Consider the following 111,902-nt stretch of genomic DNA (forward strand, 5'->3'; position numbering starts at 1 on the left):
GCGCAGCTGTTCGAGGACCCTGCCGCGGGCATCGACTTCAGCCGCGTCGTCCACGCCGACGAGCGGTTCACGCACCACCGCCCGATCCATGCGGGTGACCGGCTGGTCACGGTGCTGCACGTCGACGCGATCGTCGAGCGTGCGGGAATGGCGATGATCACCACGCGCGCGGAGATCGCGGCCGAGGGCGGCGAGGCCGTCGCGACGGTCGTCTCGACCCTCGCGGTCCGCCCGGAGGAGGCCTGATGGCCCCGCGTCTCGCCGACCTCGAGGTCGGCCAGGAGATCGCCCGTGCCGAGGTCGTCGTCGACCGTGCCCGGCTCGTCCGCTACGCCGCCGCGTCGGGCGACTTCAACCCGATCCACTGGAACGACCGCGTCGCCGTGGCCGTGGGCCTGCCCGGCGTCATCGCGCACGGCATGTGGACCATGGGCGCCGCGATCGGCCCCGTCGTCGAGTGGCTGGGTGACCCCGGCCTCGTCACGGACTACCAGGTGCGCTTCACGCGTCCCGTCCCCGTGCCGGATCCCGGCGCCGCGACGGTCGAGGTCGTCGCGGTGATCGGCGTGCTCGACGAGGCTGCGGGCACCGCGCGTGTGGACCTGACGGTGACGGTCGAGGGGCAGCGCGTGCTCGGCAAGGCGCAGGCGGTCGTCCGCCTGCACTGACCGGGGCCCGGACGGACCCGTCGGTCAGGCGGGCGCCGGGCCGGTCGTCGTCCCCACCCGTAGCTCCACGGGCATGACCACGGGCGGGGGATAGGTGCCCTCGAGCAGGCGCGCCACGGACCGGCCCACCTCGGCACCCTTCTCGGCCAGCGGCTGCGCGACCGTGGTCAGCACGTCCGGTGCGAGCCACGGCAGGTCCAGGCCGTCGAAGCCCGCGACCGAGACGTCCCCCGGCACGGCCAGGCCGAGCTCGCGGGCCGCGAGCACCACACCCGACGCCAGCAGGTCCGACTGGCAGAGCACCGCCGTGGGGCGGTCCGCGCCGGACAGCAGCGCGCGGCCCGCGGCCGCACCGTGCTCGACGAGCGACGCGGGCGTCTCGTAGACCGCCACGGGCTGCACACCCGCGTCGTACATGCCGTCCAGCCGCCGCCGCGTGATCTGCCACTGCACCTGCGCCAGGCGCTCCGCGTCGACGACACCCTCACCGCGCGTGCGGTCGAACGGGAGCGCGACGCACGCGATGCGCCGGTGCCCGAGGTCCACCAGGTGCTGGGCGACCTGCGCGATGCCCTGGCGGTCCTCGATGCCGACCGTCGCCACGTCCGGCTCGGGGATCCCCTCGACCACCACGGTCGGGACGCCCCGCCGGCGCAGGGCCGCGAGCACCGGGTCGGCGCTGCCGCTGGCCCACAGGAGCACCGCGACGTCCATCGCGGCGGACAGGACGAGCGGGTCGACGGGCGGCTCGCTCGGGTCGGTCGGGCCGGGGATCAGGAGCACGCCGAGGTTCATCTCGCCGAGCGTGCCCACGAGCCCGTCGAGCATCTGCACGGACACCGGGTCGCGGAACGACCGGCGCAGCGCGTCGCCCACGACGACGCCGACGATGCCCGAACGGCCGCTGCGCAGCTGCCGGCCGAGCGGGTTGGGACCCGAGTAGTCGAGCTCGGCGGCGGCGGCCAGGACACGCTCACGCGTCGCTGCGGCGATGGGGCCGGCGCCCGAGAAGGCGAGGGACGCTGTGGAGACCGAGACGCCGGCGGCCGCGGCGACGTCGGCGAGCGTCGTGCGCTGCGACAGCGGACACCTCCGGGTCGGGAGCATCGGGTGAGTTTCCCGGCGGTCGTTGCCGGGCGGTTGACGCGGTGGCCAGCGTACCCGCAGAATGTCGGGCGGTCCCCGAATCGATTCGACCGTACGTCCTGCATCGGGATCGAATCGATTCGACCTCGCCGATCGGCCCGCCCGCCCCGCCCTCCCGGCCCTCTCGTCCCGTTCGGAGCCCTGCCCGTGAACCACCGCGACCACCCCGGCCGCACCGCCCGGCCCACGCCGCCCGTCGCCGTCGTGCGGGCGCGCCTGCTCCTGCTCGGCCTGTTCGCGCTCGCCGGCATCGTGTTCTCGAGCTGGCTCGCCCGTCTGCCCACCGTGCGGGACGCGCTCGACCTGTCCACGAGCGCGCTCGGCGGGATCCTGCTCATCGGGTCGGTCGGTGCGCTCATGACCGTGACGGTCGCGGGCGTGGTCGTGCAGCGGTGGGGCAGCCGGTGGGCGCTGCTCGCGTCCACGGCGCTGCTGGCCGTCGGCTACGTGCTCATGGGCGTGGGCCCGGCGGTCGGCTCGGTGCTGGTCCTGTCCGTGGGCGTGTTCGTCAACGGCGTCTCGATCGCGCTGGGCAACGTCCCGATCAACGTCGAGTCCGCGCGCATCGAGCGCGCCCTGGGCCGCACCGTGATCCCGCAGTTCCACGCGGCGTTCTCGATCGGTGCGGTCGCGGGCTCCGCGCTCGGCGCGCTGGCCTCGCGCCACGGTCTGCCGATCGCGGTGCAGTTCAGCGCCGTGGCCGCGGTGGCGGTGGTGTGGCGGCTCGCCTCGCTGCGCGGCGTCGTGCTCCCGCCCGGCCCGTCCGACCTCCCGCGCGTCGTCGCCGCGGCCCCCACCCCGACGCCCACTGCCACGCGCACCGCCCGCGCGCGACGGCTCGGCTCGTCGCTCGACGCGTGGCGTGAGCCGCGGACGTTGCTGATCGGCGTCGTCATCATGGCCGCCGCGCTCTCCGAGGGTTCGGCCAACGACTGGCTCGCGCTCGCCGTGGTCGACGGGTTCGACCGCTCCGAGGCGGTCGGTGGTGTCGTGCTCGCGGTGTTCGTCGCCGCCATGACGGTGGTCCGGCTCGCGGGCACGCGCCTGATCGACCGGTTCGGCCGCGTCGCGGTGCTGCGCGTCTCGGGCGTGGTCTCGGTCCTGGGCCTGCTGCTGTTCGGGTTCGCGCCCGACCTGACGACGGCGTCGGTCGGCGTGGTCGCCTGGGGCTTCGGTGCGGCGCTGGCCGTGCCGATCGGGGTCGCTGCGGCGTCGGACGAGCCGGTGCGGGCCGCGGGCCGCGTCGCCGTCGTCTCGGCGTTCGCGTCGGTCGCGTCGATCGCGGCACCGCCGCTGCTGGGCATCGCCGCGCAGTCCATGGGCGCACGGCACGCGCTCGTGCTCATCGCGGTCGCCATGGTGGTCAGCGTGCTGCTGGCGGCCCAGGTCGCGCCGCGCACGCTGACCGACGAGCCCACCGGCCCGGTCCACGACGACGAGCCCGCCCCCGCGGCCGGCCCGGTCGCGGCCACGACCGGCCGCGACCTCGTCGGGGCGTCGGCCGCACCCGAGAGCCGCGTACCGTGAGCACGCCCGACCGTGACGACACCGTCCTGCAGGGAGCGCAGGTGACCGACCCCACCCCCGTCCAGCCACGCCACGGCGTGGTCACGCGAGCGTCGTTCGCGGTGTTCGCCGTGTTCTTCCTCAGCGGCTTCAACTTCGCCAGCTGGGCGTCGCGGCTGCCCGCGGTCCGGGACGGCCTCGACCTGTCGGCCGCGAGCGTCGGCATCCTGCTGCTCGTCGGCTCGGCCGGTTCGCTCGTCGCGCTGCCGCTGTCCGGCAGCATCATCGAGCGGATCGGTGCGCGCCGGACCGTGCTGTGGTTCGCGGCGCTCAACGCGGGCGGTCTGACGCTCGCGGCGATCGGCGTCACGGTGGGCCACGTCGTCGTCACCGGTGCGGGTCTGGTCGTGTACGGCGTCGGCACCGCGGTGTGGGACGCCGCCATGAACGTCGAGGGTGCCGTGGTCGAGCAGCGGCTCGGCAGGACGGTGATGCCGCGCTACCACGCCGGATTCTCGCTGGGGACGGTCGCGGCGGCAGGCGTCGCGGCGCTCGCGGCCTGGCTGCACCTGCCGGTCGGCATCCACCTGCCCGTGGCGCTCGGCCTGTCGATCGTCGCGGTCGCCGTCGCGGTGCGCTCGTTCCTCCCGGACACGCATGCGGCCGTGCCGTCCACGCACGACGAGGACGCGGTGCCGCGCGGCGGCGGCGCACGGCGCGCGATCGCCGCGTGGCTCGAGCCCCGCACGCTGCTCATCGGGCTGGCGGTGCTCGCCGCGGCGCTGACCGAGGGTGCCGCGAACGACTGGGTGAGCCTGGCGGTCGTCGACGGCTTCGACACCCCGCACGCGGTCGGCGCCATGGCGCTGGGTCTGTTCCTCGCGTCCATGACCGGCATGCGCTGGTTCGGGACGACGCTGCTGGACCGGTACGGCCGGGTCGTCGTGCTGCGGCTGTGCGCGGCGCTCGCGCTCGTCGGGCTCGCGGTGTTCGGTCTGGCGCCCACCATGTGGCTCGCGCTGGTCGGCATCGTCGCGTGGGGTGCGGGCGCGGCGCTCGGGTTCCCCGTGGGCATGAGCGCGGCGGCGGACGACCCGCTGCGCGCCGCCGCGCGCGTGAGCGTCGTCTCGACCATCGGCTACTCGGCGTTCCTCGCCGGCCCGCCGCTGCTCGGCCTGCTCGCCGAGCACGTGGGCTACCGGCACGCGCTGCTCGCCATCCTGGTCCCGGTCGCGCTGGGCATCCTGGTCTCGGGTGCGGCGGCCCCGCTCAAGACGGCCGGGCCCGTGCACGACGAGACCACCGCCGACCGCCCGTAGCCTGGACCGCATGGACGTGCGCACCTCGGGCCGGCTGGCCGACCTCACCACGCTGGGCGTCGGCGGGCCCGCGGCCCGCTACGTCGAGACGAGCACCGAGGCCGAGCTGATCGACGCGGTCCGCACGGCGGACGAGGCGGGCGAGGCGCTGCTCGTCGTCGGGGGCGGGTCGAACCTGCTGGTGTCCGACGAGGGCTTCGACGGCGTCGTCGTGCGGGACGTGCGGACGGGGATCGAGGTGCCGGACCACTCGGCGTGCGCGGGCGTGACGTACACGGTCCCCGCGGGCACGCCGTGGGACGACGTCGTGGCGGAGGCCACGAGCCACCGCCTGTACGGCATCGAGGCGCTCTCGGGCATCCCGGGTTCGACCGGCGCGACACCCGTGCAGAACGTCGGTGCGTACGGCCAGGAGGTCGCGCAGAGCATCGCGACGGTGCGCGTGTGGGACCGCGCGCGCTCACGCGTGCGCACGCTCCCGGTGGTGGACCTGCGGTTCGGCTATCGCTCGTCGCTCCTCAAGCGCTCGATGCAGCCGGTCACGGGGACCACGGCGGACCCGCGCGACCCGGCCGACGACCGTGCGCCCTGGGGCCCGACCCCGCGGTACGTCGTGCTCGACGTGACGCTGCAGCTCCGGCAGGGCACGCTGTCGGCACCCGTCGCGTACGCCGAGCTCGCGCGCACGCTCGGGATCGCGGTCGGGGAGCGCGCGCCGCTGCCGGACGTGCGCGCCGCGGTGCTCGCGCTGCGCGCGGGCAAGGGCATGGTGCTGGACGCCGCGGACCCGGACACCCGCAGCGCGGGGTCGTTCTTCACCAACCCGATCCTCGACGCGGCCGCCGCGGCAACGCTGCCCGAGGGGGCTCCGCGGTTCCCCGCCGCGGACGGCCGCGTCAAGACGAGTGCGGCGTGGCTGATCGAGCACGCGGGCTTCGGCCGGGGCTTCGGTCTGCCGGGCCCCGCCGCGCTGTCCACCAAGCACACGCTGGCCCTGACCAACCGGGGCGCGGCGACGGCGCAGGACCTGCTCGCGCTCGCGCGCGAGGTGCGCACGGGCGTGCACGCGGCGTTCGGCGTCGAGCTCGAGCCGGAGCCGGTGCTCGTCGGCGTCACGCTGTAGGCGCGCGGTCAGGCCGGGCGGGCGATCCAGTCGTCGACGCCCGCGAGCAGGCGGCGCCGCACGTCGTCCCGGGCCCGGCTCGCGCGGATCGACGCGCGGGCCAGGTCCGCGAGCGCGGCGTCGTCGAACCCGTGCTCGTCGCGAGCGGTGCGGTACTGCTCGACCAGGCGGGACCGGAACAGCAGCGGGTCGTCGGCCCCGAGCGCCACGAGCGCTCCCGCGTCGACCAGCGCCCGCAGCGGCACCTGGCCGGCGTGCGCGTACACGCCCAGCGACACGTTGGACGCGGGGCAGACCTCGAGCGCGGTGCCCGCCTCGGCGAGCCGCGCGAGCAGCGCCGGGTCCTCCGCGGCGCGCACGCCGTGCCCCAGGCGGTCCGGTCGCAGGTGCTCGACGACGTCGTGCACGTGGCCAGGGCCGAGCAGCTCACCGCCGTGCGGGACCGCGGCCAGACCCGCGCGGCGGGCGATCGCGAACGCGGGCTCGAACGCGGCCGTGTCACCGCGCCGCTCGTCGTTCGAGAGCCCGAACCCGACGACGTCGCCGGGACCGTCACCCGCGTGGCGCGCGGCGAGCCGGGCCAGCGTGCGCGCCTCGAGCTCGTGCCGCATGCGCGAGGCCGCGACGACCACGCCCACGTCGACGCCCTCGCGGGCGCTCGCCGCGCGGGCCTCGTCCAGGACGATCTCGAGCGCCGGGGTGATGCCGCCGACGAACGGCGCGTACGACGTGGGGTCCACCTGGATCTCGAGGCGTCCCGAGCCCTCGGCCGCGTCGTCGGCGACCGCCTCCGCGATGATGCGGCGCATGTCCGCCTCGCCGCGCACGCACGCGCGTGCCGCGTCGTACAGGCGCTGGAACCGGAACCAGCCGCGCTCGTCGGCCGGGACCTTGAGCGGGTCGGCGTCCAGGAGCGCCGCCGGCAGACGGATGCCGTGCCGCTGCGCGAGCTCGGCCAACGTGCTCACGCGCATCGACCCGGTGAAGTGCAGGTGCAGGTGCGCCTTGGGCAACTGGGTGAGATCGCGCACGCGGGTCAGTGTGCCAGCAGGCCGCGGCGCCTCGGACGGGTGAACTGCACGTGTCCGATGTGGATGGGCGAAGCGCCTGGAGTGTCCGGGTCCGTAGGATGACCCGGCCCGTACCACGGGAACCCATCGTCTGCTCAGGGGAGCCGTTACATGCACCAGGACCCGCTCGCCGCGCTCGTCGCGGATCCGTCGACGCCACCGGCGCAGCTGGCGCGCATCGCCACCGAGCGGCCGGACCTGCGTGTCCAGGTCGCGCAGCACCCGGCGGCCTACCCCGCTCTGCTGGACTGGCTCCGCGGTCAGGGCGACCCCGCGGTCGTCGCGGCGGTCGCCCAGCGCGCCGCGCAGGCGGCTCCGGCCGCCCCGGCTGCCCCCGCCGCGCCGCCGGCCGCGCCCGCACCCGTCGCGCAGTCCGCCGGCTCGGCGCAGCCGACGGTCCCCACGGCCCAGGAGGGCGGCGAGGCGTGGGAGCCCAAGCCGATCGTGCCCGCCCCGTGGCAGCCCCAGCAGGCGCAGCCGGGCACGGCGCCCGACGGGACGTACGCGGCTGCCGCCGGCTACGCGCAGCCCGGGATGACGCTCGTGGGCGACGGGACCCCGGCGGCTCCGCGCCGCCGTCGCGGTCTGATCATCGGCGTGGCCGCGGGTGTGGTGCTGCTGCTCGGCGGTGGTGCGTACGCGGCGTGGACGATGTTCTTCGACAAGATCAACGGCGCACCGTCGGCCCAGGCCGCCGTGACGCAGCTGATCGAGGGTGTCGCGGACAAGGACGGCGTGGCCATCTACGGCGCGATGTCGCCGTCCGAGGTCGCGGCGTTCCGGGACGCGTACGAGTCGGTCGCGGACCTGGGCGAGACCGACGAGTCGGCGACGGAGAAGCTGCAGGCCGTGCTGGACGCGGTCGAGGTCGACCTCGAGGGCCTCGAGGTCGAGGTCGAGGAGGTCGACGAGGGCCTCGCGAAGGTCTCCGTGACCGGTGGCTCGCTCAAGGTCGACGCCGACGCGGACAAGCTGTTCGACGCCATGATCGACCTCTACAGCGTCAGCCCCGGGGGCGAGCAGACCGCGGAGATGCTCGAGTCCAGCCGGGACGACGCGGTCGACGCGCTCCAGGACGAGCTGCCCTGGAAGGTGACCGCCGACGAGCTGGAGATGACGCTCGACTCCGAGGAGCAGCAGCCCTTCCTCATGGCGGTCGAGGAGGGCGGCAAGTGGTACGTCAGCCCGATGATGACGATCGGCGAGTACGCCACCGTCGCCACGGGTGGCACGCGCGGCACCATGCCCACACAGGACGCCGCCGACCTGGACTCGCCCGAGGCCGCCGGCGAGGCCTTCCTCGCCGCGCTGCCCGCGATCGCCACGGGCGACCTCACGGAGGTCGCCGACACGATGCCCACGGCCGAGCGCCGCTTCCTGACCGTGTACGCGCAGGCGTGGGTCGACGCCGCGGACCTCGGCGGCTCCGAGGCCCCGTTCGAGATCGACGGCGGGCTCTCCTCCGAGGCGGCCGGCGACGGCCGGGCGCGCCTGCAGCCCAGCGACCTCTCGGTCACCGCGGACGGCGAGACCGTGGTGTTCGACGGCGTGTGCGCGACCGCCGAGGGCGAGACCCGCTGCCTCGACGACTACCCGTGGGCGGTCGAGCTCGGCATGACGGACCTCGGGCTCCTCGCGGTCGAGGAGGGCGGCGGCTGGCGCGTCTCGCTGCTGGGCACGCTCGCGGACATCTCGGCCACCACCGGCAAGAACGTGGTCAGGCTGCAGGACGAGGGCAAGCTCGACGACGAGCAGTGGGTGGCCGACACGTTCGGCGACCTCGGCATGGGCACCGGGCTGGGCAGCCTGCTCGGTGGCGGCCTGCCGACCGACCTCGACGGGCTCGACCAGGGCCTCGGCCTGGACGACGGGCTGGGCACCGACGACGGCCTGGGCACCGACGACGGGCTCGGCACCGACGACGGCCTGGGCACGGACGACGGGCTCGGCACGGACGACGGCCTTGACGAGCTCGAGCCGACCATGCTCGGCGACTACACGCTCGAGCTCGACGGCACGCTGACCGGCCCGAACGGCGAGAAGATCCAGGACTGGACGTTCGACGGCCAGGGCCGTCTGGTGGACGGCGACGGCAAGGTCCTCGAGGAGGACCCGTGGGGCCTGGCGGAGTTCGGCACGGGTGAGTGACGCGACGGCGGGTCGGACGGCCCGCTGAGCGGCCGCGGTCCTGCCGACCGGCCCGGCTCCCGGCACGTCCGGGGGCCGGTCAGCCGGTCGGCAGGATCCCGCGCTCCATGGCGGCCGTCACGGCGCGCGTGCGGTCGTCGACGCCGAGCTTGGCGAAGACGCGCAGCAGATGCGTCTTGACGGTCGCCTCCGCGATGAACAGCTCCTGACCGATCGCGGCGTTCGAGAGCCCGCGCGCCACCCCGGCGAGCACCTGAGTCTCGCGTGCGGTGAGGCGCTCGTCGTGACCCCCGCGGACCTGCTGCACCAGACGCCGGGCGACCGACGGCGAGAGCGCGGCCTCGCCGCGCGCCGCGGCCCGCACACCCGCCACGAGCTCGGCACGTGGCGTGTCCTTGAGCAGGTACCCGGTCGCGCCCGCCTCGACGGCACGCAGGATGTCCGCATCGGTCTCGTACGTGGTCAGCACCAGCACACGCGTGCCGGGCACCTCGGCCACGATGCGGGCGGTCGCGGCGGCGCCGTCCAGCCGCGGCATCCGCAGGTCCATGAGCACCAGGTCCGGGCGCAGCGCGCGCGCGAGCGTCACGGCGTGCTCGCCGTCCGCGGCCTCCCCGACCACCTCGACGTCGGTCTCGACGGCCAGCAGGCCGGCCAGCCCCGACCGGACCACGGGATGGTCGTCGGCCAGCAGCACGCGGATGGTCATCGTGTCCCTCCCAGCGGCAGGCGCAGGAGCACACGCGTACCCCGGCCCACCGATCCGACGAGCGCGAGCTCGCCCCCGCCCGCACGTGCGCGATCGCGCAGCCCGCGCACGCCGTTGCCCTCCAGGTCGTCGTCGCGCAGCCCGCGCCCGTCGTCGGTGACCTCGAGCTCCACGTCGTCGTCCACGCGCGCGAACCGCAGGTGGACGTGCGTCGCGCCCGCGTGCCGCCGCACGTTGGCCAGCGACTCCTGGGCGGCGCGCAGCAGCGCGACCGCCACGTCCTGCGGGACGTCGGCGACGTCGTCGACCGCGACGTCCACCGCGGTCCCGGTCTCGGCGGCGAACCGGGCACCCAGGCGCCGCAGCGCCGCGGGCAGGTCGCCGTCCTCGAGCGCGGGCGGCGCGAACGCGGCGACGAGCGCGCGCGCCTCGGCGAGGTTGTCGCGGGCGACCGCCTCGATCTGCTCGACCCGCTCGCGCGCGCTGCCGGTGTGCTCCCGCTCGAGCTCGGCGGCCGCGGTCTGGGCCAGCATGACGATCGACGTGTAGCCCTGCGCGAGCGTGTCGTGGATCTCCTGCGCGAGCCGCGCGCGCTCGGCGAGCACACCCTCGGCATGATGGCTCGCGGCGAGGGCCGCCTGGGTCTCGCGCAGGCCGTCGAGCAGGTACGCGCGTTCCTCGCTCTGCTCCGCGACGTACGTGACCCACAGGCCCAGGCCGATCGAGAACACGAGGCCGAGCGTCGCCTGGCCGGCGATCTCGGGCAGGTCGCCGGGATCGGCCTCGACGCGCAGTGCGGTCGCCACGATGATCCCGAGCGTCAGCGCCACGGTCCACATGACGCCGCGCACGCGGTCGACCGCGAAGAACCAGATCTGGGAGTAGGAGACGAACAGCAGCACGATGCCCAGCTCGACCAGCCACGCCTCGGTGGACGTCACGACCACGAGCACGACGAGGTACGCCTGGGTGAGCCGCGTGTCGTCGGCCCGCGCGCCGCGCCGGCCGAGCAGGTGGTAGGCCACGACGAGCGTGACGTACCCCGCCAGGGCGGCCGAGCCGCGCGCCACCGACGGCGCGGTCGGCACCGAGAAGGCCGCGGTGATCGCGACCATGATCCAGAACGCGATGTCCCACGCGCGCATGGAGCGGCGCCAGAACTCCCCTCGGCCCCCGGCGATCTCCGTCACGGGAGCCCAGCCTGCCACCGCGGGCGCCGGTGGCAGGCCGGACAGCGTCGCCACGTCAGCCGTCGTCGCGCCGGCGCCAGCGGAACGTGCGCACCCCCACGACGAGGCCGACCACGAGCCAGGCCCCGAGCACGGCCGCGGTCATGCCGTGCTGCCACGTGCCGTCGACCTCGAGCACGGCGGCCTCGTCGGGCAGGAACACCGAGCGCATGCCCTGCGCCATCCACTTGAGCGGGAAGACCGAGGCGAGCTGCTGCATCCAGGACGGCAGCTCGTCGAACCGGAAGAACACCCCGGAGATGAACTGCAGGACCAGCACGATGGGTGTCACCACGGCGCTCGCGGAACGGCCCGAGCGCGGCAGCGAGGAGAACGCGACGCCGCACACCGCGCCCGTCGTCGTGCCCAGCAGGAACACCCACGCGAACGTGCCCCAGCCCGCCGCGTCGTCGGGCAGCGGCACGTCGAACGCCAGCGCGGCGACGGCCAGCAGGATCGCCATCTGCAGCAGGCAGTTGACCAGGACCTGCCCGATCTTGCCGAGGAAGTACGACGACGCGGGCATCGGGGTGGCACGCAGGCGCTTGAGCCCTCCCTCGTCGCGCTCGACCGCGATGGAGATCGCGATGTTCTGGAAGCTCGTGAGCATCACGCCGGTCGCGACCATGCCCGGCAGGAAGTACTGCGGGAAGCTCACGGCCAGGCCGCCGAAGTCGATGTCGGAGCCGTCCTGCCCGAACACCGTGGCGAAGATCGCGAGCATGATCACGGGGTAGGCGAAGATGAAGATCACGGCGTCCCGCTCGCGGAAGAACGTCCGCACCTCGTACCGCGTGCGTGCGACGCCGAGCCGCAGGGCGCCCGGCAGGGGAGCGGTCCGGCGGGTCTGCCCGGTGGGGGCCGCCGTGGTCGTCGCGGTCATCGTGCTGCCTCCGTCGGCTGCTCGTGCGTGGCGCCCGCGGGTGCGGCGGGCGTGATCAGGCTGAGGTACACGTCCTCGAGCGTCGGGCGCAGCACCTGCAGCCCGGGGATCTCCCCGAGCTGTGCAGCGAGGTCGGCCACGACAGCCGTCGGGGTGTCGGTGCGCACCTCGCGGGGCCCGTCGGCGGTCGTCCACCGCACGACCGCCTGCCGCGCGGTCCGTCCGCCGAGGTCCTGCGGGCTGCCCTGCGCGACGACGGTGCCGGAGCTGACGACGACCACGCGGTCGGCCAGGTGCTCGGCCTCCTCGAGGTAGTGCGTGGTCAGCAGGATCGTCGCGCCGTCGTCCCGCAGCGAGGTGATGAGGTCCCAGAAGTCCCGACGCGCCTGCGGGTCGAACCCGGTGGTCGGCTCGTCGAGGAACACGAGCTCGGGCCGCCCGACGATGCCGAGCGCGACGTCCACGCGGCGGCGCTGACCGCCGGACAGCTGGCGCGTACGCGTGTTCACCTTCTCGCGCAGGCCGACCGCGTCGATGACCTCCTCGGGGTCGCGCGGGTCCGGGTAGAACCGTGCGAAGTGCCGGACCAGCTCGCCGACCGTCGCCTCGGCGAGGTCGTCCGTGCTCTGCAGCACGACTCCGAGCCGCGACCGCCAGGCGCGGCCCGCGTGAGCGGGGTCCTCGCCCAGCACGCGCACGTCGCCCGCGTCGCGCTCACGGAAGCCCTCGAGGATCTCGACCGTCGTGGTCTTGCCCGCGCCGTTGGGCCCGAGGACCGCGAGGATCTCGCCCCGCTCGACGACGAGGTCGAGCCCGTCGACCGCCTTCTTGGTGCCGTAGGTCTTGCGGAGCCCGCCGACCTCGATCGCTGGTGCTGGTGCCATGCCTCCAGCCTGCTCGCCAGGCCGTCGCCGCGGCAGGGTCGGACGACGGGACCGGGGGTCCACCGATCGGTGGACCCCCGGGTGCGCCGGAGCGTGGAGCGGGCGGGTCTAGCCCTCGGCGAGCAGCCGCTGGATGCGCGTGACGCCCTCGACCAGGTCGTCGTCGCCGAGCGCGTAGGACAGCCGCAGGAACCCCGACGGCCCGAACGCCTCGCCCGGGACCACCGCGACCTCGACCTCGTCGAGGATCAGCGCGGCGAGCTCGGCCGACGTGGTCGGCGTGACGCCCCGGAACGTGCGGCCCAGCAGACCCTCGACCGACGGGTAGGCGTAGAACGCGCCCTGAGGCGTGGGGACCGTGACGCCGTCGATCGTCGCGAGCATCTCGACCATGGTCCGGCGGCGCCGGTCGAACGCGGCGCGCATCTCGTGCACCGCGGTGAGGTCGCCCGTGAGCGCGGTGATCGCGGCGCGCTGCGAGACGTTGGCGACGTTCGAGGTGAGGTGGCTCTGGAAGTTGGTCGCGGCCTTGATCACGTCTGCGGGGCCGATCATCCAGCCCACGCGCCAGCCCGTCATGGCGTACGTCTTGGCCACGCCGTTGAGCACGATCGACGTGTCGACCAGCTCGGGCACCACGCGCTGGATGGGCGTGAACACCGCGTCGTCGTACGTGAGGTGCTCGTAGATCTCGTCGGTGATGACCCAGATGCCGTGCTCGAGCGCCCAGCGCCCGATCTGCTCGGTCTGCTCGGGGGAGTACACCGCGCCCGTCGGGTTCGAGGGCGAGCAGAACAGCAGCGCCTTGGTGCGCGGCGTGCGCGCGGCCTCGAGCTGCTCGACCGTGACCAGGTAGCCCTGGTCGGCGCCCGCGAACACCTCGACCGGCTCGCCACCGGCCAGCCGGATGGCCTCCGGGTAGGTCGTCCAGTACGGCGCAGGCAGGAGCACCTCGTCACCCGGGTCCACCACGGCCGCGAACGCCTGGAACACGGCCTGCTTGCCGCCGTTGGTCACCAGCACGTCCTGCGGGCGCACCGCGTAGCCCGAGTCGCGCAGCGTCTTGGCCGCGATCGCCTCGCGGAGCGCGGGCAGGCCCGCGGCAGGCGTGTACCGGTGGTTGACGGGGTCGAGGCACGCGGCGACCGCGGAGTCGACGATCGCCTGCGGGGTCGGGAAGTCCGGCTCGCCCGCCCCGAACCCGATGACGGGCCGGCCGGCCGCCTTGAGGGCCTTCGCCTTCCCGTCGACGGCGAGGGTGGCCGACTCGGCGATGGCGGCGAGGCGGCGGGAGACACGGGGGCGCGACGTCTGCTGGCTCACCGGGCCATAGTGGCAGAGGTCACGCCGTGCGGGTGCCGCGATCCCACGCCGTCCGGCTCGGCGGCACGGGCGGGTTCGACCCTGGGCGCGACGTCCCGTACAGTGGTCCACCGGCGGTTGACGTTCGCCAAGATGACCTGTGCCCGCAGCGCCTCACGGCGGCGGGCGGGGGATCCTTGGCGGGCACCGATCGTCGTAGGGCAGTGGCGCAAGTGGTAGCGCAGCGGTCTCCAAAACCGCAGGTTGCAGGTTCGAGTCCTGTCTGCCCTGCGCAGTTCCGTGTTCCCGGATCGTCTGGTCCGGCCTTCCATGTACCGACGAGACGCAGAGGCATGACGTGAGCGAAACAGCAGCCTCCGCGGCGTCCGGCGCCGAGGACTCGGCTCCGCGCACGTCCGCGCCGAAGGCCTCGGGCACGCCCGCTCGACCGGGTGAGCGCCGCGGGCTGTTCGCGCGCATCGCGCTGTTCGTCCGTCAGGTCGTCGCGGAGCTCAAGAAGGTCGTGCGGCCGACCAGGTCCGACCTCGTCACCTACACGAGCGTCGTGCTGGTGTTCGTCGCCGTGGTCATGGCGTTCGTCACCGTGCTCGACCTCGGCCTCGGCAAGGTCACCTTCTGGGTCTTCGGGGGCTGACCCCTCGGGGCCGTCGTCGGCCCGCCGCTCGCCCGTACCGGGCCGCCCCATCGTCGAAGAAAGCAGGATCGCGTGTCGCACGAGTCGTCTGAGCCCACGTCGGCCGAGCTCGAGCTCGAGGACGCCCTCGAGTCGGTCGAAGGCGTCGAGGCGTCCGTCGACGAGCCCGCCGACACCGACGAGGCCGCGCCTGCCGCGGACGAGGCCGCGCCCGTCGCGTCCGACGAGGCACCGGAGTCCGACGAGGCCGATGAGGCCTCGGCCGAGGACGCGGACGAGATCGACCCCGACGAGGACCCCGTCGCGGCGTTCAAGTCGAAGCTGCGCAGCCTGCCGGGCGACTGGTTCGTCATCCACTCCTACGCGGGTTACGAGAACCGCGTGAAGGCGAACCTCGAGAACCGCACGCAGAGCCTCAACATGGAGGACTTCATCTACCAGGTGGAGGTCCCCATGGAGGAGGTCGTCGAGATCAAGAACGCGCAGCGCAAGGTCGTCAAGCGCGTGCGCATCCCCGGCTACGTCCTGGTCCGCATGGACCTGACCGACGAGTCGTGGGGTGCCGTGCGGCACACGCCCGGCGTGACGGGCTTCGTCGGCCACACGCACCAGCCGGTGCCGCTGACGCTCGACGAGGTGTTCTCGATGCTCGCCCCGACGCTCGAGGTCAAGTCGGCGTCCGCGCCGGCCGCCGCGGCCAAGGCCGCCGCGAAGATCCAGGTGGACTTCACGGTCGGCGAGTCGGTCACCGTCACCGACGGCCCCTTCGACACGCTGCCCGCCACGATCTCGGAGATCAACGCGGAGAACCAGAAGCTCAAGGTGCTCGTCTCCATCTTCGGCCGGGAGACCCCGGTCGAGCTGTCGTTCAGCCAGGTCGCCAAGATCTGACGGCACGGCATCGCGGGCGGCGCCGGTCGGCGTCGCCCACTGCAACCGGGTCATCGCCCACGGCGTAGGCCCACGAGAAGGAAAGGGACGGCGTCATGCCCCCCAAGAAGAAGGTCACCGGCCTCATCAAGCTCCAGATCAACGCCGGTGCGGCCACGCCCGCCCCGCCGATCGGCCCCGCGCTCGGTCAGCACGGCGTGAACATCATGGAGTTCTGCAAGGCGTACAACGCGGCGACCGAGTCGCAGCGCGGCAACGTCATCCCCGTCGAGATCACCGTGTACGAGGACCGCTCGTTCACGTTCATCACGAAGACGCCGCCGGCCGCCGAGCTCATCAAGAAGGCCGCGGGCGTCGCCAAGGGCTCGTCCACGCCGCACACGGTCAAGGTCGCCACCCTGACCCGTGCGCAGGTCCGTGAGATCGCGAGCACCAAGCTCGAGGAGCTCAACGCGAACGACCTCGAGGCCGCCGAGAAGACCATCGCGGGCACCGCTCGCTCGATGGGCATCACGGTCGAGGGCTGACCGCACGGTCACCCCGGCCGGTCGGAGACGACCGGCACCCTCCCCCCGGGCGACCTGCCCGGTGGGGACCCCAGTGGCAGGGCCGTGTGCGGCCCATGACGACCACGACTGCTGACAAGGAGAACAAGCAGATGGCGAAGCACAGCAAGGCGTACCGCGCCGCCGCCGAGAAGATCGAGGACGGCAAGCTCTACGCGCCGCTCGAGGCCGTCCGCCTCGCGCAGGCCACCTCGACGACGAAGTACGACGCGACCGTCGAGATCGCCTTCCGCCTCGGGGTGGACCCCCGCAAGGCCGACCAGATGGTCCGTGGCACGGTCAACCTGCCCCACGGCACGGGCAAGACCGCCCGCGTGATCGTCTTCGCGACGGGTGAGCGTGCCGAGCAGGCCCGCGCGGCCGGCGCCGACGAGGTCGGTGGCGACGAGCTGATCGAGAAGGTCGCGGCCGGTTACACCGACTTCGACTCCGCGGTCGCGACCCCTGACCTCATGGGCAAGGTCGGTCGACTCGGCAAGGTGCTGGGCCCGCGTGGTCTGATGCCGAACCCGAAGACCGGCACCGTGACGATGGACGTGGCCAAGGCCGTCGCCGACATCAAGGGCGGCAAGATCGAGTTCCGCGTCGACCGTCACGCGAACCTGCACTTCATCATCGGCAAGACGTCGTTCTCCGACGTCCAGCTGGTGGAGAACTACGCCGCCGCGCTCGACGAGATCCTGCGTCTCAAGCCGTCCGCGTCGAAGGGCCGCTACATCACCAAGGCGACCATCTCGACCACGAACGGCCCGGGCATCGCGCTCGACCAGAACAAGACGCGCAACCTGACGTCGGAGGACGAGGCGGCCTGAGCCACCTCGCCCCCGGCTCGTCCTGAGCCCGCGTCGAACGAAGGCCCGGCCCCGCGAGGGGGACCGGGCCTTCGTCGTGCGGTCCGTCAGACGCGGCCGGTGCCGCGTCCGCGTCGCTGCGCGGCCTGCCACGCCGCCGCGGCGCGACGCCGGACGTCCCTGCTCGCCGCGAGGTACGCCGCTCGGTAGGCCGCCTGGTACGCCGCCGCGTAGGCAGCCCGTGCTGCGGCCACCGCGGTGGATCGTGTGCTCATGCCCATGCCTGCGCGCACGCCCGCGACGTACGCGCCCCGGAGCGCGCGGCTCCCCGCTGCGCTCGCCGAGCCCGCATGCCCGCTGAACGCCCCGCCGGACGCCCCGCTGAACGCCCCGCCGGACGCTCCGGTGAAGGGCTCCGTGAACGGTTCGGTGAAGGGTTCGGTGAACGGGTTCGCGCCGAGTGCTTCGGTGAACGGCTCCGTGAACGGTTCGGTGAACGGCTCCGTGAACGGCTCGGTGAAGGGTTCGGTGAACGGGTTCGCGCCGAGTGCTTCGGTGAACGGCTCCGTGAACGGTTCGGTGAACGGCTCCGTGAAGGGTTCGGTGAACGGCTCCGTGAACGGCTCGGTGAAGGGTTCGGTGAACGGGTTCGCGCCGAGCGCCTCGGTGAACGGCTCCGTGAACGGCTCCGTGAAGGGCTCGGTGAACGGTTCGGTGAAGGGCTCGGTGAACGGCTGCGCCGAGGTCCTGCCGGCTGCTGCTGACCGGGGCGCCCCCTGCGCGTCCCGGTCAGCAGCGCGGCCCGCAGGCCTGGTCGGCGCGGTACCGCTGCGGCCACCCGCCCACCCCCAGGGGGTGGTGGTCGGCGCACCCGGTCGGGGCCGCTCGGTGGCCACCGCGACGCCGAGCATGCCGAGCACGGCGCCGATGGGGCTCGCCACGGAGAAGCTGCCGTCGTCCTCGCCGGCCCACAGCAGGCCGACCACGGCGCCGTCCTCGTCGACCAGGACGGAGCCCGAGTCGCCGCCCGCGGAGAACCGCTCGACGCCGTCCGCGGGCTCGACCCGGATCTGGTCGCGCAACGTGCGCCACCCGACGCCGGGCCCGAAGTCGACGGACGTCGTGTAGTCGGTGGACACCACGGTCCCGACCGTGACGCCGGTCGTGCGCCCGGACTTGCGCACCCGCGCGCCCTCGCGGGCCTCGGCGGCGCCGCTCACGGGGCCGATGCCGACGATCCCGGGCACCCATGCCGCTCCGGGTGCGAGCGCTACGACGGCGGCGTCCACCCGGTCGGTCAGGGCACCGCGCACGAGCGCGCCGAACCGGTCGCGGGGCGTGCCGTCGTCGGCGATCGCGGGCTGGATCCAGCTGCTGCCGGGGTCCTCGAGGCCGTCGCCGGCGGCGACGTGCCAGTTCGTGAGCGCGAACGCACGGCCGGTGTGCCGCTCGCGCACGACGACGCCGAGCGTGCCGTTGACGCTGCGCAGCGACGCCGCGCCGTCCACGGGTACGGTCACGGCGTCCGCCGGGCCGATGCTGATGCCGCCCGCCAGCGGCCGCACGCGCGACGTGTGCAGGTCGGGCGCCTCGGAGCGGTCCGTCGCGAGCGGGGAGACGCGGCGTTCGACGACGTCGGTGAGGACGCCGTCGATCGTCGGGGGGATGCGCTCGTCGTCGGCGAGCTCGTCGGTGGCCCGTTTGTGCGCGACGTGCACGACGATCGCCTGGTGCCCGGTGGGCGAGCCGCCCGACCACTTCTCGGCGATGTCGACGCCGATCACGCCGGCCCGCGCCAGCAGGAGGTCCTCGACCCCGCGCTTCGTCGGGCGGATGCGCTCGCGCTCGTCGGCGCCGGTCGGGTGCTGATCGCTCATCGGTGGGTGCTCCTCGTGCGTGGGAACCGTCGTCCGGGGCTGGACCGCTCGTCAGGAGCGGCCGGTGGCCGTGCTGATACGTCGCGCCGCAGGCCGGCGCACATTCACCCCGACGGGTGATTTGTGATGCGCACGGGGACCGCGGCGTATCTGGCACCGTCGAGGTCGTTCCTTGCGCACGTGCACGACCGGGGGATCGCATGACCACCTTGTCGTGTTTGTCCAGGCCGTCCTAGTGTGACGAGGCGGCCGCCCGACGAGGCCAGGCGAGTGAGGGGCCAGATGATGAGTGACGACCTGGTGGAGCCGGTGGACACCGCGCTCCGAGGCCAGGGGGAGGGGCTCGCCGACCAGGCGGCCCGGGCCGTGATCGCGTACCGCGAGGGCGACAGCGCACCCATGGCCGCCCTGGTGCAGGTGATGACCCCCCTGCTCTGGCACACCGTGCGCGCCCAGGGTGCGGACGTGGAGACCGCGCAGGACGTGGTGCAGAGCGTCTGGCTGTCCCTCGTCCGGGAGATCGAGACGATCCGTGATCCGCGCGCGACGCTGCAGTGGACGCTCGTGACCGCGAAGCGCGCCGCGTGGCGTGCGGTGCGGCGTGCGCGGGACGAGCAGGCGCGCACGGACGGCGACGAGGCGGCGACGCTGTGGCTCGCCGCGCCGGCCGACCAGCTGCCCGAGCAGCAGGCGGTGCGCGACGAGCGGGACCGCGTCCTGTGGGAGCACGTGCGCTCGCTCCCCGAGCGGTGCCGCCGGCTGCTGGGCCTGGTCGCGCTCGTGGACCGGCCGGACTACACCGTGGTGTCGCAGGCGCTGGGCATGCCGGTCGGGAGCATCGGGCCGACCCGTGGCCGGTGCCTGGCGAAGCTGCGGGTCTCGTTGTCCTCCGATCCCACCTGGAGCCTGTCATGACTCCCGACGACGCCACGCTGTCCCTGGTCGCGGCCGCCCCGGTCGACGAGCTCGACGTGGAGATGCTCGGTCGCCTGGCCGAGCTCGTGAACGCCGCCGACCCCGTGCCGGACGGGCTCGTGGACCGCATCGGCATGGCGCTCACGATCGAGGCGCTGCACGCCGAGCTCGCGGAGCTGCGGCTCGTCGGCGAGCCCGCGCTCGCGGTCCGGGCCGACGAGACCAGCATCGAGGCGGGGACGATCACGTTCACGACCGACGTGCTGACGGTCATGATCTCGGTCCACCACGAGAACGACCGCGTCCGCATCGACGGGTGGGCGGCCCCGGCTGGTGAGCTCGCGGTCGAGCTGCACCAGACGGGCAGCGTCACGACGACCCGCTCCGACTCCGACGGGCGCTTCGCGTTCGTCGAGATCGGGCGCGGCCCCGCGCGCCTCGTGCTGCGCCGGCCGGAGGAGCCGAGCATGCCCGTCGTGACGCCGCAGATCGAGCTCTAGTCGCGCCGTGGACTCTGCTCGCGGCGCGTCCGCGGCCGGCGCACCGGCGGGCGGCGCAGGTCGCCCGCCGGTGCTCGACCGGATCGCGGTCGAGGTCGCGCGCGCGGAGACGGACAACGCCGAGGGTCATCCGGGCCAGGCGCGGCGACGGCTGGTCGCGGCGCTCGCCGAGCTCGACCGGATCGACGACGGCTCGCTCGACGACGGGTTCGTGGTGCGGGTAAGGGCGCGTGCGCTCATGGAGCTCGCGAAGTGCGAGTTCGAGGTGCGGGGCGGGCCGCAGGCCGCGCTCGCGCGGCTGGACGCGCTCGTGGCGGCCGGGGCAGCGGCGTCGTGGCCCGGTGTCGTGCCGGCGGTCGCGGGCGTGCGCGGGCTGCTGGCGCTGCGGGCGGGCCGCCAGGAGGACGCGCTGGCCGCGCTCGACGCCGCGGTCGCGCAGATCGACGTCGCGGATGCCGTGGACGGGTGCCGTGCGCTGCTCAACCGCGGCACGCTGCACAGCGAGCGCCGGGACGTCGTCGCCGCGCGCGCGGACTACGAGGAGTGCGCGCGGCGCGCACGTGCGGCGGGGTTCGACCTGCTCGTGTTCAAGGCGGAGCACAACCTGGGCTACGTGCACTTCCGTGCCGGACGGCTGCCGGAGGCGCTCGCGAGCATGGAGGGTGCGGCCCGCAGCCTGCCGGGTCCCGAGCGGCCGACCGCGCTGCGGGACCGGAGCGAGGTGCTGCTCGAGGCCGGTCTGGTCGGCGTCGCGGACGAGACGCTGGCGCGTGCGGCGGCGCTGTTCGCAGCCGAGCGGCTGCCCCGCGAGGTGGCGGAGTGCGAGCTCGGCCGGGCCGAGTGCGCGCTCCTGCGGGGTGACCCGGTGGCGGCGCGCGAGTGGGCCGGGAGCGCCCGGCGCCGGTTCCAGCGGCGGGGCGACGACGCGTGGGTGGTGCGGTCCGCGCTGCTCGCGCTGCAGGCCGACGCGGCAGTGTTCGCACAGCTGCCCGAGGGCCGGGCGCGCAGCGCAGGGTGGTCGGGCGTCGCGCGCCGCGCGGCCGAGGTCGAGGAGCTGTGCCGGGCGACGGGCCGCCCCACGTGGCAGCGCTCGGCCTCCTACCTGCGCATCGAGGCCGACCTCGCACGCGGCAAGGGACCGGATGCGCGGCGCGTGCTCGACGGCCTGGGCCCCGTCCATCCCGACGAGCCGCTCACGCTGCGCCTGCACGGCCGGCGCATCCGGGCGCTCCTGGCGGTGGCCGCAGGGCAGCAGGACCGCGCCGCGCACCACGTCCGGGCGGGTCAGCGGGACCTGGTGCTGCACCGCAGCCGGTTCGGCTCGCTCGACCTGCGCACCGCGGGCGCGGTGCACGGTCGCGCGCTCGCGGACGTGGACATGCGCCTCGCGCTCGGCACGGGTGACCCCGAGGCGGTGCTCGAGTCCGTCGAGCGCGTGCGCGCGGTGATGGGCGGTGCGCCGCGGGTCAACCCGCCGGGCGACCCGCGCACGGCGGAGCTGCTCACGGACCTGCGCCGCCTGGTGGAAGGCAGCAGGCCGGTCACGGGCCGGCCGCAGGCGGACCCGGAGCGGGTGCGGCTCATCGCGGATGCGCAGCGGCTCAAGCTCGAGATCCTGGCGCGGTCCTGGCACGAGCCCGGGCAGGCGGGCGACGACCGGGAGGGCCGTGCGCACGAGGCGCGCGTGGTCCTGGAGCGGCGCGCGGGTGCGGTGCTGCTGGACGTCATCGAGCACCACGGCGAGCTGCTCGCGGTGCAGATGGACGCGGACGGCGCGCAGCTGCACCAGCTGGGCGACGCCGCACCGGCCGCGGAGCTGGTGCGGCGTGCGCACGCGGACCTCGAGGTCCTCGCCAACCCTCTGGTGCCCGCCGAGCTGCGCGCGGTGGCGCAGCGTTCGCTGTCGGTCGCGCTCGACGGGCTCGACGCGGTGCTGGCGCGCGTCGTCCGCGTGCCGGACGAGCTCACGGTCGTCGCGGGAGGGTGGCTCGGCGTGCTGCCGTGGGCGATGCTGCCGTCGCGCACCGCGTTGCCGACGCTCGTCGCGCCCTCGGTCTACCACTGGATGCGCTACGCGGGCGCGGGCCTGCCGAGCGCGCCCGTCACGACGGCGGCGGGCCCGGGGCTGCGGCACGCGGACGACGAGGCCACGCGCGTGGCGAGCCTGTGGCCCGGGGCGCGGGCCCTGGTCGGGCAGGACGCGAGCGTCGCGGCGGTGTCCGACGCGCTCGCGGCCCCCGGGATCGTGCACCTGGCGGCGCACGGCCGGCACGAGCCCGACAACCCGCTGTTCTCCTCGCTCCGCCTGGCGGACGGGCCGCTGTTCGCGCACGAGCTGGACGCCGGGGGAGACGTGCCGGACCTCGTCGTCCTGTCGTCGTGCGAGGTGGGCCGGTCCACCATCCGCGCGGGCGGTGAGGCGCTGGGCCTCGCGAGCGTGCTGCTGCGCACGGGTGTGGCGTGCGTGGTGGCGGCGATCGCGCCCCTGCCGGACGAGACGGCGATGCTCGTGATGACGGACGTGCACGCGCGCCTGCGTGCGGGTGCGCCCGTCGCGGCGGCCGTCGCGGCGGCGTGCGCGGCGGAGCAGGAGCGTGCGGGCGTGCACGTGCCGCTGCTGTGCCTGGGGGCGCCGGTCTGAGCCACGTGCGGCCTCCCGCGGGCGGCTGAGCGCCGATTTGGTCGCACGCGTCCCGTCCCGTACTGTTGACGCGCCCAAGACCGCCGGTCGTCGGTCCGCTCGTCGGACCTACCGAAGTCCCGCATCACGCGGGGGCCAGCGCAGGTGAGAGTTCAGCAGGTCGGCACGGTTCGCCCGTGCCGCATGTCGAGCCCCGCGCCTGCGCGGGGCTCTCGTCGTTTCGGGGGATGGGGACCGGCACCACCATCGGAAGGAATGCCATGGCGAGGCCGGACAAGGCAGCCGCCGTCGCGGAGCTCACGGACAAGTTCCGCGAGTCGAACGCGGCCGTGCTGACCGAGTACCGCGGGCTCACCGTGAAGCAGCTCACGACGCTGCGTCGCGCGCTCGGCGGCAACGCAACCTACGCCGTGGTGAAGAACACGCTGACCGCGATCGCGGCCAAGGAAGCCGGCCTGACGGGCCTCGACGACGCGCTTGCGGGCCCGTCGGCGATCGCCTTCGTCACCGGCGACCCGGTCGAGGCCGCGAAGGGTCTGCGTGACTTCGCCAAGGCGAACCCCGCACTGGTCATCAAGGGGGGCGTCCTCGACGGCCGGCCCCTGACCGCCGCGGAGATCAACAAGCTCGCGGACCTCGAGTCCCGTGAGGTCCTCCTGGCCAAGGCGGCCGGTGCGATGAAGGCCAAGCTCTACCAGGCTGCCTACGTCTTCACCGCGAACACCGCTCAGGCCGCTCGCGTCATCGATGCCCTGCGTCAGAAGCAGGAGTCGGAAGGTGCGGCCGCCTGACCCGGGCCCCGGCCTGAGCAGCGCACCGCGCACACCCCCACATCCCGCTTCCGTCGCACGTCGCGTCGTGGAGCACCGAAGAAAGGAACGCCTCTCATGGCGAAGCTCACCACCGAGGAGCTCATCGAGCAGTTCAAGGGTCTGACCCTGATCGAGCTGTCCGAGTTCGTGAAGGCCTTCGAGGAGGTCTTCGAGGTCACCGCTGCCGCGCCCGTCGCGGTCGCCGCCGCCCCCGCCGCGGGTGGCGCGGGTGGCGACGCGCCGGCCGAGGAGGAGAAGGACTCCTTCGACGTCGTGCTCGAGGCCGCCGGCGACAAGAAGATCCAGGTCATCAAGGAGGTGCGCGCGCTCACGTCGCTCGGCCTCAAGGAGGCCAAGGACCTCGTCGACGAGGCGCCCAAGGCCGTCCTGGAGGGCGTCAACAAGGAGACCGCCGAGAAGGCCAAGGCGCAGCTCGAGGGCGCCGGCGCGACCGTCACCCTCAAGTGATCTGACCTCCGCCGCGGCTCGTCCGCGTGCGGAGGACGGCTCGACGCACGGGCCCGTCACCCTCACCGGGGTGGCGGGCCTGTGCCGTGCTCGGGCGGCGGGCCGGGGCGCAGCGTGTGCACGGCGCCCGTGCCCGCACGACTACCGGTGGCGCCGTCGGTGTGCCACCATGACCGCGGCGACGACGATGTCGCCCGTCGGGCCGAGGGGCCTGACGAGGACGGACCTCCTGGTCGGTGCGCACGACGTGGTGTCGCACGGCACACTCCGCTGTGCCCAGCCGCGGCCCGGGAGGGTGGACTTCCGTCAGAGGGCCGAGTATGCTAGCGCTTTGCGCTGGCCTGTGCCCGCGATCTCATATATCCCGAGTCGGAGCCCGACGTACGTGCGCGTCGTGCCTGCCGGCCTCGTGGCGGGGGATCGCGCCTTGCCAGGCGGCGCAGCGCTGCTCTCGACCGCAGGGAAGGACCCCTCTTGGCTGCCTCGCGCACCCCTTCTGCACCGACCGCTGACGCGATTGCGAACCGCACCGCATCGCGCCGCATCTCCTTCGCCAAGATCTACGAGCCCCTCGAGGTGCCCGACCTGCTCGGTCTGCAGACCGAGAGCATGGACTGGCTGCTGGGCAACGAGCGCTGGCAGGCCCGCGTGGCCGCCGCGCTCGAGGCGGGGCGCAACGACGTCCCGCAGACCGCCGGTCTGGAGGAGATCTTCGAGGAGATCTCGCCGATCGAGGACTTCGGCGGCACCATGTCGCTGTCGTTCCGCGAGCACCGCTTCGAGCCGCCGAAGTACACGGCCGAGGAGTGCAAGGAGAAGGACTTCACGTTCGCCGCGCCGCTGTTCGTCACCGCGGAGTTCGTCAACTACACCACCGGTGAGATCAAGAGCCAGACGGTCTTCATGGGCGACTTCCCGCTCATGACCGAGCGTGGCACGTTCATCATCAACGGCACCGAGCGCGTCGTCGTCTCGCAGCTGGTCCGTTCGCCGGGCGTCTACTTCGAGCGCACGGCCGACAAGACGTCCGACAAGGACGTGCTCACGGCCAAGGTCATCCCGAGCCGTGGCGCGTGGCTCGAGTTCGAGATCGACAAGCGCGACAACGTCGGCGTCCGCGTCGACCGCAAGCGCAAGCAGAACGCGACGGTGCTGCTCAAGGCGCTCGGCATGACCGAGGGCGAGATCCGCGAGGAGTTCGCCGCGTACCCGGCGGTCATCGACACGCTCGAGAAGGACCACGTCCAGACGCAGGACGAGGCGCTGCTGGACCTGTACCGCAAGATCCGCCCGGGCGAGCCGCCGACGGTCGAGGCCGGCCGCGCGCTGATCGAGAACTTCTACTTCAACTCCAAGCGCTACGACCTGGCGAAGGTCGGCCGCTACAAGGTGAACAAGAAGCTCGGCCAGGACGCGCCGCTGACGGACTCGGTGCTGTCGCTGTCGGACGTCGTCGCGACCATCAAGTACCTCGCGGCGCTGCACATCGACCAGGCCGCGCTGCCCGGCACGCGCAACGGTGAGGCGATCGAGGTCCGCGTCGAGACGGACGACATCGACCACTTCGGCAACCGCCGCATCCGCGCGGTCGGCGAGCTCATCCAGAACCAGGTCCGCACGGGCCTGTCGCGCATGGAGCGCGTCGTGCGTGAGCGCATGACGACGCAGGACGTCGAGGCGATCACGCCGCAGACCCTGATCAACATCCGCCCCGTGGTGGCGTCGATCAAGGAGTTCTTCGGCACGTCGCAGCTGTCGCAGTTCATGGACCAGAACAACCCGCTCGCGGGCCTGACGCACAAGCGTCGCCTGTCCGCGCTGGGCCCGGGTGGTCTGTCCCGTGACCGCGCCGGCATGGAGGTCCGTGACGTCCACCCGTCGCACTACGGCCGCATGTGCCCGATCGAGACCCCCGAGGGTCCCAACATCGGTCTGATCGGCTCGCTCGCGTCCTTCGGCCGCATCAACCCGTTCGGCTTCGTCGAGACGCCGTACCGGAAGGTCGTCAAGGGCAAGGTCACCGACGAGGTGCACTACCTCACGGCCGACGACGAGGACCGCCACGTCATCGCGCAGGCCAACGCGCCGCTCAAGGCGAACGGCGAGTTCGAGGAGAGCCGCGTCCTGGTCCGCACCAAGGGTGGCGAGATCGACTACGTGACCGGTGAGACGGTCGACTACATGGACGTCTCGCCGCGCCAGATGGTGTCGGTGGCGACCGCGCTCATCCCGTTCCTCGAGCACGACGACGCCAACCGCGCGCTCATGGGCGCCAACATGCAGCGTCAGGCCGTGCCGCTGGTGCGGTCCGAGGCGCCGCTGGTCGGCACCGGCATGGAGCGCCGTGCCGCGATCGACGCGGGTGACGTGATCGTCGCGACGAAGCCGGGTGTGGTCACCGAGGTCTCGGCCGACCTGATCACGGTCGCCAACGACGACGCGACGACGACCACGTACCGCGTGGCGAAGTTCCGCCGCTCCAACCAGGGCACGAGCTACAACCAGCGCGTGCTGGTCGACCACGGCGCACGCGTCGAGGTCGGCTCGGTGCTCGCGGACGGCCCCGCGACGGACGAGGGCGAGCTCGCGCTCGGCCGCAACCTGCTCGTGGCGTTCATGTCCTGGGAGGGTCACAACTACGAGGACGCGATCATCCTGTCGCAGCGCCTCGTGCAGGACGACGTGCTGTCCTCGATCCACATCGAGGAGCACGAGGTCGACGCGCGTGACACCAAGCTCGGCCCCGAGGAGATCACGCGGGACATCCCGAACGTCTCCGAGGAGGTCCTCGCGGACCTCGACGAGCGCGGCATCATCCGCATCGGTGCCGAGGTCGGCGCCGGTGACGTGCTCGTCGGCAAGGTCACGCCCAAGGGCGAGACCGAGCTGACCCCGGAGGAGCGTCTGCTCCGGGCGATCTTCGGCGAGAAGGCGCGCGAGGTGCGCGACACGTCGCTCAAGGTCCCGCACGGCGAGTCCGGCACGGTCATCGAGGTGCGCACGTTCAGCCGCGACGACGGCGACGAGCTGCCCGCGGGCGTCAACGAGCTGGTGCGCGTCTACATCGCGCAGCGGCGCAAGATCACGGACGGCGACAAGCTCGCCGGCCGCCACGGCAACAAGGGCGTCATCTCCAAGATCCTGCCGGTCGAGGACATGCCGTTCCTCGCCGACGGCACCGCGGTCGACGTCGTCCTCAACCCGCTCGGCGTGCCCGGCCGCATGAACGTCGGCCAGGTCCTCGAGACGCACCTGGGCTGGGTCGCCAAGCAGGGCTGGGACATCCAGCTCGCCGAGGGTGACGTGTCCTGGCGCGACGGCGTCCCGGACGTCGCAGCCTCGTCGCCCGCCGGCAACCCGGTCGCGACGCCCGTGTTCGACGGCGTGCCGGAGGAGACCCTCGCGGGTCTGCTCGGCACCACGCTGCCGAACCGTGACGGCGTGCGCACCGTGGGCCCCGACGGCAAGGCGCGGCTGTTCGACGGCCGCTCCGGCGAGCCGTTCCCGGACCCGGTCTCGGTCGGCTACATGTACATCCTCAAGCTGCACCACCTGGTCGACGACAAGATCCACGCGCGCTCGACCGGCCCGTACTCGATGATCACGCAGCAGCCGCTGGGTGGTAAGGCGCAGTTCGGTGGTCAGCGGTTCGGCGAGATGGAGGTGTGGGCCCTCGAGGCCTATGGCGCCGCCTACACGCTGCAGGAGCTCCTCACCATCAAGTCCGACGACGTGCCTGGTCGCGTCAAGGTCTACGAGGCGATCGTCAAGGGCGAGAACATCCCCGACTCGGGCATCCCGGAGTCGTTCAAGGTTCTGCTCAAGGAGATGCAGTCGCTCTGCCTGAACGTCGAGGTGCTGTCGTCCGACGGCGTCTCGATCGACATGAAGGAGAACGACGACGAGGTCTACCGCGCAGCGGAGGAGCTCGGCATCGACCTGTCGCGCCGCCCGAACGCGAGCAGCGTCGAAGAGATCTGACGTCGAGCGGCTCGTCGCGCCCGCCGGCGCGAGCGCGACGAGCCACCCGCACCCTCCCTTGCACCATTCCGTCCGCCGGCCCTGACCGGGCCCGGCAAGCGAAGGAAGTAGGACCCCCCTTGCTCGACGTCAACGTCTTCGACGAGCTGCGCATCGGCCTGGCCACGGCCGACGACATCCGTGCCTGGTCGCACGGCGAGGTCAAGAAGCCCGAGACCATCAACTACCGGACCCTGAAGCCGGAGAAGGATGGCCTGTTCTGCGAGAAGATCTTCGGCCCCACCCGGGACTGGGAGTGCAACTGCGGCAAGTACAAGCGCGTGCGCTTCAAGGGCATCATCTGCGAGCGCTGCGGCGTCGAGGTGACGCGCTCCAAGGTGCGCCGTGAGCGCATGGGCCACATCGAGCTGGCCGCCCCCGTCACGCACATCTGGTTCTTCAAGGGTGTGCCGTCGCGTCTGGGCTACCTGCTCGACCTGGCGCCCAAGGACCTCGAGAAGGTCATCTACTTCGCGGCCTACATGATCACGTGGGTCGACGAGGACGGTCGCCACGAGGACCTGCCGAACCTCCAGAACGAGATCGACCTGGAGCGCAAGGAGATCGCGGACCGCCGCGACAACGACATCAACAACCGGGCCGCCAAGCTCGAGGCCGACCTGGCCGAGCTCGAGGCCGAGGGTGCCAAGGCCGATGCGCGCCGCAAGGTCCGCGACTCGGCCGAGCGTGAGATGGCGCAGATCCGCAAGCGTGCGGACGCCGAGATCGAGCGCCTCGAGCAGGTCTGGGACCGGTTCAAGAACCTCAAGGTCGCGGACCTCGAGGGCGACGAGATGCTCTACCGCCAGCTGCAGGACCGCTACGGCAACTACTTCGAGGGCTCGATGGGCGCCGCGGCGATCCAGAAGCGTCTCGAGGCGTTCGACCTGGAGGCGGAGTCCGACAACCTGCGCGAGATCATCAAGACGGGCAAGGGCCAGCGCAAGACGCGTGCCCTCAAGCGTCTCAAGGTCGTCAACGCGTTCCTCACGACGAGCAACTCGCCCACGGGCATGGTGCTCGACGCGGTCCCGGTCATCCCGCCGGACCTGCGCCCGATGGTCCAGCTGGACGGTGGCCGCTTCGCCACGTCGGACCTGAACGACCTGTACCGCCGCGTCATCAACCGGAACAACCGCCTCAAGCGGCTCCTCGACCTGGGCGCGCCGGAGATCATCGTCAACAACGAGAAGCGGATGCTCCAGGAGGCCGTGGACTCGCTGTTCGACAACGGCCGTCGCGGTCGCCCGGTCACGGGCCCCGGCAACCGTCCGCTGAAGTCGATCTCCGACATGCTCAAGGGCAAGCAGGGCCGGTTCCGCCAGAACCTGCTCGGCAAGCGCGTCGACTACTCGGGCCGTTCGGTCATCGTCGTCGGCCCGCAGCTCAAGCTGCACCAGTGCGGCCTGCCCAAGCAGATGGCGCTCGAGCTGTTCAAGCCGTTCGTCATGAAGCGGCTCGTGGACCTCAACCACGCCCAGAACATCAAGTCGGCCAAGCGCATGGTCGAGCGCGCCCGCCCCGTGGTGTGGGACGTGCTCGAGGAGGTCATCACCGAGCACCCGGTGCTGCTGAACCGTGCGCCCACGCTGCACCGTCTGGGCATCCAGGCGTTCGAGCCGCAGCTGGTCGAGGGCAAGGCCATCCACCTGCACCCGCTCGTCTGCGCCGCGTTCAACGCGGACTTCGACGGTGACCAGATGGCCGTGCACCTGCCCCTGAGCGCCGAGGCGCAGGCCGAGGCCCGCATCCTCATGCTCTCGAGCAACAACATCCTCAAGCCGTCGGACGGCCGTCCGGTGACCATGCCCTCGCAGGACATGATCATCGGCCTGTTCCACCTGACGTCGGACAAGGACGACGCCGAGGGCGCGGGCCGGGCGTTCAGCTCGGTGTCCGAGGCGATCATGGCGTTCGACCAGGGCACCCTGGACCTCAACGCGGTCGTCAAGATCCGCTTCGACGACCTGGTCCTCGACGAGGACGTGGCGCCCGAGGGCTGGGAGCCCGGCCAGACGCTGCTGTTCGAGACCACGCTGGGCCGTGCGCTGTTCAACGAGCTGCTCCCGGTCGACTACCCGTACGAGAACGGCGTCGTCGACAAGAAGCGTCTCTCGGTGATCGTCAACGACCTCGCCGAGCGCTACCCGAAGGTCGCCGTCGCGGCGTCCCTCGACGCGCTCAAGGAGGCCGGCTTCCGCTGGGCCACGCGTTCGGGCGTCACCATCGCCATCTCGGACGTCGCGACCCCGTCGGCGAAGGCCGCGATCCTCGAGGAGCACGAGGCGCGTGCCGCCAAGGTGCAGGGTCAGTACGAGAAGGGCCTCATCACCGACGACGAGCGTCGCCAGGAGCTCATCGAGATCTGGACCCAGGCCACCGACAAGGTCGCCAAGGCGATGCAGGAGAACTTCCCTGCCCGCAACACGGTGTTCCGGATGGTCGGCTCGGGTGCGCGAGGCAACTGGATGCAGGTCCGCCAGATCGCCGGCATGCGCGGCCTCGTGGCGAACCCGAAGGGCGAGATCATCCCGCGCCCGATCAAGTCCAACTACCGCGAGGGCCTGTCCGTCCTCGAGTACTTCATCGCCACGCACGGTGCCCGCAAGGGTCTGGCGGACACCGCTCTGCGGACCGCCGACTCGGGCTACCTCACGCGTCGTCTGGTGGACGTCTCGCAGGACGTCATCGTCCGCGAGGAGGACTGCGGGACCGAGCGCGGCCTGACCATGCCGATCGGTGTGGCGGGGACCGACGGCCTGCGCCGCCACGACAAGGTGGAGACGAGCGTGTACTCGCGCACGCTTGCCACCGACATCGAGGTGGACGGCGAGGTCATCGGCCACGCGGGTGACGACGTCGGCGACGTGCTGCTGGACCGTCTGCTCGAGTCGGGCGTCGACACGCTCAAGGTGCGCTCGGTGCTCACGTGCGAGTCGCGCGTCGGCACGTGCGCGAAGTGCTACGGCCGTTCGCTGGCCACGGGCAAGCTCGTCGACATCGGCGAGGCCGTGGGCATCATCGCGGCCCAGTCGATCGGTGAGCCGGGTACGCAGCTGACGATGCGTACCTTCCACACCGGTGGTGTGGCCTCGGCCGACGACATCACGCAGGGTCTGCCGCGTGTCCAGGAGCTCTTCGAGGCCCGCACCCCCAAGGGTGAGGCGCCCATCGCGGAGTTCTCGGGCCGGATCGCGATCGAGGAGGGTGACCGCTCGCGCCGCATCGTGCTCACGCCCGACGACGGCTCCGAGGAGATCGCCTACCCGATCACGAAGCGCTCGCGTCTGCTGGTGAACGACGGCGACCAGGTCGCCGTCGGCACGCAGCTGGTGCAGGGTGCCGTGGACCCGAAGAAGGTCCTGCGCATCCTGGGCCCGCGCAAGACGCACGAGCACCTGGTGGACGAGGTCCAGGAGGTCTACCGCTCGCAGGGCGTGGACATCCACGACAAGCACATCGAGGTCATCGTGCGGCAGATGCTGCGGCGCGTGACGGTGCTCGACTCCGGCTCGACCGACCTGCTGCCCGGCGAGCTCGCCGAGCGTGGCCGGTTCGAGGACGCGAACCGGCAGGCGGTCGCCGAGGGCGGCCAGCCCGCGTCGGGCCGTCCGGAGCTCATGGGCATCACCAAGGCCTCGCTCGCGACGGACTCGTGGCTGTCGGCGGCCTCCTTCCAGGAGACCACCCGCGTCCTCACGGAGGCGGCGATGTCGGGTCGGTCCGACCCGCTGCTGGGCCTCAAGGAGAACGTCATCCTCGGCAAGCTCATCCCCGCCGGCACGGGCCTGCCCCGCTACCGCAACATCGCGGTGGAGCCGACCGAGGAGGCCAAGGCCGAGCTGTACCCGACGTTCGGCTACGACGAGATCGACTTCCCCGCCCTGGGCCTCGGCTCGGGCGACGCGATCCCGCTCGAGGACATCGACTTCGGCGACTTCCGCTGACGTCGTGCTCCTGACCCGACCCGAGGGGGTCCGCCGCACCGCGGCGGGCCCCCTCGGGCGTTCCCTGGCCGTGACCGCCGGTCTCCACGCCGGGTGGCCGTGACCGTGGCGGGCACGGCGTTCGCGCGGATGCTCACCGAGTCGGTCACCGAGTCGGTCACCGAGTCGGTCACCGAGGTGCGCTACGCGTTCGGGGCGACCCCCGAGGCCGACGAGGGCGTGCTCGTCGTCCCGGTCGCAGATCCGGACGCGTGGTACGTCGAGGGCACGCACGAGCGCCCGGTCACCGCGCAGTGGGCGCTGCTCGCCGTGCTCCGGCGGCACCGACGTGAGGGCCGCTGGCCGGCCCAGGCCGCCTTCCACTCATGACCGCGCGAGCACGTGCAGCGTCACAGTGCTGGTCCTTTGACGGTGTCCGGGCGGGGAAGGTAACGTAGGACACCGTGCCCGCGCCGTCGGGCCCTCGCGCGTGCACTCGCACGGACCTCTCCCTCGGGGCGGGTCACGACGAACGCACGGAGCGTCCCCCGCCACCTGCGGTACCGCCCCCGGCTCCTGCCGGGTCCGGCGCCGGAGGAGACCGGGGCGACACGCCCGAGCGCGGGGGTCGGTGCGGGAGGAAAGACCAGGCGATAGCCGCGCGACGGGCGGCGAATCGCGCACGTGCCGGCCGTCCTGGGTGACGGGCCCGGTCGACCAGAGCTCATCTACCAGACGGAGACGTAGTGCCTACGATCCAGCAGCTGGTCCGCAAGGGCCGGCAGGCGAAGACGAACAAGTCGAAGACGCCTGCCCTCAAGGGCAGCCCGCAGCGTCGTGGCGTGTGCACCCGCGTGTACACCACGACCCCCAAGAAGCCGAACTCCGCCCTGCGCAAGGTCGCCCGTGTGCGCCTGTCGTCGGGTGTCGAGGTCACGGCGTACATCCCCGGTGTCGGCCACAACCTGCAGGAGCACTCGATCGTGCTCGTGCGCGGCGGTCGTGTGAAGGACCTCCCGGGTGTCCGCTACAAGATCGTGCGCGGCGCGCTCGACACGCAGGGCGTCAAGAACCGCAAGCAGGCGCGTAGCCGCTACGGCGCGAAGAAGGGCTGAACCGATGCCTCGTAAGGGTCCCGCCCCGAAGCGGCCGCTGATCGTCGACCCGGTCTACGGGTCGCCCGTCGTCACGCAGCTCATCAACAAGATCCTCCTCGACGGCAAGAAGACCGTCGCGGAGTCGATCGTCTACGGCGCGCTCGAGGGCGTCCGTGAGAAGACCCAGTCCGACCCGGTCGTCGTGCTCAAGCGTGCGCTCGACAACGTGCGTCCCTCGCTCGAGGTCCGTTCGCGCCGTGTCGGTGGTGCCACCTACCAGGTCCCGGTCGAGGTCCGCCCCGTGCGCGCCACGACGCTGGCCCTGCGCTGGCTGACCGACTACTCGCGTGCTCGTCGTGAGAAGACCATGACCGAGCGCCTGATGAACGAGATCCTCGACGCCTCCAACGGCCTGGGTGCCGCTGTGAAGCGCCGTGAGGACATGCACAAGATGGCCGAGTCCAACCGGGCCTTCGCGCACTACCGCTGGTGATTCCAGCCGGTGCGGCCGGCACGTCACCGTGCGGGCCGGCCGCACCCCACCGAGCCAACCGACAAGGGGCAGACCAACGTGGCACTTGACGTGCTGACGGACCTCACGAAGGTCCGCAACATCGGCATCATGGCGCACATCGATGCCGGCAAGACGACGACCACCGAGCGGATCCTGTTCTACACCGGGGTCAACTACAAGATCGGTGAGACGCACGACGGTGCGTCGACGATGGACTGGATGGAGCAGGAGCAGGAGCGCGGCATCACGATCACGTCCGCCGCGACGACCTGCTACTGGAAGAACAACCAGATCAACATCATCGACACGCCCGGCCACGTGGACTTCACCGTCGAGGTCGAGCGCTCGCTGCGCGTCCTCGACGGCGCCGTCGCCGTGTTCGACGGCAAGGAGGGTGTCGAGCCCCAGTCCGAGACGGTGTGGCGCCAGGCGGACAAGTACGACGTCCCGCGCATCTGCTTCGTCAACAAGATGGACAAGCTCGGTGCGGACTTCTACTTCACGGTCAAGACGATCGTCGACCGCCTGAAGGCCAAGCCGCTCGTCATCCAGCTCCCGATCGGCTCCGAGAACGACTTCATCGGCGTCGTCGACCTGGTCGAGCAGCGTGCGCTCGTCTGGCGCGGTGAGACCGCGCTGGGCGAGAAGTACGAGGTCGAGGAGATCCCGGCCGACCTGGTGGAGAAGGCGGAGCAGTACCGCGCCGAGCTCCTCGAGGCCGTCGCCGAGACCGACGACGCGCTGCTCGAGAAGTTCCTCGGTGGCGAGGAGCTCACGGTCGCCGAGATCAAGAGCGGCATCCGCAAGCTCACGGTCGCGTCGCAGGCGTACCCCGTGCTGTGCGGCTCGGCGTTCAAGAACAAGGGCGTGCAGCCCATGCTCGACGCCGTGATCGACTACCTCCCGACGCCCCTGGACGTCCCGGCCGTGGCCGGTCACGACGTCAAGGACGCCGAGATCGTCGTCGAGCGTCACCCCGACGCGACCGAGCCGTTCTCGGCCCTCGCGTTCAAGGTCGCCGCGCACCCGTTCTTCGGCAAGCTGACCTACGTCCGCGTCTACTCCGGCCACGTCGAGCAGGGCGCCCAGGTGCTCAACTCGACCAAGGGCAAGAAGGAGCGCATCGGGAAGCTCTTCCAGATGCACTCCAACAAGGAGAACCCGGTCCAGGCGGCGTCCGCCGGCCACATCTACGCGTTCATCGGCCTCAAGGACGTCACCACGGGTGACACCCTGTGCGACCCGAGCGCGCCCGTGGTCCTCGAGTCGATGACCTTCCCGGAGCCCGTCATCGACGTGGCGATCGAGCCGAAGACCAAGGGCGACCAGGAGAAGCTGTCGCTCGCGATCCAGAAGCTCGCCGAGGAGGACCCGACGTTCCGGGTCAAGCTCGACGAGGAGACCGGCCAGACCGTCATCGGCGGCATGGGCGAGCTCCACCTCGACATCCTCGTGGACCGCATGCGTCGCGAGTTCAAGGTCGAGGCCAACGTCGGCAAGCCGCAGGTGGCCTACCGCGAGACGATCCGTCGTGCGGTCGAGAAGATCGACTACACGCACAAGAAGCAGACCGGTGGCTCGGGCCAGTACGCGAAGGTCCAGATGACCTTCGAGCCGCTGGACCCGGCCGAGGGCGAGCTCTACTCGTTCGAGAACCAGGTCACCGGTGGCCGCGTCCCGCGCGAGTACATCCCGTCGGTCGACGCGGGCATCCAGAGCGCGATGCAGCTGGGCGTGCTCGCGGGCTTCCCGCTCGTGGGCGTCAAGGCGATCCTGCTCGACGGTGCGTCGCACGACGTCGACTCCTCCGAGATGGCGTTCAAGATCGCCGGCTCGATGATCCTCAAGGAAGCGGTCCGCAAGGCCGACCCGGCTCTGCTCGAGCCGATCATGGCCGTCGAGGTCCGCACCCCCGAGGACTACATGGGTGATGTCATCGGCGACCTGAACTCGCGCCGCGGCATGATCCAGTCGATGGAGGACGCGACGGGCGTGAAGGTCATCCGCGCCCAGGTGCCTCTCTCGGAGATGTTCGGGTACGTGGGCGACCTGCGGTCGAAGACCCAGGGTCGCGCGGTGTACTCGATGCAGTTCGACAGCTACGCCGAGGTTCCTCGTAACGTTGCCGAGGAGATCATCAAGAAGACCCGGGGCGAGTAAGTCCCACAGGTCGAACCCTGTAGTTCCATCACATAAACCGACCCGTGGGACGGCACGCGCAGCAGGTACCTTCCGGTAGCTGCAGTCGGGCAGTCTCTACCAAGTCCTGAGGAGGACACCCAGTGGGCAAGGCGAAGTTCGAGCGGACGAAGCCGCACGTCAACATCGGGACCATCGGTCACGTCGACCACGGCAAGACGACGCTGACCGCCGCGATCTCGAAGGTGCTGCACGACAAGTACCCGGACCTGAACCCCTTCACGCCGTTCGACGAGATCGACAAGGCGCCTGAGGAGAAGCAGCGCGGTATCACCATCAACATCGCGCACGTGGAGTACCAGACGGAGAAGCGCCACTACGCGCACGTCGACGCTCCCGGTCACGCCGACTACATCAAGAACATGATCACGGGTGCGGCGCAGATGGACGGCGCCATCCTCGTGGTCGCGGCGACGGACGGCCCGATGGCCCAGACGCGTGAGCACGTCCTGCTCGCGCGCCAGGTCGGCGTGCCCTACCTGCTGGTCGCGCTGAACAAGTCCGACGTGGTCGACGACGAGGAGATCCTCGAGCTCGTCGAGGTCGAGGTGCGCGAGCTCCTCTCCGCGCAGGGCTTCGCGGGCGACGACGTGCCGGTCGTGCGCGTCTCCGGCCTGAAGGCGCTCGAGGGCGACCCGGTCTGGGTCAAGTCCGTCGAGGACCTGCTGGACGCGGTCGACGAGAACGTCCCGGACCCGGTCCGCGACATCGACAAGCCGTTCCTCATGCCGATCGAGGACGTCTTCACGATCACCGGCCGTGGCACGGTCGTCACCGGTCGTGTCGAGCGTGGCCGCCTCAAGGTGAACGAGGAGGTCGAGATCGTCGGTATCAAGGAGAAGGCGCTCAAGACCACGGTCACCGGCGTCGAGATGTTCCGCAAGCTGCTCGACTACGCCGAGGCGGGCGAGAACGTCGGCCTGCTGCTGCGTGGCACGAAGCGCGAGGAGGTCGAGCGCGGCCAGGTCGTCGTGAAGCCGGGTTCGATCACGCCGCACACCGAGTTCGAGGGCCAGGCGTACATCCTGGCCAAGGACGAGGGTGGGCGTCACAACCCCTTCTACACGAACTACCGTCCGCAGTTCTACTTCCGGACGACCGACGTCACCGGCGTCATCACGCTGCCCGAGGGCACCGAGATGGTCATGCCTGGCGACAACACCGAGATCTCCGTCACGCTGATCCAGCCCATCGCGATGGAGGAGGGCCTCGGCTTCGCCATCCGTGAGGGTGGCCGCACCGTCGGCTCGGGCCGCGTCACCAAGATCATCAAGTGATCACCGCCCCTCGGGGCTGATCGTCTGAAGGGCCCGGGAGCCATGCGCTCCCGGGCCCTTCCGCATGTCCGGCGCCGTGTGTGCGCCGGGCGCGCCCGTGCTGGCCAAAACGATTCGCACGGACGTCCGGAGTGTCCGATGCCTGGCCCCGCGGGACGGGGGACGGCTACCGTCCTGCGCATGTCCGCTGACCTCCCCGAGCCCACGTCCGCGCCGTCCGGGCGTCGCGCCGCCGCGACCGCCGTCGAGCCCGTCGAACGGCCTGCCGCACCGGCCTCCGACGCGGTGGTCGCGCAGCCCGGGGCCGATGCCACGGGCAGGGGCCGTGGCCCCGTGCTGGCGATCGTGATCGTGGTCGCGCTGGTGGTCGTGGCCGTCGGGGCGATCTACGCGATCGTCCGCAACGGTGGGGACGACCCGGCCGACGCGACCGCCACGGCCTCGATCGCCCGGGGGACCGCGCAGGACGCGCAGCTGCGCCTCGAGGGCGGTGCCGCGTCGATCACCGTCGCGGCCGATGCGGCCTCGAGCGACCTCGCCTCGCTCGACGCGACCGGTGCGGACGCCGCGGCCGAGCTGGTGGCGGGCGAACCCGCGGTCGCGACGCTGGCCGGCGGCGGCGCGTCGACGGTGCGTCTCGCGCCGGACGTGACGTGGACGCTCGACCTGGGCGCGGACACCGACCTGCTGACGGCCGACCTCGGCGCGACGTCGCTCGCAGGGCTGACGGTCACGGCCGGCGCCCGGCTGGTCGAGCTCGCGCTGCCCGCACCGGAGGGCACGGTGGTGATCGACCAGCAGGCCGGCGTCGGTGGCATGACGGTCCAGGTGCCCGCAGACGTGCCCGTGCTGGTCAAGGTGGTTGCGGGCGCCGGGACGGTGACCATCGACGGCGAGGCGCAGCAGTCGGTCGGCGCCGGTGAGGAGCTGACGACCGAGGGGTTCTCGGCCGATGCGGCGCACTACGAGATCCTCCTGACGGCGGGCCTGGGCGAGCTGACGATCACCCGCGGCTGACGCGCACGGGCGAGCACGCGGCGCGCCGCGGGGTGTGCGCGCAGCGTCACACGCGGTGCGCGGCCGTGCTAGGTTTCGCCCGGTTCGCGGCGGTTGTGCCTGAACCCGAGCCCGTGCGGACGGGCGCGGAGCGGATGACGGGGGCGCCAGCGTGGGGGCAGCGGTACGGGTCGAGCCGAGCACGCTCGACGCAGCGGCGGTGCAGCTGGAGCGTGCGGCCGCGGTCGCGCGGACGGCACGACCACGGACGTGGGCGGGGCATGACGGCGCGTACGGCTTCGCGTCGGTGGTCGACGCCATGCAGGCGGCCTCCGACGTCGGGGCGGCACTCGCCGAGGACGTCGTCGATGCGCTCGAGACCGGGTCCGACGCGCTGCGGGCGACGGCCGCGGCGTACCGCGCGTCCGACGAGCGCGCGCGTCTGCTGCTCGCGACGATCCTCGAGCTCATGGACGGTCCGCTGTGAACGCGCTGCCGGGCGATCCGACCGCAGTCCGCACCGTGGCGGCGACGGTGCTCGAGACGACCACCGCGATGACGGAGGTCGGGAGCATCGTCGGCGCGCAGCGCACCGCGCTCAGCTGGGAGGGCGACGCGGCCGACGCCGTCGAGCGTCGTCTGACCACGACTCTCGCGGGTGCGGACGGGCTCGGCTCGGCCGCCGCGGACGTCGCAGCCGCGCTGCTGGACTACGCGGACGTGCTCGACAAGGCGCAGGATGCCGCACGGGACGCGGCGGCGGATGCCGCGAGGGCGCGCCGGCGCTACGAGGCCGACCGGTTCGACCTCCTCGCGTACGCGGAGCACGCGGTGGCGCGCGGCGCACTGCTCGCGGCGGGCGCGGCCGCACAGGTCGCGGCGCGGGTCGCGGCCGACCGCATCCGGGCGGCCATGGGGGCCGGCGTGCCGGCAGCGGACGCGCTGGCCGACGTGGTGCACCGCGACCGTGCGGTGCCGGACGACGTGCTGACGCGCGGTTCGTTCGACCCGGAGGACGTGCAGCAGCACGCGATCGGCTCGTGCTACGTGCTCTCGACGCTCATGGGTCTGCTGCGCACCGATGCGGGCGACGACTTCCTGCGTGAGCACGTGCGGTGGGACCCGGCGCGGCGCGGCTACGTCGTGACGCTGTACGACGACGGCAAGCCGGTCGAGGTGCTCGTCGACGCCGTGTACGACGAGGGCGTCGAGCACGGTCCGGGTGGTAACGGCGTGGGGATCGTCTCGATCTACGAGGCGGCGCTCGGGCTCCACCTCGGCTACACCGATCTCGACAACGGTGGCCTGCCGGAGCACGCGATGGAGACGATCACCGGCCGCGACGCGGACGCATACTCGACGACGGACAGCGGCAGGAACGGCTGGGCGCGGTCGCAGGACGACATCCGGGACCGGCTCCAGGACGGCGCCTCGGTCACGGCCGACACGGGCGGTCGGCCCGACCCGACCGAGGTCCAGGCCCAGGTACGCCGTAACGGGCAGGTGGTGGACGTCGACGTGACGGTCTCGGGTGCGCACGCCTACATGGTCGAGCGGATCGAGGCCGACGGGTCGGTCTGGGTCCGCAACCCGTGGGGGGTCGGGAACCCGTACGACGACGGCGAGGCCTTCCGGCTCACCGCGCAGGACTTCGCGCGCATCTTCGGGCGTGTCTCGGTCTCGGAGGTGCCCGCATGAGTGCGCAGGACTTCACGGTGCAGGTGGCGACACAGCGCCGCATCGACGGTGCGCTCGTCGCGGTGGGCGGTGTGGATGTCGCGGACGGCGAGCTGCGCGTGCACGTCGGTGTGGGGCATCCGGGTGCGGGGCGACCGGCGTGGCTCGCGGTGGGCCGCTCGCTCACGGTGCCCGGCTGGGGTGCGCTGCACGTGCGGGACGTCGACCTGGCCGCACCGGGCCGCGGCCTGTTCTCGTTCGAGCCCGAGCCGGGGCGGTCGCCCGCGGGCGGCGCACGGCAGGTCGGCTCGTGACGGCTGCGGGTGGCCGCGCGTGCCGCGCCGCCACGGGGTGGCGCTCCGCCGTGGGGGCGGTGGCGCTCGTCGCCCTGCTCGCGGCGTGCGGGTCGGGCGGGTCGGGTGACTCGGAGCCGACCGGCGACGGGGGCGGCACCGCAGGGCCTCCGCCGGACCCGGAGCGCGACCAGCACGCGGCCTGCACGCGAACCGCGACGCCTCCGCCGGGCGGTGCGACCTCGAGCGCGGCGGGTGGCGCGCAGGCGACCCTGGGCACCGCGCTCGTCGGGCTCGGCGGCGTCTCGCCGGACGGCTGCTCGGTGTACGTCGGCCGCGACCCCGAGGGCCGGTTGCGCGGCGACGAGGGCTGGATCGGCGTGGGTGACGAGTTCGAGGTGGGCGGCGGCACAGCGATGCTCGTCTCGGTCGAGCGCCGCGCCGCCGGCGACGAGGGGACGGGCACGGGCGGCTACGGGGCGACGTTCTGGTTCTCGCCGGACGAGCCGGCCACGCCCTGACCGCTGGCCGCCGGGCCGCGGTCAGGACCGACGCGGCGCCGCCGTGCTGCTGCGCTCGATGAGCGTGGTGGGGACCAGCACGTGCTGGTCGTCGAGCGACTCGCCGCCCTCGACCTGACGCAGCAGCAGCTCGATCAGGCGCTCGCCGATCTGCGCGAAGTCCTGACGCACCGACGTCAGGGGTGGCCACAGGTACTCGGCGAGCGGGATGTCGTCGAACCCGACCACCGAGACGTCCTCGGGGACGCGGCGCCCCTGCTCGTAGAGCGCGCGCACCAGGCCCGCAGCCATCTCGTCGTTCGCGCACAGCACGGCCGTGACGTCGGCGTCCGCGGCGACCGCGAGCCCGTTCACGTAGCCCGAGCGGGCGCTCCAGTCGCCGTGCAGCGGCGGGGGCACGTCCCGCCCCGCGGCGCGCAGCGCGTCCGCCCACGCGGCGGCGCGCATCTGCGCGGGGTTGGAGTCCAGCGGGCCCGCCAGGTGGTGCACGGTGCGGTGGCCCAGGCCGAGCAGGTGGTCGACGGCCGCGATCGTGCCCGACGTCTGGTCCGCACCGACGGCGGGGTGGTGTCCCACGAAGCGTGAGTCGGACACCACGACGGGCACGCGCGGCGGCAGCGCGAGCGTGGTGGGCGTCGCGGTCTCGGCGCGGATGATGACCAGACCGTCGATGGACTGGTGCGTGAGGCGCTGCACGGCCGCGTCGACGTCGGCCGACGACGGGGTCTCGACGTCGACGAGCGTCACGGTGTACCGCTCGCGCCGCGCGGCCTCGACCACGGCCTCCATGGTGCGGGCCTCACCGGTGCGGGACAGCCGGTGCGCCACCAGGCCGATCGTGCGGAAGCTGCCGTAGCGCAACGCGCGGGCGGCGTTGTTCGGCGAGTAGCCCAGCTGCTCCATCGCGTCGAGCACGCGCTGACGCGTCTCGGGCCGGACGTTGAGCGCGCTCGTCGAGACGCGGGAGACTGTCTGCGGGGAGACGCCGGCGAGCCGCGCGACGTCGCCGATGGAGGGGCCGGTGCGGCGCCGGCCCCGGGTCGGGGCGGCCGCGGCTGCGTCGTCGGGCATCGCCACAGCATAGCGATGGCGACGTCACCAAGGGGGAGACCCGCTGATCGGGTCGCCGAAACTCTCCGATCGTGGCAACGTCACCATATCGTGACCCGGCCCGCGTTGACACCCCGCCCGGCCACGTGGTTATCTCGGGGGCAACGGCATGGTGACGTAAACATGTCGGTACACGAAGGAGTGCACACCCGTGGCCCAGCTGACCGCCGTCGCACCGGCGTCCCGCACACGCAAGGGGCGAAGCCTGCGCGGTTCCTGGACCGGCTGGGGTTTCGTCGGCCCGTTCATGATCGTCTTCGCGCTGGTCTTCCTGGCGCCGATCGCGTACTCGATCTACCTCAGCCTGTTCCGCAAGCAGCTCGTCGGCGGCAACGCGTTCGTCGGCGTCGACAACTACACGCAGGCGTTCCAGGACCCCCAGTTCTGGTCCGGGTTCGGCCACGTCGTGACGTTCCTCGCGGTGCAGGTGCCGATCATGCTCGGCATCGCGCTCCTGGTGGCGCTCGCGCTCGACAGCGGACGGCTCTACGGCCGCAACTTCTTCCGGATCTCGATCTTCCTGCCGTACGCGGTCCCCGCGGTCGTCGCGACCCTGATGTGGGGCTTCATGTACGGCACGCGGTTCGGGCTGGTGGGCAACATCAACAAGGCGCTGGGTGTGGACCTGCCCAACCCGCTGTCGCCCGACCTGGTGCTCGCGTCGATCGGCAACATCGTGACCTGGGAGTTCGTCGGCTACAACATGCTGATCTTCTACTCGGCGCTGCGCGTGATCCCCGGCACGCTGTACGAGGCCGCCGAGATCGACGGCGCCGGCCAGTGGCGGGTCATCCGGGCGATCAAGCTCCCCGCGATCCGCGGCGCGCTCGTCATCGCGACGATCTTCTCGATCATCGGCAGCTTCCAGCTGTTCAACGAGCCGAGCATCCTGCAGAGCCTCGCGCCGAACGCGATCACCACGTACTTCACCCCGAACCTGTACGCCTACTCGCTGTCCTTCTCGGGTCAGCAGTACAACTACTCGGCCACCGTCGCGATCGTCATGGGCCTGATCACCATGGTCATCGCCTACGTGGTCCAGCTGCGCGGCATGCGCAAGGAGGCCTGACGTGACCGGCACCGACCTCGCCCCCGCGCGGCGCACCACCCGCACGGGCCGCGGACCGGCACGGCTGCGGCCGCTGCCGCCGCGCTCGGCGCGTCGCCAGCGCAAGAGCCCGCTGCTGACCGCGCTCACCGCGATCGTCCTGCTCTACAGCCTGGTCCCGCTCGCGTGGCTGCTGATCAACGCGACCAAGTCGCAGTCGGACCTGTTCGACTCGTTCGGCCTGTGGTTCGGCGACGGCTTCGCGCTGTGGGACAACATCCGCGCCACGCTCACGTACGACGACGGCATCTTCGTGCGGTGGCTCGGCAACACCGTGCTGTACGTGGTGCTGGGCGCCGGCGGTGCGACCGCGCTGGCCGTGCTCGGCGGCTACGGGCTCGCGAAGTTCCGGTTCCCGGGCAAGCGGTGGGTCTTCGCCGTGGTCATCGGCGCGGTCGCGGTGCCCGGCACGGCGCTCGCGGTCCCGACGTTCCTCATGTTCAGCAAGATGGGCCTCACCAACACGCCGTGGGCCGTCATCATCCCGTCGCTGATCTCGCCGTTCGGGCTGTACCTCATGTGGACGTTCGCCGCGGAGGCGATCCCCACCGAGCTGCTCGAGGCGGCGCGCATGGACGGTGCGGGGGAGGTGCGGACGTTCTTCCGCATCTGCCTGCCGCTGCTGGCCCCCGGCATCGTCACGGTGCTGCTGTTCACCATGGTCGCGACGTGGAACAACTACTTCCTGCCGCTCATCATGCTCAAGGACCCCACGTGGTACCCGCTGACGCTGGGACTCAACGCGTGGAACGCCCAGGCCGCCACCGCCGGCGGCGAGGCGGTGTTCAACCTGGTGATCACCGGTTCGGTGCTCACCATCCTGCCCCTGATCGTCGCCTTCCTGTTCCTGCAGCGGTACTGGCAGTCGGGTCTGGCTGCGGGTTCGGTCAAGGAGTAGCGCACCACCCCCGGCGCCCGTCGGGCATCCCCCGCCCGATGGTCACGTCACCACGCAGTTCCCCCATCGACACCTCAACGACAACGAAGTGAGAGGACAGTCATGACCCCCACGTTCCGCACGGTGACGCGCACCGCCGCCGTCGCCGCGGCCCTGGCGCTCGCCCTGACCGCCTGCGGCGGCGGCGACACCAAGGACGACGCCACCACCCCCGCGGGTGGCGACACCCCCGCCGCCGGAGGTCTCTCCGGGTCCCTGACGGTGTGGGCCTGGGAGCCCACCCTCGAGAAGGTCGTCGCCGACTTCGAGACCGCCAACCCCGACGTCGACGTCGAGCTGGTCAACGCCGGCACGGGCAACGACCAGTACACGGCGCTCCAGAACGCGATCGCCGCGGGTTCGGGCGTCCCGGACGTCGGTCAGATCGAGTACTACGCGCTGCCGCAGTTCGCGCTCGGCGAGTCGCTCGCGGACCTCGGTCCGCTCGGTGCGACCGAGCTCGACGGCACGTTCACGCCCGGCCCGTGGGCCGCGGTCAAGCAGGGCGAGGGCATCTACGGCCTGCCCATGGACTCGGGCCCGATGGCGCTGTTCTACAACAAGGACGTCTTCGAGAAGGCCGGCGTCGAGGTCCCCACCACGTGGGACGAGTACCTCGAGGCGGCCCGCGCGATCCACAAGGCCGACCCGAACGCCTACATCGCGAACGACACGGGTGACGCGGGCTTCGCGACCAGCATGATCTGGCAGGCCGGCGGCCAGCCGTACAAGGTCGACGGCACCACCGTCTCGATCGACTTCACGGATCCGGGCAGCACCAAGTTCGCCGAGCTGTGGCAGAAGCTCATCGACGAGGACCTGCTCGCCCCGATCAGCTCGTGGAGCGACGAGTGGTACCAGGGCCTGGGCAACGGGTCGATCGCGACCCTGACCATCGGCGCCTGGATGCCGGCGAACCTCGAGTCGGGCGTCCCGGCCGGCAAGGGCAAGTGGCAGGTCGCGCAGATGCCGCAGTGGGAGGCCGGCGGCTCCGCCACGGCCGAGAACGGCGGCTCGTCGCTCGCGGTGATGAAGGCGTCGAAGAACGCCGAGCTCGCGTACGAGTTCGTCAAGTACGCGAACGCCGGTGAGGGCGTCCAGACCCGCATCGACGGCGGTGCGTTCCCGGCCACGACGGCCGAGCTGAACTCCGACGAGTTCAAGAACAAGGAGTTCCCGTACTTCGGTGGCCAGAAGGTCAACGAGGTGCTCGCGCAGTCCGCTGCGGACGTCGTCGAGGGCTGGCAGTACCTGCCGTTCCAGGTCTACGCGAATTCCGTCTTCAACGACAACGTCGGCCAGGCGTACGTCTCCGACACGACGCTCGTCGACGGCCTCGCCGCGTGGCAGAAGGCGTCGGTCGAGTACGGCAAGCAGCAGGGCTTCACGGTCGAGTGAGCCCGACCGGTGGCGGCGGCGCAGACCGCCGCCACCGGCCCGGCCCGGGCAGCGTTCCCCCCTGCCCGGGCCGAGCACGACCCCCGACCGCCCCGTGACCACCGAGGAGCACCACCCCATGGCCGCGTTCGAGATCGGCGAGCAGGACTTCCTGCTCGACGGCGAGCCGCTGCAGATCCTGTCCGGCGCCCTGCACTACTTCCGGGTGCACCCGGACCTGTGGGCGGACCGCATCCGCAAGGCGCGCCTCATGGGGCTCAACACGATCGAGACGTACGTCGCGTGGAACGCGCACGCGCCCGAGCGCGGCGTCTTCGACCTCACCGGCAACCTCGACCTGGGTCGCTTCCTCGACCTGGTCGCCGCCGAGGGCCTGCACGCGATCGTGCGCCCCGGCCCCTACATCTGTGCCGAGTGGGACAACGGCGGGCTGCCCGCCTGGCTCATGGCGACGCCCGGCGTGGGCGTGCGCACCGCCGAGCCCCAGTACCTCGAGGCCATCGCCGGCTACTACGACGAGATCCTGGCCGTGGTCGCACCGCGCCAGGTCACGCGCGGCGGACCGGTGCTGATGGTCCAGGTCGAGAACGAGTACGGCGCGTACGGCGACGACGCCGACTACCTGCGCGCGCTGGTCACGATGATGCGCGAGCGCGGCATCGAGGTGCCGCTCACCACGTGCGACCAGGCGAACGACGAGATGCTCGGCCGCGGCGGGCTGCCCGAGCTGCACAAGACGGCGACGTTCGGCTCCCGGAGCCCCGAGCGCCTCGAGACGCTCCGTCGCCACCAGCCCACCGGCCCGCTCATGTGCATGGAGTACTGGGACGGGTGGTTCGACTCGTGGGGCGAGCAGCACCACACGACGGACGCCGCGGAGGCCGCGGCCGACCTGGACCTCCTGCTGTCGCAGGGCGCGTCCGCCAACCTGTACATGTTCCACGGCGGCACCAACCTGGGCTTCACCAACGGCGCCAACGACAAGGGCACCTACCTGCCGATCACCACGTCGTACGACTACGACGCGCCGCTCGCGGAGGACGGCAGCCCCACGGCCAAGTACGAGGCGTTCCGTGCGGTGATCGCACGCCACGCACCCGTGCCCGGTGAGCACCCGGCGCCGCGTGCGAGCGCACCCGTGCTGGACGTCGCGCTGGAGCGTCGCGTGGCGCTCGCCGACGCGCTGCCGCTGCTGGTCGAGCCCAAGCCGTTCACGCACCTGCCGACGGCCGACGAGATCGGTCAGTGGTCGGGCTTCACGCTGTACCGGACCGACGTCGAGTCCGACGACGCGCTGCTGTCGGTCGACGAGGTGCGCGACCGCGCGGTCGTCCTGCTCGACGGCGAGCCCGTGGGCACGCTGAGCCGGACCGAGGGCCTGACCACCACGAGCCTGCCCCCGCGTGCGGGCGTGCTCGACGTGGTGGTCGAGGACCAGGGGCGCGTCAACTACGGCCCGCGCATCGGCGAGGCCAAGGGGCTCATCGGTGCCGCGCGCACGGCGACGCGTCCGCTCGAGCGGTGGGAGGTGGGCGGACTTCGCCTGGCCACGCTCGACCCCGACCTGCTCACGATGCTCCACGTGGCCGAGCCGCAGGACGTCGCTCCCGTCGCGGGACCCGCATTCTGCCAGGGCCTGTTCACCTCGGTCCCGGGTGCCGACCACTTCCTGCGGCTCGACGGCTGGTCCAAGGGGCTCGTCTGGGTCAACGGCACGCTGCTGGGCCGGTACTGGGCCGCAGGCCCCACGCGCACGGTCTACGTCCCGGGGCCGCTGGTCCGCGTGGACAACGAGATCGTCGTGCTCGAGCTGCACGGCGCGCGCACCGGTACGGCGTCGTTCGTCGCGGGCCCCGACCTCGGGCACACGGAGCGCTGACCCGGAGCACGCGCGTCCGACGAAGCGGCGGTCACCCCACGGGGTGGTCGCCGCTTCGTCGTACCCGCGGACGAGGGCGCTCGTGCCGTGCGCGGACCCCGGGGCGCCGTCGGTCGCCGCGGGAGCCTGCCGCCGGCTGCCGGGGCGTCCAGCGTCACGGCCCGATCGCGGCGTCACGGAGCTCTGACCCCTGGGACGACCGAGCCTGGGACGGCCGACGCCGGGAGGACGGCGCGCAGGACGGCATGGCCCAGCACGACGGAGCCCCCGACGCCGCGAGTGCGTCGGGGGCTCCGGTGCGGTGCCGTCAGGCCGTCAGCGGACGACCTTCAGGCTCAGCGGGCTCGCGGCCGAGGGCGCCGTGGTGGCGTTCCCGGCGTAGGCGACCTTGACCGTGTACGTCCCCGCGGCCAGCCGGGGGAGCGTGACGGTCGCAGCCGACCGGGTCAGCGTGGCGGTGCGGACCGCCACGACCTTGCCCGCGCGCAGGACGCGGACGGTCACCTTGCCGCTGATGGTCGCGGCGGGCTTGCCCGTCACGGTCACGGCGACCCGCGCCTGCGCGGTGGTGCGGACCGAGCCGACGCGTGCGGTCGTGACCGTGGTGCGTCGCACGGTCACCGTGGCGGTCGCCGAGGACGTCCGCACCCCGGTCGTGCCCGCGTAGCGCGCCGTCACGGTGTGCGTGCCGGGCGTCGTGAGCTTCGGCAGCGTGACCTTCACGCTGCCGTCGGTGAGCCGCGCGGTGAGCGTGCGGACCACCTTCGTGCCGCGCTTGACGGTCACGGTGACCGTGCCGGCCGCCGGCGCCCCGGCCGCGCGGACCTGGACCGTCGCCACCGGCGTGGAGGTGGTCGTCAGGCTGCTCGGCGTGACCTTCACGCTCGTCGTGGAGTCGACGACCTTCACCGTGACCGTCACGGCCACGGTGGCCGACGACGAGGGCGCCACGTCGGTCTGCGACGCGGTGGCGGGCGTGAACGTCGCGGCGTACGCGTGCGTCCCGAGCGCGGGCGCCGCGACCGTGAAGACCGCCACGCCGTCCGCTGCGACGGTCGTCGAGCCGACCACGGTCGCGCCGTCCCGCAGCTCGACCGTGCCGCCCGCGACCGCCTGCTGCGCCGCGGAGGTGACCGTGGCGGTGAGCCGCACGTCCGTGCCCTCGACCACGCTGGTCGACGCGGCGCTCAGGGCGACCGCGCTGGCGGCGCGCCCGTCCACGACCACGACGGCGGGTGACGTGCTCGACGTCGGGTCGAACCCGGCCGCCGTCCCGGTGACGGTCACCGTGACGGCTGCGCCCACGTGCTCCAGCCCGGGCGTCCAGGTGGCCTGCGTCGCGCCCGGGACGTCGACGCCGTCGACCGCCCACTGGTACGTGAGCGCGGCGTCCGCCGGGTCGGCGGTCGCCTCGGCCGTGAGCTCGCGCCCCGCGACCGGGCTGCCCGCGACGTGCACGCCCGTCAGCCCGACCGCCGGGTCGAGCGTGACGGTGTAGGTCGTCGTCGTGCCGTCCGCGGCCGTGACCGTGACGGTGACGACGTCGCCCGTGCGCTGCGTGGTGACGGTCGCCGACGAGTCCGTCGGGACCCCCACGACGCGGGGCGCCGTACCGCGGGCGACCACGTCGTAGGACGTCGTGCCGGGTGCGAAGTCCGGGACGTCGACGCCGTCGACGCTGAGCCGCGCGAGCGACGACACCGACGACGCGGCCGGGACGACGCCGTCGATCTCGGTCTCCGAGAGGATCAGGTGCGTCGCCGCGCGGGCCGTCAGGACGAACCGCACCGCATCCGCGGTGATCCCCGTCAGGTCGACCGTCGCGACGGGTGCCGTCGCCTGCTCGGGCAGCGTCACGGGTGTCGGCAGGCTGGTCCACTGACCGGTGCCGGCGTCGCGGTACTGCGTGGTGATCGTGGTCGGCCAGGTCAGCGAGCCGCCGTCCTTGTAGAAGTACAGCCGGGCCTCGTCGAGCACCTGCTCACGTGCGAGCGTGTAGGTGAGCGTGTCGCTCGCGTTCTTGGTCCCGCTGCGCCAGTTGGACCAGCCCTTGTCGGTCCGGTCGCCGTTGACGGTGCGCGAGGCGGGGTAGCCCGACTCGGTGTAGGTCGCCGACGCGGTGGACGTCAGCGCCACGTTCTGCACGGGGCCGGCCGCCGCCACGACGACGTTCAGCGTGGCGGCCACGTCGGCCGACCCGGTGACCGCGGCGGTCACCGTGCCGGGCACCGTGACCACGCCGACCTCGGCGAACGCGTCGGTGGCGACGCCCGAGAAGTCCCACGTGACCGGGAGGTCGAAGCGTGCCCCCGCGGTGCCCACCTGACCGCGCACGGTGGCGGGTGCCGCGCGCTGGACGAGCGCGACGCTCGAGCCCGCGACCACCGTGACGGACGCCGGGTCCGTCGCGGCGACATCGCCCACCTCGACCACGGCCGTGGGGTGCACGGCGTTGCCGTAGATGTCCGTGCCGCTGCCCGTGAGGGTCACGGTCCCCGCGCGGTCCCATGCGTCGGCGGGCACGTCCCACGTCACGGGCGTGGCCACGCCCGCACCCCACGCGTACGTGGGGACGACGGTCGTCGGGAGGGTCGCCGGGGTCCCGACGCGCGTGCGCAGCGAGACGGGCTCGGTCGTCGGGGTCGCGGCGGTCGAGCGGATGGTCCAGCGCTGGTTCGCGCCGCCGTTCGAGCCGTACACGCCCACGGGCGCGCCGTCGGTGGTCGCCTGGCTGCCCACGTCGAGCGACGACGCGGTGGCACCGTTGACGAGCGACCAGGTCGAGCCGTCGAGGGTGACGAGGTACCACGTGGTGGTGGCGGCTGCGCCGGCCTCGGCGAGCGTGACCTGCTCGAAGCGGGTCCCGGCGCTCGTCGCGCCGAGGAACGAGCCGTCGGAGCCGTTCTCGAGCACGAACGACCGCCGTGCCGTCGCGCCGCCCGCCGGCGTGGTCTCGTGCGCGGTCCACGTCTGCGCGGGCAGCGCGGCGGAGGTCGTCGCGAGCGTCGTGATCTGCAGCGTGCCCGTGGTGGACCGCGCCAGCGCCTTGCCGCTCTGGACGCCGACCACCTGGTACTCGCCGCCGTCGACGAGCGGGTTCGCCTCGTCGGCGACGCCCGAGACGCCGTCGACGACGAACGTCGTGACGGACCGGGCCGGGACCGTGAGCCGCGCGGTGCCGGTGGCCGGGTCCACGCTCACGGGCGTGCCCTCGACGAGCGCGGTCGACGTGTCGTGCTCGTCGGCGGCCTGCGTCGTCACGACGGGCGTGACGGTCGCGTCCGCCGCGATCTGGCCGAACCGGCTCAGGTCGAGCGTGACGGTCTGCTCACCGGTCGTGGCGTTGGTGTGCACCACGGTCGCGCCCGTGCCGTCCGCGTCGATCGCCGCGGTCGAGGCCGTGTCGTCCGTCGGGACCAGGCGGTCACCCGCGGTGATGTAGTGCATGAAGTTGCGCATCGCGTCGAACTTGGAGTTCGTGACGATCCGGCAGTCCTCGACCGACGTGACGTCCTGGCCCGCGGCGATCGCGTCGGCGACGCGGCGCTGGGACTTGAAGCCCACGGCCGCGGACTCGTCGACCACCGCGCCCGTGGCGTCCACGTACTCGCAGTCGAAGTCGATGAAGACCGAGCCCCAGTTGAGCTTCTCGCCCTTCTGCATGTTGTAGAAGTCCTCGACCTCCTGCCACAGCACGTACGCGTCGGGCTGCAGCGTGCGCAGGTCGGACGTGATCTTCTGGGCCAGGCCGAGCGCTCCGTCGATGCTCACCGGGTCGAAGCCCGAGCCGACGAAGTCGCCGCCCGTCTCGGACATCCACAGGGGCTTGCCGGCCGTGAGCGCGTAGTCACGCGCCTGCGCCGATCCGCCGTCCCAGTAGGTGTGCACGTTGATCTGGCCCACGTCCGCACGCGTCTGCGCGCCGTACTGCGCCCAGGCGGTGTTGAAGTTCTGCGGGTTCGTCTCGTCGTTCGCCGAGACGACCGCGTCCGACGACGACGCGGCGAGGTCGTCGGCCAGCAGCGCGATGAGGTTCTGCTGCTGACCGGCGCCCGTGCCGGGGCAGATCTGCGCACCCTCCTGGGGCTTCTTGATCGCGTTCGTGAACGGCGTGATGCCGTCGGCCAGCCGACCGGCCGGCGTGGACCAGTAGCCCGTGCACGGCTCGTTGAACGGGTCGAGCGACTGGAACTGGACGCCGTACGTGTCCTCGAGGTGCTCGACCACGGTGGTGAGGTACTTCGTGAACTTGGCGGGCGTGTCGTACGCGGTGAGGACCTGCTCGGAGGTGGAGCTCGCGCCGCCGGACGAGTAGCCCGAGTTGGTCATGAACCAGGGCGGGGAGTTGGAGAACGCCTCGAGCACCAGGTCGTCACGCTCGTTGGCGAGCTTCTCGAGCCACCAGCGCTGCGTCGCGTCCTGGCTCCAGTCGTAGCTCGCCTCGTCGTCGGGGTCCCAGACCTGCGCGAGCGCCTCGCGGTCGGCGTAGTTCGTGGTCACCGCGCCGTAGGGGGAGTCGGCGTCGGTGGACGTGTCGGCGGCCCAGTAGCCGTCGACGTCCGCGCCGAGGCGGAAGTAGTTGCCGACGTCGGAGGCACGCCCGCCGCCGATGTTGTAGCGCGCGACGTTCATGTTCAGGCCCTCGGCCCCGAACACGAGGTCGAACAGCTCCTCACGCAGCGCGTCGGGGTAGTCGCCCGTCGCGTTCGCGAACCAGACGAGCGAGTTGCCCCAGCCCTGGAACGGCTCGCCCGCGTACGCGGGGTTGGGGGTGATGGTCAGGGCCGTCGCCGCGGTGGCGGGCGAGGCCGCGCCGACCGCGGCGGCGACCAGGCCGCTCGTGGCGAGCGCCGCGCACAGCGCACCGCTGAGCGCGCGGCCCGATCGGGAGCGGGGGATGGGCTTGCGTGTCATGGACTGCCTTCCGTGCACTCGTCGCTGAGTGGGCCGCGCCCGCGTCGCGGGGGAACGCTGGTGACGTCACCATCGGGAGACCGTTGGTGACGTCAACATCGCGGGCGGGGCCACGTTCCCATCCGTCCCCGACGTCGTCAAGGTGCCGGCCCAGCCGGGTGGTCACGATCTGGTGACGTCACCATCAGCCGGCGGGCGCGATGAGCCGCAGATCACGCGCGCGGGAGGGTCGAGCGGGTTGGAGATCGACGGCCACGTCTGGCACACTGTTCAGGTTGCCCGCTACGGGTGTGCCCTCGTGCGCGCCTGATGCTGGGCCGACAGACGTGGCGAGTCGCCGTGGCCCCGGGTTCACCCCGGTGGTGGCGGCTCGACGACAACCACCGACCTCGTACCGGGAACGGTATGCAGCGCCCTGGTGCGTCGCGCAAAGCGACACGCCCGAGCGCGGGGGTCGGACGGACCGGTACGAGAGAGAGAAGTAGACGACGCCATGGCGGGACAGAAGATCCGCATCCGGCTCAAGTCCTACGACCACGAGGTCATCGACAGCTCGGCGCGCAAGATCGTCGACACGGTGACCCGCGCTGGTGCGTCGGTCGTGGGTCCGGTGCCGCTGCCGACGGAGAAGAACGTCTTCTGCGTCATCCGGTCGCCCCACAAGTACAAGGACAGCCGCGAGCACTTCGAGATGCGAACGCACAAGCGGCTCATCGACATCATCGATCCCACGCCGAAGGCGGTCGACTCGCTCATGCGTCTCGACCTGCCCGCGGACGTGAACATCGAGATCAAGCTCTGATCGCTGGGAAGGAACTGATCCTCATGGCTACCCAGCAGAACGCGCGCCCCGTCACGGCGCTGCTCGGCCGCAAGCTCGGCATGACCCAGCTCTGGGACGAGGCAGGCCGCCTGGTCCCCGTCACGGTCGTCGAGATCGGCACGAACGTGGTGACGCAGGTCCGCTCCGCTGAGGCTGACGGCTACGCGGCTGTCCAGCTGGCCTTCGGCCAGATCGACCCGCGCAAGGTCACCAAGCCGCTCAAGGGCCACTTCGAGAAGGCCGGGGTCACCCCCCGCCGGCACGTGGCCGAGATCCGCACGCCGAACGCTGCCGAGTTCACGCTCGGTCAGGAGCTCGACGCGACCGCCTTCGAGGCCGGTCAGCTCGTCGACGTGATCGGCACGACCAAGGGCAAGGGCACCGCCGGTGTGATGAAGCGTCACGGCTTCTCCGGCGTCGGCGCCTCGCACGGTGCCCACCGCAACCACCGCAAGCCGGGCTCGATCGGTGGCGCCTCGACGCCGTCGCGCGTCTTCAAGGGCCTGCGGATGGCCGGTCGGATGGGCGTCGCCCGTCAGACCACCCAGAACCTGACCGTGCACGCGGTCGACGCCGAGCGGGGTCTCATCCTCGTCAAGGGTGCCGTCCCCGGCCCCAAGAACGGTGTCGTCGTCGTGCGTACCGCTGTGAAGGGTGCGTGACCTCGATGAGCGACACGCTGACCGTCGACGTCCTGGACCCCCAGGGCAAGAAGGCCGGTACGGCCGACCTGCCCGCCGAGGTCTTCGACGCCCAGACGAACATCCCGCTGATCCACCAGGTCGTCGTCGCGCAGCTCGCTGCGGCCCGCCAGGGCACGCACGACACGAAGACGCGTGGCGAGGTCCGCGGTGGCGGCAAGAAGCCGTACAAGCAGAAGGGCACCGGCCGCGCCCGTCAGGGTTCGACGCGTGCTCCGCAGTTCGCCGGTGGTGGCACCGTCCACGGCCCGCAGCCGCGTGACTACTCGCAGCGCACGCCCAAGAAGATGAAGGCCGCGGCGCTCCGCGGTGCTCTCTCGGACCGCGCCCGCGCGGGCCGCGTGCACGTCGTCTCGGGCTTCGCCCCGGGTACCGCGCCGTCGACGAAGGCCGCGCTCGCGGTCCTCGACAACCTGTCGGGCCGTCGTCACGTGCTCGTCGTGGTCGAGCGCACCGACGAGATCACGTGGAAGTCGCTGCGGAACGTCGAGCGGGTCCACCTGCTCGTGGCCGACCAGCTCAACACGTACGACGTCCTCGTGTCGGACGACGTGGTCTTCACGCAGGGCGCGCTCGACGCGTTCCTCGCCGGCCCCGCCAAGGGTGCCAAGGCCACGGCGACCTCCACCGAGGCCGAGGGTCTGGAGGAGGCCAAGTGACCAACGTCGGCAAGGACCCCCGCGACATCCTGATCGCGCCGGTCGTCTCCGAGAAGAGCTACAGCCTGCTCGACGAGGGCAAGTACACGTTCCTCGTGGACCCGCGCGCGAACAAGACCGAGATCAAGATCGCCGTCGAGCAGGTCTTCGGCGTCAAGGTCGACTCGGTCAACACCGCCAACCGTCAGGGCAAGGCCCGCCGGACCCGTTTCGGCATCGGCCGCCGCAAGGACACGAAGCGTGCGATCGTCACCCTCCGCGAGGGCACGATCGACATCTTCGGCGGTCCGGTCGGCTGAGAAGGACTGAGGACTCATGGGAATCCGTAAGTACAAGCCGACGACGCCGGGCCGCCGTGGCTCGAGCGTGGCCGACTTCGTCGAGATCACGCGCTCCACGCCGGAGAAGTCGCTGGTCCGCCCGCTGACCAAGTCGGGTGGCCGCAACAACACCGGTCGTGTCACGACGCGCCACCACGGTGGCGGTCACAAGCGCGCCTACCGCGTCATCGACTTCCGTCGCCATGACAAGGACGGCGTGCCGGCCAAGGTCGCGCACATCGAGTACGACCCCAACCGCACGGCGCGCATCGCGCTCCTGCACTACGCGGACGGCGAGAAGCGCTACATCATCGCGCCGAACAAGCTGTCGCAGGGTGACGTGGTCGAGGCCGGTGCCGGTGCCGACATCAAGCCCGGCAACAACCTGCCGCTGCGCAACATCCCGACCGGTACGGTCATCCACGCGATCGAGCTCCGGCCCGGTGGCGGGGCGAAGATCGCGCGCTCGGCCGGCACGTCGGTGCAGCTCGTCGCGAAGGACGGCCCGTACGCGCAGCTGCGCATGCCGTCCGGCGAGATCCGCAACGTCGACCTGCGCTGCCGCGCGACGATCGGCGAGGTCGGCAACGCCGAGCAGTCGAACATCAACTGGGGCAAGGCCGGCCGCATGCGCTGGAAGGGCAAGCGCCCGACCGTCCGTGGTGTCGCGATGAACCCGATCGACCACCCGCACGGTGGTGGCGAGGGCAAGACGTCCGGTGGACGTCACCCCGTCAGCCCGTGGGGCCAGGCCGAGGGCCGTACCCGCCGTCCGAACAAGCCGAGCGACAAGCTCATCGTGCGCCGTCGGCGCACCGGCAAGAAGCGCTGATAGGAGCCCGAGAGAATGCCTCGCAGCCTCAAGAAGGGCCCGTTCGTCGACGGCCACCTGCAGAAGAAGGTCGACGTCCAGAACGAGGCCGGCACGAAGAACGTCATCAAGACGTGGTCGCGTCGTTCGGTCATCACGCCGGACTTCCTCGGCCACACCTTCGCGGTGCACGACGGCCGCAAGCACACCCCGGTGTTCGTGACGGAGGCGATGGTCGGGCACAAGCTCGGCGAGTTCGCCCCCACGCGGACGTTCCGCGGCCACGAGAAGGACGACCGGAAGGGCCGTCGCCGCTGACCCCCGGGTCAGCTGGTGACGCCTGACGGCAGAGACAGGAGCAGACACGATGGAAGCCAAGGCGAAGGCGCGGTTCGTCCGCGTCACGCCCCAGAAGGCCCGACGCGTCGTCGACCTCATCCGTGGCAAGCAGGCCGGGGAGGCCGTCGCGGTGCTGAAGTTCGCGCCGCAGGCGGCTGCGGAGCCCGTCCTGAAGACGGTGCAGTCGGCGATCGCGAACGCGGTCGAGGGCGCCAAGCGCAACAACGAGCGCGTCGACGAGGCCGACCTCTACATCTCGGAGGTCTTCGTCGACGAGGGCCCGACCCTGAAGCGGTTCCGGCCGCGTGCTCAGGGCCGCGCCAGCCAGATCCTCAAGCGCACGAGCCACATCACCGTGGTTGTCGCTGAGCGTGAGACGAAGGGACGGGCCCGATAGTGGGACAGAAGGTCAACCCGCTCGGGTATCGCCTGGGCATCACCACCGACCACCGGTCGCGGTGGTTCGCGGACTCGACCAAGCCGGGCCAGCGCTACCGCGACTACGTCCGCGAGGACGTGCAGATCCGCAAGCTCATGAGCACGGGTCTCGAGCGCGCGGGCATCGCGAAGGTCGAGATCGAGCGCACGCGTGACCGCGTCCGCGTCGACATCCACACCGCCCGCCCGGGCATCGTCATCGGGCGTCGTGGTGCGGAGGCCGACCGCATCCGCGGCGAGCTCGAGAAGCTCACGGGCAAGCAGGTCCAGCTCAACATCCTCGAGGTCAAGAACGCCGAGCTCGAGGCTCAGCTGGTCGCCCAGGGCATCGCCGAGCAGCTCGCGAGCCGCGTGTCCTTCCGTCGCGCCATGCGCAAGGGCATCCAGTCCGCGCAGCGCGCCGGCGCCAAGGGCATCCGCGTGCAGGTCTCCGGCCGCCTCGGCGGCGCGGAGATGAGCCGTACGGAGTTCTACCGCGAGGGTCGTGTGCCGCTGCACACGCTCCGCGCGAACATCGACTACGGGTTCTTCGAGGCTCGCACCACCTTCGGGCGCATCGGCGTCAAGGTGTGGGTCTACAAGGGCGACATGACCGAGAAGGAGTACGCCCGCGAGCAGGCGAGCCAGGCTCCGCGTCCGTCCCGCGGTGGCCCGCGCGGCGAGCGCGGTGACCGCGGCGGCGACCGTGGCCCGCGTGGTGGCGCTCGTCGTGAGCGCGAGGCGGCCCCGGCCGCCGAGGCTCCGGTCGAGGTGAACCCTGAGGCGACCCCTGAGACCGGAACGGAGGCCTGAGCCATGCTGATCCCGCGCAGGCTGAAGCACCGCAAGCAGCACCACCCGGGGCGCTCCGGCGCCGCGACCGGTGGCACCGCGATCTCGTTCGGCGAGTACGGCATCCAGGCTCTCGAGCCCGCCTACGTCACGAACCGGCAGATCGAGGCCGCTCGTATCGCGATGACCCGGCACATCAAGCGTGGCGGCAAGGTCTGGATCAACATCTACCCGGACCGCCCCCTCACGAAGAAGCCCGCCGAGACCCGCATGGGTTCCGGCAAGGGCTCGCCCGAGTGGTGGATCGCCAACGTCAAGCCCGGCCGAGTGATGTTCGAGCTCGCCGGCGTCCCGGAGCCCCTGGCTCGCGAGGCCATGCGTCGCGCGCAGCACAAGCTCCCGATGAAGACCCGTTTCGTGGTTCGCGAGGGTGGTAACTGATGGCTATCGGAACCAAGGACCTGGCTCCCACCGAGCTGGACGCCTTCGACGACGAGAAGCTGGTCGCCGAGCTGAAGAAGGCCAAGGAGGAGCTGTTCAACCTGCGCTTCCAGTCGGCCACCGGTCAGCTCGAGAGCCACGGGCGTCTCAAGGCCGTCCGTCGCGACATCGCGCGGATCTACACGATCCTGCGTGAGCGTGAGCTCGGGATCCGTACCGCTCCGACCGCGAGCGAGTGAGGCTGACATGACTGACAAGCACACCACCGCCACGGCCGAGCACCGCGCGTACCGCAAGACGCGTCGTGGCTACGTCGTGAGCGACAAGATGGACAAGACCGTCGTGGTCGAGGTCGAGGACCGGGTCAAGCACCCGCTCTACGGCAAGGTCCTGCGCCGCACCTCCAAGGTCAAGGCGCACGACGAGCAGAACACGGCCGGCATCGGCGACCTGGTCCTCATCATGGAGACCCGCCCGCTCAGCGCGACCAAGCGCTGGCGCCTGGTGGAGATCCTGGAGAAGGCCAAGTAAGATCGCGCGGCTTCGGCTGCTCGAAACCGGCTGTCTCAGAGCAGTCGATCCAGTTGCCCACGGGCGGCGGGGAGGTCCCTCGGGACTCCCCGCCGCGACGTGTGCATCACGGCAACTATCCGTTCGGCCAGGCTCGGCACGACTCCCGCGAGGGCGCCTGCACGAGAACCCGCCAGACGACAGGAGTAGGTAGATGATCCAGCAGGAGACGCGGCTTCGCGTCGCCGACAACACGGGTGCCAAGGAGATTCTCTGCATCCGTGTGCTCGGTGGCTCCGGCCGCCGCTACGCCGGGATCGGCGACGTCATCGTCGCCACCGTCAAGGACGCGATCCCCGGCGGCAACGTCAAGAAGGGCGACGTCGTCAAGGCGGTCGTCGTGCGCACCCGCAAGGAGCGCCGTCGGCCCGACGGCTCGTACATCAAGTTCGACGAGAACGCGGCCGTGATCCTCAAGAACGACGGGGAGCCCCGTGGCACCCGCATCTTCGGCCCCGTGGGCCGCGAGCTGCGCGACAAGAAGTTCATGAAGATCATCTCGCTGGCTCCGGAGGTGCTCTGACCATGGCGAAGATCAAGAAGGGCGACCTCGTGGTCGTCATCTCCGGCCGTGACAAGGGCAAGGAGGGCCGTGTGCTCGAGGTCCTGACGGAGACGCAGCGCGTCGTCGTCGAGGGCGTCCAGCGCGTGCAGAAGCACGTCAAGGCCGGCCAGACCTCGCGCGGCACGCGCACCGGTGGCATCGAGACCGTCGAGGCCCCGATCCACATCAGCAACGTGATGCTCGTGGACCCGGAGACCAAGAAGGGCACCCGGGTCGGCTACCGCACCGAGCAGGTCGAGCGCGACGGCCGGACCCGCACGGTTCGGGTCCGCGTCGCCAAGCGCTCCGGGAAGGACGTCTGATGACCGAGACGACCATCGAGGCCCCGGCTCTGCCGCGCCTGAAGACGAAGTACAACGACGAGATCCGCACGGCCCTGTTCGAGCAGTTCTCGCACGAGAACATCAACCAGGTCGCGCGGCTCGTCAAGGTCGTCGTGAACATGGGTGTCGGCGAGGCCGCCAAGGACTCCAAGCTGATCGAGGGCGCGATCCGCGACCTCACCCAGATCACGGGCCAGAAGCCGCAGGTCACCAAGGCCCGCAAGTCCATCGCGCAGTTCAAGCTGCGTGAGGGCATGCCGATCGGTGCGCACGTCACGCTGCGCGGCGACCGTGCCTGGGAGTTCCTGGACCGCCTGCTGTCGACGGCGCTGCCCCGCATCCGCGACTTCCGCGGCCTGTCGCCCAAGCAGTTCGACGGCCACGGCAACTACACCTTCGGCCTCGTGGAGCAGTCCGTGTTCCACGAGATCGACCAGGACAAGATCGACCGCGTCCGCGGCATGGACATCACGGTCGTCACCACGGCGGACACGGACGACGAGGGTCGCGCCTTCCTCAAGCTCCTCGGCTTCCCGTTCAAGGAGGACTGACCCATGGCGAAGACCGCTCTGATCAACAAGGCTGCGGCCAAGCCGAAGTTCGCGGTGCGTGGCTACACGCGCTGCCAGCGTTGCGGCCGGCCCCACTCGGTGTACCGCAAGTTCGGCCTGTGCCGGATCTGCGTGCGGGAGATGGCCCACCGCGGCGAGCTCCCCGGCGTCACCAAGAGCAGCTGGTAATCCCTCAGCAGGAACACCCAGTCGGTAGGTCCGCAGGTCTGCGGCTCGCTCGCGAGGCGCAGACCTGCGGATACCCCGGCAGAAAGGGCTGACAAGCCATGACCATGACCGACCCGATCGCAGACTTCCTGACTCGTCTGCGCAACGCGAACTCGGCGCACCACGACACGGTGTCGATCCCGTTCTCGAAGCTCAAGTCGCACATCGCGGAGATCCTCCAGGCCGAGGGTTACATCGCCGGCTGGAAGGTCGAGGACGCCCCCGTGGGCAAGAACCTCGTCGTCGAGCTGAAGTACGGCCCGAACCGCGAGCGTGCGCTCGCCGGCGTCAAGCGCGTGTCCAAGCCGGGCCTGCGCGTGTACGCCAAGTCCACCAACCTGCCCAAGGTGCTCGGCGGCCTCGGCGTGGCGATCCTGTCCACGTCCTCCGGCCTGCTCACCGACAAGCAGGCCGCCAAGAAGGGCGTGGGTGGGGAAGTCCTCGCCTACGTCTGGTGATCTGAGACCAGGAAAGGAGCCAAGCCATGTCTCGTATCGGCAGGATTCCCGTCCCGGTCCCGGCTGGGGTGGACGTCAACATCGATGGTGCGGTCGTCACCGTGAAGGGCCCGAAGGGCACGCTCACGCACACGATCGCCTCGCCCATCAAGGTCGCGCAGGAGGACGGCACGCTCGTCGTGTCGCGTCCCGACGACGAGCGCCTCTCGCGCTCGCTGCACGGCCTGACCCGCACGCTGCTGGCCAACCTGGTCACCGGCGTCACGGAGGGCTACGTCAAGAAGCTCGAGATCGTCGGCACCGGTTACCGCGTGACGGCCAAGGGTTCGGACCTCGAGTTCGCCCTCGGCTTCAGCCACCCGGTCGTCGTCACGCCGCCGGAGGGCATCACGTTCGTGGTGGAGGCCCCGACGCGCTTCTCGGTGCAGGGCATCGACAAGCAGCAGGTCGGCGAGGTCGCCGCGAACATCCGCAAGATCCGCAAGCCCGAGCCGTACAAGGGCAAGGGTGTGCGGTACGCGGGGGAGAACGTGCGTCGCAAGGTCGGAAAGGCTGGGAAGTAAGCCATGGCGATCAGCATCAAGGGCAAGGGCAAGGCGATCGCGCGTCAGCGCCGTCACCTGCGCCTGCGCAAGAAGGTCGTCGGCACGCCGGCCCGTCCGCGTCTCGTGGTGACGCGCTCCGCGCGCCACATCACCGCTCAGGTCGTCGACGACTCGATCGGGCAGACCGTGGCGTTCGCGTCCACGCTGGAGAAGGACCTGCGCGTGGCCGAGGGCGACAAGACGGCCAAGGCGAAGAAGGTCGGCGAGCTCGTCGCAGAGCGTGCCAAGGCCAAGGGTGTCGAGGCGGTCGTGTTCGACCGTGGCGGCAACAAGTACCACGGCCGCGTGGCCGCGGTGGCCGACGGCGCCCGCGAGGCGGGGCTGTCCCTGTGACGACGACGAACCGGAAGAAGAGGACTCACTGATGGCTGCACCTGCACGCAGCAACACCGGTGCTCAGGGCACCGGCGGCGAGCGCCGCGACGGCGGTCGTCGGGACGGTGGCGGTCGCCGCGGCGACGCGCCCGAGAAGAGCGCGTTCCTCGAGCGCGTCGTGACGATCAACCGCGTGGCCAAGGTCGTCAAGGGTGGCCGCCGCTTCAGCTTCACCGCGCTCGTCGTGGTGGGTGACGGCGACGGCACGGTCGGTGTCGGCTACGGCAAGGCCAAGGAGGTGCCCGCGGCGATCGCCAAGGGTGTCGAGGAGGCGAAGAAGAACTTCTTCCGCGTCCCGCGCATCCAGGGCACCATCCCGCACCCCATCCAGGCCGAGGCCGCTGCCGGCATCGTCTTCCTGCGCCCCGCGGCGCCCGGTACCGGTGTGATCGCCGGTGGTCCGGTCCGCGCGGTGCTCGAGTGCGCCGGCATCCACGACGTGCTGAGCAAGTCGCTCGGCTCGTCGAACGCGATCAACATCGTGCACGCGACGATCGCCGCGCTGCGCGGTCTCGAGCAGCCGGAGGCCGTGGCCGCGCGCCGTGGTCTGCCGCTCGAGCACGTCGCCCCCGCGCCGCTGCTGCGCGCCCAGGCCGCCGGCCTGGCCGCGAAGTCGGCCGAGAAGGTGGGTGCGTGATGGCCCGTCTCAAGGTGACGCAGAAGCGCTCCGGCATCGGTGGCAAGCAGAACCAGCGCGACACGCTCCGCACGCTTGGTCTCAAGCGCATCGGCGACGTGGTCGTCAAGGAGGATCGTCCCGAGATCCGCGGCATGGTCAGGACCGTGCAGCACCTCGTGGTGGTCGAGGAGGTCGAGTGACCATGGCTGACGAGAAGAACGAGAAGGCCACCGCGGCCGACGACGCGCCCAAGGCCGCCGCCAAGAAGGCTCCGGCCAAGAAGGCGACGGCTGCGGCCGCCGAGAAGGCGCCGGCCAAGAAGGCGACGACGAAGGCCGCCAAGGCCGAGTCGGCTCCTGCCGAGAAGGCCGCCGCGGACAAGGCTCCCGCCAAGAAGGCGCCGTCCGCGGCTGCCAAGAAGGCGGCGGCCGAGGCCGCGCAGCCCGGTGCCGGTGGCACGCTCAAGGTGCACCACCTGCGTCCGGCCCCCGGCGCCAAGACCGCCAAGACCCGCGTGGGTCGTGGTGAGGCGTCGAAGGGCAAGACGGCGGGTCGCGGTACCAAGGGCACCAAGGCGCGCTACCAGGTTCCTGCCCGCTTCGAGGGTGGTCAGATGCCGCTGCACATGCGTCTGCCCAAGCTCCGCGGCTTCAAGAACCCGTTCCGTGTCGAGTACCAGGTGGTGAACCTGGACAAGCTCTCGGCGCTGTACCCCGACGGTGGCGACGTGACGGTCGCCGACCTGGTCGCCAAGGGCGCGGTCCGCAAGGGCAAGCCCGTCAAGGTGCTCGGCACCGGTGACCTCACGGTCAAGGTCTCCGTCGCGGTGGACGCCTACTCGGCGTCCGCCAAGGAGAAGATCGTCGCGGCCGGCGGCAGCGTCTCGGAGGACTGAGGCGCCCGCGCAGCTGCACGGACGAAGAACGGCCCGGGTCCCAGGACCCGGGCCGTTCTCGCGTCTGCGGCCGCGCAGCGGCTGCACGTGGACCGGCCCGACGGGCGGTGGTCCGCGCTGACAGAAGCGGGTCGGGCGAGGAGCCCCCCTCGCCCGACCCAGGCAGCACCCGCCCGATCGGCAGGTGCGGGCCGACGATGAGGGGAACGCGCGCCGACGTGCGGCGCGTGCTGAAAGGGTTCGGACGCCTTCTCCCGGACGCTCGTCCGGGAGGATCGACCACCGACGGTCGGAGCCGCGTCCGGCGCAAGGTAGTCTTGCCCGCGGCCATGCTCTGGTCAGGGTCGACGACGTGCCGCGGCTGCGGCAATCCATGGAGGACAGGTGCTAGGCGCATTCGTGCGGGCGTTCAGGACGCCCGACCTGCGGCGGAAGCTGCTCTTCACGATCGGCATCATGGTCGTGTTCCGCATCGGATCCTTCCTGCCCACGCCTGGGGTCTCGTACCCCAACGTGCAGCAGTGCACGGAGGAGATGCAGTCGGGCAACAACCTGCTGGGGCTGGTCAACCTGTTCAGCGGTGGCGCGCTGCTGCAGCTGTCCGTCTTCGCGCTCGGGATCATGCCGTACATCACGGCGAGCATCATCGTGCAGCTGCTGCGCGTGGTGATCCCCAAGTTCGAGGAGCTCCACAAGGAGGGGCAGTCGGGCACCGCGAAGCTCACGCAGTACACGCGGTACCTGACCATCGCGCTGGCGATCCTGCAGTCGACGACGGTCATCACGATCGCGCGCAGCGGGCGCCTGTTCAGCGGCTGCACGGTCGACGTCATCCCGGACTCGTCGTGGACGACGCTGGTCCTCATGGTCATCGCCATGACCGCGGGCACCGGCCTGATCATGTGGCTCGGCGAGCTCATCACCGAGCGCGGTGTCGGCAACGGCATGTCGTTGCTGATCTTCACGTCCATCGCGGCGAGCTTCCCGACGGCCCTCGGGTCGATCTGGGGCAGCAACAACGGTGTCAGCAAGTTCTTCATCGTGATGGTGGTCATCGTCCTGGTCATCGCGCTCGTCGTGTTCGTCGAGCAGAGCCAGCGCCGGATCCCCGTGCAGTACGCCAAGCGCATGGTCGGCCGCCGCATGTACGGCGGGTCGAGCACCTACATCCCGATCAAGATCAACATGGCCGGCGTCATCCCGATCATCTTCGCCTCGTCGCTGCTGGCGATCCCGGGGATCCTCGCGCAGTTCGGCGACCAGAGCGCCGACTGGGTCCGCTGGACGTCGCAGAACCTGGCAGCGAACGACGCGCCCCTGCACCTGGCGCTCTACGTCTTCCTGATCATCTTCTTCTGCTACTTCTACACGGCGATCACGTTCAACCCGGACGAGGTCGCGGACAACATGAAGAAGTACGGCGGGTTCATCCCCGGCATCCGCGCTGGCCGGCCGACCGCGGACTACCTGTCCTACGTGATCTCGCGCATCACCGCACCCGGGTCGGTGTACCTGGCGCTCGTGGCGCTGATCCCGACGATCGCGTTCATCGTGCTGGACATCGACCAGAACATCCCGTTCGGCGGGTCGTCGATCCTCATCGTCGTGGGCGTCGGCCTCGAGACCGTCAAGCAGATCGAGTCGCAGCTGCAGCAGCGGCACTACGAGGGGTTCCTGCGATGAGCGCGCGTCTGGTGCTGCTCGGCCCTCCCGGGGCCGGCAAGGGGACGCAGGCGGCCCGCCTGGCGGAGCGGCTCGGCGTCCCGGCGATCTCGACCGGTGACATCTTCCGGGCCAACATCAAGGGTGGTACCGAGCTGGGCCGCAAGGCGCAGGAGTACTCCTCGCGCGGGGCCCTGGTGCCCGACGAGATCACGAACGCCATGGTGCGTGACCGGCTCGCGGAGCCCGACACGGCCGAGGGCTTCCTGCTCGACGGCTACCCGCGCAACGTGGCCCAGGTCGACGAGCTCGCGACGATCCTGGCGGACGCGGGCCTGACCCTCGACCTCGCGGTCGAGATCACGGCGGACCCCGAGGTCGTCGCCGCGCGGCTGCTCAAGCGCGCCGAGATCGAGGGCCGCGAGGACGACACCGCGGACGTCATCCGGCACCGGCTCGACGTGTACGCCGAGCAGACGGCGCCGATCTCCGACGTGTACGCCGCGCAGGGCCTCCTGGTCCGCGTCGACGGCATCGGCGAGGTCGACGAGGTCACGGCGCGCCTGCTGTCCGCGATCGGCACCGCGGCGCGCTGAGCGCGCGGTCAGGAGACGTCACCGTGGTGTTCGGTCGCGAGCGGGTCGAGCTCAAGACGCCGGAGCAGGTGCTGGTCATGCGCCGCGCCGGCCTGGTCGTCGCGGACGCGCTGGCCGCCGCCCGCACCGCTGCGGTCCCGGGTGCCACGACCGGCGACGTGGACGCCGCCGCGGCCGCGGTCATCGCGGCAGCCGGTGCGCAGCCCTCGTTCCTCGGGTACCACGGGTACCCCGCGACCGTGTGCGTCTCGGTGAACGACGAGGTGGTGCACGGCATCCCGGGGGACCGGGTGCTCGCCGACGGCGACGTCGTCTCGATCGACTGCGGTGCGGTGGTCGACGGCTGGCACGGGGACAGCGCGCTGTCGTTCGTGCTGGGGGAGGGCGACCCGCTCGACCGTGCGCTCGTCGCGACCACCGAGGACGCCATGTGGGCGGGCATCGCGGCCCTGGCGGGCGCGGACCGGCTGGGCGTGGTGGGCGACGCGGTCGAGGACGTGGTCGACGCCGCCCACGCGCGGGGTGCCGACGGCGGCGTGCGCTTCGGCGTGGTCGAGGACTACGTGGGGCACGGCATCGGGTCGCAGATGCACCAGCCGCCCGACGTCCTGAACTACCGCACGCGCGACCGCGGTGCGCGGCTACGCCCCGGGATGTGCGTGGCGGTCGAGCCGATGGTCGTGCGTGGCGACCAGCGCACGCGCGTGCTCGCCGACGACTGGACCGTGGTGACGCAGGACGGCTCACGTGCTGCGCACTGGGAGCACACCGTGGCCGTGCACGACGCAGGGATCTGGGTGCTGACCGCGCGCGACGGCGGCGCGGAGGCGCTCGCCCGGCACGGCGTGACCGTCGCGCCGCTCGGCTGACCGGCACGCGCGACCGCGCGAGGGTCTGCGACGTCACACCCCGTGCGCGCGGCGGCCGTTTCGTCGGCGCCGACTGATGGCGTATGGTTGTCCGTTGGGTGTGTGCGCCCGTTCAGTCGCGCGCTCCGGTGACTCCGGGGCCTGTGGCGCTGGGATGCACGCCCGCCACTTCCATGACGAGCGGCGGCACGGTCCTGTGACCGGGTCGGCCGATCGGCATGGCTGCTCGACCCGACCGACAGTTAGCGGAGGACATGGCGAAGAAGGACGGCGTCATCGAGATCGAGGGCAGCGTTGTCGAAGCGCTGCCCAACGCGATGTTCCGTGTGGAGCTCACGAACGGCCACAAGGTGCTCGCCCACATCTCGGGCAAGATGCGACAGCACTACATCCGGATCCTCCCCGAGGACCGCGTGGTGGTCGAGCTGAGCCCGTACGACCTGTCCCGCGGTCGCATCGTCTACCGCTACAAGTAATCACCACGACAACGCCGCCGGTTCCCACCGGGACACGCGGCGGCGGAGGAACCACGCGATGAAGGTCAAGCCCAGCGTCAAGAAGATCTGCGACAAGTGCAAGGTGATCCGCCGGCACGGTCGTGTCCAGGTCATCTGCGAGAACCTGCGCCACAAGCAGCGCCAGGGCTGATGCCCCGGCGGCATCTCGCCGCACGACGCCCCTGACGGGGCATCGGCACGACGGGCCGACCGACCACGGTCGGCGGCCCGGCAAGCGCACCGCCACTCCGGTGGCCGGGCCACGAGGTCGAGCACCTCGCGGACCGGGACCCGCCGGCGAACCCTCGGCTCGGAGGCCGGGGCCCGCAGCACGCGGGAGGGCGGTGCGGAAGACCTCCGAGCAGTAACAGGAGCCACCAGGCACATGGCACGTCTCATCGGCGTCGACCTCCCCCGCGAGAAGCGGCTCGAGATCGCGCTCACCTACATCTACGGGGTCGGCCGCACGCGCGCCCTCCAGACCCTCGCGGCCACCGGCATCTCCGGTGACCTGCGCGTCAAGGACCTCGGCGACGCCGAGCTGGTCGCGCTGCGCGACCACCTCGAGGGCAACTACAAGCTCGAGGGTGACCTGCGACGCGAGGTCGCCGCGGACATCCGCCGCAAGGTCGAGATCGGCTGCTACGAGGGCCTGCGTCACCGCCGTGGCCTTCCCGTGCGCGGCCAGCGCACGAAGACCAACGCGCGTACCCGCAAGGGCCCGAAGCGCACCGTCGCCGGCAAGAAGAAGGCCGGGCGCAAGTAACGCCCGCCCACCGGCGCCCACCGATCCTCGAGAGAAGAAGAGCAGATGCCTCCCAAGACCCGTTCCGCCGTGCGCAAGCCGCGCCGCAAGGAGAAGAAGAACGTCTCCCACGGCCAGGCGCACATCAAGAGCACGTTCAACAACACGATCATCTCGATCACCGACCCCTCGGGCGCCGTGATCTCCTCGGCCTCGTCCGGCCAGGTCGGCTTCAAGGGCTCGCGCAAGTCGACGCCGTTCGCCGCGCAGCTCGCGGCCGAGGCCGCTGCGCGCCGCGCCCAGGAGCACGGCATGCGCAAGGTCGACGTCTTCGTCAAGGGCCCCGGCTCGGGCCGTGAGACCGCGATCCGCTCGCTGCAGGCCGCCGGCCTCGAGGTGGGCTCGATCCAGGACGTGACGCCCCAGGCGCACAACGGCTGCCGTCCGCCGAAGCGCCGCCGCGTCTGATCTGCGCCACGCCGGACCGCGAGCGCGCGGTCCGGCGTGAGCCGCAGCCCAGACCGACCGTCCCCCGGCATGCGGACCGAGGCATGACCGGGGTCGCACCACCTGCGTGGCGTCATATGGCGGACGCTCGCTGAGAGGAAAACACACCGTGCTGATCGCACAGCGCCCCACCCTGACCGAAGAGGTCATCTCGGAGAACCGCTCGCGGTTCTCCATCGAGCCGCTCGAGCCGGGCTTCGGCTACACGCTCGGCAACTCGCTCCGCCGGACGCTGCTGTCCTCCATCCCCGGTGCCGCCGTCACGTCCATCCGGATCGACGGCGTCCTGCACGAGTTCTCGACCGTGCCGGGGGTCAAGGAGGACGTCACCGAGATCATCCTCAACATCAAGAACCTCGTGGTCTCCTCGGAGAACGACGAGCCCGTCGTGATGTACCTGCGCAAGCAGGGCCCGGGTCTGGTCTCCGCCGCGGACATCGTGCCGCCGGCGGGTGTCGAGGTGCACAACCCCGACCTGCACCTGGCGACGCTCAACGACAAGGGCAAGCTCGAGATCGAGCTGACCGTCGAGCGCGGGCGCGGCTACGTGTCGGCCAACCAGAACAAGGCGTACGACGCCGAGATCGGCCGGATCCCGGTCGACTCGATCTACTCGCCCGTCCTCAAGGTGACCTACAAGGTCGAGGCGACGCGAGTCGAGCAGCGCACGGACTTCGACAAGCTCATCGTCGACGTCGAGACCAAGGCGGCGATCAGCCCGCGCGACGCGCTCGCGTCGGCCGGCAAGACGCTCGTCGAGCTGTTCGGCCTGGCGCGCGAGCTCAACGTCGAGGCCGAGGGCATCGAGATCGGCCCGTCGCCGACGGACGCGGCGCTCGCCGCGGACCTGGCGCTGCCGATCGAGGACCTGCAGCTGACGATCCGCTCGTACAACTGCCTCAAGCGCGAGGGCATCCACACGGTCGGGGAGCTCGTCGCCCGGTCCGAGGCGGACCTCCTGGACATCCGCAACTTCGGTGCGAAGTCGATCACCGAGGTCAAGGAGAAGCTCGCCGAGCTGGGCCTGAACCTCAAGGACAGCCCGCTCGACTTCGACCCGACCCAGTCGGCGTACTACGGCGACGACGAGGGCGACTTCGTCGAGGACGAGCAGTACTGACATCAGCATCGCAGTACTGACTCGGGCCACTGACTCGGTACGTGACGAAGACTTCAAGGAGAACTGACCATGCCTACGCCCACCAAGGGTCCCCGGCTCGGTGGCGGTCCGGCGCACGAGCGGCTCATCCTCGCGAACCTCGCGACGCAGCTGTTCGAGCACGGCCGCATCACGACGACGGAGACGAAGGCCAAGCGCCTGCGCCCCCTCGCCGAGCGCCTCATCACGTTCGCCAAGCGTGGCGACCTGCACGCCCGCCGTCGGGTGATGACGGTCGTCAAGGACAAGGGCGTCGTGCACGTGCTGTTCACCGAGATCGCCCCGGCCATGGCCGAGCGCAACGGTGGCTACACGCGCATCACGAAGATCGGCCCGCGCAAGGGTGACAACGCGCCCCTGGCGGTCATCGAGCTCGTGACCGAGCCCGTCTCGCCCAAGCAGGCCGTCGTCAAGGAGGCCACGAAGGCCGCCGAGAAGGCCGCCAAGCCGAAGGCCGAGAAGGTCGAGGACGTCAAGGCCGAGGACACCACGGTCGAAGACGCCCCCGTCGAGGACGCGCCCGTCGCGGACGCCGACGAGAAGGCGACCGACGAGAAGGCCTGACCTCTCGCGCGCACCACGAGGCCCGGTTCCCGCAAGGGGACCGGGCCTCGTGCCGTCGTACCGGGTCCTGGTCCGGGGCTCGAGCAGGCTCGGCATGCCGGGGCGACCACGCGACGCGGGGCGGGCCGCACCAGGCGCGACCCGCCCCGTGCCGGGTTGCTCAGGACGTGCGGCGGCGGATCAGCAGCAGCACCGCTCCGGCGACGAGCGCGACGGCGCCCACGAGCGCCAGGGGCACGACGTCCGAGCCCGTGGTCGCCAGGTCGTCGTCCGAGGGCGCCTGCGACGGGTCGTCCGACGGGTCGTCGGACGGTGCGGTCGTCGGCGTGGGGTCGGGGGACGCCGCGACACGGAGCGTGACCCGGCCCGTGGCACCCGAGGCCGACTCCACGACGAGCGTGTGCACGCCCGCCGGGGTGCCCTGCGGGATCCGCGCGGAGACCACGACCGCACCGTCCTCGTCCGCCGTCGCGCGGCTCAGGAGCACGGGATCCGAGTGCAGCCACACCTCGGCCCGTTCGCCCGCCTGCAGGCCGGCGGCCCGGACCGTCACGGTGCCGCCCACCCGCACGGTGGACGCAGACACGGTGACGGGAAGATCGACGACCGCCGGCTCCCGGACGACGAGGGTGGTGGTCGCGACGGCGTCCTGCCCGATGCCGTTGTGCGCGGTGAGCACGACGTGGCTGGTGCCGGACGCCACGGGCGTGCCCACCAGGCGTCCCCCGCCCGGACCGGGCAGCCAGGTCACGCCCGCCGGCAGTCCGACGGCCGAGACCGTCGGCGCCGGATAGCCGTCCGCGACGACCGGCACGTCGACCGGCTCGCCCAGGTCGACCCGGACCGTGCCGGCGGTCGCGACCCGCGCGGGCGCCTCGACGACGACCGTCCACGGCACCGCCAGATCGGGGCCCGCGCCGTTGTGGATCGCGAGCCGGACCGTATGCGTGCCGGCTGCCGTGGTGCGTCCGGTCAGACGGAGGTCGTCGCCGCGCACGGCCACCTCGAGCCCCGCGGGCAGGCCGTCCGCCGTCACGGTGGGCCGCGGGTGCCCGGTGACCTGGGTGAGGACGACGTCGACCGCGCGGCCGGACCGGACCGTCGTCGTGCCGTCCGTGGTGGTCGCACCGGGGCCCGCGGTGACCGTGATCCGGACCGTGGTGGAGGCCTCGCCGCGGGGGTTCGTCGCGGTGACGACGACGTCGGGCACGGGGCCCTGGGCCGCGGCCGTGGGCGAGCCGGTGAGCGTGGCCGACGCGGCGTCGAACGTGAGCCATGCGGGCAGCGACGACGTGGTGAGCACGGGAGCGGGGTAGCCGCGCGGCTGCAGCGTCACCGTCGAGGTCTCGCCCGCCGGGAACGTGGCGACGACGTCAGCGCCCAGCGTGGGCACCGACCGGACGTCGAGCTCGACGGTCGCGGTCGCGGGCGCGCCCACGCCGTTGTCCGCGACGACGGCCACGGTGAACCGGCCGTCGCGCGTGGGCGTCCCGGTCAGGCGTGCGCCGTCGACGTCCTGGACCAGCGCGACGCCATCGGGCAGCCCGGTGGCCTCGAGCGACGGCACCGGGTAGCCCGCGACCTCGAGCGGGACGGGTGCCATCGCGGTGTCGACGTCGGCCGTCGCGGTCGCGGGCGCGTCGACCTGCGCGGGCTCGTGGACGACGATGCGCCAGGTGCGTTCCGCGGTGCCGACCGTGCTGGTCAGCGTGAGCTCGGCGTCGAACACGCCCGACCTCGTCGGCGTGCCGGTCAGCCGGACGGACGTGCCGGTCTGCTCGAGGCCCAGGCCCGGCGGGAGCCCGGTCGCGCTCGCGTCCGGGACGGGGTGACCGGCCACCGCGAACGCGGCGACGTCGAGCGCGTCGCCGAGCCGTGCCGTGGTCGTCGACGGCTCGGAGGCGAACGCGGGCGCGGCCGTCACGACGACCGTGACCTGGACAGGGGCCGGGTCGGTACCCACGCCGTTGCTCGCGCTCAGGGTCACGTCGTACGCGCCGGGGACGGTCGGCGTGCCCGTGACCGTCCCACCGCTCAGGGCCAGGCCCGGCGGCAGCGTGCCGGTGGACAGCGCCGGCTCCGGGTAGCCGCCGAGCGTGACGGGCAGGGTCGTGGGCACGCCGACGGGCACCGTGACGGTGCTCGGTGCCGTGAGCACGGCGGGCGTGCGGACCACGACGCGCAGCGACGCGGTCGACGCCGCACCCACCCCGTTGTCGGCGGTGATGGTCGCGTCGTACGCACCGCCGGGCGCGTTCGTCGTGCCCGCCAGCCGGACGACGCCGCCCGCTGCGGTGACGGTGAGCCCCGCGGGCAGGCCCGTGGCCGTGAGCTCCGGTGCGGGGAACCCGCCCAGGAACGCGACGTCGAGGCCGCCGAGCCACACGCCGGGCTGCACGGCGACGGTGGTGATGAACGCCGAGAGGGCCGCGGGCGTCGTGACGTCCACGCGCACCTGCGCGGTGGCGCTGCCCGTCGCGTTCGTCGCCGTGACGGCGTACGGGCCGAACGAACCGGACAGGCCCGCGGGCGGAGCGGCGTGGAAGGTGCCGGAGGTCGCGTCGAACGACAGCCACGCCGGGAGCGTCGAGTCGAGCGTGAGCGTGGGCGTCTCGTGCCCGGTCCACGTGAGCGCCAGGTCCTCCTGCGTCCCCGCCCGTACGGCGAGCGTGGGCGACGGGTCGCCGAACGCGGGGCCCTGCAGGGCCGCGACGGTGAGCGTGCGGTCCACGCCCGTGCCCACGCCGTTCGTCGCGACGATGCGGACACGTGCCGTGCCCGGCTCGGTCGGCGTCCCGACGACGCGCACGACGCCGGGCGTGCCGAGGTCGAGCGACAGCCCGGCCGGCAGTGTCACAGGGCCGCCGTCGGGTGCGGTGACGTCCAGGACCGGGGTGGGGTAGCCGGTCACGGTGACGGACGTGGCGGGCAGCGCCGTGCCGACCGTCGTCGCGACCGAGGCGGGCCCGGTGGCGAGCGGGGCCGCCTCGACGTGCCACGCCCACGTGGTCGGTGCTGACGCGCCGAACGCGTTCGTCGCGACGAGCTGGGCGTGCCCCGACGCCGCGGCGAGGGAGGACGGGCGTGCGGGGGTGCCGGTCACGGTCCACACGCCGCCCGTCTGGACCACCGTCATCCCGTCCGGCAGGCCCGTCGCGGTGACCACGGGGGCCGTGCCGGACGTGGTGAGCGGGAGGGTCGTGTGGTCGCCCGCAACGAGCCAGGCGGTGCCGGGCGCGAGCACGGCCGGGCGCTCGCCCACCGTGACGGCGAACGTCTCGGTGGCCGTCCCGTACGCGTTGGTGACGGCGACGGACGCCGTCGTCGTGCCCGCCTCGGTCGGCGTGCCGGTCACGCGCAGGTCGCCGTCGATCGACAGGCCCGCGGGCAGCGTGACGGATGCGGTGGTCGGGGCCGGGTAGCCGGTCGCGGTGAGCGTGAACGGCGTGATCGGCTCGCCGCGCACCAGCACCAGGTCGTCGACCGTGCTGAGGCTCGGTTCGGCACCCACCTCGACCGTCGTCGTGAACGGTGCCGTGGACCAGTCGTGGCCGACCGTGCTCGAGACGGTGTACAGGCCGCCCGTCGTCGGTGTGCCGCTGAGCCTCAGGTCGGTGCCCGACATCGTCAGCGACGTGCCGGGCGGCAGACCGGTGGTCGGGCCCAGGACACGAGCGCCTGGGACCGCGGAGGCGGTGCCGAGCACGAGCGGGCCGGCCTGGCCCACACGCGTGCGCACGGGGTCGGCGGCGTACCCGACCGTGACGGGGGAGGGCACGACCACGCGTACGTCACGGTCGGCGGTCAGGCTGTTGGCGACGTCGGCGTGCACGCGCATCGTGACGTCGGCGTACGTGGCGCCGGGATCGCCCGTGAGCGTCACGGTCGTCGTGCTGCCCGACTTGGCCGTGGAGACGCCCAGCCACGCCGGCTTGCCGGACGTCACGGTGACGTCGGGGGCCGGGTTGCCCGTGACCGTGAACGTGCGCGTGCTGGTCGTCGAGGCGGGGAACGCGTACGCGTCCGGACCGCCGATGACCGGCGCCTGGTACGCGGGCTCGCCCACGTTGGACCCGACACCCTCGAACGTCACCGAGACGTCCTGGTGCGCGGCGGTCGCCGCGACCAGGAGCGTGACGGTGCGCACGTGCGCCCGGTCGAAACCCGCCGGGAAGTGCAGATACGCCACGTCCCCGACGTACTCGGGCTGGTACCGGATCGTCAGCCAGTCGGCCGCGGCGCCGCCGTTGCGGGTCAGACCGCCGACCGACGCCACGCGCCCGTTGACGTCGACCGCCTCGAGCCCGAACGTCACCGCCGAGGGCTGGTTCGGCAGCACGTCGCGGTAGCGCAGCAGGATGCGGTCGGCGCCGCCCTGCTCCAGGTTCACGCTCGTCGGTGACGTCCACCGGATCTGGGCCGAGCCGTACGTGCAGCCGATCGGGTCGGGCACGCGCACGTCGACCTTCATCGTGCCGCTGCCCATGGTCAGCGTGTTGCCGTCCGACGGGCTGCACGAGTAGTTCCCGGGGACGAGCTCGCGGGTGCCCATGGAGCTCCCGGCGAAGTCGTCGACGCTGAAGCCGACCTCGGCCGCGCTCGCGGGCGCCGCGAGTCCGGCGACGACGGTGGTCAGGGTGAGCGCCGTGGTCGCCAGGGCGGCGGCGAGGCGGCGGACGGGCAGGCTGATGCGCATGAGGTCCTCAAGGCCGGGGGCTCGGCACGCGGGCGGCGCGGGCGTCGACCGACGCTAGCCAGAACTGAGGACCTTGGGCCCATGAGGTCGGCGCGCCGCCCGGAACGCCCCGCTTCCTGACCGGCCGATCGGGTGACCCGCTGTCCACGCGGCAGCGGTACGGTCGCTCGATGGGGGTCGTCCTGGTGCACGGCGTACGCACGTCCCGGACCATGTGGCGCCCGCAGGTCGAGGCGCTCGCGCGTGCTGGTGTCCCGGCGATCGCGGTCGACCTGCCGGGTCACGGCACGCGCGCGGGTGAGCGGTTCACGCTCGACGGCGCGGCCGCGACCGTCGCCGAGGCCGCGGCGGACCTCGACGGGCCCGTGCTGGTCGCGGGGCTGTCGCTGGGCGGCTACGTCGCGATCGCGCACGCCGCACGTCATCCCGCGCAGGTGGGTGGACTGCTGGCGGCCGGTTGCTGCACCGTGCCGCGACGCGTGCTGGTCGCGGGGTGGTCCACGCTCGCGCGCGGCATCGGGCGCCTCCCGGACCGCGGCGCGTGGCTCAACGACGCGTTCGCGCGCGCGGCGCTCGGGGCCGCCGCGGCCGCGGACCTCGGCGCCGGGGGCTTCTCGCTCGACGTGATGGCCGACGTGCTGCGCGAGGTCGGGTCGCTCGACCCGCTCGCCGAGCTCGCGCGCGTCACCGCACCCGTGTGGCTCGTCAACGGCACGTTCGACCACTTCCGGGCCGACGAGCGGCGCTTCCTGGCCGCGTGCCACGACGGCCGCCTGGTGCTCGTGCCGCGCGCCACGCACCTGGTGAGCGTCGTCGCGCCCGTCGCGTTCTCGCGAGTCCTGCTGCAGGCGGCCGACGCGGTCGCCCACCCGGCCGCCGCGCGCCGCGGTTGACGGGAGCGGCGCGCTCAGCCGGTCAGGCCCGCCGCGGTCATCGCATCGGCGAACGCGCCGGCGACGTGGACCTGGACCCCGTCGGCGTCATATTGCGTGACCTGCTGGAACGTGCCGTCCGGGGACCGGTAGTAGACGTGCGGGCTCAGCGGCCCCGGGGCGTCCTGCCGCCCTCGCGCGGCGCGCGCCATGAGATGCAGCGCGTGCACCACGGTCGCGTCGCGCAGCACGTGGACCAGCAGCGCCGCACGGTCCGGCAGCGCGACGAGCGTGCCGAACGGCCGCGGGCCGGCACCGACCCGGTCGAGCAGCTCGTCGTGCAGCAGCACGCGTGACGCACCGAAGAAGTCCGTGGAGACGAGCACGTGCACGTCGTGGTCGATGAGCTCGTGGTCGGGCGGAGGCAGCCGCCGGAGCCCGGCGAGTGCCGCGTCACCGAGCGCGTCCCACCCGCCGTGCTGCACGCCGAGCAGCGTGGAGACCGACTCGGGGTAGTCGATCGCGGCACGGACGCACAGCCCGCCGCCGAGCGACGGCCCCGCGGCGGGTTCGACCGCGGGCAGGTCGGACTCCAGCAGGACGCGCGCCACGAGCAGGTCGACGACGTCGGCGAGGGTCTCGTGCGACGCCTCCGCCCGGGCCTCGCGGTCCTGCGCGACCCTGACCGTGCGGGCGTGCTCGTCGACGACCGCGGGTCGGTGCGCGGGGTCGACGCCCGCGACCTGCCGTGCCAGGTTGGCGAGCCCGTACTGCGCGCCGTCCGCCGCCCGGACGTGGTCCGGCTCCGCGACGGCACCCGCGAACCCGGCGCGCGTGAACGCCGCGGCGGCCTCGGTGCGCAGCCACGCGGCGTCGTCGCGGCTCAGCGGCGCGAGGTGGTCGTCGGGGAAGGCGCCGGGCAGCGCACCCGGGGCGTCGTCGTCCGGGCGGCGGCGGGAGAACCAGCTCATGGCGCGACGGTAGCCGTCAGCCCTTGCGGCGCCGCGCAGCGGCACGGCGTGCCTTGCGGCTGCGGTCCACCAGGCCGAGCGCGGCGAGCGCGTCGGCCAGCGCACCCTCGACGTGCACCTCGACCTCGACGTCCGCATGGCGCGTGACCTGCTCGAGCGACCCGTCGGGGGCGCGGTGGTAGACCTCCGGGCTGATCGCTCCGGCCTCGGACTGCCGCATGCGCGCGACGGTCGCCATGAGGTGCGCGGCGCGCAGCACCTCCTCGTCGCGCAGCACGTGCACCAGGAGCGCACGCGGGTCCGGCAGCGCGACGAGCGTGCCGTGCGGCGCCTCGTCCTCGCCGACCGCCGCGAGGACGTCCTCCAGGACCAGCACGCGCGCCGCGGCGAGGTCGTCGGTCGTCGAGAACGCGTGCATCGCGTGCGCCGCGACCTGGTGCTCGGGTGCGGGCAGCGAGCGCAGCGCGTCGAGCGCGGGCTCGTCGATCACGGCGGCACCGGGCTCGACCGTGAGCACGCCGTCCCGGAGCACCGCGCGGCGCACCGCGAGACCCGGGCCGAGCAGCGCGTCGTCGGGGGTGCCGTCCTCGGCGCGGACGACGGTGACGAGGCGGATCCCGTCGGCGGGCGGCGGGACGGCGGCGGTGGACATGACCAGCGACTGTACCGAGGGCTGTACCGAGGGGCTGGTGCGCGTCACCCGGCGCCCAGCGACCAGGCCCGCACGCCGCCGACGATGCCCGCCTGGTTGGGGACCACGACGACGCGCTCGCCGAGCCGCTCGAGGACCGTGGGGGTCACGTGCCGCGCGTTGCCGCCGCCCAGGTACACGCGGTCCCAGCGGAACACGGGCCAGAACCCCTCGACCACGCGCTGCACGCGACGCGACCACAGCCCGTTGCCGAGCCGGCGCCGTTCGGGCTGGCCGATGTACTCGTCGTACGTCACCCCGCGGCGCACGGGCGCGTGCGAGAGCTCGAGGTGCGGCGCGAGCCGGCCGCCGTCGAACAGCGCCGAGCCCAGGCCCGTGCCGAGCGTGAGCACCAGCTCGAGCCCCGTCCCGGACACCACGCCCGCACCGTGCACCTCGGCGTCGTTGAGCACGAGGGTCGGCAGCCCGAGCGCGGCCTCGACCGCCGCGCGCACGTCGTGGTCGGTCCATGCCTCGACCAGCGCCGGGTCGACCGCGCTGCGCGGCCCGCTGCGGGTCACGTAGTGCGGCGTCGCGACGACCACGCCGTGCCGGACCATCCCCGGCATCCCGACCGTGACGCGGTCCGCGGCGGGCAGGCCGGCCGCGATCTGCGCGATCGTCGTGACCAGGCGGTGCGGCGGCAGCGGGTACGGCGTCGGGACGCGCACCGCGGGTGCGTGCAGCGTCCCCGCGGCGTCCAGGACGGAGGCCTTGATCCCTCCGCCACCGCAGTCGACGGCGAGCGTCCATGGGTCGGTGCCGGCCACGGGGCCACGGTAGTGCGGCCGGTAGGTTGGCGCCGTGAACGACGTCCGGCTGCGCCTCGACCTCGCGTACGACGGCACGGACTTCGCGGGCTGGGCGCGTCAGCCTGCGCTGCGCACGGTCCAGGGCGCGCTCGAGGACGGCCTGGCGACCGTGCTGCGCACGAGCCCGCGCGGCCTGCCCGCGCCACGGCTGGTGGTCGCGGGCCGCACCGACGCGGGCGTGCACGCGCGCGGCCAGGTCGCGCACGTCGACACCGACGCCGACGCGCTCGCTGCCGCACGCGGCCGCAGCGACCGCGCGGTGCTGGACGTCCTGACCACACGCCTGGCGGGGGTGCTCCCGCCCGACCTGGTGGTGCACCGCGTGAGCCTCGCGCCGCCCGGCTTCGACGCGCGGTTCTCGGCGCTGCGCCGGCGTTACACCTACCGGGTGTGCGACGACGCGGCGGCGCGCGACCCGCTGACCCGCTCGCACGTGCTGTGGCACCGCCGCCCGCTCGACGTCGACGCGATGGCGCGCGGTGCCGCACCGCTCGTCGGGCTGCACGACTTCGCCGCGTACTGCAAGCCGCGCCCCGAGGCCACGACCATCCGCACGCTCGAGCACTTCACGTGGACGCGCCCGACGGCCGGCCCCGACGCGGGCCTCGTCGTCGCGAGCGTGCAGGCCGACGCGTTCTGCCACTCGATGGTGCGCTCGCTGGTGGGCGCGAGCCTCGCGGTCGGCGAGGGCCGACGTCCGGAGGCCTGGCCCGCGGAGCTCCTGGTGGCGGGCCGTCGCGACGCCGCCGCGCACGTCGTCGCGGCGCACGGGCTCACGCTCGAGCACGTCGAGTACCCGCCCGACGACGCGCTCGCGCTGCGCGCCGAGCAGACGCGTGCGCGCCGCGCCGTGCCCGCAGCGGTGCCCGTGCCGGGCGTCGCGGACGGCTGCTGCTGAGGGTCGGCCCTAGGCAGCGGGCGGTGCGCGCGGCAGGCTGGTGACGGTCCACGACGAGGAGGCCGATCGTGCCGCAGGACGTGTCGCTCCACGTGTTCGCCGAGCCGCCCGAGTCCGTGCTCGCCGCGCTCGACTCGACGCCCCTCGGCCTGTCCGAGGCCGCAGCGGCCGACCGGCTCGCCCGGCACGGGCCCAACCGCCTGCCCGAGGCGCCGCGACCCAACGCCGCCCTGCGGTTCCTCGGCCACTTCGACGACGTGCTCATCTACATCCTGCTGGCCGCGGCCGTCCTCAAGGCGATCCTGGGCGACTGGGTGGACTTCTCGGTGATCCTCGCGGTCGCGGTCGCCAACGCGGTCGTCGGGTTCGTGCAGGAGGGCCGAGCGGACCGCGCGCTCGCGGGCATCGCCACGATGCTGTCGCTCGAGGCGGACGCGCTGCGCGACGGCGAGTGGCACCGCGTCCCGGCGGACCAGGTGGTCCCGGGCGACGTGGTCCGGGTCCGCTCGGGCGACCGCGTCCCGGCGGACGTGCGGCTGCTGGAGGCGACCACGCTGCAGGTCGAGGAGGCCGCGCTCACAGGCGAGTCCGTGCCCGCGGCCAAGGAGGTCCAGGCCGTCGCGCGCGACGCGGGCGTGGGGGACCGGACGTCGATGCTGTTCTCCGGCACGATCGTCACGGCCGGACGCGGCGTGGGGGTGGTCACGGCGACCGGTCCGGCCACCGAGATCGGCCGCATCCAGTCGCTCGTGGCGGGTGCGGACCACCTCGACACGCCGCTCACGCGTCAGCTCGCTCGGCTCGGCAAGCAGCTCTCGCTGCTCATCCTGCTGATGGCCGCGGTGATGCTGGTGATCGGCCGGGTCATCCACAGCTTCGCGCTCGGCGAGCTGGTCTCGGCCGCGATCGGCTTCGCGGTCGCGGCGGTGCCCGAGGGGCTGCCCGCGCTGGTCACCGTGACGCTCGCGCTCGGGGTGCAGCAGATGGCGCGGCGGCAGGCGATCACGCGCAAGCTCACCGCGGTCGAGGGGCTCGGGTCGGTCACGACGATCTGCTCGGACAAGACCGGGACGCTCACGCGCAACGAGATGACGGCGCGCACCGTGGTGACGGCCGCGGGGCGGTACGACGTGGACGGGCTCGGCTACGAGCCCGTTGGTGACGTGCGCGCACACGGCGGGGGCCGCGCGTCGCTCGACGCGCACCCGGACCTGGCCGCGCTGGTGACCGCGGGTGCGCTGTGCAACGACGCGCGCGTCGCGCAGGTGGACGGGCACTGGACGGTCGTCGGGCAGCCCACGGAGGGCGCGGTCGTCGTGCTGGCGGCCAAGGCCGGCCTCGCGGCCGACGCGCGCCGCATCGCGCAGGTCCCGTTCGAGTCGGCCACCAAGTTCGCCGCGACGCTCGACGAGCTGCCGGACGGCACGCGCGCCGTCCACGTGCTCGGCGCACCCGACCGCCTGCTCGAGCGCTGCGCCACGCAGCGCACCGCGACCGGCACCGAACCGCTCGACGCCGCCGGGTGGGAGGCCGCGATCGACGAGCTGGGCGGGCAGGGCCTGCGGGTGCTCGCGGCGGCCCGCCGGCCCGCGCCGGGCGAGGACGCGCTGACGGCGCAGGACGTCGGCGAGGCGCTCGAGCTGGTGGGCCTGGTCGCCATCGTCGACCCGCCGCGTCCCGAGGCCGTCGCCGCGATCGCCGACTGCCACCGCGCGGGGATCCGCGTCAAGATGATCACGGGCGACCACGCGGGCACGGCGCTCGCGATCGCGCGCGAGCTCGGGATGGTGGACGTGGGGGAGCCCGCGGGCGACGGGCGGGTCGAGGTGCTCACGGGCGCCGAGCTCGAGGCGATGAGCCAGGACCAGCTGCGTCGCCGGGTGCTCGACGTCGACGTGTTCGCGCGGACCTCGCCCGAGCACAAGATCCGCATCGTGCGCGCGCTGCAGTCGCACGGCGAGGTGGTCGCGATGACGGGCGACGGCGTGAACGACGCGCCCGCGCTCACGCGTGCCGACGTGGGCGTCGCGATGGGCATCAAGGGGACCGAGGCGACCAAGGAGGCCGCGGACATCGTCCTGGCCGACGACAACTTCGCGACGATCGAGCGCGCGGTCGAGGAGGGCCGCCGGATCTACGACAACATCCGCAAGTCGGTGGCGTTCCTGCTCCCGACGAACGGCGCGCAGTCGCTCGTCATCCTCGTCGCGGTGCTGCTGGGGCTCTCGCTGCCGCTGTCACCCGTGCAGATCCTGTGGGTCAACCTCGTCACGGCCGTGACGCTCTCGCTCGCGCTCGCGGGGGAGCCCGCGGAGCCGGACGTCATGACCCGCCCGCCGCGCGCGCCCGACGCGCACGTGGTCTCGGCGCGGTCCCTCGCGCTCGTGCTGGTCGCGTCGCTCGCGATCGGTGGCGCGACGCTCGCGGTCTACCTGCTCGAACGGAACGCCCTGGGCGCCGACGACGCACGCGCGCAGACGTCGGCGGTCACGGTGCTCGCGCTCGCGCAGCTCGCCTACCTGTTCAGCTGCCGCTTCCTGGGCTCGACGAGCCTCACGTGGCGCGTGCTCGTCGGCAACCGGCTGGTGTGGGTCGCCGCGGGTGCGCTCGCGGTGCTGCAGCTCGTGTTCACGTACGCGCCGTTCATGCACGGGTGGTTCGAGTCCGCGCCCATCACGCCGCGCGACTGGGGCCTCGCGGCGCTCGCGGCCGTCGTCGTCTTCCTGGTGGTCGAGGCCGCCAAGGCCGTCACGCGCCGCACGCTGCGCGACTGAGGCTCACGTCTGGTCGTCGTCGTCGTGGTAGCGGCGGTCGTCGACGAACTCCTCCTCGACCAGGTGCATCGCGGCCTCCTCGGCCGTCGCGGCACCGCCGGAGATACCCGCGTCGATGGCGAACTCGTCGTTCCCGCCCGCGGAGACCGCGTCGGTGTCCGCGACGAGCCGGCCCGCACGGCCCTCCTCGCGGTCGCCCGCGACACGTGGCCGCTGCTCCCAGACCTCGGGCTCCTCCTGGCCGACCCGCTGGTCGATGGTCTCGCGGTGCCGCTCCTCCCACGGCGTCTCGCCGTAGTGCGTGCGGTTGTCCCGCTCGGGCGGCGAGTACCCCTCGTCGAGCAGGTCGTCGACGCCGCGCTCGATCAGGGTGTCCTCGCGCGCGAGCTGGTCGGAGTCGCCCTCCGAGCCCATCGCCGGGTCGAAGCTGGTGGCAGGAGTGTCGCTCATGGCACGACCCTCGCACCGGCGGCCCGCGTGCGCCAGAGCAGCACCGCCCGCGGCAATCGGGTTGGTCGCGGCGGGGTGCAGCACGGACACTGGCGCGCATGGGCCACCTGGACGTGATGGGGGTCGGGTACGTGCTGCCCGACGGACGACCGCTGCTCGACGACGTGACGTTCCGCGTCGGCGACGGTGCGCGCGTCGCGCTCGTCGGCCCCAACGGCGTGGGGAAGTCCACGCTGCTGCGCATCGTCGTGGGCGACGAGCAGGCGCATGCGGGATCGGTCGCGCGGTCCGGTGGCCTGGGCGTCATGCGGCAGGACGTCGGGCGGATCGACGACGACCGCAGCGTGCGCGACCTGCTCGCGTCGCTCGCACCGGCCGCGGTCGCGGGCGCCGCGGCCGAGCTCGCGGCCGCCGAGCTCGCGATGATGGAGGTCGACGACGAGCCCGCGCAGCTGCGGTACGCGCAGGCGCTCGTCGACTGGGCGGACGTCGGCGGGTACGAGGCCGAGGCGGGCTGGGACCAGGTCACCGACGCGGTGCTGTCGATCCCCTTCGAGCGCGCCCAGTTCCGCGAGGTCCGCTCGTTGTCGGGCGGCGAGCAGAAGCGCCTGGTGCTCGAGGCGCTGCTGCGCGGGCGCGACGAGGTCCTGCTGCTCGACGAGCCGGACAACGCGCTCGACGTCCCGACCAAGCGCTGGCTCGAGGCGCAGCTCGTCGCCTCGTCCAAGACCGTGCTGCTGGTCAGCCACGACCGTGAGCTGCTGTCCCGCGTCGCCACGCACGTCGCCACGCTCGAGCCGTCACCCGCCGGGGCCTCGGTGTGGGTGCACGGCGGCAGCTTCGCCACGTACCACCAGGCGCGCGAGGACCGCCGCAGCCGGGCCGACGAGCTGCTGCGCCGGTGGGAGGAGGAGCACGCCAAGCTGCGGGCGCTGGTGCTGAGCCTCAAGCAGAAGTCGGCGTTCAACGACGGCATGGCCTCGCGCTACCAGGCCGCACAGACGCGGCTGCGCAAGTTCGAGGAGGCCGGTCCGCCGGCGGTGCGGGTGCGTGAGCAGTCGGTCCGGATGCGCCTGCGGGGCGGCCGCACGGCCAAGCGTGCGGTGGTCGCGCGGGGGCTCGAGCTCACGGGACTCATGCAGCCGTTCGACCTCGAGGTGTTCTTCGGCGAGCGTGTCGCGGTGCTCGGGTCCAACGGCTCGGGAAAGTCGCACTTCCTGCGCCTGCTGGCCGCGGGGGGCAGCGACCCGGGTCCCGAGCACGAGCCCGCGGACGGCACGGTCGTCGAACCCGTGGCGCACACGGGCACGGTCGTGCTCGGGTCGCGCGTGCGGCCCGGGTGGTTCGCGCAGAACCGGACGCACCTGGACCTGGTCGGGTCGACGCTGCTGGACGTGCTGCACCGCGGCGACGGGCGCCGCTCCGGGATGGGCCGCGAGCAGGCGAGCCGCGCGCTCGACCGGTACGAGCTGGTCGAGGCCGCCGAGCAGCGCTACGAGACCCTGTCGGGCGGGCAGCAGGCCCGGTTCCAGATCCTGCTGCTCGAGCTGGGCGGCGCGACGCTGCTGCTGCTCGACGAGCCGACCGACAACCTGGACCTGCACTCCGCCGAGGCGCTCGAGGAGGGGCTCGAGGCGTTCGAGGGCACGGTCGTGGCGGTCACGCACGACCGCTGGTTCACGCGCACGTTCGACCGGTTCCTCGTGTTCGGCGCCGACGGCACGGTGCGCGAGACGCCCGAGCCGGTGTGGGACCAGGCGCGCGTCGAACGCGTGCGCTGAGCAGGTCATCAGCCGACGACGAGCGTGACGGCGAGCGTGGCCATGACGGCCGCGACGACGAGGTCCAGCACCTGCCACGCGCGGGGCCGGGCGAACAACGGCTGCAGCCGCGTGGCGCCGAACCCGAGGGCCGTGAACCACGTGGCGCTCGCGAGCACGACGCCCACGCCGAACGCCCATGCCGCGGTCTGCCGGTGCGCGAGCGTGCCGAGCAGCACGACGGTGTCGAGGTACACGTGCGGGTTGAGGAACGTCAGGGCCAGGCCGGTCGCGACGACGGCGCGGCGCGTCGCCGGCCCCTCGGCGGCCGGGTCCAGGCGCTCCGGACGCCGCGCGCGCAGCACCGCGGACACCGCGAGCCAGGCGAGGAACGCGGCACCCACCCAGCGGGTCGCGGTCATCGCCGCGGGATGGGCCGCGACGAGCGGTCCGAGCCCGGCGATGCCCGCGGCCGTCAGGACCACGTCACCCGTGATGCACAGCGCCACGACGGGCGCGACGTGCTCGCGCCGGATGCCCTGACGCAGGACGAACGCGTTCTGCGCGCCGATGGCCACGATGAGACCGGCGCACGCCAGGAAGCCGGCGACGAGGGAGGGGAGCACGACGACGACGCTAGGGAGGGAACTGCACGCAGTCCACCTCATGTTTCTGCTGCACCATTAGCATCGCTTCATGAACTTCGACGCCGAGCAGCTCCGCGCGCTCGCGGCCGTGCTGGACGAGGGCACGTTCGACGGCGCCGCCGCACGCCTGCACGTGACGCCGTCCGCGGTGAGCCAGCGCATCAAGGCGCTCGAGCAGCGCGTCGGCCGGGTGCTGGTGGTGCGCGCGCGCCCGTGCCGCGCGACCGAGCCGGGTGCGGTGCTCGCGCGCCTCGCCGCGCAGGTGGCGGTGCTCGAGCGTGACGCGGGTGCGGCGCTCGGCGGCGACGGGACCGCAGGGCCCACACGCCTGGCCGTCGCCGTGAACGCCGACTCGTTGTCCTCCTGGTTCCCCGCGGCGCTCGTCGGGCTGCCCGACGACGTGCTCGTGGACCTGCGGCGCGAGGACCAGGACCGCACGGCCGAGCTCCTGCGCGACGGCACCGTCACCGCCGCGGTCACCGCGGACGCGCACGCGGTGCAGGGGTGCCGCGTCCGGCCGCTCGGGGCCATGCGCTACGTCGGGCTCGCGTCACCCGCGCTGCGTGACCGGTGGTTCGCGGACGGCGTGACGTCCGACGCGCTCGACCGCGCACCCGCGATCGCGTTCAACCGCGCGGACGCGCTGCAGCACCGGTACGCGGAACGGCTCGTGGGGCACCAGGTCGCGCCACCCGTGCACTACGTGCCGTCGAACACCGCGTTCGTCGAGCTGCTGCGCGCGGGGCTGGGCTGGGGGATGGCCTCGGAGGCCGCAGCCGCGGCCGGGCTCGCCGACGGGTCGCTGGTGGACCTGGCGCCGGGCCGCCACCTGGACGTCCCGCTGTACTGGCAGCACTGGGCGCTGCGGACGCCGACGCTCGACGACCTGACCTCGCGCGTCCTGGCCGCCGCGCGCCCCACCCTGCACGTGTGACCAAGTCGGCTTTTGACCGGTGCCGAGGGGCACAGGTAGTCTCATGAGTCGTTGTGCGTCCTCGTCGTGCGCCCGTGGCTTCTCACCACGCGGAGGCGATGGGAGGACCGGTGCGCTCCCACTCGCCGGCCCGCGAACGCGCCACCGACAGCATCGACCGTCCGTCCGCGCGTGCGCGGAGGCCGGTCGCCACACGACGCAACACGAAACGAAGGCTACGACCGTGCGTACGTACACCCCGAAGCCCGGCGACGTCGAGCGGACCTGGTACGTCATCGACGCGACCGATGTCGTCCTGGGCCGCCTGGCCACACACGTGGCCACGCTGCTGCGCGGCAAGCACAAGGCCACCTTCGCGCCCCACGTCGACGGCGGTGACTTCGTCATCGTCATCAACGCGGACAAGGTCGCCCTCACCGGCAACAAGCGCGAGACCAAGTTCGCGTACCGCCACTCCGGCTACCCGGGTGGCCTGCGTGCCACGCGGTACTCGGACCTCCTCGACAAGCACCCGGAGCGGGCGATCGAGAAGGCCGTGCGCGGCATGATCCCGAAGACCTCGCTCGGCCGTCAGCAGCTCGGCAAGCTCAAGGTCTACGTGGGTGCCGAGCACCCGCACCAGGCGCAGCAGCCGAAGCCGTTCGAGATCACCCAGGTCGCGCAGCAGGCCTGAGGCCGGCGCGAGTAGAGACGACAGGACATCCACGTGGCAGAGACGACGGTCGACATCGACCTCGAGGGCGACGAGACGCCCACCAGCTACACCTCTGAGACCTCGGCCCCCACGGGTCGTGGCCAGAGCATCACCGCTCCCGGTCAGGCCCTGGGCCGCCGCAAGGAGGCGATCGCCCGCGTTCGTCTGGTGCCCGGCACCGGCGAGTGGAAGATCAACGGCCGCACCCTCGAGGACTACTTCCCGAACAAGGTGCACCAGCAGCTCGTGAACTCCCCGCTCAAGGTCGTGGACGTCGAGGGTCGCTTCGACGTCGTCGTGCGCGTCACCGGTGGTGGCGTGTCCGGCCAGGCCGGTGCGGTCCGCCTGGGCATCGCCCGCGCGCTGAACGCGATCGACGCCGAGCACAACCGCCCGGCGCTCAAGAAGGCCGGCTTCCTCACGCGCGACGCGCGCGTCGTGGAGCGCAAGAAGGCCGGTCTCAAGAAGGCCCGCAAGGCGCCCCAGTACTCCAAGCGCTGATCCAGCGTCTGGCCCGATGGCCCCGACGGTCTCCCGACCGGAGGGGCCATCGGCGTCTGCGGAGCGGCCACCGGGCCGCTCCCGAGCCGCTCGCACGTCCCGCGCACCGCGGACGAGGGCGGCCAGTAACGTGGCAGCGCGACGACGAAGGAGCCTGTATGGGTCAGCTGTTCGGCACCGATGGGGTGCGTGGCCTCGCCAACCGGGACGTCACGGCCGAGCTCGCGCTCGACCTGGCGGTCGCGGCGGCGCACGTCCTGGGCACGCGGGGCGAGTTCGAGGGGCACCGGCCGCGGGCCGTCGTCGGACGCGACTCGCGCGCGTCGGGCGAGTTCCTCGCGGCAGCGATCTCGGCCGGCCTCGCCTCGGCGGGCGTGGACGTCAACAACGTGGGCGTGCTGCCCACGCCCGCGGTCGCGTACCTGACCGCGACGACGGGCGTCGACATCGGCGTGGTCCTGTCCGCGTCGCACAACCCGATGCCGGACAACGGCATCAAGTTCCTCGCGCGCGGCGGGCACAAGCTCGACGACGACCTCGAGGCCGCGATCGAGGCGCGCATCGGCGAGGACTGGGAGCGTCCGCTGGGCGGCGACGTGGGCCGGATCCGCGTCGACACTGGCGGCGCGGGTGAGGCGTACGTCGAGCACCTGGTCTCGACCATCACGACGCCGCTCACGGGCCTGCGCATCGCGGTGGACTGCGCCAACGGTGCCGCGAGCGACGTGGGCCCGGTGGCGCTGCGTGAGGCGGGCGCCGACGTCGTGGTCATCAACGCCTCGCCCGACGGCCGCAACATCAACGAGAAGTGCGGCTCGACGCACCCCGAGCAGCTGCAGGCGTTCGTCGTGGCGTCGGGGGCAGACCTGGGTGTCGCGTTCGACGGTGACGCGGACCGCTGCCTCGCGGTCGACGCGACGGGCACGCTCGTCGACGGCGACCAGATCATGGGCGTGCTCGCGGTCGCGCTGCGCGACGGCGGACGGCTGGTGCAGGACACGCTCGTCACCACGGTCATGAGCAACCTGGGCCTGCGGCTCGCGATGGACGCGAGCGGCATCCGCACGGTCGAGACCGGCGTCGGCGACCGCTACGTGCTCGAGGCGATGCGCGCGGGCGGCTTCAGCCTGGGCGGCGAGCAGTCGGGCCACATCATCCTGGCGGACCACGCGACCACGGGCGACGGCGTGCTGACGGCGCTGCACCTCGCGTCGCGCGTGGCCGCCACGGGGTCGACGCTCGCCGAGCTCGCGTCCTTCGTGCACCGGCTCCCGCAGACGCTCGTCAACGTGCCGGGCGTCGACAAGACGCGCACCGACGACGAGGCGCTGCTCGCCGCGGTCGCCGCGGCCGAGGAGCGGCTGGGCCGCACGGGTCGCGTGCTGCTGCGCCCGAGCGGCACGGAGGCCCTGGTCCGCGTCATGGTCGAGGCCGCGACGCAGGCCGAGGCCGACGAGGTCGCGGGTGCGCTCGCGGACGTGGTGCGCGAGCGGCTCGCCCTGTGACGGCTCGCGACACCCAGGTCCGCGACCTGGTGCGTGAGCTGCTCGACCTCGCGGGGGAGGGCACCGCGCCGATCGTGCGCGCGGGTCACCCCGTGCTGCGCGCGGTCGCGCTGCCGTACGACGGGCAGCTGGACGACGACGAGCTCGCCGCGCTCCTGGCGCTCATGCACCGCACCATGCGCGCCGCACCCGGTGTCGGCCTGGCCGCACCGCAGGTGGCCCTGCCCCTCGCGCTCGCGGTGGTCGAGGACCCCGGCGTGCCGAGCGAGACCCTCACCGAGGTCCGCGAACGTGCGCCGCTCGCGTTCCGTGTGCTGGTCAACCCGGGCTACGAGGCCGTGTCCGGCGAACGTGCCTCGTTCTACGAGGGCTGCCTGTCGGTCCCGGCGTACCAGGCCGTCGTCGCGCGGCACCGTGCGGTGCGCCTGACGGGGTTCGACGAGACCGGGCGTGCGCTCGACGAGGTCGTCACGGGCTGGGCGGCGCGCATCGTGCAGCACGAGACCGACCACCTGCGCGGGACGCTGTACCTGGACCGCGCCGAGCTGCGCTCGCTCGCGGCCGCCGACGAGATCGGCGTGCGGTGGGCGGGCGAGCCGCGCCCCGAGGCGGCCGCGGCCGCGCTGGGCTTCACCCTGACCAGCTGACGCGCGACCGGCAGGGCCGCTCCGGGCGTCGTGGGTGGACACCCGGATGTCAGGGCGCCGCGCGGAACGTACGGTGGGCGGTGGGGTGGTCGTCCGGTCAGGGGCGCCAGCGGACGGACGGAGCGCACGGTGGGACTCGAAGACTGGGCGCTCGCGCTCGCGGGGTCTCCCTGGGTCTACCTCGTGATGTACCTGTTCGCGACGATCGACGGCTTCTTCCCGCCCGTGCCGAGCGAGTCGGTGGTGATCGCGCTGGCCGCGCTCGCGGTGGGCCCGGGCGGCGAGCCCAACCTCGCGCTGCTCATCCCGGTCGCGGCCCTGGGCGCGTTCACCGGCGACCAGATCGCGTACTCGATCGGCGCGCGCGTGCGCGTCCACGAGCTGCGGCTCTTCCGGTCGGGCAAGGGACAGGCCGCACTGGCCTGGGCCGAGCGGACCCTCGAGCGGCGCGGCGCGGCGTTCATCATCGCGGCGCGCTACGTGCCGATCGGGCGCGTCGCGGTCAACATGACCGCGGGTGCGGTGCGCTACAAGCGCCGCCGGTTCACGTTCGTCGCGGCCATCGGCGCGATCACGTGGGCGTGCTACTCGACCGCGATCGGGGTGAGCGCGGGGGCCGCGCTGGCCGACCACTCGCCGCTGCTCGCGGTGGGCGTCGGCGTGGTCGGCGGCATCGTGATCGGGATCCTCGTCGACTGGCTGCTGCGCCTGTGGCTGGACCGCCGCGCACCCGGCGACGCGGCACCGGTGGTCCTGCCGGTCGCGGAGGACCACGCGCCGGACGTGCCGCCGGTGGTCGACGACGACGCGCGGGACCGCACCGCGATCTGACTAGAGCTTGCGCAGCCGCACGCGCTCGACGCTGTGGTCGGCCCCCTTGGTGAGCACGAGCGTCGCGCGGCTGCGGGTGGGCAGGATGTTCTGCTCGAGGTTCGGCGCGTTGATCGAGTCCCAGATGGACTCGGCACGGTCGACCGCCTCGTCGTCGGACAGCGCCGCGTAGCGGTGGAAGTAGGACGCGGGGTCGGCGAACGCCGTGCGGCGCAGGCTGAGGAAGCGGTCCACGTACCACTGCCGCACGTCGCGCGGCTTGGCGTCGACGTAGATCGAGAAGTCGAAGAAGTCGCTCACCGCGAGGCTGGACGTCCCCTCGGACGACGGCCGTGCGGGCTGCAGCACGTTGAGCCCCTCGACGATCAGCACGTCGGGCCGCTGCACCACCGTCTGCGCGCCGGGCACGATGTCGTACGTCAGGTGGTCGTAGACGGGCGCCGTGACCTCGGGTCGGCCGGCCTTGACCTTGGAGACGAACCGCAGCAGCGCGCGCCGGTCGTAGGACTCGGGGAAGCCCTTGCGCTGCATCAGGCCGCGGCGCTCGAGCTCGGCGTTGGGGTACAGGAACCCGTCGGTGGTGATGAGCTGCACGCGTGGCGTCGCGGGCCAGCGCGCCAGCAGCTCACGCAGGAGCCGCGCGGTCGTGGACTTGCCGACCGCGACCGAACCCGCGACGCCGATGACGAACGGCGTGGGCGTGATGTCCTCGCGCAGGAACGTCGACGCCGCGGCATGCAGGCCGCGCGTGGCCTCGATGTACAGGTCGAGCAGGCGGGAGATCGGCCGGTAGATCGCGTCGACCTCCGCGAGGTCGATCGGGTCGCCGATGCCGGCGAGGCGCTCGACGTCCGCATCGGTCAGCGGCAGCGGGGTCGATGCCGACAGCCGCCGCCACGCCGCACGGTCGAGGTCGACGTACGGGGTCGCGGGTGCCGCGGTGGGGGTCGTCGGCGACGGGAGCACGTCCCGATTGTGCCGGACCCGGTGCGCGCCGCGGCGCAGATGACCCTCCACGGGGCCGCCCGGGGGAGCGAGGAGCGTCACGCCTGGCCGCAGCCGGCGGCGCCGGGAGCGCGGATAGACTCGCGGCCATGTGTGGAATCGTCGGTTACGTCGGTAGCCCGGTCGCCAGCAGCCGCCCGCTCGACGTGGTCCTGGAGGGCCTGCGCCGCCTGGAGTACCGCGGGTACGACTCCGCGGGGGTCGCGCTCGTCGCGCCCGGGCAGGAGCTCGCGACCGCCAAGAAGGCCGGCAAGCTCGCGAACCTGGTCGAGGAGCTCGACGCGCGCCCGCTCCCGGACGCGACCTCCGCGATCGGCCACACGCGCTGGGCCACGCACGGCGGCCCGACCGACGTCAACGCCCACCCGCACGTCGCGGGCCGGCTCGCGGTCATCCACAACGGCATCGTCGAGAACTTCGCGGTGCTCAAGGCGGACCTGCTCGCCGAGGGTGCGCAGTTCACGTCCGAGACGGACACCGAGGTCGTCGCGCACCTGCTGGCGCGCGCGTACGAGCGTGCCGGGGACCTGACGGTGGCGATGGCCGCGGTGGCCCGCACGCTGCACGGCACGTTCACGCTGCTGGCCGTGCACGCGGACGCGCCGGACACCGTGGTGGGCGCGCGGCACGACTCGCCGCTGGTGGTCGGGCTCGGCGAGGGGGAGAACTTCCTGGGCTCGGACGTCGCCGCGTTCATCGCGCACACGCGTGAGGCGCTCGAGCTGGGCCAGGACCAGGTGGTCACGATCACGCCGGACTCGGTGACCGTCACCGACTTCGACGGCGCACCGGCGGACGCGCGCCGCTACACGGTGGACTGGGACGCGGCCGCCGCCGAGAAGGGCGGCTTCCGCTCCTTCATGGACAAGGAGATCCACGACCAGCCGCACGCGGTGGCGGACACGCTGCTGGGCCGCACCGACGTGCAGGGCCGCCTGGTGCTGGACGAGGTCCGGATCGACGAGGCGCTGCTGCGCCAGGTGGACAAGATCGTCGTGGTCGCGTGCGGCACGGCCGCGTACGCGGGGCACGTCGCCAAGTACGCGATCGAGCACTGGTGCCGCATCCCGGTGGAGGTCGAGCTCGCGCACGAGTTCCGCTACCGGGACCCGGTGGTCGACGAGCGCACGCTCGTCGTGGCCGTCTCGCAGTCGGGCGAGACCATGGACACGCTCATGGCGGTGCGGCACGCACGTGAGCAGGGCGCGAAGGTGCTCGCGATCGTCAACACGCACGGCTCGACGATCCCGCGCGAGTCGGACGCGGTGCTCTACACGCACGCCGGGCCCGAGATCGCGGTGGCCTCCACCAAGGCGTTCCTCGCCCAGATCACGGCCGCCTACCTGCTGGGCCTGTACCTGGCGCAGCTGCGCGGCAACATGTACGCCGACGAGGTGGCCGCGATCCTGGGCGAGCTGCGCGCCATCCCGGACAAGATCCAGCAGGTGCTCGACCGTGCGGGCCGCATCCAGGAGATCGCGCGCTGGATGGTGGACACGCAGTCGGTGCTGTTCCTGGGCCGGCACGTCGGTTTCCCGGTGGCGATGGAGGGTGCGCTCAAGCTCAAGGAGCTCGCGTACATCCACGCCGAGGGCTTCGCGGCGGGTGAGCTCAAGCACGGACCGATCGCGCTGATCGAGCCGGGTCAGCCCGTGTTCGTCGTCGTGCCCTCGCCGCGCGGGCGGCACTCGCTGCACTCCAAGGTGGTCTCCAACATCCAGGAGATCCGGGCGCGTGGCGCGCGCACGCTCGTGATCGCGGAGGACGGTGACGAGGCCGTGCGTCCGTTCGCGGACGAGGTCTTCTACGTGCCGCAGACGCCCACGCTGCTGGCCCCGCTGCTCGCGGTGGTGCCGTTGCAGATCTTCGCGTGCGAGCTCGCGACCGCGAAGGGGCTCGACGTGGACCAGCCGCGCAACCTCGCCAAGTCCGTCACGGTCGAGTAGTGGAGCTCGCGGCCGCGCAGCGGGAGGTCGAGGCGATCTCCCGGGTCTACGCGCGGCTGCACGGCATCGAGCGCACCGACGACTGGCTGGTGCTCAAGCTCGGCGAGGAGGTCGGCGAGCTCACGCGCGCGTACCTCGCGTGGTCGGGGCGTTCGCGGCACGAGACGTCGTCGGACGAGAGCCTCGCCGCACTGCGCGACGAGGTCGCGGACGTGCTGGCGCACCTGCTGCTGGTCGCCGAGCGCACGGGCGTGGACGTCGACGACGCGCTCGAGCGCAAGTGGTTCCGCTGGCGCCACCTGGTCCAGGACGGCGACCGCGGGGTCGGGCCGGAGCCCGCGCCGTGATCGTCGGCGTCGGGATCGACGTCGTGGACGTCGCGCGGTTCGCCGCCACGCTGCAGCGCGTCCCCGGGCTGCGTGACAGGCTCTTCACACCCGACGAGCGGGAGCTGGCCGACAGGTCGCTCGCGGCGCGGTTCGCCGCGAAGGAGGCGATCGCCAAGGCGCTCGGCGCACCTCCGGGCATGTCCTGGCAGGACGCGACCGTGCGCCGCGTCGCAGGCGCACAGCCGGTCGTCGAGGTGACGGGCACCGTGCTGGCCCGTGCCGCCGAGCTCGGGGTCACGCGGTTCCACCTGTCGATCTCGCACGACGCGGGCATCGCGTCCGCGATGGTCGTCGCCGAGCGCGACTGACGCCGTGCGCGCGGACCCGCTAGAAACTGCCTACAGAAAGGCCGACCGATCGGGTCGGCTATAGGTCATGAGCGTCTCCGCCAAGCCCCGGCTGGGAGACCGGCAACCCTCCGTCCGTGGCGGGGTGCCCCGGGTGACGACCAGGCCGTCGTGCGCCGCGGGCGCCTACACCGTGCGCGCGGTCTACGGGGGCGACGGGGTCTTCTCATCCTCGACGTCCGCCGCGACCGCGCTCACCGTCACGAAGGCCGCGGCCGTGGTCACGGTCACCGCTCCGCGGACGACCTACGGGAAGCCCGCGAAGGTCACGGTCGTCGTCACCGACGCCACCGGCCGGCCGGCCGCGGGCAAGGTGACGCTCGGCGGCGCCGGTGCGGCGGTCACGGCGACGCTCGCGAGCGCGGGGACGGCCGTCGTCGCGCTGCCGAAGACGCTCGCGGTCGCGACGTACGGCCTCACGGCCAGGTACGCGGGCAGCGCGAACGTCGCGGGCGCGAGCGCGAGCGCGCGCCTCACGGTCGCGCGGGGCACGGTGTCCAAGGTCACCGCGAAGGTCACCACGGTCCCGACGACGAGGGCCACGGGCAGGGTGGCCGTCACCGTGACGACCGCGTCCGGCCTGGCGACGCCGACGGGGAAGGTCACGGTCACGGTGCAGCGCGGGAGCGTCCGGAAGGTCGTGACCGCCACGCTCCGGTACGGCGAGGCCGCCCCGTCGCTGCCGAGGCTCACGAAGGGCACGTGGCGCGTGTCGGTGTCCTACTCGGGATCCACGACGTACGCCACGTGCGCGCCGTTGCGGTCGGCCGCGGACGCGGCCGCGTCAGCGCAGGGCCGGGACGACCTCGTGCTCGAACAGCTCGATGCTGGACCGGTCGTACGCGGCATCGGCGAAGTACGTGATCGCGTACGTCATGCCGAGCGCCTCGAGCTCGTGGAGCTTCGCGACGACCTGCTCGGGCGTGCCGACCAACGGTCCGCGACGCAGGTCCGCCGCGACGCCGGCCGCGCGCTCCGGCACGGTCCGGGCGTAGTGCTCCTCGATCCAGGCGAGCTTGTCCTCGACGTCCGCCGTGGTCGCCCCGATCACCACGTTGTAGTTGGCGGAGCGCGTGATCTCCGCGAAGTCCCGGCCGACGGCGGCGCAGTGCTCGGCCAGGACGGCGGACTTGGCCGCGAACGTCTCGGGCGTGCCGTCGAAGTTCGTGTACTGCGCGTGCTGCGCGGCGATGCGCAGCGTCTTCTTCTCGCCGCCGCCCGCGATCCACAGCGGCGGACCGCCGGCCTGCAGCGGGAGCGGCGAGAGCTGCGCGCCCGACACCTGGTAGTGCGTCCCGTCGAGCGTCGCGACGCCCTCGGTCCACATCTGCCGGAAGATCTGCACGCCCTCGTCGAGCATGGCCAGGCGCTCGCCCGCGGTGGGGAAGCCGTACCCGTACGCGCGCCACTCGTGCTCGTACCAGCCCGCACCGATGCCCATCTCGACGCGGCCGCCGGAGATCACGTCCGCGGTGGTGGCGACCTTCGCCAGGTAGGCCGGGTTCCGGTAGGCCATGCACGTGCACATCTGACCGAGGCGTACCCGGGACGTGCTCGCGGCGAACGCGCTGATCAGGCTCCATGCCTCGTGCGTCGCCTCGCCGTTGGGCTCGGGGACCGCGTGGAAGTGGTCGTACACCCAGATCGAGTCGAACGCCGTGCCCGCGTCCGCGTGCTGGGCCAGGCCGTTCATCACCGCCCAGTGCTCGCGGGGCTCGATGCCCGTGAGGTCCTGCCGCCAGCCCTGAGGGATGAAGAGTCCGAAGCGCATGCCGGCCACGCTACCGCCGGACGCGCACGGCGCCCGTCGGTCGGCCAGGATGGACGCGTGCTGCTGTCCTGGACGTCCGCGCAGGTCCGCGCCGCGGAGGAGCCGCTCCTGGCCGCGGGGGTGCCGCTCATGGCGCGCGCGTCGTCCGCGCTCGCGGGTGCGGTGCTGCGCGTCGTGCGGGAGCGCGGGACCGCCGTCCCCGGGGCGCGCGTGGTCCTCCTGGTCGGGCCCGGGAACAACGGCGGCGACGCGCTGCACGCGGGCGCCGTGCTGCGCCGCCGTGGCGTCGACGTGCACGGCCTCGCGCTCGTGCCGCACGTGCACGACGAGGGGCGCGCCGCGCTGCTGGCGGCGGGCGGCCGGCTCACGCACGTCGACGACGCGGGCGTGCCCGCCGCCGCGGCGACCGCTGCACGAGCGGACGTGCTGATCGACGGCGTGCTCGGCCTGGGCGCACGCCCGGGCGGGCTCACCGGCGTCGCGGCCCTGCTCATCACCGCGCTGCGCGCGCTGCCCGGCTCGCCGGTGGTCGTCGCGGTGGACACGCCCTCGGGCATCGGCGTGGACGACGGGACCGCGGCCGGCGTGGTGCTGCCCGCCGATCTCACGGTCACGTTCGGTGGTGCGAAGCCCGGCCTGCTGCTGCCGCCCGCCGCGGGCCTCACGCGCGCGGTCCAGGTGGTGGACATCGGGCTGGAGCTGCCCGAGCGTCCGGCCGTCGCGCGCCTGGAGCCGGCCGATGCGGCTGCGGTGTGGCCCGTGCCGGCACCCGACGCGCACAAGTACACGCGCGGCGTCCTGGGCGTGGTCGCGGGTGCGCGCCGGTACCCGGGCGCCGCGGTCCTCGCGACCACCGCGGCGGTGCTCGCGGGTGCGGGCATGGTGCGCTACCTGGGCGAGGTGGGGGACCTGGTGGTGGCCCGCCGCCCCGAGGTGGTGCTGGGCGCGGGACGTGTGCAGGCGTGGGTGTTCGGTCCCGGCGTCTCGCCCGACGACGCCGCGCAGCGACGCCGCATCGAGCACGCGTTCGAGGGCGTGCGGCTGCGGGGCGAGCCCGCGGTGGTGGATGCGGGCGCGCTCGAGCTGCTGCCCGCGCACGTGCCGGCGCACGTGGTGCTCACGCCGCACGCGGGCGAGCTCGCCCGGCTGCTCACGGTGCGTGGCGAGCGCGTCACGCGCGAGCAGGTCGAGGCCGAGCCGCTGCGCTGGGCGCGCGTGGCCCATGACGTCACGGGGGCGACCGTGCTGCTCAAGGGGCCCGTGACGGTCGTGGTGGGCGTGCACCAGGCCACGTACGCGCAGGCCGACGCCCCGGCGTGGCTCGCCACCGCGGGCGCGGGCGACGTGCTGGCCGGGCTGCTCGGTGCGGTGCTCGCGGCGCGCGCGGACGACGTGCTCGCCGACCCCACGCTCACGCCCGCGCTCGCGGCGGCCGCGGCGCTCGTGCACGGGCACGCGGCGCACGTGGCCAACCCGGGTGGTCCCGTCGCGGCCCGTTCGGTGGCGCGGGCGCTCCCCGAGGCGATCCGCGCGCTGCTGGCGTCGCGCTGAGCGACCCGTGCGCGGACGGTGCGAGGATGAGGCACGTGAACGCACCCGCCCGGGCCGTCGTGGACCTGTCCGTCATCACGAGCAACGTGCGGCAGCTGCGCGCGCACGCGCCGACCGCGGAGCTGATGGCGGTCGTCAAGGCCGACGCGTACGGGCACGGGCTCGTCCCGTCGGCCCGCGCCGCGGTCGCGGGCGGAGCGACGTGGCTCGGCACGGCGCAGATGGGCGAGGCGATCGCGCTGCGGGCCGCGGGCGTGTCCGGCCCCCGCATCCTCACGTGGCTGTACGCGCCCGGCGCACCCCTCGCGCAGGCGATCCAGGCGGACGTGGACGTGGCCGTCTCGTCGGCGTCCGCGCTCGTGGAGGTCGTCGCCGCCGCGCGGCTCGTCGGCCGGACGGCACGCGTGCACCTCAAGGTGGACACCGGTCTGGGCCGCAACGGCCTCACACCGGCCGACCTGGGCGACGTGCTGCCCGCCGCGCTGCACGCGCAGGCCGAGGGGGCCGTGGCGCTCGTCGGCGTGTGGTCGCACCTGGCGTTCGCCGACGAGCCCGACCACCCGACCGTCCGTACGCAGCACGCGGTCTTCGCCGACGCGGTGCACCTGGTCGAGGCCGCGGGCGCCGCGCTCGAGGTGCGGCACCTGGCCAACTCGGCCGCGACGCTGACGTCGCCTCAGGTGCACTACGACCTGGTGCGGCCGGGCATCGCCGTCTACGGGCTGTCGCCCGTCCCGCAGCTGGGCGGGCCCGAGCACTACGGCCTGGTGCCCGCGATGACGCTCGAGGCCGAGCTCGCGACGGTCAAGCGCGTGCCGGCGGGCCACGGCGTGTCCTACGCGCACCAGTACGTCACGACGCACGACACGGTGCTGGGCGTGGTGCCGCTCGGGTATGCCGACGGCATCCCGCGGCACGCGTCCGGCACGCCGCAGCGCCTGGGCGGCCCCGTCCGCGTCGGCGAGCGCACGCTGGGTGTGGCCGGGCGCGTGTGCATGGACCAGCTGGTGGTGGACCTGGGGCCGGGTGCGAGCGAGCGCGCGGGCGACCGCGTCGAGCTGTTCGGCACCGGCCTGGACGGTGGCCCGACGGCGCAGGACTGGGCCGAGGCCGCGGGCACGATCTCCTACGAGATCGTCACGCGGATCGGCGCGAGCGTGCCGCGTGAGCACGTGGGCCTCGAGGAGGAGACGGCGTGAGCGACGCGACGCACGACCAGGGGGCGCCCGTGGCCGACGGCCCTGCGCTGCAGGTGCGTCTGGCGGATGCGGACGCGACACGCGCGTTCGGCCGCGCGCTCGCTGACCTGCTGCGCGCGGGTGACCTGGTGGTCCTCACAGGTGACCTGGGCGCCGGCAAGACCACATTGACGCAGGGCATCGGCGCCGGTCTGCACGTGCGCGGGAACGTCGCGTCGCCGACGTTCATCATCGCGCGTGAGCACCCGGCGCTGCCGCGGCCCGACGGCACGCGCGGCCCCGACCTGGTGCACGTCGACGCCTACCGGCTGTCCTCGCTCGACGAGCTCGACGCGCTCGATCTGGACGCGAGCCTCGACGAGGCCGTGACGGTGGTCGAGTGGGGCGCCGGCTGGGTCGAGGCTCTCACGACGGACCGGCTCGAGGTCGCGCTGCTGCGGCCGCGCGGCGGCGTCGCGGCCGACGAACCCGCGGACGGCGACGGCGGGGCCGGCGAGCGCGTCGTGACCGTGCGCGGCGTGGGCGAGCGCTGGGCCGCCGCCGACCTGGCCGCGCTCGCCGACGTCCCGACCGTGGCAGGCTGAGCGCGTGCCTCTGCTCGCCCTCGACACGTCCGCGGCCGTCTCGGTCGCCGTGACCGACGACGACGGCCGCCCCCTGGCCCGTCGCCACGACGACCTGCCGCGCCACCACGCCGAGCTGCTCGCGCCGATGGTCGCGGGTGCGCTCGCCGACGCGGGCGTGGACCGCCGCGACCTGACCGCGATCGTCGTCGGCACCGGTCCGGCCCCGTTCACCGGGCTGCGCGTCGGGCTGGTCACGGCGCGCACGCTCGCGCTCGCGCTGGGCGTCGACGCGCTCGGTGTGCCGAGCCTCGACGCGATCGCCGCGGCCGCGCTGCCGCGCGTGCCGGACGGCGTCCCGCTCGTCGTCGCGACCGACGCGCGGCGCCGTGAGGTCTACTGGTCGGCCTACTCCCGCGCCGCCGGGGCGGACGTGGACGTGCTCGTCGCGCCGCGCGTGGGCCCCGCGCCCGAGATCGCCGCCGACCCCGCGCTCGCTCGTGCGTGCGTCGTGGGAGCGGGTGCCGCGCTGTACCCCGCGGCGTTCGAGGGGCTCACGCACCTGCCGGACGCCGGCACGCTCGACGCCGCGGAGCTCGTGCCGCTCGCACTGGCGCGCCGCGCCGCGGGTGCGGACCTGCCGACGGCCCCGCTCTACCTGCGCCGCCCGGACGCGGTCCCGTCCGCGGGCAGCAAGCGCGTCCTCGGATGACCGCCGGGGCGCTGCGGCTGCGCGCGCTCACGGTCGAGGACGTGCCCGCGCTCGACGTGCTCGAGCGGCAGCTGTTCGGCGCCGCGGCGTGGTCGAGCGCGTCGTTGGCCGAGGAGATCGTCGGCCCGGGTCGGTGGTACGTGGGTGCGGTGCGCTCCGAGGGCGCGGATGCGCCGCTGGTCGGCTATGCCGGGCTGTGGTTCGACGGGCTGGACGCGCAGGTCATGACGATCGGCACGGCGGCCGGGCACCAGGGCCAGGGCGTGGGCGGGCTGCTGCTCGACGCGCTCGTCCAGCGCGCACGCGACGTCGGCGCGCAGGTGGTGCTGCTCGAGGTGCGCGTGGACAACGAGCCCGCGCTGCGGCTGTACGAGAGCCGCGGCTTCGTCCGACTCGGCATCCGCCGGGGCTACTACCAGGTGGAGGGCAAGGACGCGTGGACCATGCGTCTGGACCTGACCGACGCGACGGGAGAACGGCCATGACGACCGACCGGACGCGGGCCGCGGTGCTCGTCGACGCGCTCACGCTCGCGCAGGCGCTCACGGGTGACGAGCCGCCCGTCCTGCTGGACGTGCGCTGGGCGCTGGGACGCACCGACGGGCACGAGCAGTACCTCGCGGCGCACCTGCCCGGTGCCGTGTACGTCGACCTCGACACCGAGCTCGCGGCCCCGCCGTCCGCGCAGCACGGCCGCCACCCGCTGCCCGAGGTCGCGGCGCTCGAGTCCGCGGCGCGGCGCTGGGGCGTGCGCGAGGGCTCGTCGGTGGTGGTGTACGACGCGAGCGGCGGCACGTCCGCGGCCCGCGCGTGGTGGCTCCTGCGCTGGGCCGGCGTCCGTGACGTGCGCCTGCTCGACGGCGGGCTCGCGGCGTGGACCGCGGCCGGGCTCGCGCTCGAGCCGGGGCAGGTCACGCCCGAACCGGGCGACGTGGTGCTGGTGGGCGGCGCGATGCCGACCGTCGACGCCGACGGTGCGGCCGCATGGGACGGCGCGCTGCTCGACGCGCGTGCGGGTGAGCGCTACCGCGGCGAGGTCGAGCCGGTCGACGCGCGCGCGGGCCACATCCCCGGCGCCGTGAGCGCACCGACGGCCGAGAACCTGGACGCCTCGGGCGGGTTCCTGCCGGCCGACCGGCTGCGTGAGCGGTTCCGGGCGCTCGGCGCGGCCGCGGGTGCACCCGTCGCGGTGTACTGCGGCTCGGGGGTCACGGCCGCGCACGAGGTCGCGGCGCTCGCCTCGATCGGCGTCGAGGCCGCGCTGTACCCGGGGTCGTGGTCGCAGTGGTCGGCCGACCCGTCCCGCCCCGCGGCCACCTGACGCGCCCGGCCGACGGCCCGCCCCGACGCGGGACGGGCCGTCCTGGGTCTCAGACCGTGAGGTTGACGTCCGCGTAGTCCAGGCGTGCCGCACGCGCGTGCGGCGTGCCGGGCTCGTCGCGGTGCCCGACGTTGACGATGAGGTGCGAGCGCCAGCCCTGCTCGGACAGGAACTCGGCGTCGACCGCGGCGGTGTCGAGACCCGCCATGGGGCCGACGTCCAGGCCGACGGCCCGCAGCGCGACGATCAGGTAGCCGAACTGGATGTGCGCGTTCTGGTACGCCATCTGCTCGCGCACCTCCGCCGCCCCGTCGAAGAAGTCGATCATCTGCGCACGGTGCGGTGCGAGCACGGGCAGCGTGCGGTGCCAGGCCGGGTCGGACGCGACGACGAGCGTCACGGGTGCCGCGAGCACGCGGTCCCGGTTGCCCTCGTTGACGTGCTGGGCCAGGCGCGCACGGGCCTCGGCGGACCGCACGACCAGCAGGCGCAGCGGCGTGGTGTTCATCGCCGTCGGACCCCAGCGCAGCAGCTCGTACGCGGCGGCGAGCTCGGAGTCGGTGACCGGCTGGTCGGTGAACGACGCGATGGTGCGCGCCTCGCGGAACAGCAGGTCGGCGACGTCGTCGGCCACCGCGTACGCGGGCGCCGGGAAGTCGAGCGAGTCGATGGTCTCCGTCTCAGCAGTCATGACTGGTTGAAGTCTCAACGACTGCGCCATCATCCCGCCACGGCGGTGACGAGCGTCACACGGTGGCGCCGGTCCGGTTCGGACGCGGGCGCGGTGCGGCCTAAGGTGGCGCCATGCCTGCTGCGGACCCCCTCGTCCTCGGGATCGAGACCTCGTGCGACGAGACGGGCGTCGCGCTCGTGCGGGGGCACGAGCTGCTCGTCGACGCCGTGGCCTCGTCGGTCGACGAGCACGCGCGGTTCGGCGGGATCATCCCCGAGATCGCGTCGCGCGCCCACCTCGAGGCGATGGTCCCGACGATCGAGCGCGCGCTCGCGACCGCGGACGTCACGCTCGCGCAGGTCGACGCGATCGCGGTCACCGCGGGGCCGGGGCTCGTCGGGCCGCTCACGGTCGGCGCGTCGGCCGCCAAGGCGCTCGCGATCGGCCTGGACAAGCCGCTGTACGGCGTGAACCACGTGATCGGCCACGCGGTGGTCGACGAGCTCGTGGACGGACCGTTCCCCGAGCGCGTGATGGCGCTCGTGGTCTCGGGCGGGCACTCGTCGTTGCTCATGATCGACGACACCGTGCACGTCACCGAGCTCGGCTCGACGCTCGACGACGCGGCCGGCGAGGCGTTCGACAAGGTCGGCCGGCTGCTCGGCCTGCCGTACCCGGGCGGCCCGCACATCGACCGGCTCGCACGCGACGGCGACCCCGAGGCGATCCGCTTCCCGCGGGGCCTGACCGCGCCCAAGGACCAGGCGCGGCACGCGACCGACTTCTCCTTCTCGGGCCTCAAGACCGCGGTCGCGCGCTGGGTCGAGGCGCGGCAGGACGCGGGGGAGGAGCTGCCGCTCGCGGACGTGTGCGCGTCGTTCGCGGCCGCGGTCGCGGACGTGCTGACGGCCAAGACGATCGCGGCGTGCCGGGCGCACGACGTACGGACGCTCGTCGTCGGCGGCGGCTTCTCGGCCAACTCGCAGCTGCGGGACATGGCGGCGCAGCGGTGCGCGCAGGCCGGGATCGAGCTGCGCATCCCGCCGATCCGGTACTGCACCGACAACGGCGCGATGATCGCGGCACTCGGCTCGGCGGTGGTGCGTCGCGGCATGCCCGCGTCCTCGCTGGACCTCCCCGTGGACTCGTCCATGCCGCTCACCCAGGTCCTGGTGTAGCGCACCTGCGCGACCCCGGTCCCGGGGTGCCCGGCCGTGCCGTGGGTCTTGCGGACTCCGTCGGACGTCACTAACGTACAACCACATGGTTGTAGGAACTCTGGACGGTGCGGCGCTCGACCAGGCCGACGTCGACCGGGTGTTCGGCGCCCTCGCGGACGCGACCCGGCGCGACATCGTGGTGCGCGTGCTGACGCAGGCGCAGTCGGTGTCGTCGCTCGCGCGGCGGTACGACATGAGCTTCGCCGCCGTCCAGAAGCACGTGGCCGTGCTCGAGCGGGCAGCGCTCGTGCACAAGCAGCGCCAGGGGCGTGAGCAGATGGTCAGCGGCGACGTCGAGACGGTCCGGGCAGCGGCCCGGCTCCTCGCGGAGTACGAGGCGATCTGGCGCGGCCGGGTGGACCGGATCGCCGACCTCCTGACGGAGAGCGGCGACGACGAGAGGGATCAGGGATGACCGTCATCAGCACGACCACGGACACGCAGGCGCTGAGCCTCGTCGTCGTCGCGGAGCTCGCAGCACCGCCCGCCCGGGTGTGGCAGGTGTGGGCGGACCCTCGCACGCTCGAGCGGTGGTGGGGGCCGCCGGATTGGCCCGCGACGTTCGTCGACCACGACGTGCGGGTGGGCGGACGCTCGTCGTACTTCATGACCGGCCCCGACGGCACCAAGGCGCACGGCTGGTGGGAGTTCACCGCGGTCGACGAGCACCGCTCGCTCGCGTTCGACGACGGGTTCGCCGACGACACGGGCCGCCCCGCGGACGGCATGCCCGTGACGCGTGCGCACGTCACGTTCGAGGCGATCCCGGCCGGGACCCGCATGACGATCACCTCGAGCTTCCCGACGCTCGAGGCGCTCGAGCAGCTCGTGGCGATGGGCATGGTCGAGGGCCTCACGGGGGCGCTCGGGCAGATCGACGCGATCCTGGCCGATGGCTGACGCGCCCCGGGTCACGGGTCCGGCCTCCTACTTCCCGTCGATCGAGAAGACCTACGGCCGGCCGGTCGACGAGTGGCTCGCGCTCGTCGACGCCCGGCCGACGGAGCCGCACGGCGCGACGGTCGCCTGGCTCAAGTCCGAGCACGGCCTCGGGCACGGGCACGCGAACGCCCTGGTCGCGTACGCGCGTGGCCGGCGCGACTCCTAGGTGGAAACACCTAAGTGACCGCCGGGCCCGGTCGATCAGGTGGGCATGGAATGGGTCGTGGTCCCGACGGTCGGCATGCTCGCGCTCGTGTGCCTCGCCCGGCGCCGGCCGCCGCGCTCGCCGCGCACCGCCGCGGCGCCTGTCCGGATCCGGGTGCTCGCGGCGCCGTGCGGGCGGCCCGGCTTCGAGGCGCTCGCGCCCGCGGGCGCGCGGCTGACGGCGCATGCCGCCGACCGCGGCGGTGCCCGGCTGGGTTCGCTCGAGGTCGACGGCGCGTCGATCGTGGTGCGCGGCCTGTCACGCGTCGGTGCCGAGCACGACGGCCTGCCGCTGCCGGCCGCGTCGCTGCGCCCCGTGCTCGGCCGGGGCACCGACGCGGGACCCTGCCTGCAGGAGGACGTCGAGCAGGTGGACCTGGCCACGGGTCCCGCATGGTGCCGCACGCTCGTGCTGCCCCACGTCATGCGGACCGAGGTCCACCTCGACCATGCGGGGTGGGGGTTCGTGATCGTCGTCGAGAGCACACGCGACCACGACGCGGCGCTCGGCGTGGCCGAGCGTGTGCTGACGTCCTGGCGGTGGCTCGACGCAGCACCCCGCGCGCAGGTCGCGGTCGCGTAGCGCGCTACAGCGGGCGGTCGGCCTTCATCTCCGCGACGAGCGAGGCGACCACGGCGTCCAGGTCGCCCGCGTTGCGCCGGGCGACCGCGCGCTGCCGCTGGTAGGACGCGCCACGGCGCAGGATCACGCGCACCTGCTCGAGCTCCGCGGTGCAGCCGAGCCGCTCCGCGACCGGCTCGAGCACCGTGAGCCAGCGGGAGACCACGTCCGTGACGAGCTCCTCGTCGCCCGCGTCGTTCGTGATGACGATCGCGTCCATGCCGTAGCGCGCCGAACGCCACTTGTTCTCCTGGACGAACCACGTCGGCATCGTCGGCAGCGGCTCACCCGCGTCCCAGAGCGACGAGAAGTGCTCGACCAGGCAGTGCGTGAGCGCGGAGATGGCCGTGACCTCGAGCAGGTTGGACGCGCCGTCCGCGATGCGCATCTCCAGCGTGCCGAACCGCGGTGCGGGGCGGACGTCCCAGCGCACCTCGTCGAACTGGTCGATCACGCCCGTGTGCATCATGTCGCCCACGTACTGCTCGAGCTGACCCCACTCGTCGAACTGGTACGGCAGCCCGGCCGTGGGCAGCTGCTGGAACAGCAGCGCGCGGTTGGACGCGTAGCCCGTGTCCCGGCCGTCCCAGAACGGGGAGGACGCGGACAGCGACTGCAGCGGCGCGAACACCGTGAGCATCGCGCGGGAGAGCGGCAGCACCTTGGCGCGGTCCTCGATGCCGACGTGCACGTGCACTCCGAAGATCAGCATCTGCCGGCCCCACCACTGCGTGCGGTCGATCAGCGTCGCGTAGCGCTGCTTGTCGCTGACCTTCTGCGTGGCCCAGTGCGCCGACGGGTGCGTCCCGCCCCCCATGAGGTCGATGCGCAGGGGAGCGGCCGCCGCGGCGACCTCGTCGAGCGCGCGGCGCAGGTCCGCACCCGCCTCGCCCACGGTCCGGCACTTGCCCGACGAGACCTCGACGGTGTTCCGGAGCAGCTCCTGGGTGATGTTCGGGTGATCCGTGCCCACGGCCTCGAAGATCGCCTGCGCGGCCTGCCGCAGGTCGCCCGAGTCGGCGTCGACGAGCGCGACCTCCCACTCGATGCCCACGGTGGAGCGCTCGCTCGTCGCGAACGGGAGGTGCACGGGGGTGGCCATCAGCGCTCACCCGCGGCCGCGGCGTCGGACGGCGCCACGGGTTCGACGACGATCACGCTCTGGTGCCCGGCAAGTCGCGTCAGCACGATCGTCGCCTCCTGCGTGCCGCGCAGGTCGAGCTGCCGGCGCAGCTGCTCGGGCACGACCGCGGTGCCGCGCTTCTTGATGGTCAGGCGGCCCACACCGCGCTCACGCAGGTACGTCCGCAGGCGCTTGAGGCCGAACGGCATCTGGTCGAGCACGCGGTACGTGGTCGCGAACGGGGTCGTGCGCAGCTCGTCGGACGTCACATACGCGATCGTCGGGTCGACGAGCCTGCCCTGCACCTCGAGCGCGACATCGCCCACCAGCCCCGCGCGGATCACCGCGCCGTCGGGCTCCGCGAGATAGGCGCCGAGCGCCCCGACGTGCGCGTGCGCGGGCTCGTCCGGCGCGAGCACGTGCGCCTGCCCGCCGGCCAGGACCAGCGCCGAGCGGCCCGGGCCCTCGGGTGCGAGCGGGCCGAACCAGAGCCCGAGCTCGACCACGTCGCCGTCCACCGAGACCCACTGCGCGCGTGCGTCGGCCGGCAGGTCGCGGTGCGCGATGCCCGGGCCGAGCTTGAGCCCGAGCGCGGGCACGCGCTCGCGGACCGCGAGCACCAGGTCCAGCGGCGGCTGGTAGGCCGCCGGGTCGTGCACGCGGGAGCCGCCCGCGCGGCGCGCCGGGTCGGCGTACACGCCGTCGACGTCCGCCAGGTCCAGCGTGGTGCCGTCGGTGTGCAGCACACGGGCCTCGGGGAAGTGGCGCAGGTTGACCGTCGCGATCGCCGCGGTCATCTCGTCGATCTCCGCGGCGGTCACGCGCAGGCCCACGCCTGCGAACGCCATGACGTCCGCGCCGATCCCGCACGTGAGGTCGGCGACGTGCGTGAGCCCGGCGTCGCGGTAGCGGCGCGCGTGGTGCGCGGCGACCTCGAGCCGCGTGGCCTGCTCGAGCCCCGCGGGGGTGAACAGCATCCCGTCGGCGAAGTCGCCCAGCTTGGTGCGCGCGCGTGCCCGCAGCCGGGACTGCGTGAGCGCCGCGGCCACGAGCGAGGGGTGCAGCCCCTCGGCGCGCAGGCGCTCCGCGAGCGGCATCGCGAGCCGCTCGTCGTACGGGGGTAGCGCGGACAGCAGGGCCCACCCGTCCGGGGAGAGCAGCCGGCTCAGTCCGTCGGCGTCCATGCGCGCGATCCTCGCACGGTGCCGCCCGTGGGCGTGCACCGTCCGCGCGCTGCTGGCACTCGGGTTGACCGAGTGCCAGCCCGTTTCTAGAGTGAGGGTCAGTTGGCACTCTCGGCATGAGTGTGCCAATGCGCCCGGCCTCCGGCACCCGCGACGACGGCTGACCGGGCGCGACAACCCTGAACCACTCAACACGTGAAGGGGAGGTCCGCAGTGTCGGTCTCCATCAAGCCGCTCGAGGACCGCATCGTCGTGAAGACGCTCGAGGCGGAGACGACGACGGCTTCCGGTCTCGTCATCCCGGACAGCGCCAAGGAGAAGCCCCAGGAGGGCGAGGTCCTGGCGGTCGGTCCGGGTCGCATCGACGACAAGGGCAACCGCGTCCCGCTCGACGTCGCCGTGGGCGACAAGGTCATCTACTCCAAGTACGGCGGCACCGAGGTCAAGTACTCCGGCGAGGAGTACCTGATCCTCTCGGCGCGCGACATCCTCGCGATCGTCGTCAAGTGATCTGCCGGCGTCGCTGAGGCGCCGCACGACGAAGGCCCCGTCCTGATGGACGGGGCCTTCGTCGTCCCGGTGGGTCGGGAGCCTGAGGAGGAGCTCAGGCGGTCGTCCGCCGTACCGTCACGGAGCGGCTGCGCTCGGCGAGGATCGCGCTGCGCTCGTCCTCGGACAGCCCGCCCCACACGCCGTACGGCTCGCGGACCGCGAGGGACTGCTCGCGGCACTCCTTGAGGACGGGGCACGTCGCGCAGATGGCCTTGGCGGCCTCCGCCCGGCGGCGGCGTGCGGAGCCACGCTCGCCCTCCGGGTGGAAGAACAGGTCCTGGTCGGCGTCGCGGCACGCGCCCTCGAACTGCCATTCCCACAGGTCCATCACGGGTCCGGGTAGGCGGGAGATCTCGGCCATGCTTCCTCCTCGAATTGGTCGTCCGGTCTGCGGCACCGGAGTGACCTCTCGTCTCAGTGCGTGGAGTGGACGCTACAACCGCGCCAGAAGTTGGTCAAGGCCCGGTCGTCCCGACCGAGTTGCGAAGCGGTTGATCTGACCCATCGCCCGATTTGCCACCGATGCCCGCTTCGAGATCGTGTCGGACGGCCGGAAGACACGATTCAGCGGGCCGCCGCCTGGCAGAATCGCGCCATGCCCCTGCCCTCGGACGACGCCGTCGACGGCGTCGTGGACCCGGCGGGCGTGGACGGGGCCGCGGCGCCGGGCGGTGCACCCGTGTCCGGCCCCCTGACGGTGGCTGCCGTGGCCGCGCGGCTGGGGGTCGCGCCCGCGACGCTGCGCACGTGGGACCGCCGCTACGGGCTGGGGCCGAGCGACCGCACCGCGGGCTCGCACCGCAGGTACTCCGCCCCGGACGTCGAGCGGCTCCTGGTGATGCGCCGCCTGACGCTCGACGGCGTGGCGCCCGGCGACGCGGCGCGCCTCGCACGGGACACGCCGCTCGAGGCCGCGCCCAGCGCCCTGCCGGTGGCGGGCGGAGGGGTGGCCGCGACGCCCGCCTCGCTGCTGGACGCCGCGCTGCGCGGGGACCGGGCCGCGTGCGCGCGGCTGCTCGCGCTCGCGCCGGCCGCCGGGCTCGCCGAGATCGAGACGTGGTGGACGGGTCTGGTCGAGCCGACGCTGGCCGAGATCGCGCGCCGCACCGTGGTCGACCGGCCCGGCCAGGACGCGGGCCTCGTGGTGCGCGCCGGGGCCGTGGACGCGCTCGCCGCGTGGGCCGCGCCCGAACGGCCGACCGCGGGCATCGTCCTGGTGCTCGTGCCGCCCGGCCAGGACCGGCCGCTCGTCGCGCACGTGCTCGCGGCGGCGCTCGTCGCCGGCGGTGTGGACGCGCGCGTGGTCGGTGGCCCGACCGGGCGACGCCACGCGCTCGAGCTCGTGTTCATGACCAAGCCGGACGCGCTCGTCACGGTCTCCACGCGCGCGGACGCCGACCTCTCCCTGGTCGGGCACGTCGCGGACGTGCACCCGGACCTGGTGCACGTCGTCATGACCCCGGAGGGCACGGCGTGGGTGCCCGGCGGACCCGCCGTGCAGCGCTCGCGGTCGTTCCGCGGCATGCTGCACGAGGTCCTCGCAGTCGTGGCGGCTGGTGCGAATGGGTGAACTCTCGTGCGGTACTGGGCGAAATGGCCTAGAGCGCCGCGTCGGCATACCGCCCGAACGCCCGCAGGGCGCCACGAAGCGCCCGAACGACGGGGTGCGCGGGCACTAACGTCGTGACGCTGCGGTACCGATACCACATCTGAGTGCCCGAACGGGTGACATCAGGAGAACGAGGAGGCTGGGATGGCGGGGGTCGTGGTGTGCCACGCCTCGACGACGGTGCGGGAGCGCCTCGTCGTGACATCCATCGGCGTCCCGACGCTGAGCCCGGTGCGCGCTGCCGCCACGGTCGACGAGCTGCTGGCGCACGCGCGTCGCGTGCCGCCGACCGTCGTGCTGCTCGACGCGCACATCCCTGCGCCCGGTGCGGGGGAGGCGATCCGCCGGCTGCGCGCGGTCGCGCCCGGCGCCGCGGTCGTGGTGCTCGCCGCACCCGACGACTCGGCCGCGCTCGACCGCGCCCTGGCGCTCGGTGCCCGCGGCTTCCTGGCGCCCGACGTGGGTCGTGCCGAGCTGTCCGCGGTCGCCGCGCACGTGCTCGCCAGCCCCGTGCTGCCGGGTGCGAGCCGCCCCGTGGTGGACGTGCCGCGTCCCGTGCTGCCGTCGGCCATGGCCGCGGACGGCGCCGACCCGGCCCCGGCCGAGCCCGTCAAGCCCGCGGTCGCGCTCACCAAGCGCGAGATCGAGGTGCTCGTCGGCATGAGCAACGGGCGGTCCAACGCGCAGATCGGCGCCGAGCTGTTCCTGTCCGAGGACACGGTCAAGACGCATGCGCGTCGTCTGTTCCGCAAGCTCGGTGCGAACGACCGTGCGCAGGCCGTCGCGATCGGGCTCCGGGGCGGGCTGATCCGCTGACCCGCGCCGCCGCCGCGCGGCCGTCCCGCGCGCCGGACGGCGGCTCCGGGACGCTCGTCGGGCGACGTATCCTGACCGGATGACGGGACCCGACGCGCCGGCCGACCCCTTCGCCCGGATCGGCCTCACGTACGACGACGTCCTCCTGCTCCCCGGCGAGACGGACGTGATCCCCAGCGAGGTCGACACGACGTCGCGGCTCACGCGCGAGATCTCGGTGCGCGTGCCGCTGCTCTCGGCCGCGATGGACACCGTGACCGAGTCGCGCATGGCCATCGCGATGGCCCGGCAGGGCGGCGTCGGGATCCTGCACCGCAACCTGTCGATCGCCGACCAGGCGCACCAGGTGGACCGCGTCAAGCGCTCCGAGTCGGGCATGGTCACCGACCCGGTGACGGTCTCGCCCGACGCGACGCTCGCCGAGCTGGACGCGCTGTGCGGCACGTACCGGGTCTCGGGCCTGCCCGTGGTCGACGACGAGCGGCACCTGCTCGGGATCATCACCAACCGCGATCTGCGGTTCGTCCCCGCCGGCGAGTTCGAGACGCGTCGTGTGCGCGAGGTCATGACGCCCATGCCGCTGGTCACCGCACCCGTCGGCATCGACCGTGACGAGGCCGCGTCGCTGCTGGCCAAGCACAAGATCGAGAAGCTGCCGCTGGTCGACGACGCGGGCGTGCTGCGCGGGCTCATCACGGTCAAGGACTTCGTGAAGTCCGAGCAGTACCCGATGTCCACCAAGGACGGCGAGGGCCGGCTGGTCGTCGGTGCCGCGATCGGGTTCTTCGGGGACGCCTGGGAGCGTGCGACCGCGCTGGTGGAGGCGGGTGTGGACGTGCTGGTGGTGGACACCGCCAACGGCCACGCGCGACTCATGCTCGAGATGGTCCGTCGGCTCAAGACCGACCCCGGCACGCGGCACGTCCAGGTCATCGGCGGCAACGTCGCCACGCGCGAGGGTGCGCAGGCCCTGGTGGACGCGGGTGCCGACGCGGTCAAGGTGGGCGTCGGCCCGGGCTCGATCTGCACCACGCGCGTGGTCGCGGGGGTCGGCGTGCCGCAGGTGACCGCGATCCACGACGCGTCGCTCGCGTGCCGGCCCGCGGGTGTGCCGGTGATCGGCGACGGTGGCCTGCAGTACTCGGGCGACATCGCCAAGGCGCTCGTGGCCGGTGCGGACACCGTGATGCTCGGCTCGCTGCTGGCGGGCTGCGAGGAGTCGCCCGGCGACCTCGTGTTCGTCAACGGCAAGCAGTACAAGCACTACCGCGGCATGGGCTCGCTGGGCGCGATGGCCTCGCGCGGGCGCGTGTCCTACTCCAAGGACCGCTACTTCCAGGCGGACGTCTCCTCCGACGAGAAGATCGTCCCCGAGGGTATCGAGGGTCAGGTCCCGTACCGCGGACCGCTCGGTGCGGTGGCGCACCAGCTCATCGGCGGGCTGCACCAGTCGATGTTCTACGTCGGCGCGCACACGATCCCCGAGCTCCAGCAGCGCGGCAAGTTCATCCGGATCACCCCGGCGGGGCTCAAGGAGTCGCACCCGCACGACATCCAGATGACCGTCGAGGCGCCGAACTACTCCTCGGGTCGCTGACGCGCGGTCAGCCGTTCGGGGCCGTCACCGCGACCCCGCGCCGCGCGTCGTCGGCCGGCGCGGCGGTGAGCTGCGCCAGCCGCTCGGCCTCCTTGCGCCGGCGGTAGGCCTCGCGCCACGCGTGCACCGCGTCGACCTGCTGCGCATGCACCTCGGCCGCGGTGCGGGCCGCGAGGTCGGGGAACGCCTCGACCAGGCGTCCCAGCACGTCGAGCGTGGCGATCGTGTCCGCGTCGGCGGTGTGCAGCGTGCCCGTGGGCACGCCGTAGTGCGCGCACAGGTCCACCAGACGCCGCGGACCCGGGCGCGCGGGGTCCAGCATGCGGTCCAGCACCAGCGGGTCGAGCACGGGCGCGACAGCCGTGCCGAGCCGCTCCGGGAGCGTCGGCAGCGCGTGCCGGTGCAGCTCGGCGTCGAGGATCGCCAGGTCGTAGGACGCGTTGAACGCGACGAGCACGGCGCCGTGCGTGACGGCGTCGACCAGCGTGGCCGCGATCTGCTCGAGCCCCGCCGCGGGCGGCACGCCGTGCGCGCGGGCGTGCGCGCTGCTGACCCCGTGGATCGCCGAGGCCGCCTCGGGGATCTCGACCCCCGGGTCGATCAGCCACGTCCGGAAGCGCGTGCCGACCGCGTCCCGGCGCACCAGCGCCGCGGTGACGACCCGGTCGTGATCGACGTCGATCCCGGTCGTCTCCGTGTCCAGGCCCAGCAGGGGGCGTGCGGTCCAGCTCCTCATGGCGCGGCCAGCATCGCACCACCTGCCGACACGGCGGCGCAGGGCTCCGCGACCCGCCGGTAGCCTGGGGCGGTGAGCAACGAGATCGAGATCGGGCGCGGCAAGCGCGGGCGCCGCGCGTACTCCTTCGACGACATCGCGGTGGTGCCCTCGCGCCGCACGCGCGACCCGCAGGACGTCTCGGTCGGCTGGCAGATCGACGCCTACCACTTCGAGCTGCCCGTGGTCGCGGCCCCCATGGACTCGGTGATGAGCCCGGCCACGGCCGTGGCGCTCGGCCAGCTGGGCGGGCTGGGCGTGCTCGACCTCGAGGGCCTGTGGACCCGGTACGAGGACCCGACGCAGCACCTCACGGAGATCGCGGCGCTCGACCCGGCCCGCGCCACCGCGCGCATGCAGGAGATCTACTCCGCACCCATCCGGCCCGAGCTCATCACGGCCCGCCTGCAGGAGATCCGTGCGGCGGGTGTGACGGTCGCCGGCGCGCTCTCGCCGCAGCGCACGCAGGAGCACTGGCGCACGGTGGTCGACGCGGGCGTCGACCTGTTCGTCATCCGCGGGACCACGGTGTCCGCCGAGCACGTCTCGGGCAACGCCGAGCCGCTCAACCTCAAGCGCTTCATCTACGAGCTCGACGTCCCGGTGATCGTCGGCGGCGCCTCGACCTACACCGCGGCGCTGCACCTGATGCGCACGGGTGCGGCGGGTGTGCTCGTCGGGTTCGGCGGCGGCGCCGCGCACACCACGCGGCTCTCGCTGGGCATCCACGCGCCGATGGCCACCGCGGTGGCGGACGTCGCGGCGGCGCGGCGCGACTACCTCGACGAGTCCGGCGGCCGGTACGTGCACGTCATCGCCGACGGCGGCGTGGGCCACTCGGGCGACCTGGTCAAGGCCGTCGCGTGCGGCGCCGACGCGGTCATGCTGGGCGCCGCGCTCGCGCGCGCGCACGAGGCGCCGGGCCGGGGCTTCCACTGGGGCCCCGAGGCGCACCACCCGCACCTGCCGCGCGGCGAGCGCGTCGAGGTGGGCACGGCCGGCACGCTCGAGCAGATCCTGTTCGGCCCGGGTCACACC

The 111,902-nt window shown here is 72.9% G+C and carries 113 protein-coding genes, 1 tRNA gene, 1 pseudogene and 1 riboswitch (2 of these 116 only partly in view); of the genes and pseudogenes, 92 read left to right on the forward strand and 23 right to left on the reverse strand.

All coding sequences use genetic code 11. The annotated features are described in order from the left end of the window. Both CELGI_RS03940 and CELGI_RS03945 read left to right on the forward strand, forming a co-directional pair. On the forward strand, positions 1 to 246 hold the 3' portion of the coding sequence (locus CELGI_RS03940; RefSeq protein ID WP_013882815.1) for an FAS1-like dehydratase domain-containing protein. It extends 204 nt beyond the left edge of the window; the window shows 246 of its 450 coding nt (coding positions 205-450); its start codon lies beyond the left edge, outside the window; its stop codon occupies positions 244 to 246. Further along, the gene (locus CELGI_RS03945; RefSeq protein WP_013882816.1) at positions 246 to 668 is read left to right on the forward strand and encodes a MaoC family dehydratase; all 423 of its coding nucleotides are present in this window, start codon (positions 246 to 248) and stop codon (positions 666 to 668) included. Before CELGI_RS03940 ends, CELGI_RS03945 begins: the two co-directional genes overlap by 1 nt. A 24-nt stretch (positions 669 to 692) precedes the next feature. On the opposite strand, the gene CELGI_RS03950 is transcribed toward CELGI_RS03945, so the two are convergent. After that, on the reverse strand, positions 693 to 1,775 hold the full coding sequence (locus CELGI_RS03950) for a LacI family DNA-binding transcriptional regulator (protein WP_013882817.1): 1,083 nt from the start codon (positions 1,773 to 1,775) through the stop codon (positions 693 to 695). A gap of 186 nt (positions 1,776 to 1,961) precedes the next feature. On the opposite strand from CELGI_RS03950, the gene CELGI_RS03955 reads away from it, so the two are divergent. Genes CELGI_RS03955 through CELGI_RS03965 form a run of 3 tightly spaced genes read left to right on the forward strand, consistent with a single transcriptional unit; the run spans position 1,962 to position 5,762 of the window. Next, the gene (locus CELGI_RS03955; RefSeq protein ID WP_013882818.1) at positions 1,962 to 3,341 is read left to right on the forward strand and encodes an MFS transporter; all 1,380 of its coding nucleotides are present in this window, start codon (positions 1,962 to 1,964) and stop codon (positions 3,339 to 3,341) included. 41 nt (positions 3,342 to 3,382) lie between these two features. Next, positions 3,383 to 4,639, forward strand: a complete 1,257-nt coding sequence (locus CELGI_RS03960; RefSeq protein WP_049785604.1) for an MFS transporter — start codon at positions 3,383 to 3,385, stop codon at positions 4,637 to 4,639. 10 nt (positions 4,640 to 4,649) lie between these two features. After that, positions 4,650 to 5,762, forward strand: coding sequence for a UDP-N-acetylmuramate dehydrogenase (locus tag CELGI_RS03965; RefSeq protein ID WP_013882820.1), 1,113 nt, complete (start codon positions 4,650 to 4,652; stop codon positions 5,760 to 5,762). A gap of 8 nt (positions 5,763 to 5,770) precedes the next feature. Here CELGI_RS03965 and CELGI_RS03970 read toward each other — a convergent pair whose 3' ends face one another. After that, positions 5,771 to 6,793, reverse strand: a complete 1,023-nt coding sequence (locus CELGI_RS03970; RefSeq protein WP_013882821.1) for an adenosine deaminase — start codon at positions 6,791 to 6,793, stop codon at positions 5,771 to 5,773. 150 nt (positions 6,794 to 6,943) lie between these two features. On the opposite strand from CELGI_RS03970, the gene CELGI_RS03975 reads away from it, so the two are divergent. After that, entirely contained in the window at positions 6,944 to 8,980 is a 2,037-nt protein-coding gene (locus CELGI_RS03975; protein WP_013882822.1) for a variant leucine-rich repeat-containing protein, read from the forward strand. Between the two features lie 79 nt (positions 8,981 to 9,059). Here the strand turns inward: CELGI_RS03975 and CELGI_RS03980 are convergent, their stop codons facing one another. The 5 genes from CELGI_RS03980 to CELGI_RS04000 form a co-directional block, all read right to left on the reverse strand. Continuing rightward, complete coding sequence (locus CELGI_RS03980) at positions 9,060 to 9,689, reverse strand: response regulator (RefSeq protein WP_013882823.1); 630 nt, start codon at positions 9,687 to 9,689, stop codon at positions 9,060 to 9,062. Next, positions 9,686 to 10,879, reverse strand: coding sequence for a sensor histidine kinase (locus CELGI_RS03985; RefSeq protein ID WP_150104659.1), 1,194 nt, complete (start codon positions 10,877 to 10,879; stop codon positions 9,686 to 9,688). Before CELGI_RS03985 ends, CELGI_RS03980 begins: the two co-directional genes overlap by 4 nt. A gap of 55 nt (positions 10,880 to 10,934) precedes the next feature. Beyond that, complete coding sequence (locus tag CELGI_RS03990; RefSeq protein ID WP_013882825.1) at positions 10,935 to 11,801, reverse strand: ABC transporter permease; 867 nt, start codon at positions 11,799 to 11,801, stop codon at positions 10,935 to 10,937. Further along, positions 11,798 to 12,685: an ABC transporter ATP-binding protein gene (locus CELGI_RS03995; protein WP_013882826.1), complete on the reverse strand. Its 888-nt coding sequence runs from the start codon at positions 12,683 to 12,685 to the stop codon at positions 11,798 to 11,800. The genes CELGI_RS03990 and CELGI_RS03995 overlap by 4 nt, the downstream gene beginning before the upstream one ends. 108 nt (positions 12,686 to 12,793) lie before the next feature. Continuing rightward, positions 12,794 to 14,008: a pyridoxal phosphate-dependent aminotransferase gene (locus CELGI_RS04000; RefSeq protein ID WP_013882827.1), complete on the reverse strand. Its 1,215-nt coding sequence runs from the start codon at positions 14,006 to 14,008 to the stop codon at positions 12,794 to 12,796. 197 nt (positions 14,009 to 14,205) lie between these two features. On the opposite strand from CELGI_RS04000, the gene CELGI_RS04005 reads away from it, so the two are divergent. The 5 genes from CELGI_RS04005 to rplA all read left to right on the forward strand — a co-directional run bounded on the left by CELGI_RS04005 (position 14,206) and on the right by rplA (position 16,911). Further along, a tRNA-Trp gene (locus CELGI_RS04005) sits at positions 14,206 to 14,278 on the forward strand. Between the two features lie 67 nt (positions 14,279 to 14,345). Then, positions 14,346 to 14,642, forward strand: a complete 297-nt coding sequence (gene secE, locus CELGI_RS04010) for a preprotein translocase subunit SecE (RefSeq protein WP_013882828.1) — start codon at positions 14,346 to 14,348, stop codon at positions 14,640 to 14,642. Positions 14,643 to 14,714: 72 nt separating this feature from the next. After that, entirely contained in the window at positions 14,715 to 15,533 is an 819-nt protein-coding gene (gene nusG / locus CELGI_RS04015; RefSeq protein WP_013882829.1) for a transcription termination/antitermination protein NusG, read from the forward strand. A gap of 95 nt (positions 15,534 to 15,628) precedes the next feature. Continuing rightward, positions 15,629 to 16,060 carry a 50S ribosomal protein L11 gene (gene rplK, locus CELGI_RS04020; protein ID WP_013882830.1) on the forward strand — a complete coding sequence of 144 codons (432 nt, stop codon included), beginning with the start codon at positions 15,629 to 15,631 and terminating at the stop codon, positions 16,058 to 16,060. Positions 16,061 to 16,191: 131 nt separating this feature from the next. Next, on the forward strand, positions 16,192 to 16,911 hold the full coding sequence (gene rplA / locus CELGI_RS04025; protein WP_013882831.1) for a 50S ribosomal protein L1: 720 nt from the start codon (positions 16,192 to 16,194) through the stop codon (positions 16,909 to 16,911). A gap of 86 nt (positions 16,912 to 16,997) precedes the next feature. On the opposite strand, the gene CELGI_RS16295 is transcribed toward rplA, so the two are convergent. Next, positions 16,998 to 18,767: a serine protease family protein gene (locus CELGI_RS16295; protein WP_013882832.1), complete on the reverse strand. Its 1,770-nt coding sequence runs from the start codon at positions 18,765 to 18,767 to the stop codon at positions 16,998 to 17,000. Positions 18,768 to 19,052: 285 nt separating this feature from the next. On the opposite strand from CELGI_RS16295, the gene CELGI_RS04035 reads away from it, so the two are divergent. From CELGI_RS04035 to CELGI_RS04115, 17 genes are all read left to right on the forward strand, one after another. Continuing rightward, entirely contained in the window at positions 19,053 to 19,682 is a 630-nt protein-coding gene (locus CELGI_RS04035) for an RNA polymerase sigma factor (protein ID WP_245528165.1), read from the forward strand. Next, positions 19,679 to 20,182 (forward strand): hypothetical protein, encoded by a 504-nt coding sequence (locus tag CELGI_RS04040; protein ID WP_013882834.1) that lies wholly within the window; start codon positions 19,679 to 19,681, stop codon positions 20,180 to 20,182. Before CELGI_RS04035 ends, CELGI_RS04040 begins: the two co-directional genes overlap by 4 nt. 7 nt (positions 20,183 to 20,189) lie before the next feature. Then, positions 20,190 to 22,823: a CHAT domain-containing protein gene (locus CELGI_RS04045; protein ID WP_245528167.1), complete on the forward strand. Its 2,634-nt coding sequence runs from the start codon at positions 20,190 to 20,192 to the stop codon at positions 22,821 to 22,823. 260 nt (positions 22,824 to 23,083) lie between these two features. After that, on the forward strand, positions 23,084 to 23,614 hold the full coding sequence (gene rplJ / locus CELGI_RS04050; RefSeq protein WP_013882836.1) for a 50S ribosomal protein L10: 531 nt from the start codon (positions 23,084 to 23,086) through the stop codon (positions 23,612 to 23,614). 96 nt (positions 23,615 to 23,710) lie between these two features. Further along, entirely contained in the window at positions 23,711 to 24,103 is a 393-nt protein-coding gene (rplL, locus tag CELGI_RS04055; protein WP_013882837.1) for a 50S ribosomal protein L7/L12, read from the forward strand. 474 nt (positions 24,104 to 24,577) lie between these two features. Next, complete coding sequence (rpoB, locus tag CELGI_RS04060; protein ID WP_013882838.1) at positions 24,578 to 28,084, forward strand: DNA-directed RNA polymerase subunit beta; 3,507 nt, start codon at positions 24,578 to 24,580, stop codon at positions 28,082 to 28,084. A 119-nt stretch (positions 28,085 to 28,203) separates the two neighbouring features. Beyond that, positions 28,204 to 32,070, forward strand: a complete 3,867-nt coding sequence (locus CELGI_RS04065) for a DNA-directed RNA polymerase subunit beta' (protein WP_013882839.1) — start codon at positions 28,204 to 28,206, stop codon at positions 32,068 to 32,070. Positions 32,071 to 32,163: 93 nt separating this feature from the next. Then, positions 32,164 to 32,439: a hypothetical protein gene (locus CELGI_RS04070; protein WP_041574094.1), complete on the forward strand. Its 276-nt coding sequence runs from the start codon at positions 32,164 to 32,166 to the stop codon at positions 32,437 to 32,439. A 356-nt stretch (positions 32,440 to 32,795) separates the two neighbouring features. After that, positions 32,796 to 33,164 carry a 30S ribosomal protein S12 gene (gene rpsL / locus CELGI_RS04075; RefSeq protein WP_013882841.1) on the forward strand — a complete coding sequence of 123 codons (369 nt, stop codon included), beginning with the start codon at positions 32,796 to 32,798 and terminating at the stop codon, positions 33,162 to 33,164. A 4-nt stretch (positions 33,165 to 33,168) separates the two neighbouring features. Then, entirely contained in the window at positions 33,169 to 33,639 is a 471-nt protein-coding gene (gene rpsG / locus CELGI_RS04080; protein WP_013882842.1) for a 30S ribosomal protein S7, read from the forward strand. A gap of 78 nt (positions 33,640 to 33,717) precedes the next feature. Beyond that, positions 33,718 to 35,820, forward strand: coding sequence for an elongation factor G (gene fusA / locus CELGI_RS04085; protein WP_013882843.1), 2,103 nt, complete (start codon positions 33,718 to 33,720; stop codon positions 35,818 to 35,820). Positions 35,821 to 35,942: 122 nt separating this feature from the next. Beyond that, positions 35,943 to 37,136: an elongation factor Tu gene (gene tuf, locus CELGI_RS04090; protein WP_013882844.1), complete on the forward strand. Its 1,194-nt coding sequence runs from the start codon at positions 35,943 to 35,945 to the stop codon at positions 37,134 to 37,136. Between the two features lie 180 nt (positions 37,137 to 37,316). After that, positions 37,317 to 38,153, forward strand: coding sequence for a hypothetical protein (locus CELGI_RS04095; protein ID WP_041574095.1), 837 nt, complete (start codon positions 37,317 to 37,319; stop codon positions 38,151 to 38,153). A gap of 151 nt (positions 38,154 to 38,304) precedes the next feature. After that, positions 38,305 to 38,619: a hypothetical protein gene (locus tag CELGI_RS04100; RefSeq protein ID WP_013882846.1), complete on the forward strand. Its 315-nt coding sequence runs from the start codon at positions 38,305 to 38,307 to the stop codon at positions 38,617 to 38,619. Further along, positions 38,616 to 39,830, forward strand: coding sequence for a calpain family cysteine peptidase (locus CELGI_RS17285; protein WP_013882847.1), 1,215 nt, complete (start codon positions 38,616 to 38,618; stop codon positions 39,828 to 39,830). Before CELGI_RS04100 ends, CELGI_RS17285 begins: the two co-directional genes overlap by 4 nt. Beyond that, a complete protein-coding gene (locus CELGI_RS04110; RefSeq protein ID WP_013882848.1) occupies positions 39,827 to 40,123 on the forward strand; it encodes a hypothetical protein in 297 nt (98 codons plus the stop codon). Before CELGI_RS17285 ends, CELGI_RS04110 begins: the two co-directional genes overlap by 4 nt. After that, a complete protein-coding gene (locus CELGI_RS04115) occupies positions 40,120 to 40,623 on the forward strand; it encodes a hypothetical protein (RefSeq protein WP_041574096.1) in 504 nt (167 codons plus the stop codon). Before CELGI_RS04110 ends, CELGI_RS04115 begins: the two co-directional genes overlap by 4 nt. A gap of 21 nt (positions 40,624 to 40,644) precedes the next feature. Here the strand turns inward: CELGI_RS04115 and CELGI_RS04120 are convergent, their stop codons facing one another. After that, positions 40,645 to 41,694, reverse strand: a complete 1,050-nt coding sequence (locus CELGI_RS04120) for a LacI family DNA-binding transcriptional regulator (protein ID WP_013882850.1) — start codon at positions 41,692 to 41,694, stop codon at positions 40,645 to 40,647. 190 nt (positions 41,695 to 41,884) lie between these two features. Between CELGI_RS04120 and CELGI_RS04125 the strand changes: the two genes are divergently transcribed. The 4 genes from CELGI_RS04125 (at position 41,885) to CELGI_RS04140 (ending at position 47,055) form a co-directional block, all read left to right on the forward strand. Further along, a complete protein-coding gene (locus CELGI_RS04125; RefSeq protein ID WP_013882851.1) occupies positions 41,885 to 42,802 on the forward strand; it encodes a carbohydrate ABC transporter permease in 918 nt (305 codons plus the stop codon). A gap of 1 nt (position 42,803) precedes the next feature. Continuing rightward, a complete protein-coding gene (locus CELGI_RS04130) occupies positions 42,804 to 43,739 on the forward strand; it encodes a carbohydrate ABC transporter permease (RefSeq protein ID WP_013882852.1) in 936 nt (311 codons plus the stop codon). A gap of 102 nt (positions 43,740 to 43,841) precedes the next feature. Then, positions 43,842 to 45,176, forward strand: a complete 1,335-nt coding sequence (locus CELGI_RS04135) for an ABC transporter substrate-binding protein (RefSeq protein ID WP_013882853.1) — start codon at positions 43,842 to 43,844, stop codon at positions 45,174 to 45,176. Positions 45,177 to 45,294: 118 nt separating this feature from the next. Continuing rightward, entirely contained in the window at positions 45,295 to 47,055 is a 1,761-nt protein-coding gene (locus CELGI_RS04140) for a glycoside hydrolase family 35 protein (RefSeq protein WP_013882854.1), read from the forward strand. 315 nt (positions 47,056 to 47,370) lie between these two features. Here CELGI_RS04140 and CELGI_RS04150 read toward each other — a convergent pair whose 3' ends face one another. Then, on the reverse strand, positions 47,371 to 51,969 hold the full coding sequence (locus CELGI_RS04150; RefSeq protein WP_013882855.1) for an Ig-like domain repeat protein: 4,599 nt from the start codon (positions 51,967 to 51,969) through the stop codon (positions 47,371 to 47,373). Positions 51,970 to 52,462: 493 nt separating this feature from the next. Between CELGI_RS04150 and rpsJ the strand changes: the two genes are divergently transcribed. The 30 genes from rpsJ to rplQ all read left to right on the forward strand — a co-directional run bounded on the left by rpsJ (position 52,463) and on the right by rplQ (position 69,060). Next, positions 52,463 to 52,771, forward strand: coding sequence for a 30S ribosomal protein S10 (gene rpsJ, locus CELGI_RS04155; RefSeq protein ID WP_013117879.1), 309 nt, complete (start codon positions 52,463 to 52,465; stop codon positions 52,769 to 52,771). A 23-nt stretch (positions 52,772 to 52,794) separates the two neighbouring features. Next, positions 52,795 to 53,454, forward strand: coding sequence for a 50S ribosomal protein L3 (gene rplC / locus CELGI_RS04160; protein WP_013882856.1), 660 nt, complete (start codon positions 52,795 to 52,797; stop codon positions 53,452 to 53,454). 5 nt (positions 53,455 to 53,459) lie between these two features. Continuing rightward, positions 53,460 to 54,152, forward strand: a complete 693-nt coding sequence (gene rplD / locus CELGI_RS04165; RefSeq protein WP_013882857.1) for a 50S ribosomal protein L4 — start codon at positions 53,460 to 53,462, stop codon at positions 54,150 to 54,152. Beyond that, the gene (rplW, locus tag CELGI_RS04170) at positions 54,149 to 54,451 is read left to right on the forward strand and encodes a 50S ribosomal protein L23 (RefSeq protein WP_013882858.1); all 303 of its coding nucleotides are present in this window, start codon (positions 54,149 to 54,151) and stop codon (positions 54,449 to 54,451) included. Before rplD ends, rplW begins: the two co-directional genes overlap by 4 nt. 16 nt (positions 54,452 to 54,467) lie before the next feature. Beyond that, a complete protein-coding gene (rplB, locus tag CELGI_RS04175; RefSeq protein ID WP_013882859.1) occupies positions 54,468 to 55,304 on the forward strand; it encodes a 50S ribosomal protein L2 in 837 nt (278 codons plus the stop codon). 15 nt (positions 55,305 to 55,319) lie between these two features. Continuing rightward, on the forward strand, positions 55,320 to 55,601 hold the full coding sequence (gene rpsS, locus CELGI_RS04180; RefSeq protein WP_013882860.1) for a 30S ribosomal protein S19: 282 nt from the start codon (positions 55,320 to 55,322) through the stop codon (positions 55,599 to 55,601). Between the two features lie 49 nt (positions 55,602 to 55,650). Further along, positions 55,651 to 56,019 carry a 50S ribosomal protein L22 gene (gene rplV / locus CELGI_RS04185; protein WP_013882861.1) on the forward strand — a complete coding sequence of 123 codons (369 nt, stop codon included), beginning with the start codon at positions 55,651 to 55,653 and terminating at the stop codon, positions 56,017 to 56,019. Continuing rightward, the gene (rpsC, locus tag CELGI_RS04190; protein WP_013882862.1) at positions 56,019 to 56,852 is read left to right on the forward strand and encodes a 30S ribosomal protein S3; all 834 of its coding nucleotides are present in this window, start codon (positions 56,019 to 56,021) and stop codon (positions 56,850 to 56,852) included. Before rplV ends, rpsC begins: the two co-directional genes overlap by 1 nt. A 3-nt stretch (positions 56,853 to 56,855) precedes the next feature. Continuing rightward, entirely contained in the window at positions 56,856 to 57,272 is a 417-nt protein-coding gene (gene rplP, locus CELGI_RS04195) for a 50S ribosomal protein L16 (protein ID WP_013882863.1), read from the forward strand. Then, positions 57,272 to 57,511: a 50S ribosomal protein L29 gene (gene rpmC, locus CELGI_RS04200; protein ID WP_013882864.1), complete on the forward strand. Its 240-nt coding sequence runs from the start codon at positions 57,272 to 57,274 to the stop codon at positions 57,509 to 57,511. The genes rplP and rpmC overlap by 1 nt, the downstream gene beginning before the upstream one ends. Positions 57,512 to 57,518: 7 nt before the next feature. Continuing rightward, positions 57,519 to 57,803: a 30S ribosomal protein S17 gene (rpsQ, locus tag CELGI_RS04205; protein WP_013882865.1), complete on the forward strand. Its 285-nt coding sequence runs from the start codon at positions 57,519 to 57,521 to the stop codon at positions 57,801 to 57,803. 193 nt (positions 57,804 to 57,996) lie between these two features. Continuing rightward, positions 57,997 to 58,365, forward strand: a complete 369-nt coding sequence (gene rplN, locus CELGI_RS04210) for a 50S ribosomal protein L14 (protein ID WP_013882866.1) — start codon at positions 57,997 to 57,999, stop codon at positions 58,363 to 58,365. A gap of 2 nt (positions 58,366 to 58,367) precedes the next feature. Next, positions 58,368 to 58,709 carry a 50S ribosomal protein L24 gene (rplX, locus tag CELGI_RS04215; protein WP_013882867.1) on the forward strand — a complete coding sequence of 114 codons (342 nt, stop codon included), beginning with the start codon at positions 58,368 to 58,370 and terminating at the stop codon, positions 58,707 to 58,709. Then, a complete protein-coding gene (rplE, locus tag CELGI_RS04220; RefSeq protein ID WP_013882868.1) occupies positions 58,709 to 59,281 on the forward strand; it encodes a 50S ribosomal protein L5 in 573 nt (190 codons plus the stop codon). The genes rplX and rplE overlap by 1 nt, the downstream gene beginning before the upstream one ends. 3 nt (positions 59,282 to 59,284) lie before the next feature. Then, positions 59,285 to 59,470 (forward strand): type Z 30S ribosomal protein S14, encoded by a 186-nt coding sequence (locus CELGI_RS04225; protein ID WP_013882869.1) that lies wholly within the window; start codon positions 59,285 to 59,287, stop codon positions 59,468 to 59,470. Between the two features lie 98 nt (positions 59,471 to 59,568). Then, complete coding sequence (rpsH, locus tag CELGI_RS04230) at positions 59,569 to 59,967, forward strand: 30S ribosomal protein S8 (RefSeq protein ID WP_013882870.1); 399 nt, start codon at positions 59,569 to 59,571, stop codon at positions 59,965 to 59,967. A gap of 26 nt (positions 59,968 to 59,993) precedes the next feature. After that, positions 59,994 to 60,530 (forward strand): 50S ribosomal protein L6, encoded by a 537-nt coding sequence (gene rplF / locus CELGI_RS04235; protein WP_013882871.1) that lies wholly within the window; start codon positions 59,994 to 59,996, stop codon positions 60,528 to 60,530. A gap of 3 nt (positions 60,531 to 60,533) precedes the next feature. After that, a complete protein-coding gene (gene rplR, locus CELGI_RS04240; protein ID WP_013882872.1) occupies positions 60,534 to 60,905 on the forward strand; it encodes a 50S ribosomal protein L18 in 372 nt (123 codons plus the stop codon). A 31-nt stretch (positions 60,906 to 60,936) separates the two neighbouring features. After that, entirely contained in the window at positions 60,937 to 61,584 is a 648-nt protein-coding gene (gene rpsE / locus CELGI_RS04245; protein WP_013882873.1) for a 30S ribosomal protein S5, read from the forward strand. Then, a complete protein-coding gene (rpmD, locus tag CELGI_RS04250) occupies positions 61,584 to 61,766 on the forward strand; it encodes a 50S ribosomal protein L30 (RefSeq protein ID WP_013882874.1) in 183 nt (60 codons plus the stop codon). Before rpsE ends, rpmD begins: the two co-directional genes overlap by 1 nt. 2 nt (positions 61,767 to 61,768) lie before the next feature. Further along, positions 61,769 to 62,461 (forward strand): 50S ribosomal protein L15, encoded by a 693-nt coding sequence (gene rplO / locus CELGI_RS04255; RefSeq protein ID WP_013882875.1) that lies wholly within the window; start codon positions 61,769 to 61,771, stop codon positions 62,459 to 62,461. A 384-nt stretch (positions 62,462 to 62,845) separates the two neighbouring features. After that, on the forward strand, positions 62,846 to 64,144 hold the full coding sequence (secY, locus tag CELGI_RS04260) for a preprotein translocase subunit SecY (RefSeq protein WP_013882876.1): 1,299 nt from the start codon (positions 62,846 to 62,848) through the stop codon (positions 64,142 to 64,144). Next, the gene (locus tag CELGI_RS04265) at positions 64,141 to 64,719 is read left to right on the forward strand and encodes an adenylate kinase (RefSeq protein WP_013882877.1); all 579 of its coding nucleotides are present in this window, start codon (positions 64,141 to 64,143) and stop codon (positions 64,717 to 64,719) included. Before secY ends, CELGI_RS04265 begins: the two co-directional genes overlap by 4 nt. 26 nt (positions 64,720 to 64,745) lie before the next feature. Then, on the forward strand, positions 64,746 to 65,588 hold the full coding sequence (gene map / locus CELGI_RS04270) for a type I methionyl aminopeptidase (RefSeq protein ID WP_041574097.1): 843 nt from the start codon (positions 64,746 to 64,748) through the stop codon (positions 65,586 to 65,588). A gap of 254 nt (positions 65,589 to 65,842) precedes the next feature. After that, the gene (gene infA / locus CELGI_RS04275) at positions 65,843 to 66,064 is read left to right on the forward strand and encodes a translation initiation factor IF-1 (protein ID WP_013770189.1); all 222 of its coding nucleotides are present in this window, start codon (positions 65,843 to 65,845) and stop codon (positions 66,062 to 66,064) included. Between the two features lie 58 nt (positions 66,065 to 66,122). Beyond that, the gene (rpmJ, locus tag CELGI_RS04280; protein WP_013117849.1) at positions 66,123 to 66,236 is read left to right on the forward strand and encodes a 50S ribosomal protein L36; all 114 of its coding nucleotides are present in this window, start codon (positions 66,123 to 66,125) and stop codon (positions 66,234 to 66,236) included. 234 nt (positions 66,237 to 66,470) lie between these two features. Continuing rightward, on the forward strand, positions 66,471 to 66,851 hold the full coding sequence (gene rpsM, locus CELGI_RS04285; protein WP_013882879.1) for a 30S ribosomal protein S13: 381 nt from the start codon (positions 66,471 to 66,473) through the stop codon (positions 66,849 to 66,851). A 45-nt stretch (positions 66,852 to 66,896) separates the two neighbouring features. After that, a complete protein-coding gene (gene rpsK / locus CELGI_RS04290; RefSeq protein WP_013882880.1) occupies positions 66,897 to 67,298 on the forward strand; it encodes a 30S ribosomal protein S11 in 402 nt (133 codons plus the stop codon). Between the two features lie 148 nt (positions 67,299 to 67,446). Then, positions 67,447 to 68,457, forward strand: a complete 1,011-nt coding sequence (locus CELGI_RS04295) for a DNA-directed RNA polymerase subunit alpha (protein WP_013882881.1) — start codon at positions 67,447 to 67,449, stop codon at positions 68,455 to 68,457. A 69-nt stretch (positions 68,458 to 68,526) separates the two neighbouring features. Further along, complete coding sequence (rplQ, locus tag CELGI_RS04300; protein ID WP_013882882.1) at positions 68,527 to 69,060, forward strand: 50S ribosomal protein L17; 534 nt, start codon at positions 68,527 to 68,529, stop codon at positions 69,058 to 69,060. 160 nt (positions 69,061 to 69,220) lie between these two features. On the opposite strand, the gene CELGI_RS04305 is transcribed toward rplQ, so the two are convergent. Then, positions 69,221 to 73,756 carry a putative Ig domain-containing protein gene (locus CELGI_RS04305; protein ID WP_013882883.1) on the reverse strand — a complete coding sequence of 1,512 codons (4,536 nt, stop codon included), beginning with the start codon at positions 73,754 to 73,756 and terminating at the stop codon, positions 69,221 to 69,223. A gap of 170 nt (positions 73,757 to 73,926) precedes the next feature. Here CELGI_RS04305 and CELGI_RS04310 point away from each other — a divergent pair, with 170 nt between their 5' ends. After that, complete coding sequence (locus CELGI_RS04310) at positions 73,927 to 74,649, forward strand: alpha/beta fold hydrolase (protein WP_013882884.1); 723 nt, start codon at positions 73,927 to 73,929, stop codon at positions 74,647 to 74,649. Between the two features lie 14 nt (positions 74,650 to 74,663). Here CELGI_RS04310 and CELGI_RS16300 read toward each other — a convergent pair whose 3' ends face one another. From CELGI_RS16300 to CELGI_RS04325, 3 genes are read right to left on the reverse strand one after another with little or no spacing between them, the layout of a single operon-like run. Further along, positions 74,664 to 75,599, reverse strand: a complete 936-nt coding sequence (locus CELGI_RS16300; protein WP_013882885.1) for a hypothetical protein — start codon at positions 75,597 to 75,599, stop codon at positions 74,664 to 74,666. A 16-nt stretch (positions 75,600 to 75,615) separates the two neighbouring features. Beyond that, complete coding sequence (locus CELGI_RS04320) at positions 75,616 to 76,251, reverse strand: hypothetical protein (RefSeq protein WP_013882886.1); 636 nt, start codon at positions 76,249 to 76,251, stop codon at positions 75,616 to 75,618. 44 nt (positions 76,252 to 76,295) lie between these two features. Continuing rightward, positions 76,296 to 77,060: an ROK family protein gene (locus CELGI_RS04325; protein WP_013882887.1), complete on the reverse strand. Its 765-nt coding sequence runs from the start codon at positions 77,058 to 77,060 to the stop codon at positions 76,296 to 76,298. A 34-nt stretch (positions 77,061 to 77,094) separates the two neighbouring features. Here CELGI_RS04325 and truA point away from each other — a divergent pair, with 34 nt between their 5' ends. Together truA and CELGI_RS04335 are read left to right on the forward strand one after the other, a co-directional pair. Beyond that, positions 77,095 to 78,000, forward strand: coding sequence for a tRNA pseudouridine(38-40) synthase TruA (gene truA / locus CELGI_RS04330; protein ID WP_013882888.1), 906 nt, complete (start codon positions 77,095 to 77,097; stop codon positions 77,998 to 78,000). A 68-nt stretch (positions 78,001 to 78,068) separates the two neighbouring features. Beyond that, positions 78,069 to 80,774 (forward strand): cation-translocating P-type ATPase, encoded by a 2,706-nt coding sequence (locus tag CELGI_RS04335; RefSeq protein WP_013882889.1) that lies wholly within the window; start codon positions 78,069 to 78,071, stop codon positions 80,772 to 80,774. Positions 80,775 to 80,777: 3 nt separating this feature from the next. On the opposite strand, the gene CELGI_RS04340 is transcribed toward CELGI_RS04335, so the two are convergent. Next, a complete protein-coding gene (locus tag CELGI_RS04340; RefSeq protein WP_013882890.1) occupies positions 80,778 to 81,224 on the reverse strand; it encodes a DUF5709 domain-containing protein in 447 nt (148 codons plus the stop codon). Between the two features lie 98 nt (positions 81,225 to 81,322). On the opposite strand from CELGI_RS04340, the gene CELGI_RS04345 reads away from it, so the two are divergent. Further along, positions 81,323 to 83,005: an ABC-F family ATP-binding cassette domain-containing protein gene (locus tag CELGI_RS04345; protein WP_013882891.1), complete on the forward strand. Its 1,683-nt coding sequence runs from the start codon at positions 81,323 to 81,325 to the stop codon at positions 83,003 to 83,005. An 8-nt stretch (positions 83,006 to 83,013) separates the two neighbouring features. Here CELGI_RS04345 and CELGI_RS04350 read toward each other — a convergent pair whose 3' ends face one another. Then, positions 83,014 to 83,652, reverse strand: a complete 639-nt coding sequence (locus tag CELGI_RS04350; RefSeq protein ID WP_013882892.1) for a LysE/ArgO family amino acid transporter — start codon at positions 83,650 to 83,652, stop codon at positions 83,014 to 83,016. Positions 83,653 to 83,680: 28 nt separating this feature from the next. Between CELGI_RS04350 and CELGI_RS04355 the strand changes: the two genes are divergently transcribed. From CELGI_RS04355 to CELGI_RS04380, 6 genes are all read left to right on the forward strand, one after another. After that, on the forward strand, positions 83,681 to 84,565 hold the full coding sequence (locus CELGI_RS04355; RefSeq protein ID WP_013882893.1) for a LysR family transcriptional regulator ArgP: 885 nt from the start codon (positions 83,681 to 83,683) through the stop codon (positions 84,563 to 84,565). Between the two features lie 223 nt (positions 84,566 to 84,788). Beyond that, positions 84,789 to 85,238 (forward strand): 50S ribosomal protein L13, encoded by a 450-nt coding sequence (gene rplM / locus CELGI_RS04360; RefSeq protein WP_013882894.1) that lies wholly within the window; start codon positions 84,789 to 84,791, stop codon positions 85,236 to 85,238. A gap of 33 nt (positions 85,239 to 85,271) precedes the next feature. Continuing rightward, positions 85,272 to 85,760, forward strand: a complete 489-nt coding sequence (gene rpsI / locus CELGI_RS04365; RefSeq protein ID WP_013882895.1) for a 30S ribosomal protein S9 — start codon at positions 85,272 to 85,274, stop codon at positions 85,758 to 85,760. Positions 85,761 to 85,918: 158 nt separating this feature from the next. Next, positions 85,919 to 87,265: a phosphoglucosamine mutase gene (gene glmM, locus CELGI_RS04370; RefSeq protein ID WP_013882896.1), complete on the forward strand. Its 1,347-nt coding sequence runs from the start codon at positions 85,919 to 85,921 to the stop codon at positions 87,263 to 87,265. Next, a complete protein-coding gene (locus CELGI_RS04375) occupies positions 87,262 to 87,912 on the forward strand; it encodes a peptide deformylase (protein ID WP_013882897.1) in 651 nt (216 codons plus the stop codon). Before glmM ends, CELGI_RS04375 begins: the two co-directional genes overlap by 4 nt. A 129-nt stretch (positions 87,913 to 88,041) precedes the next feature. After that, on the forward strand, positions 88,042 to 88,743 hold the full coding sequence (locus CELGI_RS04380) for a DedA family protein (protein WP_013882898.1): 702 nt from the start codon (positions 88,042 to 88,044) through the stop codon (positions 88,741 to 88,743). On the opposite strand, the gene coaA is transcribed toward CELGI_RS04380, so the two are convergent. Then, entirely contained in the window at positions 88,744 to 89,709 is a 966-nt protein-coding gene (gene coaA, locus CELGI_RS04385) for a type I pantothenate kinase (RefSeq protein ID WP_041574098.1), read from the reverse strand. A 128-nt stretch (positions 89,710 to 89,837) separates the two neighbouring features. Here coaA and glmS point away from each other — a divergent pair, with 128 nt between their 5' ends. The 4 genes and pseudogenes from glmS to CELGI_RS17805 all read left to right on the forward strand — a co-directional run. Beyond that, positions 89,838 to 91,694: a glutamine--fructose-6-phosphate transaminase (isomerizing) gene (gene glmS, locus CELGI_RS04390; protein WP_013882900.1), complete on the forward strand. Its 1,857-nt coding sequence runs from the start codon at positions 89,838 to 89,840 to the stop codon at positions 91,692 to 91,694. Beyond that, a complete protein-coding gene (locus tag CELGI_RS04395; RefSeq protein ID WP_013882901.1) occupies positions 91,694 to 92,041 on the forward strand; it encodes a MazG nucleotide pyrophosphohydrolase domain-containing protein in 348 nt (115 codons plus the stop codon). Before glmS ends, CELGI_RS04395 begins: the two co-directional genes overlap by 1 nt. Next, positions 92,038 to 92,391, forward strand: coding sequence for a holo-ACP synthase (locus CELGI_RS04400; protein WP_013882902.1), 354 nt, complete (start codon positions 92,038 to 92,040; stop codon positions 92,389 to 92,391). The genes CELGI_RS04395 and CELGI_RS04400 overlap by 4 nt, the downstream gene beginning before the upstream one ends. A gap of 63 nt (positions 92,392 to 92,454) precedes the next feature. Further along, positions 92,455 to 92,561: riboswitch (SAM riboswitch) on the forward strand. A gap of 86 nt (positions 92,562 to 92,647) precedes the next feature. Further along, positions 92,648 to 92,851: pseudogene (locus CELGI_RS17805) on the forward strand (hypothetical protein); the annotation flags it as partial. Positions 92,852 to 93,214: 363 nt separating this feature from the next. Here CELGI_RS17805 and CELGI_RS04410 read toward each other — a convergent pair. Further along, positions 93,215 to 94,201 (reverse strand): LLM class F420-dependent oxidoreductase, encoded by a 987-nt coding sequence (locus CELGI_RS04410; RefSeq protein ID WP_013882904.1) that lies wholly within the window; start codon positions 94,199 to 94,201, stop codon positions 93,215 to 93,217. Between the two features lie 57 nt (positions 94,202 to 94,258). Here CELGI_RS04410 and CELGI_RS04415 point away from each other — a divergent pair, with 57 nt between their 5' ends. The 6 genes from CELGI_RS04415 to CELGI_RS04440 are packed head-to-tail and all read left to right on the forward strand — an operon-like array spanning position 94,259 to position 99,547. After that, a complete protein-coding gene (locus tag CELGI_RS04415) occupies positions 94,259 to 95,752 on the forward strand; it encodes a bifunctional ADP-dependent NAD(P)H-hydrate dehydratase/NAD(P)H-hydrate epimerase (protein ID WP_013882905.1) in 1,494 nt (497 codons plus the stop codon). 26 nt (positions 95,753 to 95,778) lie between these two features. Continuing rightward, entirely contained in the window at positions 95,779 to 96,951 is a 1,173-nt protein-coding gene (alr, locus tag CELGI_RS04420; RefSeq protein ID WP_013882906.1) for an alanine racemase, read from the forward strand. Then, entirely contained in the window at positions 96,948 to 97,535 is a 588-nt protein-coding gene (tsaE, locus tag CELGI_RS04425; protein WP_013882907.1) for a tRNA (adenosine(37)-N6)-threonylcarbamoyltransferase complex ATPase subunit type 1 TsaE, read from the forward strand. Before alr ends, tsaE begins: the two co-directional genes overlap by 4 nt. Positions 97,536 to 97,539: 4 nt before the next feature. Further along, positions 97,540 to 98,226, forward strand: coding sequence for a tRNA (adenosine(37)-N6)-threonylcarbamoyltransferase complex dimerization subunit type 1 TsaB (tsaB, locus tag CELGI_RS04430; protein WP_013882908.1), 687 nt, complete (start codon positions 97,540 to 97,542; stop codon positions 98,224 to 98,226). Beyond that, positions 98,223 to 98,711, forward strand: a complete 489-nt coding sequence (gene rimI / locus CELGI_RS04435; protein WP_013882909.1) for a ribosomal protein S18-alanine N-acetyltransferase — start codon at positions 98,223 to 98,225, stop codon at positions 98,709 to 98,711. Before tsaB ends, rimI begins: the two co-directional genes overlap by 4 nt. Then, positions 98,708 to 99,547, forward strand: coding sequence for a sulfurtransferase (locus CELGI_RS04440; protein WP_013882910.1), 840 nt, complete (start codon positions 98,708 to 98,710; stop codon positions 99,545 to 99,547). The genes rimI and CELGI_RS04440 overlap by 4 nt, the downstream gene beginning before the upstream one ends. A 49-nt stretch (positions 99,548 to 99,596) precedes the next feature. On the opposite strand, the gene CELGI_RS04445 is transcribed toward CELGI_RS04440, so the two are convergent. After that, positions 99,597 to 100,238, reverse strand: coding sequence for a malonic semialdehyde reductase (locus CELGI_RS04445; RefSeq protein WP_041574099.1), 642 nt, complete (start codon positions 100,236 to 100,238; stop codon positions 99,597 to 99,599). A gap of 113 nt (positions 100,239 to 100,351) precedes the next feature. Between CELGI_RS04445 and tsaD the strand changes: the two genes are divergently transcribed. The 5 genes from tsaD to CELGI_RS04470 all read left to right on the forward strand — a co-directional run bounded on the left by tsaD (position 100,352) and on the right by CELGI_RS04470 (position 103,169). After that, entirely contained in the window at positions 100,352 to 101,398 is a 1,047-nt protein-coding gene (tsaD, locus tag CELGI_RS04450) for a tRNA (adenosine(37)-N6)-threonylcarbamoyltransferase complex transferase subunit TsaD (RefSeq protein WP_013882912.1), read from the forward strand. An 85-nt stretch (positions 101,399 to 101,483) separates the two neighbouring features. After that, complete coding sequence (locus CELGI_RS04455; protein WP_013882913.1) at positions 101,484 to 101,855, forward strand: ArsR/SmtB family transcription factor; 372 nt, start codon at positions 101,484 to 101,486, stop codon at positions 101,853 to 101,855. After that, the gene (locus CELGI_RS04460; RefSeq protein ID WP_013882914.1) at positions 101,852 to 102,340 is read left to right on the forward strand and encodes an SRPBCC family protein; all 489 of its coding nucleotides are present in this window, start codon (positions 101,852 to 101,854) and stop codon (positions 102,338 to 102,340) included. The genes CELGI_RS04455 and CELGI_RS04460 overlap by 4 nt, the downstream gene beginning before the upstream one ends. Next, the gene (locus CELGI_RS04465; protein ID WP_013882915.1) at positions 102,333 to 102,548 is read left to right on the forward strand and encodes a DUF4287 domain-containing protein; all 216 of its coding nucleotides are present in this window, start codon (positions 102,333 to 102,335) and stop codon (positions 102,546 to 102,548) included. Before CELGI_RS04460 ends, CELGI_RS04465 begins: the two co-directional genes overlap by 8 nt. Positions 102,549 to 102,593: 45 nt before the next feature. Then, positions 102,594 to 103,169, forward strand: a complete 576-nt coding sequence (locus CELGI_RS04470) for a hypothetical protein (RefSeq protein ID WP_013882916.1) — start codon at positions 102,594 to 102,596, stop codon at positions 103,167 to 103,169. A 4-nt stretch (positions 103,170 to 103,173) separates the two neighbouring features. Here CELGI_RS04470 and CELGI_RS04475 read toward each other — a convergent pair whose 3' ends face one another. Together CELGI_RS04475 and CELGI_RS04480 are read right to left on the reverse strand one after the other, a co-directional pair. Further along, positions 103,174 to 104,310 carry a glutamate--cysteine ligase gene (locus tag CELGI_RS04475; protein WP_013882917.1) on the reverse strand — a complete coding sequence of 379 codons (1,137 nt, stop codon included), beginning with the start codon at positions 104,308 to 104,310 and terminating at the stop codon, positions 103,174 to 103,176. Then, positions 104,310 to 105,515 (reverse strand): class I SAM-dependent methyltransferase, encoded by a 1,206-nt coding sequence (locus CELGI_RS04480; RefSeq protein ID WP_013882918.1) that lies wholly within the window; start codon positions 105,513 to 105,515, stop codon positions 104,310 to 104,312. Before CELGI_RS04480 ends, CELGI_RS04475 begins: the two co-directional genes overlap by 1 nt. Before the next feature lie 213 nt (positions 105,516 to 105,728). Between CELGI_RS04480 and groES the strand changes: the two genes are divergently transcribed. Further along, positions 105,729 to 106,025, forward strand: a complete 297-nt coding sequence (groES, locus tag CELGI_RS04485; protein WP_013882919.1) for a co-chaperone GroES — start codon at positions 105,729 to 105,731, stop codon at positions 106,023 to 106,025. Between the two features lie 94 nt (positions 106,026 to 106,119). Here groES and CELGI_RS04490 read toward each other — a convergent pair whose 3' ends face one another. Next, complete coding sequence (locus CELGI_RS04490; RefSeq protein WP_013882920.1) at positions 106,120 to 106,428, reverse strand: WhiB family transcriptional regulator; 309 nt, start codon at positions 106,426 to 106,428, stop codon at positions 106,120 to 106,122. A gap of 234 nt (positions 106,429 to 106,662) precedes the next feature. Between CELGI_RS04490 and CELGI_RS04495 the strand changes: the two genes are divergently transcribed. The 3 genes from CELGI_RS04495 (at position 106,663) to guaB (ending at position 110,089) form a co-directional block, all read left to right on the forward strand. After that, a complete protein-coding gene (locus CELGI_RS04495) occupies positions 106,663 to 107,637 on the forward strand; it encodes a MerR family transcriptional regulator (RefSeq protein WP_013882921.1) in 975 nt (324 codons plus the stop codon). Positions 107,638 to 107,820: 183 nt separating this feature from the next. Next, on the forward strand, positions 107,821 to 108,492 hold the full coding sequence (locus CELGI_RS04500; RefSeq protein WP_013882922.1) for a helix-turn-helix transcriptional regulator: 672 nt from the start codon (positions 107,821 to 107,823) through the stop codon (positions 108,490 to 108,492). Between the two features lie 79 nt (positions 108,493 to 108,571). Further along, complete coding sequence (gene guaB / locus CELGI_RS04505; RefSeq protein WP_013882923.1) at positions 108,572 to 110,089, forward strand: IMP dehydrogenase; 1,518 nt, start codon at positions 108,572 to 108,574, stop codon at positions 110,087 to 110,089. Positions 110,090 to 110,096: 7 nt separating this feature from the next. On the opposite strand, the gene CELGI_RS04510 is transcribed toward guaB, so the two are convergent. Next, positions 110,097 to 110,825 (reverse strand): exonuclease domain-containing protein, encoded by a 729-nt coding sequence (locus CELGI_RS04510; RefSeq protein WP_013882924.1) that lies wholly within the window; start codon positions 110,823 to 110,825, stop codon positions 110,097 to 110,099. A gap of 72 nt (positions 110,826 to 110,897) precedes the next feature. Here CELGI_RS04510 and CELGI_RS04515 point away from each other — a divergent pair, with 72 nt between their 5' ends. Continuing rightward, positions 110,898 to 111,902 carry the 5' portion of a GuaB3 family IMP dehydrogenase-related protein gene (locus CELGI_RS04515; RefSeq protein ID WP_013882925.1) on the forward strand. 120 nt of this gene lie beyond the right edge of the window, so 1,005 of the gene's 1,125 nt are visible here — the first part of the coding sequence; its start codon is at positions 110,898 to 110,900; its stop codon lies beyond the right edge, outside the window.

This window comes from Cellulomonas gilvus ATCC 13127 (genome assembly GCF_000218545.1).
GTDB classification, from domain to species: domain Bacteria; phylum Actinomycetota; class Actinomycetes; order Actinomycetales; family Cellulomonadaceae; genus Cellulomonas; species Cellulomonas gilvus.

What these genes read in the sequence shown, in the direction of transcription:
- rpmC (WP_013882864.1), top strand. Translation starts at nt 57,272, where the DNA reads ATGGCTATCGGAACCAAGGACCTGGCTCCCACCGAGCTGGACGCCTTC.
- CELGI_RS04340 (WP_013882890.1), bottom strand. Translation starts at nt 81,224, where the DNA reads ATGAGCGACACTCCTGCCACCAGCTTCGACCCGGCGATGGGCTCGGAG.
- rpsG (WP_013882842.1), top strand. Translation starts at nt 33,169, where the DNA reads ATGCCTCGTAAGGGTCCCGCCCCGAAGCGGCCGCTGATCGTCGACCCG.
- CELGI_RS04135 (WP_013882853.1), top strand. Translation starts at nt 43,842, where the DNA reads ATGACCCCCACGTTCCGCACGGTGACGCGCACCGCCGCCGTCGCCGCG.
- CELGI_RS04460 (WP_013882914.1), top strand. Translation starts at nt 101,852, where the DNA reads ATGACCGTCATCAGCACGACCACGGACACGCAGGCGCTGAGCCTCGTC.
- CELGI_RS04265 (WP_013882877.1), top strand. Translation starts at nt 64,141, where the DNA reads ATGAGCGCGCGTCTGGTGCTGCTCGGCCCTCCCGGGGCCGGCAAGGGG.
- tsaD (WP_013882912.1), top strand. Translation starts at nt 100,352, where the DNA reads ATGCCTGCTGCGGACCCCCTCGTCCTCGGGATCGAGACCTCGTGCGAC.
- guaB (WP_013882923.1), top strand. Translation starts at nt 108,572, where the DNA reads ATGACGGGACCCGACGCGCCGGCCGACCCCTTCGCCCGGATCGGCCTC.
- rplC (WP_013882856.1), top strand. Translation starts at nt 52,795, where the DNA reads ATGGCTACCCAGCAGAACGCGCGCCCCGTCACGGCGCTGCTCGGCCGC.
- CELGI_RS03990 (WP_013882825.1), bottom strand. Translation starts at nt 11,801, where the DNA reads ATGACCGCGACGACCACGGCGGCCCCCACCGGGCAGACCCGCCGGACC.
- CELGI_RS04475 (WP_013882917.1), bottom strand. Translation starts at nt 104,310, where the DNA reads ATGGCCACCCCCGTGCACCTCCCGTTCGCGACGAGCGAGCGCTCCACC.
- CELGI_RS04110 (WP_013882848.1), top strand. Translation starts at nt 39,827, where the DNA reads ATGAGTGCGCAGGACTTCACGGTGCAGGTGGCGACACAGCGCCGCATC.
- CELGI_RS04305 (WP_013882883.1), bottom strand. Translation starts at nt 73,756, where the DNA reads ATGCGCATCAGCCTGCCCGTCCGCCGCCTCGCCGCCGCCCTGGCGACC.
- CELGI_RS04225 (WP_013882869.1), top strand. Translation starts at nt 59,285, where the DNA reads ATGGCGAAGACCGCTCTGATCAACAAGGCTGCGGCCAAGCCGAAGTTC.
- CELGI_RS04310 (WP_013882884.1), top strand. Translation starts at nt 73,927, where the DNA reads ATGGGGGTCGTCCTGGTGCACGGCGTACGCACGTCCCGGACCATGTGG.
- rplF (WP_013882871.1), top strand. Translation starts at nt 59,994, where the DNA reads ATGTCTCGTATCGGCAGGATTCCCGTCCCGGTCCCGGCTGGGGTGGAC.
- rpsS (WP_013882860.1), top strand. Translation starts at nt 55,320, where the DNA reads ATGCCTCGCAGCCTCAAGAAGGGCCCGTTCGTCGACGGCCACCTGCAG.
- glmM (WP_013882896.1), top strand. Translation starts at nt 85,919, where the DNA reads ATGGGTCAGCTGTTCGGCACCGATGGGGTGCGTGGCCTCGCCAACCGG.
- rplE (WP_013882868.1), top strand. Translation starts at nt 58,709, where the DNA reads ATGACCGAGACGACCATCGAGGCCCCGGCTCTGCCGCGCCTGAAGACG.
- rplQ (WP_013882882.1), top strand. Translation starts at nt 68,527, where the DNA reads ATGCCTACGCCCACCAAGGGTCCCCGGCTCGGTGGCGGTCCGGCGCAC.
- CELGI_RS03980 (WP_013882823.1), bottom strand. Translation starts at nt 9,689, where the DNA reads ATGACCATCCGCGTGCTGCTGGCCGACGACCATCCCGTGGTCCGGTCG.
- CELGI_RS03965 (WP_013882820.1), top strand. Translation starts at nt 4,650, where the DNA reads ATGGACGTGCGCACCTCGGGCCGGCTGGCCGACCTCACCACGCTGGGC.
- rpsE (WP_013882873.1), top strand. Translation starts at nt 60,937, where the DNA reads ATGGCTGCACCTGCACGCAGCAACACCGGTGCTCAGGGCACCGGCGGC.
- rplV (WP_013882861.1), top strand. Translation starts at nt 55,651, where the DNA reads ATGGAAGCCAAGGCGAAGGCGCGGTTCGTCCGCGTCACGCCCCAGAAG.
- CELGI_RS03950 (WP_013882817.1), bottom strand. Translation starts at nt 1,775, where the DNA reads ATGCTCCCGACCCGGAGGTGTCCGCTGTCGCAGCGCACGACGCTCGCC.
- CELGI_RS04465 (WP_013882915.1), top strand. Translation starts at nt 102,333, where the DNA reads ATGGCTGACGCGCCCCGGGTCACGGGTCCGGCCTCCTACTTCCCGTCG.
- rplL (WP_013882837.1), top strand. Translation starts at nt 23,711, where the DNA reads ATGGCGAAGCTCACCACCGAGGAGCTCATCGAGCAGTTCAAGGGTCTG.
- CELGI_RS04510 (WP_013882924.1), bottom strand. Translation starts at nt 110,825, where the DNA reads ATGAGGAGCTGGACCGCACGCCCCCTGCTGGGCCTGGACACGGAGACG.
- CELGI_RS04120 (WP_013882850.1), bottom strand. Translation starts at nt 41,694, where the DNA reads ATGCCCGACGACGCAGCCGCGGCCGCCCCGACCCGGGGCCGGCGCCGC.
- CELGI_RS04495 (WP_013882921.1), top strand. Translation starts at nt 106,663, where the DNA reads ATGCCCCTGCCCTCGGACGACGCCGTCGACGGCGTCGTGGACCCGGCG.
- rpmJ (WP_013117849.1), top strand. Translation starts at nt 66,123, where the DNA reads ATGAAGGTCAAGCCCAGCGTCAAGAAGATCTGCGACAAGTGCAAGGTG.
- rplJ (WP_013882836.1), top strand. Translation starts at nt 23,084, where the DNA reads ATGGCGAGGCCGGACAAGGCAGCCGCCGTCGCGGAGCTCACGGACAAG.
- rimI (WP_013882909.1), top strand. Translation starts at nt 98,223, where the DNA reads ATGACCGCCGGGGCGCTGCGGCTGCGCGCGCTCACGGTCGAGGACGTG.
- CELGI_RS04040 (WP_013882834.1), top strand. Translation starts at nt 19,679, where the DNA reads ATGACTCCCGACGACGCCACGCTGTCCCTGGTCGCGGCCGCCCCGGTC.
- CELGI_RS04320 (WP_013882886.1), bottom strand. Translation starts at nt 76,251, where the DNA reads ATGTCCACCGCCGCCGTCCCGCCGCCCGCCGACGGGATCCGCCTCGTC.
- CELGI_RS04500 (WP_013882922.1), top strand. Translation starts at nt 107,821, where the DNA reads ATGGCGGGGGTCGTGGTGTGCCACGCCTCGACGACGGTGCGGGAGCGC.
- rpsH (WP_013882870.1), top strand. Translation starts at nt 59,569, where the DNA reads ATGACCATGACCGACCCGATCGCAGACTTCCTGACTCGTCTGCGCAAC.
- rpsM (WP_013882879.1), top strand. Translation starts at nt 66,471, where the DNA reads ATGGCACGTCTCATCGGCGTCGACCTCCCCCGCGAGAAGCGGCTCGAG.
- CELGI_RS04355 (WP_013882893.1), top strand. Translation starts at nt 83,681, where the DNA reads ATGAACTTCGACGCCGAGCAGCTCCGCGCGCTCGCGGCCGTGCTGGAC.
- CELGI_RS04035 (WP_245528165.1), top strand. Translation starts at nt 19,053, where the DNA reads ATGAGTGACGACCTGGTGGAGCCGGTGGACACCGCGCTCCGAGGCCAG.
- CELGI_RS04490 (WP_013882920.1), bottom strand. Translation starts at nt 106,428, where the DNA reads ATGGCCGAGATCTCCCGCCTACCCGGACCCGTGATGGACCTGTGGGAA.
- rpsJ (WP_013117879.1), top strand. Translation starts at nt 52,463, where the DNA reads ATGGCGGGACAGAAGATCCGCATCCGGCTCAAGTCCTACGACCACGAG.
- infA (WP_013770189.1), top strand. Translation starts at nt 65,843, where the DNA reads ATGGCGAAGAAGGACGGCGTCATCGAGATCGAGGGCAGCGTTGTCGAA.
- CELGI_RS04345 (WP_013882891.1), top strand. Translation starts at nt 81,323, where the DNA reads ATGGGCCACCTGGACGTGATGGGGGTCGGGTACGTGCTGCCCGACGGA.
- alr (WP_013882906.1), top strand. Translation starts at nt 95,779, where the DNA reads ATGAGGCACGTGAACGCACCCGCCCGGGCCGTCGTGGACCTGTCCGTC.
- rplA (WP_013882831.1), top strand. Translation starts at nt 16,192, where the DNA reads ATGGCGAAGCACAGCAAGGCGTACCGCGCCGCCGCCGAGAAGATCGAG.
- glmS (WP_013882900.1), top strand. Translation starts at nt 89,838, where the DNA reads ATGTGTGGAATCGTCGGTTACGTCGGTAGCCCGGTCGCCAGCAGCCGC.
- CELGI_RS04140 (WP_013882854.1), top strand. Translation starts at nt 45,295, where the DNA reads ATGGCCGCGTTCGAGATCGGCGAGCAGGACTTCCTGCTCGACGGCGAG.
- CELGI_RS04410 (WP_013882904.1), bottom strand. Translation starts at nt 94,201, where the DNA reads ATGCGCTTCGGACTCTTCATCCCTCAGGGCTGGCGGCAGGACCTCACG.
- rplO (WP_013882875.1), top strand. Translation starts at nt 61,769, where the DNA reads ATGGCTGACGAGAAGAACGAGAAGGCCACCGCGGCCGACGACGCGCCC.
- rplB (WP_013882859.1), top strand. Translation starts at nt 54,468, where the DNA reads ATGGGAATCCGTAAGTACAAGCCGACGACGCCGGGCCGCCGTGGCTCG.
- rplX (WP_013882867.1), top strand. Translation starts at nt 58,368, where the DNA reads ATGGCGAAGATCAAGAAGGGCGACCTCGTGGTCGTCATCTCCGGCCGT.
- CELGI_RS04150 (WP_013882855.1), bottom strand. Translation starts at nt 51,969, where the DNA reads ATGACACGCAAGCCCATCCCCCGCTCCCGATCGGGCCGCGCGCTCAGC.
- rplD (WP_013882857.1), top strand. Translation starts at nt 53,460, where the DNA reads ATGAGCGACACGCTGACCGTCGACGTCCTGGACCCCCAGGGCAAGAAG.
- rpsQ (WP_013882865.1), top strand. Translation starts at nt 57,519, where the DNA reads ATGACTGACAAGCACACCACCGCCACGGCCGAGCACCGCGCGTACCGC.
- CELGI_RS04480 (WP_013882918.1), bottom strand. Translation starts at nt 105,515, where the DNA reads ATGGACGCCGACGGACTGAGCCGGCTGCTCTCCCCGGACGGGTGGGCC.
- CELGI_RS03975 (WP_013882822.1), top strand. Translation starts at nt 6,944, where the DNA reads ATGCACCAGGACCCGCTCGCCGCGCTCGTCGCGGATCCGTCGACGCCA.
- rplP (WP_013882863.1), top strand. Translation starts at nt 56,856, where the DNA reads ATGCTGATCCCGCGCAGGCTGAAGCACCGCAAGCAGCACCACCCGGGG.
- CELGI_RS16300 (WP_013882885.1), bottom strand. Translation starts at nt 75,599, where the DNA reads ATGAGCTGGTTCTCCCGCCGCCGCCCGGACGACGACGCCCCGGGTGCG.
- CELGI_RS16295 (WP_013882832.1), bottom strand. Translation starts at nt 18,767, where the DNA reads ATGAGCGATCAGCACCCGACCGGCGCCGACGAGCGCGAGCGCATCCGC.
- CELGI_RS03945 (WP_013882816.1), top strand. Translation starts at nt 246, where the DNA reads ATGGCCCCGCGTCTCGCCGACCTCGAGGTCGGCCAGGAGATCGCCCGT.
- CELGI_RS03995 (WP_013882826.1), bottom strand. Translation starts at nt 12,685, where the DNA reads ATGGCACCAGCACCAGCGATCGAGGTCGGCGGGCTCCGCAAGACCTAC.
- CELGI_RS04440 (WP_013882910.1), top strand. Translation starts at nt 98,708, where the DNA reads ATGACGACCGACCGGACGCGGGCCGCGGTGCTCGTCGACGCGCTCACG.
- rpsK (WP_013882880.1), top strand. Translation starts at nt 66,897, where the DNA reads ATGCCTCCCAAGACCCGTTCCGCCGTGCGCAAGCCGCGCCGCAAGGAG.
- rplR (WP_013882872.1), top strand. Translation starts at nt 60,534, where the DNA reads ATGGCGATCAGCATCAAGGGCAAGGGCAAGGCGATCGCGCGTCAGCGC.
- CELGI_RS04095 (WP_041574095.1), top strand. Translation starts at nt 37,317, where the DNA reads ATGTCCGCTGACCTCCCCGAGCCCACGTCCGCGCCGTCCGGGCGTCGC.
- CELGI_RS04350 (WP_013882892.1), bottom strand. Translation starts at nt 83,652, where the DNA reads ATGAGGTGGACTGCGTGCAGTTCCCTCCCTAGCGTCGTCGTCGTGCTC.
- rplN (WP_013882866.1), top strand. Translation starts at nt 57,997, where the DNA reads ATGATCCAGCAGGAGACGCGGCTTCGCGTCGCCGACAACACGGGTGCC.
- CELGI_RS04455 (WP_013882913.1), top strand. Translation starts at nt 101,484, where the DNA reads ATGGTTGTAGGAACTCTGGACGGTGCGGCGCTCGACCAGGCCGACGTC.
- rpmD (WP_013882874.1), top strand. Translation starts at nt 61,584, where the DNA reads ATGGCCCGTCTCAAGGTGACGCAGAAGCGCTCCGGCATCGGTGGCAAG.
- CELGI_RS04470 (WP_013882916.1), top strand. Translation starts at nt 102,594, where the DNA reads ATGGAATGGGTCGTGGTCCCGACGGTCGGCATGCTCGCGCTCGTGTGC.
- CELGI_RS04445 (WP_041574099.1), bottom strand. Translation starts at nt 100,238, where the DNA reads ATGACTGCTGAGACGGAGACCATCGACTCGCTCGACTTCCCGGCGCCC.
- rplK (WP_013882830.1), top strand. Translation starts at nt 15,629, where the DNA reads ATGCCCCCCAAGAAGAAGGTCACCGGCCTCATCAAGCTCCAGATCAAC.